Consider the following 115,343-nt stretch of genomic DNA (forward strand, 5'->3'; position numbering starts at 1 on the left):
ATGGCTGCCTGCGCAAAGCAAATCGATTCATGATCTGGTCGCGGAGTTTAGTCGCCATGAGTGCCCTTTTCGTGTCGAGTACATGTCTATTCAGTTTAAGAATCGCACTCTGCTGCACGAGCTTTGCTGACTGATTCTCCCAAGGCCAAAACATAAAACTGTTTCGTTCGGTATCGGCAACCAGCTCAAGATTAAAAATGGCCAAATGAAGATTCCCACTTGAATCGTATCGGGATGGAGCCACCTGGAAACGCCGCCCTTTAAGGCTTTCGTTATCCAGTGAGAGCACGGCGGGCTTATCCGACTTCAATGCATCCAGGGTGTCAATCATGGCATTGCCCTGCCTGGGATTTATGGTTCGCGCGCTTTGCACCAGAAATTCGGCAATGCTCCCGGAAATAGTAGCGCGAGTGCGTGTCGTGATGGCGCCTTCGTGGAGCGACCAGCCCAAAAACATCAAGGTGCGTACATATTCTTCCAGCCAGACTTGTGAGTTGCCGAAGCGATTGTAAGCAAGGTCGGCCGACCTTGTTGAAAGCCGTGTGCAGTCTGTTAAATCATCAAGGTCTTGCAGGGGTAGTTCGCCGATGCACGAGATAAGATTGTGGTGCGTCAGCACTCCGGCGGGTGTTTGATTGTGCATAAGTCACTCTTGGTAAATGGGGTTGGTTTAAAATGTGTGAGTGTGGTGTGTCGCTTATGCAGATTACAGTGGGCTAAGTAAAATAGTGTCAGGAATGTGCGCTGAATATGTTTCTCGGATTTGATTTTATTTATTTTTCGGTGGGCTGGTTGTCGTTGTACATATGTGGAATTCAAATTCGGTTTGTTAGGGGGGGAGCGCTGCGCTAAATTCTAACGGTGCCCTTGAGGGCTCTATAAATTACGAAAGGAATAATGAATATGGATAGTATGGAAAGTACTATTAGCATTGAAGAAAGTACTGCTTTAGTAAGGGCGCGCATTAGTAAGCGCCAGATAGTGCAACCAGCGGTCCGCCGCGTAAAACGCCTTGCGGTAAGTGCCTCTGTCGATAGTCCAACCAAAGAGCTTGATGCAGTGGTTTTGGCTGAAACACTCGTGGGCTATGGCGCAAATATTTCTCTTGAGAACATGGCGATTATTGAGAATCTGATCAAGTTCGCAAAGCTGGAGGCAAGCTACGAAGTTCCATCTGGTGAACCAAAAGGCTGGTATCTGGCTTTCCTGCAGTGCATGGACGAAGCCGGTTGTTTAGTCGCTGACTCTGGGTATACCTCTTATAAGAAGAGCACCGCTCAATTAACAATGGATAACATTGTTACCGATATCGTCAGGGCGGGTGTTGATGCTGCAAAAGCGGCGATTCCTGGTGTCTCAGCACTGGGCGTAATTGCTGATACTGCATTGGATGCGCTGAAAAAAGAGCCTGAAGCAATCAAATTGTTTAGCAGTGAAGTTATTAAAAAGGAAGGTGTCAGGCTGGCGGTAATGCCCTGTGACCAACTGGAGAGCGGTATTATTATTACTTCGTTGACGTCGATTGATTGCGTCGATCAAAGTGACAAAAAAGACCCTGTATTTTTTAACTGGGAAACGTCAGGTGTGGAGATTTTCCGTGGCAGCTCCTACATGACCTTTAATCCACTTCGTTACGCGGCAATCAAGAAGGACCTGGAAGAATACCTCGGGCAGCATTACAAAGCGGCGCTGAGCAAAAGGTTTCAACGACGCAAGAATTCAATCAGTTAAGTAAATTCGGCCAACGGTGTAATGCCATTGACCTCTTTTTAGCGTGCAGGGAAGACAGCGGTGCTGTGGTGAGTGGAACGGCGCCCTGTTCAATGTACCGAAATCGATTTCTCACAATCGATTCGCAAAGCCAGGCCGAGGGTTTTTAACCTTCGGCCTGGCTTCATTCAGGGAACCAGATAGCCCTTGACTCCGGTAAAGATGATCTGCGCCGCGAGTGCGCAGACAAACAAACCCATCAACCGGCTGACGATCTGCAAGCCTTGGTCACCGAGAATCCGCTCGATCCGGTTCGACAGATACAACACCACGCCAACCGTGAAACTGGCGAGGGCAATACTGAGAATTGCCGTGAGCTTGTCGTCCCAATGCGGCTGACTGACGCCCATCACCAGCAAGGCACCGATGGTGCCGGGGCCGACGGTCAGGGGGATGGTCAGCGGGACGATGGTAACGTCCTGCTGCACATTGTCGGTCTGCACCGCCGACTTGCCTTGGGCCATACCCAGCGCCGAGATAAACAGCACGCTGCCGGCGCCAATGCGGAACGCGTCCACGGTGATGCCGAAGACGCTGAAAATCACCCGTCCGAACAGGTATAGCAAGACGCTGGACACCAGTGTGGCGGTGGCCACTTTCCAGGCGAGTCGACGCTGTTCCTTGCGTGAATAACCGCGGGTCAGACTGATGAAGCAGGACAACACGAAGAACGGGCTATAGAGCACCAGCATCTTCAGGTAAACGCTGAACAACACATGGAGCATGGTGCAGGCTCACAGTCTGGGGAAGTCGAGGGGGAGTCTATCAGGCGTTGCGTGGGCTGTCGGCTCAAGAGGTAGGCGCCGTCGCCCGATTCTGCTGGTCACGTTGTGCAACCCAATGCTCGATCAGGTCACGCAACTGCGACAGCTCGACCGGTTTGGCCATGTGCCCGTCCATGCCGGCCTGGCGCGCGCGCTCTTTGTGCTCTGCAAGGATGTGAGCGGTCAATGCCACCACCGGGGTGCGAATCCGCTGATTGCCGACTTCCCAGGCACGTAACTGCTGGGTGGCAGAGAAGCCATCGAGGATCGGCATTTCACAATCCATCAGGACCAGGTCGTAACGCTGGGCTTTCATCGCCTGCAAGGCTTCTTCGCCATTGCTGGCGGTGTCTGGTTGCAGGTTGAGCTTGCCGAGCATGCCGCGAATCACCTTGGTCGAGATATTGTTGTCCTCGGCCACCAGGATACGGAAATCACTCGGGACCTTGACCGGAAGTGTCGGGCCTGTGGGCAGGTGCGGCGAGACGGTCGGGCCCTTGTTGCGTTGGTTCAGCTCGTCGGCCAGGGTGGTCTTGAGGGTGTAGCCGGCCACCGGTTTGGCGAGGATGCGCTTGATCCCGGAATTGCGCGCGATGATCTTGCTCGGTGCGTTGCTGATGCCGGTGAGCATGATCAGCAGGATGTCGTGGTTCAGGCTCGGGTCTTCCTTGATCTTGGCCGCCAGTTGCATGCCGGTCATGCCGGGCATGTTCTGGTCCAGCAGGACCACGTCGAAATAGTCACGCAGGTGAGCCTTGGTGCGTAGCAGCGCCAAAGCCTCTTTGCCGGATGGCACGGCGCTGACGTTCAGGCCCCAGGCGCTGCACTGTTGCACCAGCACTTTGCGGCAGGTGTCGTTATCGTCCACCACCAGCACGCGCGCACCTTGCAGCGGCCCATCGAGGTCGGAGGTCGGGTGTTCGAGACGATCGGGGTCCAGGGGCAGGGTCAGCCACAAGGTGCTGCCCTGGTTGGCGCCGCTCTTGATACCGAACTCCCCTTGCATCAAGCGGATCAACTGACGGGCAATCACCAGCCCCAGATTGCCGCCCAGGCTGGTCGCCGAGAGGAAGTGTTTGCTGTGCAGTTCGGCGTGCATCAGGGCGTCGCGTTCTTCGGCCTCCATCGGCACGCCGCTGTCCTGCACTGCGATGCGCAGGCGCGGTTTGGCGCTGCGTTCGTCGAGGGCGACGACGATCAGGATTTCGCCCTCGTCGGTTTTTTTCAGGGCGTTTTCCAGCAGGCTCAGCAAGGTCTGGCGCAGGCGCGTTGGGTCACCGCTGATGACACGCGGCACTTGCGGCTGGATGAAGCTGATCAGCTCTACGTTCTGCTGTTCGGCCTTGGCGCGGAAGATGCTCAGGCAGTCTTCGATCAAGGCGTTGAGATCGAACTGCACGTCGTCCAGTTCGATCTGCCCGGACTCGAGCTTGGAGATGTCGAGAATCTCGTTGATCAGGGTCAGCAGTTCATTGCCGGCGCTGTGGATGGTCTGCACGTAGTCACGTTGCTTGACCGACAACGGTGTGCCCAATAGCAGTTCGGTCATGCCGAGCACGCCGTTCATCGGGGTGCGGATTTCGTGGCTGATTTTCGCCAGGAATTCGGCCTTGGCGTTGATCTCGGCATTGCTGGCGGCCAGGTCGCGGCTGACACTGAAGCGGTCTTCGGTGATGCTGCGCTGACGTTCGCCCAGCGCAATGCTCATCAACAGGCCACTGATGCAGATGAACGCCAGCAGCGTCATGATCAAGCCTTGAGGCGCGACCAGGGTCAGCCCCAACAGCGCCGGCAGGATGATCAGCGTGCCGATGTTGAACACCACCATCGCCGCCACGAACAGGCGCGCCGGACGATAGCCTTTTTGCCAATGATAGGCGCCGACGAACAACATGCTCAGGCCCGCCAGGGCGACCAGGGCATAGGTAATGATGTTCAGCGGCAGCGTGTTGACGAACAACAGCAGCAAGCCGCAGACCACGATGAACAGAATGTCGCCCAGCAACAGCTTGTTCAGCGGGTGCGAGCCGAGCGGGGCGAAGAAACGATAGGCGAACATCAGGCCGCACGGCGCCGTCATCAGCAAGGCGAGATACGCGCCGGGCGTCTGCACCGCGTGCCAGTTGGGTAGCCAGGGCCCTGCCAGATTCAGCAACAGCAACAGGCTGAGCATCAACAAGGCTTCGCATCCGGCCAGCCAGAGGCTGCTGCGCGAGCGGGTGTAGGCATAGCGGACGAGGTTGTGCAGGATCAGCATGCCGATACAACCGAACAGCAGGCCGTAGATCAGCATCTGGTTCTGATTGGCCGCGGTCATGATCGCCGATTGCAGGGTGATATACGGCCGCAACTGGTGATCGGACACCAGCCGCAGGTAGACGTCGAGGGGTTTGTCGCTTTGCGGCAGCGGCAACATGAAATCGCTGCTGGGCAGGGGGCGGTCAGCTTGGGGCTGCCCGGTGCCAGTGTTCAATTGATCGATCAGCGTGTCGCCATCGAGCACATACAGATTGAGCCGCGACAGGTCGGGGGCGAACACTCGCAGCAATTGCTCGTGCTTGCCGGGCGCCAACCTGAAACGCAGCCACAAGGCACCTTCAGGCTCGGCTGCGGTGAGGCGGTCGAGTTCGATGGGGCTGAATTGATTGGTATAGCGAGATGAGCGGATGTCGCTCAGCTGCAGGTCGCCCTGTTCGTCAAGCAATACCGCCCAGCCACTGCCTTGCGCGGCCTGAGCCGGGAGCATGCAGAGCAAGGTCAACAGCGTGACTGTGAAACCTATGGCAATCCTGAGCCAGCGCACGGCGAAATCCCTTCGTAGGTTGATGCCAGATTATTACTATGCGCGGCGCCGGAACAGTCCGGCAAGGGCCTGAAGCCCAAGCCCTGCCGAACGGATCGCTTATTCCTGATTTTCGCCGCGCTCACGGGCAATGGCACGGTAGCCAATGTCCTTGCGATAGAAACAGCCTTCCCAATCAATCTTTGCCGCCAGTTTGTAAGCCTGCTGCTGTGCCGCATCAACGCTGGCACCCATGGCGGTTGCGCAAAGCACCCGTCCACCGGCCGTTACTACGTTACCGTCCTTGAGCGCCGTGCCGGCGTGGAAGACTTTGCCTTCCAGTGCCGCGGCTGCATCCAGACCGTTGATGGCAACGCCTTTAGCGTAGTCGCCAGGATAACCGCCCGCAGCCAACACAATGCCGACGCTCGGACGTGGATCCCATTGCGCCTCGACCTTGTCCAGGGCTTGCGCCAGGGCCGCTTCGACCAGCAACACCAGGCTCGACTGCAAACGCAGCATCACCGGCTGGGTCTCAGGATCACCGAAACGGCAGTTGAACTCGATAACTTTTGGGTTACCAGCCTTGTCGATCATCAGGCCGGCATACAGGAAACCGGTGTAGACATTGCCTTCATCGGCCATGCCGCGCACGGTCGGCCAGATCACCAGGTCCATGACCCGTTGATGGACGTCAGCGGTGACCACCGGGGCAGGGGAGTAAGCGCCCATGCCGCCGGTGTTCGGACCGGTGTCGCCGTCGCCGACGCGTTTGTGGTCCTGGCTGGTGGCCATCGGCAGCACGTTCTTGCCGTCGACCATGACGATGAAGCTGGCTTCTTCGCCGTCGAGGAACTCTTCAATCACCACGCGCGAACCGGCGTCGCCGAACGCATTGCCCGCGAGCATGTCGCGCACGGCGTCTTCGGCTTCGGCCAGGGTCATGGCAACGATCACGCCTTTACCGGCGGCCAGGCCGTCGGCCTTGATCACGATCGGTGCGCCTTTTTCACGCAGATAAGCCAGGGCCGGCTCGATCTCGGTGAAGTTCTGGTAGTCGGCGGTCGGGATCTTGTGGCGCGCCAGGAAATCCTTGGTGAAGGCTTTCGAACCTTCCAGCTGGGCAGCGCCGGCCGTCGGACCGAAGCAATCCAGGCCACGGGAGCGGAACAGATCGACGACGCCTGCGACCAGCGGCACTTCCGGACCGACGATGGTCAGGGAAACGTTCTTCTCGGCAAAATCTGCCAGCTGCTCAAGGGCCAGCACGTCGATAGCGACGTTCTCGCACTTGGCTTCAATGGCGGTGCCGGCGTTGCCCGGGGCAACGAACACTTTCTGCACACGCGGATCCTGAGCCACTTTCCAGGCCAGTGCGTGTTCACGGCCACCGCTGCCAATGATCAAAACATTCATTTCAAAAACCTCGGATGACGCTAATTCTGTTGAGCGCCGCAGGGACGCTTTTCTGTGGGAGCTGGCCTGCCGGCGATGCAAACAACTCGGTTTATCAGCTAAGCCGAGGGGATGCTATCGCTGGCAGGCCAGCTCCCACAGTTGATCGTCGTACTTAGTGACGGAAGTGGCGCATGCCGGTGAAGACCATGGCGATGCCGGCTTCATCAGCCGCTGCAATCACTTCAGCGTCACGCATCGAGCCGCCTGGCTGGATTACTGCGGTAATGCCAACCTTGGCCGCGTTGTCCAGGCCGTCGCGGAACGGGAAGAACGCATCGGAGGCCATCACCGAGCCTGCCACCTGCAAACCGGCGTGTTCAGCCTTGATCGCGGCGATACGCGCAGAGTTCACACGGCTCATCTGGCCAGCGCCGACGCCGATGGTCTGACGGTTCTTGGCGTAGACAATGGCGTTGGATTTAACGTACTTGGCGACTTTCCAGGCGAAGATCAGGTCGTTGATTTCCTGTTCGGTCGGCGCTCGTTTGGTCACGACTTTCAGGTCTTCGCTGCCGATCATGCCGATGTCGCGGCTCTGTACCAGCAAGCCGCCGTTGACGCGCTTGTAGTCCCAGGCAGCGGCGCGATCCGCCGACCACTCGCCGCAGGCCAGCAGGCGCACGTTGGCTTTGGCGGCCACAATGGCGCGGGCTTCTTCGCTCACGGACGGGGCGATGATCACTTCGACGAACTGACGCTCGACGATGGCCTTGGCGGTTTCAGCATCCAGTTCGCGGTTGAACGCGATGATGCCGCCGAATGCCGATTCAGTGTCGGTGGCATAAGCCAGTTCGTAAGCCTGACGAATGCCGCCTTCGGCGTCCGGGCTGACCGCAACGCCGCACGGGTTGGCGTGCTTGACGATCACGCAAGCCGGTTTGACGAAGCTTTTCACGCATTCCAGCGCGGCGTCGGTGTCGGCCACGTTGTTGTACGACAGTTCTTTGCCTTGCAGTTGGGTCGCGGTGGCGATGCCGACTTCGGCAGGCTTGGCTTCAACGTAGAACGCCGCGCTCTGGTGCGGGTTCTCGCCGTAGCGCATTTCCTGGGCCTTGACGAACTGGCTGTTGAAGGTGCGCGGGAACTCGCTGCGACCTTCAGTGCTGAGGGTCTCGGCAGCCTGGTTCACGGTGCCCATGTAGTTGGCGATCATGCCGTCGTAGGCGGCGGTGTGTTCGAAGGCCTTGAGCATCAGGTCGAAACGCTGAGCGTAGGTCAGGCCGCCGGCCTTCAGGCTTTCCAGCACGCTGGCGTAATCGCTGGCATTCACCACGATAGCCACGTCTTTATGGTTTTTTGCGGCCGAACGGACCATGGTCGGGCCGCCGATGTCGATGTTCTCGATGGCGGTCGGCAGGTCGCAGCCTGGCTTGTTGATGGTGGCTTCGAACGGGTACAGGTTGACCGCAACCAGATCGATCGGCTTGATGCCGTGCTCGTTCATGATGGCGTCATCGATACCGCGACGACCGAGGATCCCGCCGTGGATTTTCGGGTGGAGGGTTTTCACCCGACCGTCCATCATTTCTGCGAAACCGGTGTAATCCGCGACTTCCACTGCGGCAACACCGTTGTCGCGCAGCAGCTTGAACGTTCCGCCGGTGGAGAGGATCTCGACGCCCAGGGCTTCAAGCTCTTTGGCGAATTCGAGGATCCCGGTCTTGTCGGAAACGCTGATCAAGGCGCGGCGGATCGGCAGGCGGGTAGTCTGGTCGGTCATTTCAATTTCCATCAAAAGCAAAGGAGTCAGCAAAAAAGGCGACCGTTTTTACGCGGGCGCCTTTCTGGTTTGATTGAATGCTTACAGCAAATCGTACTGCTTGAGTTTCTTGCGCAGCGTGCCTCGGTTCAGCCCGAGCAGCTCGCTGGCCTTGGTCTGGTTGCCCTTGACGTAGTTCATCACGCACTCGAGCAGGGGCGCCTCGACTTCGGAGAGCACCAGGTTGTACACATCCGTGACGGCAGCGCCCTCAAGGTGGGCGAAATAATTGTGCAGCGCCTTCTCGACACTCCCGCGAAGGGTCTGACCTTCTTCGCTCGGCGTATTGAGGTGCTGTTTCAAATTCACGTTGTCGCTCACGGGTGTTGTTCCACTCACTAAAGTCTCGGTCATCATCGTCATGCGGCCACCCCTTCTCCGTCCCCTGTCAGGCTCTTGTAACGTTCGGCGAAGAAGCCCTGAACGTTGGCGCATTGTGCTTCCGTATCTTCCAAACGATTGAAGTGGGCGCGAAACTCCCTGGCGCCCGGCAAGGTTGCGAGATACCAGCCCACATGCTTTCGAGCGATACGGACGCCCATGACGTCTCCATAGAAGACGTGCAGCGCAGCCAGATGCTCTAGCAGAATGCGTTCCACCTCGATCAATTCCAGCGCCGGGAGTTTTTCGCCGGTACGCAGGAAGTGATCGATCTCACGAAAAATCCACGGCCGCCCCTGAGCGGCCCGGCCTACCAGCAGGCCATCGGCACCGGTCGCGTCGAGCACGTACCGGGCCTTCTCAGGGGAATCGATGTCGCCGTTGGCGAAGACCGGCATCGACACCGCCTGCTTGATCGCAGCGATGGTGTCGTACTCGGCTTCACCGGTGTACAGGTCGGCTCGGGTACGGCCATGGACCGCCAACGCCGTAATGCCCGCCTGCTCGGCGATCTTCGCCACCGTCAAACCATTCTTGTTGTCCCGGTCCCAGCCGGTGCGGATCTTCAAGGTAACCGGCACATCGACTGCGGCCACGACGGCCTGCAGGATCTCGGTCACCAATGCTTCATCCTTCAACAGTGCGGACCCGGCGGCCTTGTTGCAGACCTTCTTCGCCGGACAGCCCATGTTGATGTCAATAATCTGTGCGCCCAGTTCAACGTTGGCCCGGGCCGCATCCGCCAGCATCTGTGCATCACCCCCGGCGATCTGGACCGAGCGCGGCTCGGGATCACCTTCGTGGATCATGCGCATCCGCGATTTGCGGGTGTTCCACAAACTCATGTCGCTGGTAACCATTTCCGAGACTACAAGCCCTGCGCCCAGTCGCTTGCACAGCTGACGAAAGGGCTGGTCGGTGACTCCCGCCATGGGGGCGAGAATCAAACCGTTGTGCAATGTATATGGACCGATGCGTACCGCCGACATAGGACTTCCCTGTTGTGGGGCCGGATCATGAGAGTTCGAAAAAGGGTTGGCATGATACCCGCTCTCGATGACTGGATAAAGGCTGAATTGAACAAAATCTGAACAGTAATTCTGTTATCGCCAGCGGTTTGGTATGAGCGGTCAAAGTCAGAAATATGCCGTCAACGCCGTAACACTGAAGCGTTTCACTCGGGCGAATGGAAGCTCAGGCTGTAATTCACCGCTTTGGCGCCTGGATCGAGGATATCCAGTGCGATGTGGATCGGCGTCTGCGGCGGCATCTCCGCCATGCCTTCGAGATCGCCGTTCAGGTACTCGCCGGGCTTGAAGCGACGGCTGGCGATCAGGTGGCCGTTAAGGTCGGCGAAGCGCAGTTCCAGCAGCGGAAAAGGCTGGGAGAAGGGCGCACGGTTGTAGATGATCGCATCGACCACCAGCGCACCATTGAATTCAGGGTGACTGCGGACCACCAGGTTGCTGCTTTTGATTTTCGCGATATCGACTTTCGATGGCACCGTGCAGCCGACTTGCGGGCACAGTTGCTGGAACCACGGACGGTACTGGTCCTGGCGCGCCAGTTCGTCGAAGTGGTAAGCGATGTATTGGCCAGCGAGCGCGGCGGCACCGAGCAGCACCAGCAGCAGCCAGAAAAGCCGTCGGCCCCAAGGGGATCGACGTTTCTGCCAATCCAGTTGCAGCGGGTCGTCTGCCAGGTCCTGCAAGGCTTCGGCCCGTTCGGTCGCCTCGTTGCGTTCGTGTCGCTTGCGCAAGGGGGCAATCGGGGGCAGGTCGTCAGGTGCGTCGGTTGCCGACAGTCGATCATGGCGCAGGGGCATGTCCAGCGGATCATTCAGGCGTAGTTGCGGCACCTGGGGCTCGTCGTCCAGATCAACCGGTTCCAGCGAGAATGAAGGTTCGGTGCGCGAGGGCTTGACCGGATCTGGCTGCGTTTCCCGTGGGTCGGCTTCGACCGCCTGGGCGCGATCGGCTGCCGATTCGCTGAAGAGGCTGTCGGACCAGGGTTCATCCTCGTGCTCGGCGGAGTCGCGGCGAGCGCTGATGCCGTTTTCGCGGTGCCGGCCGAATTCCGTGGTCGGCTGGATTTCCCGCTGTTCGAGCCGGGCGAGTTCTTCGTCCAGGTCCAGGCTGTCCAGATCCAGTTCAGTGGCGGACCACTGCTTTTGGCTGATGGCGCGCGGGGCCGGCGGTTCGACAATGGCCGGGGCAACCGGTGTGACGGCTTCGTTGCCGCCCCGTTGCTCAAGCAACTGCTTGGCGGCGTTGAACACCTGCAAGCAGGAGCCGCAACGAACCACTCCACGGGCCACGCTCAATTGAGCATGGCTGACGCGGAAGCTGGTTTGGCAATGCGGGCACTGGGTGACGAAGCTGTCGGTCATGCGGCGATCCGGTTTATGCAGGCGTTCATTCTAGCGCCGACGGCCAGTGATGCGCACCCAGCCATCGCGATTGGCGATCGGGTCCAGATCGAAGTCTTGAGCATAGGCTTTGGCGACGTCTTCACCTTGCTCGGCGAGGATGCCCGACAACGCCAGACGACCACCGGGTTTGACCAGACTGGACAATTGCGGCGCCAGGGAAACCAGCGGGCCGGCAAGAATGTTGGCCACCAGCACGTCGGCTTTAACCTGCGGCAGATCTTCCGGCAGATACAGGGGGAAGAGTGCGTCGGCGATGTTGTTGCGCCCGGCGTTGTCGCGGGAGGCTTCCAGCGCCTGCACGTCGATGTCGGTGCCGACCGCTTCCTTGGCCCCCAGCAGCAGGGCGGCAATCGCCAGAATCCCCGAGCCGCAACCGAAGTCGAGCACATTGCAGCCTTTGAGGTCCTGACCGTCGAGCCATTCCAGGCACAGCGCGGTGGTCGGGTGCGTGCCGGTGCCGAACGCCAGGCCCGGGTCCAGCAGAATGTTCACGGCGTCGGGTTCAGGGGCAGCGTGCCAGCTTGGAACGATCCACAGGCGTTGACCGAAGCGCATTGGCTGGAAATCGTCCATCCAGCTGCGCTCCCAGTCCTGGTCTTCGATCACTTCGCTGTGATGCTCGGGCAGCGGGCTGCCGGTCAGCAGCTCCAGGTGGGCCAGTACGCTGGCGGCTTCGGTGCCACCTTCGAACAGGGCCAGCAGGTGCGTGTGCGACCACAGCGGCGTGGTGTTGAGTTCAGGTTCGAAGATCGGCTGGTCTTCGGCGTCCATGAAGGTCACCGACACGGCGCCCACTTCAAGGAAAGCGTCTTCGTAGGTTTCGGCTTGTTCTGGGCTGATGGCGAGACGGACTTGCAGCCAAGGCATGGCGGGCACCTTTGAAAAATATTGATTGCAGCCTAGCGGGCTGCGAGAAGCGCGCAAGTTTACGCGAGAGTGCGGGTGTTGTGGGAGTGGGTTGGTCTGAGCGTCATCTCATACCCTGTGGGAGCGGGCTTGCCCGCGATGACGGTGTATCAGTCGACATCAATGTTGGGTGTTGCGGCCTCATCGCGGGCAAGCCCGCTCCCACAGGGTTGGCGGTGATCCGTTAAATGAAATGTTAGATACAACAAAGCCGCCCGAAGGCGGCTTTGTTGATCGGGCTAAAGCTTAGTGCTTGTCGCCAGCCAGCTTGTGTTCCAGGTAGTGGATGTTGATACCACCTTTGCAGAAGCCTTCGTCGCGGACCAGGTCGCGGTGCAGCGGGATGTTGGTCTTGATCCCGTCGACAACGATTTCGTCCAGTGCATTGCGCATGCGCGCCAATGCTTCGTCACGGGTTGCGCCGTAGGTGATCAGCTTGCCGATCAACGAATCATAGTTCGGCGGAACGGCATAACCGCTGTACAGGTGCGAATCGACGCGAACGCCGTTGCCGCCTGGAGCGTGGAAATGCTTGACCGTGCCCGGGCTTGGCATGAAGGTTTTCGGGTCTTCGGCGTTGATTCGGCATTCCAGTGCATGACCGCGGATAACCACGTCTTCCTGGGTGTACGACAACTTGTTGCCAGCGGCGATGCTGAGCATCTCCTTGACGATGTCGATGCCGGTGACCATTTCCGAAACCGGGTGCTCAACCTGAACGCGGGTGTTCATTTCGATGAAATAGAACGCGCCGTTCTCGTACAGGAACTCGAAAGTGCCTGCGCCACGGTAGTTGATGTCGATGCACGCCTTGACGCAGCGAGCGAGGACTTCAGCGCGAGCCTTCTCGTCGATGCCCGGTGCCGGCGCTTCTTCGAGAACCTTCTGGTGACGACGTTGCAGCGAGCAATCGCGGTCGCCCAGATGGATGGCGTGGCCCTGGCCATCGGAAAGCACCTGGACTTCCACGTGACGTGGGTTGGTCAGGAATTTTTCCAGATAGACCATCGGGTTGCCGAACGCCGCGCCAGCTTCGGTGCGGGTCAGTTTGGCGAAGGAGATCAGGTCTTCTTCTTTATGCACAACGCGCATGCCGCGACCACCACCGCCGCCAGCGGCTTTGATGATCACCGGGTAACCGACTTCGCGACCGATGCGCAGAGCGGTTTCTTCGTCTTCAGGCAACGGCCCGTCGGAACCCGGAACGGTTGGAACGCCTGCAGCGATCATGGCGTGCTTGGCCGAAACCTTGTCGCCCATCAGGCGAATGGTGTCGGCTTTCGGGCCAATGAACGCGAAGCCGGAGTTTTCGACCTGTTCAGCGAAATCAGCGTTTTCCGCCAGGAAACCGTAGCCTGGGTGGATGGCGGTGGCGCCGGTCACTTCAGCCGCGGCGATGATGGCCGGAATGTGCAGGTAAGAATGGGCGGCCGAGGCCGGACCAATGCAGACGGACTCGTCTGCCAGGCCCAGGTGCATCAGCTCTTTGTCGGCCTTGGAGTAAACGGCGACAGTCTTGATGCCCATCTCTTTGCAGGCACGCAGGATCCGCAGGGCAATCTCACCGCGGTTGGCGATCAGAACTTTTTCCAACTTCGCAGTCATCAAAGTTTCTCCGCGGTTCAAACGATGGTGAACAGCGGTTGGTCGTACTCAACCGGCTGGCCGTCTTCGACGAGGATGGATTCGATCACGCCGCTGGTTTCAGCTTCGATGTGGTTCATCATCTTCATGGCTTCGACGATGCACAGAGTGTCGCCTTTCTTCACGGTCTGGCCGACTTCAACGAAGGACGGCGAGCTTGGCGAAGACTTGCGATAGAAGGTGCCGACCATCGGCGAACGGGCAACGGTGCCGTTCAGCACTGGCGCGGCCGGAGCAGCAGGTGCTGCAGCGGCAACCGGAGCGGCAGCAACTGGCGCTGGAGCCGGAGCGTGCATTGGAGCCGGTGCGTAGTACTGCTGAGCCGGGGTCTTGCTATGACGGCTGATGCGTACGGACTCTTCGCCTTCCTTGATCTCGAGCTCGTCGATGCCGGACTCTTCCAGCAATTCGATCAGTTTCTTAACTTTACGGATATCCATGAATCATCAACTCCCAAGGGTCGGTCAGGGGCGTTACGCTTGTTGTTCAAGCCGTTGCCGGTCTTTCAAGCTGTTCCAGGGCGGCCTCCAGGGCCAGTCGATAACCGCTGGCGCCAAGGCCGCAGATCACTCCCACCGCTACGTCGGAGAAGTAAGAGTGATGGCGGAAAGGTTCGCGTTTGTGCACGTTAGACAAATGCACTTCGATGAATGGGATGCTCACCGCCAGCAGCGCGTCACGTAATGCGACACTTGTGTGCGTAAAAGCTGCTGGGTTGATCAGAATGAAGTCCACACCTTCGCCTTTTGCGGCGTGGATGCGGTCAATCAATTCGTACTCGGCATTGCTTTGCAGGTACAGCAAATGATGGCCGGCTTCACGGGCACGGCGTTCCAGGTCCTGGTTGATCTGCGCCAGCGTCGTAGCGCCATAGGTGCCCGGTTCACGGGTGCCGAGCAAGTTCAGGTTGGGGCCGTGCAGAACCAATAGCGTCGCCATCTGCTGTTCCTTGTTATCTGTGTGCAATTGTCAGAACCCGGCGACTATGCCGCAAAGCCTTTGTGACTGTCCAGTTCTATGCAATAGCCAGCACGATGGCCGATGTTTGCGCGAAATATGTGACCGGGTGATTAAATCCGGTCATTTGCTATGGCAACACGTTCGGCGAAGTCTTTCGCGTTGATCTCGCCGATTACTCGCACATTGGCGCGTTCGACGCCGTCCTTGCCGAAAAACATCAGGGCCGGAGGGCCGAACAGTTTGTAGCGATCGAGCAGCGCGCGTTGCTCGGCGTTGCTGGCGGTGATATCGAAGCGGACGAGGCGATAGCCTTTCAGGCGATCGACGACGGTGGGGTCGTTGAGCACTTCGCGTTCGATGACTTTGCAGCTGATGCACCAGTCCGCGTACCAGTCGAGCAGCAGCGGAGTGCCAGCGGATTTGGCCTCGGCGAGGGCGCGATCGAGGTCGGTCGGGGAGCTGATGGTTTGCCAGGCGCTAGTATTTTGCGGCTGTTCGTTGCTGGCGGTGATGCGTGGTTGGCCGATCGGGTTGAACGGGTCGGTCTGACCGCTGAACGCCCCGAACCAGCAAGCCAGTGCGTAAAACAGCAAGAACATCCCGAGCAGTTGGCTGAGGCGTTTTCGAGGAGGTTTGTAGACGAATTCCAGCGCGCCCATGAACAACCCCACGCCACCGGCCAGCAGACCAATCAGCAACAAGGTGATCTGCCCCGGCAATACGCGGCTGACCAGTCCGATTGCCAATCCCAGCAACAACACGCCAATCGCGTTTTTCACATAGACCAGCCACGGCCCGCTTTTCGGCAGCCAGGCCGCGCCGCCGGTGGCCACGAGCAGCAGCGGTGCGCCCATGCCCAAGCCAAGCATGAACAGTTTCAATCCACCCCCCAGCGCATCGCCGCTGGCGCTGATATAAAGCAGCGCACCGGCCAGCGGCGCCGAAACGCAGGGCGATACCAGCAAGCTCGAAACCACGCCCAGCACTGCGGCGCCCCACAACGATCCGCCTTCGGTGCGCCCGGCGATCCGGTCCAGGCGACTGCTGATGGCCTGGGGCAACTTGAGTTCGAACACCCCGAACATTGCCAGGGCAAACAGCGCAAAGAACATCGCGAACGGTACCAGCACCCACGCCGATTGCAGGCGCGCCTGAAGGTTGAGCTGAGCGCCGAACATCCCCATCAACGCCCCCAGCAGAGCGAAGCAGGCAGCCATTGGCAGCACGTAAGCGAGCGACAGATTGAAGCCGCGCAACCCGCCGACCTGACCACGCAATACCACGCCGGAGAGAATCGGCAGCATCGGCAGTACGCACGGGGTGAAGGTCAATCCCAAACCGGCGAGAAAGAACAAGGCGAGTTCGCGCCAGCTCCAGTTCTGCGCGGTGGCGGGTGTCGGAGCGCCGACGCCTTCAATGTTCAGGCGTTCGGTTTCGGGTGGATAACACAGGCCTTTGTCGGCGCAGCCCTGATAGGTCACAGCCAGCGTGAAGGCGCGCGGATCGGTGCGCGGTACTTCGACGTCGAGAATGCCGTGATAGACCTCGACATCGCCAAAGTATTCATCGTGCTTTTGCTCGCCCTTGGGCAATTGCGCCGCGCCCAGGACAACCTCGGCCGGATCGGCACGAAACTGAAAGCGATGCCGATAGAGGTAGTAACCCTCTGTGGCGACAAAACGCAGCTTGATCGATTGCGGCGTGCTGTCGACCAGACTCAGCTGAAACGCCTCGCGCACCGGCAGGAAGTCGGCGCTGTTGTTGATCGAGCCCAAGGAGGAACTGGGCCGACTCTCCAGCAACCCGGCGGCGTTGGCCGGCAGGGCGAGCACTAAAAGCAGCAGGCAAAGCAAACGGCGCATGACAATCTCGCGTATCGGAATTGGGGGCATGATAGCGGACAGTCGCGGGGTGTGCAGGCAGGGAGTTTTGTGTTGAATGTTCTGACGCCATCGCGGGCAAGCCCGCTCCCACAGGTTTTGCGCGGTCCTTGTGGGAGCGGGCTTGCCCGCGATGGCGATTTGTCAGACGCGGAAAGCCTGAACGGCTGTATGCAATCGCCCGCCCAACACCAAGAGATTCTCCCCCTGCACGCGCCCCTCGCCAATCCGCAGCAAGTTATCCCCACCCAGCTTGTGGATACGTTCGCTGTGATCACGGATCTCACTGACCGCACCACTCTGCTGCGCAGTGACATCGGCAATGCGCACCGCGGTGTCGGAAATGGTCTGGATCGCCCCGACGATTTTATCCAAAGCGCCGTCGGCAGCCTGAGCCTGATTGGCCGTGGCTTCGGCGTGTTCGACCTGGGCGCGCATGCCTTCCACCGATTGCCGCGCGGCGGTTTGCAGGCCGGCGATCAAAGTCTGGATCTCTGCCGTGGCCCCGGCCGTGCGTTGCGCCAGTGAGCGAACTTCTTCCGCCACCACCGCAAACCCGCGGCCCATCTCTCCGGCGCGGGCGGCTTCGATGGCGGCGTTCAGGGCCAGCAGGTTGGTCTGGTCGGCAATCGAGCGGATCACCGTCAGCACGCCGCCGATGGTCGCCGACTCTTCAGCCAGGTGCTCGATCATCTGCGCATTGCCTTGCACTTCACCCACCAGTTCATGCAGGCCGGTGAGGCTCAGTCCGATGACTTTCTGGCCATGCTCGACCGCCAGCCCGGCATGGCGACTGGCGTCGGCGGCCTGGCTGGCGTCGCCGGCGACCTGTTGAATCGTGGCCTCCAGTTCACCGAGGGAATCGCGGATCAGCGCGGTGTCGCCGGCCTGGTGTTCGGCGCCGCTGTGCAAATCGTTGCTCAGTTCGGCCAGGGTGCGGCTGCTGCCGGCCACCTGCTCGGCATTGAGGCGAATGGTGCCGACGAGGTCCACGAGGTACGCGCGCAAGCGATTGAGCGACGCTTCAATGTCGTGCAGTTCTCGGTTGGTTTTGCCCAGTTGAATGTCCTGGCTGAAGTCGCCTTCGGCCCAGGTCGACAGGGCGGGGCCGAGGTTGGTCAGCGTTCGGGCCAGTTTTCGTTGCAAGGTGTCGATCAGCAACGCGATCAGCAGAATCAGGCCGATCATCACGCCTTGCATCAAGCGCACTTCGCCCTGGATCTGCCCATGCTGGGCGCGGACTACCGGCTCCAGCCCGGCGATGGCTTGCTGCACGTCGGCGATTTTCAGGTGCGTCGCGGTGCTGAGGTCGGTGCGTTTCTGGATCTGATCCCGAGTCCGCGCCAGTTCAGCCGGGTAACGCGTCAGCAGACTGTTGAGTTCCCGTTTGAGGCCGACGCCGGCATCTTCGGCGACGGCTTTTTCGGTGTTCTCCAGCCCCATCATCGCCGCGAAATCATCCGTCCCGGATTCACTGCTGGCAGCTACACCGAGCAACGGCAAGGCGCCGATCAGCTCGGACTGGGCGCGGATGCTGGCGACTTCGCGCTCGACATCGGCGGCCAGTTCACTGCGCCCGCTGCTGACCAGTTTGTTCCGGGCCAACGACAGTTTGCCCAGGTGCTGGGACGCGGCGAGCAAGGGCGCGAGGTACGCCGCGTTGCCGCTGGCGTATTGGCTGAGTTGGTCGAGGCTGGCGCCGAGCTCGCGTTCGGCTTGCAGCAACAGCGCCTGCGGGTCACCGGCGAGTTTGCCGGCGGCCAGCAGGTCGGTTTTGCTGAATTCATCGAGGTTCGACAGGCTTGGGCGCAAGGTGTCGGCCAGCTCCGGCGGCAATTCACCCAGTTGCTTTTGCAAGCCGTCGATGGCCTGGCTGGCGCTGCTCAGGCGCAGGGCATCGCCGCTGGCGAGGTAATCCTCAACGTTGCGCGCCACTTCATTCTGAAATTGCTGGGACAACCCCAGGTAACGCTCCATCAGCAGATAAGGGCGTTCGAGGGCTTTTTGCGACCACCAGAGCGTCGCGCCAAGGGCCACGCACACGGCGACTAAAAGAAGGGTATTGAGATTGGTCAGCAGCTTCAGGCGCATCGCGGGTCTACCAACGGCAGAATGGTAAGCGCCTGAAGTTATTGCGTTTCTATTACAGGGTTATGACCGAATGGGTCCATTCCGATGAAAAAGTGGCACTTTGCTTTGACGTCCGCGCAGCCTGCACGCGGTTGCGTCCACCGTCCTTGGCGCGGTACAGCGCTTCGTCGGCCTGGCTGGCCATCATCAGGCTGTCGGAGTGGTCACACAGCTCAACCACCCCGGCGCTGAACGTGCACCACAGATCCTGAGGCTGGGCGGGATAGTGGATTTCGGCAAAGCGTTGGCGGATCTCATCGAGCACTTTATGGGCCGCTTCGAGATCGGTGTCCGGCATGACAATGGCGAATTCTTCACCGCCGTAGCGGCCGATGAAGTCGGTCTTGCGCAACCGCTGCTTGAGGAACAGTGCCAGGCTCTTGATGACCCGGTCGCCCATGGGGTGGCCGTGGCTGTCGTTGACCCGTTTGAAGTGGTCGATGTCGAGCATCGCAAAGCTCAGCGGCTTGCTCTCGCGGCGGGCGCGGAAGCTGCAGTCTTCGAGCAATTGCAGAATGTGAGTGTGGTTATACAGGCCGGTCAGGCTGTCGCGGACCATTCGCGCCTTCAGATTGCGTGCCCGCGCCGCGCGGTTGCGCACGGTGGTGATCAGGTGCCGCGGCTTGATCGGTTTGGTCAGGAAATCGTCGCCGCCTTCGCTCATGGCGTCGAGTTGCTTGTCCAGGTCATCTTCGGCCGACAGGTAAATGATCGGTACGCTGACGTAACGGTCGTTGTGCCGGATCACCTTGGCCAGTTCCGTGCCGGTGCAGGTCGGCATGTACATGTCGAGGATGATCAGGTCCGGCTGAAAGTCCGCCAGTTCGGCCATGGCCTGAATCGGGTCGATCAAGGTTCGGGTGACGATCCCGGCGCTGTTCAGCAGGCGCTCGGTGTGCAGGGCCTGGGCGCGCGAGTCGTCGATGATCAGCACTTTATAAGGTTCGTACTGGGCGACGCAGGTCAGGACTTCGATCTTCTCCAGCAAGCTCGAGGCTTCGAGGGTGCCGGTGAGGAATTCCTGGCCACCGGCGCGCACGGCGGCGAGGCGGGTAGGGGTGTCGGTTTCGTGCAGACTGAAGAACAGCAGCGGTAACGGTTCGTCCAGTCCGACCTGGGCTTCGGCGGCCAGTTTCAGGCCAATGCCGGTGCCACTGAAGTCCACGTCCATGACGATTGCCGCCGGAAGGCGCTCGACCATAGAGGAGCGAAACGCCGCCACACTGTCCAGGGATTGGGCGCTGAGCCCGAAAAATTCCAGCTGCTTGGCCAGGCGCTCGGCGCGGTCGTGATCCTGCAGCATCACGTAGATCGGCTTGCGCAGCGGCGGCAGGAAGGTTTGTTCGAGCTGATCGCCGTGGCGCAGGCCGGTGCGCGACAGGCGCTGCATCAAGCGATTGAGGTCGGTGATCAGGCCGCTGCTCAGGCGTCCGCGATTGGCGTCGACAGCCTCCAGCGACAGGCCGATGTGGCGCGCCAGTTGCGTGTGTTCCGGTTGCTCGAAACGCTCGGCAAAGCGCAGCAGGCGCAGGTTGGCCTCGCTCAGTTCGGACAAATCGGTGGTCGACCACTCGCTGCGTTGCAGGCGCTGCCATATCTCAAGAATCTGACGTGCCTGATGAATTACCCGCTGGGCAAAGTGGTGCTTGAGGCGCTCACGGCTGGGGTCTTCTGGCTCGGTCATATCCTGACTACTAGTTAGGGTGCATGCTGAGATCGACTGGTGGCTCTATGCTAGCACCTCTTTTCAATCCCATGAGCGTCGTGTGTCAATAATCTGCAAAGCGGCCTCATTCAGTTTCTGACTGGCTGGTCGCATAGGCTCGCCGCTGTGCTTCATTTATAGTGGTCCCTGATCGCGGCCATTGTAAGTCCCTCCGTTTCGCGCAGGATTTAATGCGCGGCAAACGAGGCACGATGGCGTAGGGTTGTGGTCGAACCGATGAACTCAAGTGATTGAAAGGATATCGCCATGCTGGACTGGAAGAATCGCGCGGGCAGCGCGCCTGAACGTGCCGCTGAACCGAAATCGGCCACCCGCAGTTATGTCGGCGGCCTGTTGTTCAGCCGGGCGCTGGCCACGCTGATTGGCCTTTACCTGCTGGTCGCGATTGGGCTGGGTTGGTATTGGAGCCAGGAGCCTGCGCTGTTCCCGGTTCAACAAAATGCCCAGGTGGCGGCCGAGAAAGAAGGCAAGCAAATGGTCATCGGGTACACCACGGTGGAAACCCTCAAGACTGTCGCCGGCACGTTGCTGAGCAAGCCAGGTGGCTATATTTCCAACGACCGGTTCCCGCCGGGCCTGTGGATGGACAACACGCCGAGCTGGGAATATGGCGTGCTGGTCCAGGTTCGCGACCTGAGTCGTGCCATGCGTAAAGACTTCGCGCGTTCCCAGTCGCAGTCCACCGAAGACGCCGACCTGGCCAAGGCCGAGCCGCGTTTCAACTTCGACAACAAGAGCTGGGTGCTGCCCTCCAGTGAGTCCGAATACCAGGAAGGCATCAATTCCCTGAGCCGTTATCAGGCTCGCCTCTCCGATCCAAGTCAGAAAAGCGCGCTGTTCTATGCCCGCGCCGACAACCTGAACAACTGGCTGGGCGATGTCGGCACCCGTTTGGGTTCGCTGTCGCAACGGCTGTCGGCCAGTGTTGGCCGGGTCAAACTCAACACCGCGCTGAAAACCGAGGTGCTGGCCCCGGGTCAGGTGCCACAGGTCGATGAAGAAATCGTCGAGACCCCGTGGATGCAGATCGACAATGTGTTCTACGAAGCTCGCGGCCAAGCCTGGGCCTTGTCCCATCTGCTGCGTGCCATCGAAGTCGACTTCGCCGATGTGCTCGCGAAGAAGAACGCCACGGTCAGCGTGCGCCAGATCATTCGCGAGCTGGAAGCTTCGCAAGAGCCGGTGTGGAGCCCGATGATCCTCAACGGTAGCGGCTTCGGTGTGCTGGCCAACCACTCGCTGGTCATGGCCAATTACATCTCCCGGGCCAACGCCGCAGTCATCGATCTGCGTCAATTGCTCAATCAAGGCTGAGTCATGGTCGATAACGCCAAAGAGGCCGCCCATCGCGCGGCCTCGGATGCCGAACAGATCGCCTGGGTCGACGAGCAGGACAACCTGCTCGGCGCCCTGGTCCGTTCCGACCTGCGCGAACGCGGGCTGATCGGGCGGGGCACCTACATCATGCTGTTCAATTCCGCGGGTGAACTGTGCGTTCACCGTCGAACCCTGAGCAAGGCCATTTACCCCGGTTACTGGGACGTGGCGGCAGGCGGCATGGTGCTCGCCACCGAGACGTATGCCGAATCGGCTGCGCGTGAACTGGAAGAAGAACTGGGTGTGAGCGGCGTGGAATTGAGCGCCCATGACCACTTTTTCTTCGAGGACACCGGCAATCGTCTCTGGTGTTCGGCGTTTTCGGCGGTGTGGGACGGCCCCTTGATCCTGCAACCGGAAGAGGTGCTGGAAGCGCGCTTTATCCCTATCGATCAGGTCCTGCTGGAAATCCAGCAAAAGCCTTATTGCCCGGACTCTCTGGCTGCGTTGAAGCGCTATCTTCGGGCTCGCGGGGATGACGTCGCAAAAGAGCTATAAATTGGCGCCGATTGGCTCTTAGCAAGTCGGCTTTTTGCCGTTACACTGCGCGACCTTTTCAAACTGAACCAGCGTTGCCTGGCTCAGTAGCGCTGCCCCTGCCTGAGTGGGGCTTCGCGGTCGATGGCAGCTTCCCAAGTTGCCGCGACCAGTCTTTGTCCTCCCAAGAGGATTGCCGGTGGCCAAAAAAGCCGCATCCTTCGCCGCCCTTGGTGGCCTGGTATTTTCCACCGACGCAGGTCGTCATTGCCCCGAGTGCAGTAAACCGGTGGACGCCTGCATCTGCAAACAGACCGTTATCCCGGCCGGCGACGGCATCGCTCGCGTGCGTCGCGAAAGCAAGGGTCGCGGCGGCAAGACGGTGACGACCATCACCGGCGTGCCGTTGGCGGAAGAAGCGCTCAAGGACCTGGCCACCACGTTGAAGAAACGCTGTGGCACCGGTGGAGCGTTGAAAGACGGAATCATCGAAATCCAGGGCGATCATGTCGAGCTACTCTTGGCTGAACTGATCAAACTGGGATTCAAAGCGAAGAAGTCCGGCGGCTAGCAGCCTCTGTGAAAACCACCCTCGGCTTGATCCAGTCCCGATTCAACTCTGGCCTGGCGTCGTCTACATGGTTTTCACAGAGCCTGTTCTGACCGGTTTCTAAACTCAGCGCTGAATGTGAGGTCTATGGCCCTTGCATGCAGGCTAATCGTCATTTTCATTCTTTAGACTGCGCCGGCCTGAACCCAGGCGACGCTCTATGACTTCTTTATAGGGGACTTCAATGTCCGTACGACGCACACGCAAAGACGATGGCAGCCAATGGACAGTTGCGGACAGCCGCAGTGTTTACGGGATTCGCCATTGGGGGGCCGGGTACTTCGCGATCAATGACGCCGGTCGCGTCGAAGTTCGTCCGAACGGTCCGACCAGTTCGCCTATCGACCTCTTCGAGCAAGTCGACCAGCTGCGTAAAAGCGGCCTGTCCTTGCCGTTGCTGGTGCGTTTCCCAGACATTCTGCAAGACCGCGTGCGTCAGCTGACCGGCGCCTTCGATTCCAATATCGAGCGTCTGGAATACCAGAGCAAGTACACCGCGCTGTACCCGATCAAGGTGAACCAGCAAGAAGCGGTGATCGAAAACATCATCGCCACCCAGGATGTTTCCATCGGTCTGGAAGCCGGCTCCAAGCCTGAGTTGCTGGCCGTATTGGCCCTGGCACCGAAGGGCGGCACCATCGTCTGCAACGGTTACAAGGACCGCGAGTTCATCCGTCTGGCGCTGATGGGCCAGAAGCTGGGTCACAACGTGTTCATCGTGATCGAGAAAGAATCCGAAGTTGAGCTGGTGATCGAAGAAGCCGCGTCGCTGAAGGTCAAGCCTCAGGTTGGCCTGCGCGTGCGCCTGTCGTCCCTGGCGTCTTCGAAGTGGGCGGACACCGGCGGCGAGAAATCCAAGTTCGGCCTGTCGGCGGCGCAACTGCTGTCGGTGGTCGAGCGTTTCCGCGCGGCGGGCCTGGATCAGGGCATTCGCCTGCTGCACTTCCACATGGGCTCGCAGATCGCCAACCTGGCGGATTACCAGCACGGTTTCAAGGAAGCGATTCGTTACTACGGCGAACTGCGCAACCTCGGCCTGCCGGTTGACCACATCGACGTCGGTGGCGGTCTGGGCGTCGACTACGACGGTACGCACTCGCGCAACGCCAGTTCGATCAACTACGACATGGATGATTACGCCGGTGTCGTGGTCGGGATGCTCAAGGAATTCTGCGACGCGCAGAGCCTGCCGCACCCGAACATCTTCTCCGAAAGCGGCCGCTCGCTGACCGCTCACCACGCCATGCTGGTAGTGCAGGTGACCGACGTCGAGAAGCACAACGACGACGTGCCGAAGATCGAGAATAAGGAAGAACTGCCGGAAACCGTACAGTGGCTGGTTGACCTGTTGGGCCCGACCGACATCGAGATGGTCACCGAAACCTACTGGCGCGCCACGCACTACATGAGCGACGTGGCCACCCAGTACGCCGATGGCAAGCTGACCCTTGCCGAAAAAGCCCTGGCCGAGCAATGCTACTTCGCCGTGTGCCGTCGCCTGCACAACTCGTTGAAGGCGCGTCAGCGTTCGCACCGTCAGGTGCTCGACGAACTCAACGACAAGCTGGCCGACAAGTACATCTGCAACTTCTCGGTATTCCAGAGCCTGCCGGACACCTGGGCCATCGGCCAGGTCCTGCCGATTCTGCCGCTGCACCGTCTCGACGAAGAGCCGCTGCGCCGCGCCGTGCTGCAGGATCTGACCTGCGACTCCGACGGCAAGATCAAGCAATACGTCGACGAGCAGAGCATCGAAACCAGCCTGCCGGTTCACGGTTTGAACGAAGGCGAGGATTACCTGCTGGGTATCTTCCTGGTCGGCGCCTACCAGGAAATTCTCGGCGACATGCACAACCTGTTTGGTGACACCGATTCGGTGAACATCTACCAGAACGCCGATGGCAGCGTGTACCACGCCGGTATCGAGACCCACGACACCATCGAAGACATGCTGCGTTACGTGCACTTGTCGCCGGAAGAGCTGATGACCCACTACCGCGACAAATGCGCCAGTGCGCGCATCACTGCCGCCGAGCGTACCCAGTTCCTCGACGCACTGCGCCTGGGCCTGACCCGTTCGTCTTACCTGTCTTCTTGAGGTAAGGCACCGCTCTCAGCAGGTTGTCTGAAAACTTTCCGTACGCTGCGGGAAATTTCAGATGGCCTGTTGGGACGCTTCCCCGATTTCAAACGAAATGACTCACATCCCCAGCTATCCGCGCGATGCGGTCCTCTTTTCGCGTAGGTCATTTCCTAAGTTGTACTTCGGCACTCTACTCGGCCAACTCTCTCGGAGAGAATCCCCGGCCGCCCCTCCTGTAGAGAATCGCCGATGTTCGATCCAGTCAACGAGCCGTCATTTCGTCTGGATGTAGAGGGTCTGCCCGACCCTGTTGAAGTCTTGGCTTTTACCGGCAGTGAAGCAATCAGCGAACCCTTCGTGTTCGACGTGGATCTGCTGATCGATGACCCGACATTGGACCTGGCAAGCCTGCTGTACCGCCCGGCCTTTTTGCATCTCGGGCCGCCGGGGACCGGTTTTCACGGGCAATTGCATGAGCTTGTCCAGGCTGGCCACGGTGCTGCGCCCAGGCTTTGTCGTGTGCGTCTGAAGCCGAAACTGGCGTGCCTGGCCCAGCGTTTCAGCCAGCGCATTTTCAGCAACCGGTCTGTACCCGAGATCCTCGCGCAGGTGCTCAAGGAGCATGGCATTGACGGTAAGGATCTGCGCCTTGACCTGAGCTGCGATTACCCGCCGCGTGATTTCTGCACGCAGTACCGGGAATCGGACCTGCAGTTCCTCCAGCGTCTGTGTGCGCAGGAACGACTTCATTACCACTTCGAGCATCGCCAGCGCGGTCACTGTCTGGTCTTTGGTGATGCGCGAGGACAATTTCCTCGGGAAGCCGAGATGGTTTTTGAGCCCTGCACCGAACAGCCCGGCGTGCAGCAGTTCAAGGTTCAAGGCAACGCGCAGGCTGGCGAAGGTCAGACAAATCTGACGACGTTACGCAGCGGTCAGCGCGTTCTGCTGTCCGGCCATCCATGTGCCGACTGGAATCGTGTCTGGCTGCTGATCCATGTCGAGCATCAGGGGGGGCAGGCGCCGGGGGTTGCGTATGGCAACCGGATCCGCGCTGTTGCCGGGGCGTTACCGCTCGCAGTGCCTCATTTGGTCATGAGCCCACGGATGCACAGCCTGCAGCGGGCTTGGGTCGTTGATGTCGATGAGCCGCAACCCGATTCATCCAGGCCCGTTGCTGTGCAGTTCGACTGGGTTTATCAGGGTGAAGGCGCCAAGCCCAGCCACTGCTGGCTGCCGTTGGCACCGGAATTGGGCGATGCGCACACCCTGTCGCTGAGTGAAGGCGCGCAGGTGCTGGTGAGTTTTATCGAGGGGGATCCTGATCAACCGTTAATCACCGGGTTTTTTCCCGGACAACCCTGCACCCAAGCGTCGGTCTTGCCCGAACTTCCACCCACCGTGGCGACAGAAGACAACGCTACCGTCGACGGACTAGTGCGTTTATTGCAATCCAGCGAACCGGTCGTGTTGCTGTGTCTGATGCCCGGTGGGGGCAGTTTCAGCCATTGCGCACACGCCTTCTGCACCTGCCGGGCAGCGACGCAGCTTGGCCAGAGCGGTGCGGCATGATCGTCGCCCAGACGCCGGACTCAACCGCGCAGTGGTTGTTGCTCGACGTACCGGGGGAGCCTGGGGCTGGTGCGATGCTGCTCCAGCAGTTTGCGCAGACCCGGCGGTTCTGGCTGTTCGATGACACCGAGTTGCAGCCGATACGCGAGCACGGGCCGCTGTTGGTCGACCTCAAGGGCTGCCCGGCGCTGGCCGAGCTGTGCCTGCGCGAACCGCACAGCTGGAGTGGTTTGTTACTGGTCAGTGAGGCCTCGCCGTCGCAGTTGCTCGAGCATTTACGCCGCATGCTCACGGTCACCTTTGGCCTGCACCACCGCGCGTTGTTGAGTTACTACAACCCCCACACCGCCAGTTACTTTTTCGATGCCTGCGATGCCCTGGAACTGAGTCGCTGGCTGGGGCCGATCAGTCAGTTGCGCTGGTTCGGCGGCACCTGGGCCGACAGGGCAATCGGCAGCCGGGGTTGGCAACAGTTGTTCAATCCTGGGCTTGCCGTCAGCCCATTGGCCATCGAAGAAAACCTGACGCCTCGTCAGCGGGACACCTTGCAAACCTGCCTGCTTGAACAGCACGCCTGGCATTGGAGCCAGTCCACCGGCACCGACTACACCCGCCTGTGGTCCCATATGCAGGAAGGGCTGGCGCTGGGTTTCAGCAAACGCCCGGTGCTCGATGGCTGGATATGGCTGCGCTTGCAATACCCTGACGCTACGCCCGTGCAGCCATTGTCGGGGATGAGCCAGCAGGAGCGTCTCGATAGCCTGCGCAACCTGTGGCAGAACGATCAATCCTGAACACGGGGTTCGACATTGATGTGCGACCCCTGGCTGCAGCAGGCTGACTCAATGAGCCCTGCCTGTAAACCAGCCGTCGTTCTTGCGCAGGAACCAGGCAAACGCCCCGAGGGTCAGGCTGCGCAATGCCATGAACAACAGGAACGTTATCCACAGTCCATGGTTGCCCAAACCTTGCAGTGCCCAGGCGAACGGGAGCAGCAGAATGACCGTCAACAGCATGCCGTTGCGCATTTCCCGGGCACGGGTGGCGCCGATGAACAGCCCGTCGAGCAGGTAACTCCAGACGGCGATCAGCGGCAGTGCGGCGAGGTAGGGCAGGTAGATAAACGCGGTGTCGCGCACACTCTGGATGTCGGTCTGCATCTCGATGAACAGATGTCCGGCGAAGGCGAACAGCACGGCAAAGCCCACACTCGCCAGCAATGACCAGCCGCAGGCAACCACCAAGGAGCGACGCAGCGCCTCTCGATCACGCGCGCCGATGGCATGCCCGCACAGGGCTTCCACGGCATGGGCCAGGCCATCCAGCGCGTGGGCGGTCAGCAGCAAGCCGTTGAGCAGCAGGGCGTTCGCGGCGACGGTGGCATCACCGAGCCGCGCGCCTTGAACGGTGATCAGGAAAAACACCGATTGCAGCGCCAGGCTGCGGATGAAAATGTCGCGGTTGACCGCCAGCAATGGTCGCCAGCTCTGCCACAGCGCCAGTGCGGCCCAGGCGATATGGCCGGGGTAGGCGCGCAGGGCTTTGCGGGTCATGAACAAGCCGATCAGGGCGCCGGTCCATTCGGCGATCACCGACGCCCGGGCTGCCCCGACCACGCCCCAGTCCAGGCCGAGGACGAACCACAGGTTCAGCGCGATGTTCACCAGATTGGTGCTCAGCAGAATTGCCAGCGGTGCCCGTGCGTTCTGGGTGCCAAGGAACCAGCCGACCAGCGCATAACTGGCCAGCGCCGCGGGCAAGCCGAAGAGCCTTGTGTGGAAAAATTCGCGGGTGAGCTGGTCGAGTTCGGCCGAGGGTTGCATGAAGTGCAGCGCGACACCACTCAACGGGACGCCCAATGCGCCCAGGACAATCGCCAGCCCCATCGCCAGCAACAAACCCTGCAACAGAATCTGCCGCAACGCCGCGCCATCTCCGCGCCCGGCAGCCTGGGCGGCGAACCCCGTCGTGCCCATGCGCAGAAATCCCATGCCCCAGGCCAGAAAGGTATACAGGCTGGCCCCGACCGCGACGGCGCCCAACTGATGGGCGTGGGGCAGGTGGCCGATGACGGTACTGTCGACCAGTGCCACCAGCGGAACGGAAATGTTCGAAAGAATCATCGGCGCAGCCAGCGCCCAGACCCGACGATGGGTTGTGCGGTCGCGCCAGTCGGCGATCAGGTTGGACATGCAGGCTCCTTGGGGGAGCGGGCATTGTAGCGGGAGGTCCGATTTAATGTGGGAGCGGGCTTGCTCGCGAATACGGATTGTCAGGCGACATCAATATCGACTGTAAGGCCGCCTTCGCGAGCAAGCCCGCTCCCACAGGGGATGTCGGTGTCAGTGGATGATCCAGCTCAGCAACCACAGCCCCAACAGCAACCAGATAATCCCCATGATGATCGACGCATTCATAAACGCCCGGATCGCCGACCACAACAGCATCAACCCCAGGATCAGCGCAATGATGCTGATAATCGAAGTATCCATCCCCAACGCACGGGACAAGCCTTCGACAAAATTGCTGCCGGCGTGGCTCAACAGGTTGAACAAGCCGCTGAGGCCGTCAACGATAAAACGGATAACCGAACCGAGTGCCTGGCCGAGCCATTCGAAAAAACTTTCTACCTGCATATCGTGAACGTCCTGATGTAAGTGGTGGCGTGCTTGCCGGACTTGAGCCTTGGGCCATGGATTGCGGCGGCGAGTTCCCCACAAGCATAGAGGGTTGCATGGGCCCTGTGGGAGCGGGCTTGCTCGCGATGGCGGTCTGTCAGTCAACATCGGCGGTGGATTTCAGTCCGCTTTCGCGAGCAAGCCCGCTCCCACAGGAAAAGCACCCTTGCCATCCCCGGCCATCCCCCCGAAGCTATACGCCTTCAGGAGAGCCCGATGAACCTTGTTGAACTGACCGAACGCCTGCACGCCATCCGTGACCGCAATGACTGGCGGCAATTTCACAGCCCAAAAAACCTGGCCATGGCCGCGAGCGTGGAAATGTCCGAGCTGGTGGAGATTTTCCAGTGGCTGACCGAAGACCAGTCGCGCCAGTTGCCGGCGGACAAACTGGCCCACGCCGGGCAGGAAATCGGCGACATCGTCCTCTATCTACTGCTGCTGTGCGGCGAGCTGGGCTTGGACATGAATGAAGTGGTGCGCAGCAAACTCGCAGACAGCGAAAAGAGGTTCAGCTGATGAGCGATCGTCATTTCGATCAACTGGCGACCCGATTCGCCGAGAAAATCTATGGCGGTGCCAAAGGCGCGATCCGTCTGGCGGTGCTTCAGGCCGACCTGGCCGAAACCCTGCCGGACCGTCCGCTGCGAGTACTGGATATCGGCGCGGGCCTGGGCCACATGTCGTTGTGGCTGGCCCAGCGCGGTCATGACGTCACGCTGGCCGAACCCGCCGAACCGATGCTCGAAGGCGCCCGCCAGCGTTTCGCCGACGCCGGACAGACCGCCACGTTCATTCAGGCACCGTGGCAGGACTTGCTCGGTCAGCTCACCGAGCCCTACGACCTGGTGCTGTGCCATGCGGTGCTGGAATGGCTGGCCGAACCCCACGCGATCCTGCCGGTGCTGCATCAGTTGACCCAGCAGGATGGCTGGCTGTCACTGGCCTTCTACAACCGCGATGCGCTGATTTACCGCAACTTGCTCAAAGGTCATTTCCGCAAGATGCGCAAGAACGACATGGCCGGCGAGAAGCAGAGCCTGACCCCGCAGCAGCCCCTTGATCCGCGCGAACTGGCGGCGCAACTTGAGGGCCTGTGGCAGGTCGAAACCCAGAGCGGGGTGCGGGTTTTTCACGACTACATGCCAGTGGAATTCCAGGCCCGCGCCGAACTCGTGGACTTGCTCGAAATGGAGCTGGCCCACCGCCGCCACCCAAGCTTTGCCGGGCTTGGGCGCTATTTACACTGGATCTGTCGGCCGGTCTGATCGGAGCGCAACATGAAAAGTCGTTCAGGGTTACTGGTGATCTGTCTCGGGTTGGCGGCCTGCCAGGGCAGCAACCCTTATGTGGCGACTTCCAACCCGTTGCCGCCGGCACCGCCTCAAGCGGCCAGCACCTTCGACCGCAGCGCCTACCCGGCACCGCCGCGTGACTACGGGCGTTACCGCAGTTGGGCCTGGCTCGACGGGCAACTGCCACCGGGCAGTGCCTGGGCGGACTCGGCCCAGGTCGCCGAAGCCGTCAGCAACGCCCTCGATCAGCGCGGCTTGCGCCCGTTGCACGATAACAACCGTCCGGCTGACCTGTTTGTCAGCGCCAATCTGCATCTGGAAACCCGTTTACGCCAGGTTCGGGATGACTACGGTTATTACGGCGGTGGTTATGGCGGCTACAACCGCTACGGCAACGGCTATGGCATGTACAACACGGTGCCGATTGTGCGCACGTATCAGGAACAGGTCGTGGTGGTGCGGGTCGATTTGTTCGACGCTCAGAGCGGCCAACCGGTGTGGAGTGCCAGCGCCGAAACCGGCAATCGCGGCAGTCAGAGCGAGCGTGCCGACGCGATAAGGGAGGCTGTAGAAAAGGCCATGTCGGCGTATCCTCCCAGTTAGCTTTTGTTGTCTGGAAGACTTTCACAGGTTCATGTCTTCAACCGGAGAACCATCATGATCCGCCGTTTTGCTCTACTGGCCATCGCCGCGCTGCTCAGTGCCTGCGCCGCCAACCAGGTCAACAATGACTTCGATGCCAGCCGCGACTTCGCCGCCTATCGCAGCTGGTCCTGGAAAGAACCGGCCCTGCAATATCGCCCCGATGATCCACGGATCAAGAGCGACCTGACCGAACAGCGCATCCGCCAATCGGTGGCCGACCAGCTGGATCAGCGTGGCCTGCGCCCGGCCGCCGCTGGCAGCAAGGGAAATCTTGACGTCCAGACCTACCTGATCGTCGAAGAACGCCAGCAACAGGTGACCACCAACTATGGCGGCGGTTGGGGCAATCCATGGAACGGTTATTGGGGCGGGCCCATGTACAACGAAACCCGCAACGTGACCTATAAGGTGGCGACCATCCAGATCGACCTGATTGATGGCAAGGACGGCAAACTTGTGTGGCGTGGCAGCGATGAGCAAATGCTCAGCCGCACGACAAATCCGTCGGATCGCAGCACGGCGATACGTGAAACGGTGGGGCGGATCCTCGCCAACTATCCACCGCACTAATCCTCAAACGACCCCCCCTGTGGGAGCGAGCCTGCTCGCGATAGCGGTCGTTCAGGCACAAGAGATCAATCAGGCAATCGGCCGCCAATGCCCCACCATATGCTCCAGATCCCCCGCGCCCACTAACTGAAAATCCCCACTGGCCCCTGCCGCACTGGCCAGCAACGTCACCTCGCTCGGTAACCGCACCGGTTTCCGGAACTGCACCGCAATCTCGACATTCGCCGTGGGCAGATGCTCACTCAACGCCGCCAATGTCCGGGCCTTGTTCCACAGTCCATGAGCAATGGCTGTGGGAAAGCCAAACAGCTTGGCGCTCGCCGCACTCAGGTGAATCGGGTTGTAGTCCCCGGACACTTTCGCGTACTGGCGGCCAATGTCGGTCGGCGCTTCCCAGCGAGTCACTTCGGTCAGCGCCGTTGTCGATGCCAGGACTTCCTCGACCGGTTCCCCTTCAAGCTTGACCCCGCGGCACAGCATCTGGCTTTCAGCCTCCCACAGCGGCCCCAACTGATCGTCGAGCGACGTCACCAGGTCGAATGTCGCCCCCTTGGCGTGGGGTTGCAAATTCTGCACCTGCACACTGACCCGCACGCGGTGCACGCCGCCCATAGGGCGCAAGACGCGAATGCGATTGCTCAGGTGAATCAACCCCAGCAGCGGGAACGGAAAGTCCTTGGCCGTGAGCAATTGCATCTGCAAGGCAAACGCCAGAATGTGTGGATAGGTCGGCGGCAGCAAGCCGTTGTCGGCAAAACCGCAGACCTTGCGATACGCCGCCAGGCGTTGCGGATCGACTTCGACCGAGCAGCGCAAACCCGTGTCGGGCAATGTGGTGCCGGTGATTTTGCGCCGTGTCGCCGCCCGTACATACAGACCGGTCAGGCTCGGTTCGCGGTTGAGTGTGTGCCAATCGGTGATCATCTTTATGCCCCCAAGACACTTTGCCCGCAGACTCGCAGCGCTTGCCCGGTGAACGCGCCGGTGCCCGGTTGAGCGAGCCACGCGACCGCTTCGGCGACGTCTTGTGGCAGGCCGCCCTGGCCCAATGAACTCATGCGCCGCCCGGCCTCGCGAATACCGAATGGCAGGTGCGCGGTCATCTGGGTTTCGATGAATCCCGGCGCCACCGCGTTGATGCTGATACCGCGCTGATCCAGCAGCGGCGCCCAGGCCTGGGCCAGACCGATCAGCCCGGCTTTGCTCGCGGCGTAGTTGGTTTGTCCGCGATTGCCGGCGATGCCGCTGATGGACGCCAACAGAACCACCCGCCCGTTGTCATGCAAGGTGCCGCTGTCGAGCAGAGCCTTGGTCAGCATTTGCGGCGCATTCAGGTTGACCGCGAGCACCGCGTCCCAGAATTCCGGGGTCATGTTGGCCAGGGTTTTATCGCGGGTGATGCCGGCGTTGTGGACCACGATGTCGACGCCGTCGGGCAGCAGTTCGATCAACTGCGCTGCGGCGTCTTCGGCGCAAATGTCCAGGGTGATGCTGCGCCCGCCGAGGCGTGCGGCGAGCGCGTCGAGATCGGTCTTGGCCGGTGGCACGTCGAGCAGAATCACCTCGGCGCCGTCACGGGCCAGGGTTTCTGCGATGGAGGCACCAATACCGCGCGCGGCTCCCGTGACCAGCGCCTTGCGCCCGGCCAGTGGGCGAGTCCAGTCCGACACTTGCGTATCGCAGGCCTTCAAGCGAATCACTTGCCCGGACACGAACGCACTTTTGGGCGAGAGGAAAAACCGCAGCGGCCCTTCGAGTTGATCCTCGGCGCCTTCACCGACATAGATCAGCTGCAAGGTGCCGCCACTGCGCAATTCCTTGGCCAGCGAACGGCTGAACCCTTCTACCGCACGCTGTGTGCTGGCGGCGAACGGGTCGCTCAATGTCTCTGGTGCACGCCCCAGAATCACCAGGTGCACGCTGTGGTCGAGGTTTTTTATCAGCGGCTGGAAGAACTCGCGCAGCTGTTTGAGCTGGTCGGTCTGCACCAGGTCGCTGGCGTCGAACACCACGGCCTTGAGCTTGGGGCCGTGGCCGGGAATCCACGCGGTGGCCAGGGACGGCTCGGTGCCGTAGCTGTAGATCGCGTCGGTCAGGCGGTTGGCGAAGGCGCTGACTTTCTCCGTCAGCGGGCCGCCGCCAATCAACAGCGCCCCTTCGACAGGCCGCAGCCGGCCTGCCTGCCAACGCTCCAGGCGCACCGGGGACGGCAGTCCCATGGCCCCGACCAGACGATGGCCGATGGAGGAATTGGCGAAGTCGATATAACGGTCAGACATGGAACGCACTCCGGCAGCTGGGGTTCAAAGTGTGGACCACGAATGGCAATCAGTCGTTCGATCCACGAGATTAGGCCTACGCTTGAACTCAGCAGATTAGTTGGAACACCGGATTTATGGGCGATGAGGTCACTGTGGGAGCGGGCTCGCCCGCGAAGAGGCCAGCACATTCAACATCTCTGTTGGCAGACCTGACGCTTTCGCGAGCAAGCCCGCTCCCACAGGGGACCGGTTTTCAAATTGAATTTTTCACAAGGAGCTTTTCATGACTCAGCTGCGCCGCGTCGCGATTATCGGCGGTAACCGTATTCCCTTCGCCCGCTCCAATGGGCCGTACGCCACCGCCAGTAACCAGGCGATGCTCACCGCAGCGCTCGAAGGCTTGATCGAACGCTACAACCTGCATGGCCTGCGTATCGGCGAAGTGGTCGCGGGGGCGGTCCTCAAGCTGTCCCGCGACATGAACCTGACGCGCGAGTGTGTGCTCGGTTCACGGTTGTCCCCTTATACGCCGGCCTATGACATTCAACAGGCGTGCGGCACAGGTCTGGAAGCGGCGTTGCTGGTCGCGAACAAGATTGCCTTGGGACAGATCGATTGCGGCATTGCCGGTGGCGTCGATACCACCTCGGATGCGCCGATCAGCGTCAGTGAAGGTTTGCGCCGGGTGCTGCTGCAAGCCAATCGCGCGAAGACCACCGGCGACAAACTGAAATCCTTTCTACAGCTGCGTCCCCGGGACTTGATCCCGGAGTTCCCGCGCAACGGCGAACCGCGCACAGGCTTGTCCATGGGCCAACACTGCGAATTGATGGCCCAGACCTGGAACATACCCCGCGAAGATCAGGATCAACTGGCGCTGGAGAGTCACCAAAAACTTGCCGCGTCTTACACCGAGGGCTGGCACAACGACCTGATGACGCCGTTCCTCGGCCTGACCCGCGACAACAATCTGCGTCCGGACCTGACCCTGGAAAAGCTCGCCACCTTGAAACCGGCCTTCGAGAAAAGCGCCAAGGGCACGATGACGGCGGGCAACTCCACGCCGCTCACCGACGGCGCGTCGCTGGTGCTGCTGGGCAGTGAAGAATGGGCGAAGGAACGTGGCTTGCCGATCCTTGCATATTTGCGTGACGGCGAGGCTGCGGCGGTGGATTTCGTCAACGGTGCCGAAGGGCTGTTGATGGCGCCGGTGTACGCGGTGCCACGCTTGCTGGCGCGCAACGGACTGACCTTGCAGGACTTCGACTATTACGAAATCCACGAAGCCTTCGCGGCGCAGGTGCTTTGCACGTTGAAGGCCTGGGAGGATCCGGAGTATTGCAAAACCCGCCTTGGTCTCGACGCGCCGCTGGGCTCCATCGACCGCAGCCGTCTCAACGTCAAAGGCAGCTCACTGGCGGCCGGGCATCCGTTTGCCGCGACCGGCGGGCGCATCGTCGCCAACCTGGCGAAGTTGCTCGACGCGGCGGGCAAGGGCCGAGGCTTGATCTCGATCTGCGCCGCTGGCGGTCAAGGCGTGACGGCGATTATCGAGCGCTGATCAGTTCGGCATTCTGCTGCGCGACGCGTTCGCGGTTGCGGTTGGCGTAACTCTCGGCCATCACCGAGCAGACGATCAGCTGCAACGGGTGATAAATCATGATCGGCAGCAGAATCAAACCAAGGCCCGGGTTGGCACCGAAGATCAACGCGGCCATCGGCGCACCGGCGGCCAGAGATTTTTTGCTGGCGCAGAACACCGCCGCGATCTCATCCGCCGGGCTGAATTTCAAGGCGCGGGCGGTGCGGGTGGTCATCCACAGGATGACCGCCAGCAGGATCGCGCTGCCGAGCAATGCCGTGAGAATCACGCTGTTGCCCTGTTGTTGCCACATCCCCGAGACCATCGAGTTGCAGAACGCCGAGTACACCAGCAACAGGATCACCAGCTTGTCGACGATGTTGGTGTAGCGCTTGTGCCGGGCAAAGAATTTGCCGCACAACGGCCGCATCAGTTGGCCGAGCACCAGCGGCAACAGCAACATGGCGCAGAGGTCGAGCAGGGTTGAGCCCAGATCGATGCCGCCGGCACCGCTGCCGACCACGAGGCTCACCAGCAACGGCGTGAGGAAAATCCCCAGCACACTGGACAGGCTTGCGTTGAGAATCGCCGCCGGCACGTTGCCGCCTGCGCTGCCGGTCAGGGCCACGGAAGACGAAATGGTCGAGGGCAGGGCGCACAGGTAGAAGAAACCGAGCATCAGCAGCGATGGAATGTGCGAACCCAACAGCTTGTCACTCAGCCACCAGATCAGCGGGAACACCGCAAAGGTGAAGCCCTGAACCATCACGTGCAGCTTCCAGTTCTTCAGGCCATGGCTGATCTGCTCGCTGGACAGGTTGACCCCATGCAGGAAGAACACCAGGAACACGCCGATGTTGATCACATACTCGGCGTGCATCCCGCCGCCCGTAGCACCGAAGACCGGGAAGAAATACGACAGCAGCGTGGCGATCAGCATGCCGCACAAGAACCAGTCGGTGACCACGCGTTTGAGGTGTTTGAAGACATGCATAACCGTCACCGAATACATTTGTAAGAATTGATGACTTAGCCTAACGTCGGCCCTGTCTGCCGTCTTGCGACATAAGGCCAATCAATGCCGAGTAACGGACAACTTTCCCTCGAACGAGCGATTCCGACGCTGAAAGCGTTGCCGCGTCCGCTGTTCGCGAGGGCGGAAAGTCTGAATGCCGGGTCGTGGACGCCGCCTCATCGCCACGACTGGGTCCAGTTTTCCTACGCCATCAGCGGTGTTCTCGGCGTGCACACTGCGGAAGGCAGCTTCTTTGCGCCGCCGCAGTGGGGAATCTGGATTCCGGCGGATCTCGAACATCAGGTGGTGACCTCGATGCGCGCTGAGATGCGCAGCCTCTACGTGCGCCGTGAGAATTGCGAATGGGCCGATGGGCGTTGCCGGGTGCTGGAAGTCACGCCGCTGGCCCGTGAGCTGATCAAGAGTTTTTGCCTGCTGCCGGTGGAATATCCACAGGGCGATAGCCAGGAAGCGCGATTGGTGAATGTGCTGCTGGATCAGTTGGCGAATCTGCCGGAGGTGGGGTTTTCCCTGCCGTTACCGCGACATGAGCGGTTGCTCGGGTTGTGCAATGAGCTGATCGAAAGTCCGGAGCTGAACGTGACGTTGCAGGAATGGGCGCAGCGGTTGGGGATGTCGCAGAAGACGCTGATGCGCTTGTTCCAGCGCGAAACGGGGCTGAGTTTTCGCGGCTGGCGGCAGCGGGTGCGGTTACTGTCGTCGTTGAGCTTGCTGGAGGAGGGCGACAGCGTGACCAATGCGGCGCTGTCTTGCGGGTATGACTCGACGTCGGCGTTTATTGCGGCGTTCAAGGGGTTGTTTGGGTTTACACCGGGGGAGTTGTTTCGGCAGTGAGATCCAGCCCTCTCCCCACGGGGGAGAGGGGAAAGGGAGCCGATCTTCATGGTTTTCGACAACTGAGTTCGACTCGGTTTCTCAGGTCGATAATTTTCTTAAGAAAACATCAATTAGTCCCCTCGCCCCTCTGGGGAGAGGGTTAGGGTGAGGGGTGGATCTAAAACCACCCCCCATTCTCAAGTCCTGAAGCGGCGAACCAAACCATCCAGTTCATTCGACAATCCCGCCAGGCTCTGGGAGTCCAGTCGCGCGGAGTTCGCCAGTTCTGCCACTAATTGCGCATCGCCATGGATCTGGCTGATGTGCCGATTGATGTCTTCCGCCACCTGATGCTGTTCTTCCGCCGCCGTGGCGATCTGCGTGTTCATGTCGCGAATCACATCCACCGACTCACGAATCAGCCCGAAACTGCTGCGCGCTTCACCGATGCGGGTCACCGATTGTTGCGACACTTCCAGGCTCGCATGCATCTGTTGAGTCACTTGGCTGGTGCGCTTGGCCAGGTTGCCCAGCAAGCCATCGATTTCCGCCGTGGAATCCGCCGTGCGTTTGGCCAGTGCCCGGACTTCATCTGCCACCACTGCAAACCCGCGACCTTGCTCACCGGCCCGTGCAGCCTCAATGGCGGCGTTCAGGGCCAGCAGGTTGGTCTGTTCGGCAATCGAGCGAATGGTCCCCAGGATCGACTGGATGTCGTTGCTGTCGCGTTCGAGCTGTTGCATCGACTGCGCCGACTGTTCGATTTCCTGGCTCAGGCGATCAACGCTGGTCACGGCCGCATCAATCTGTTGCTGACCTTGACGCGCCTGGCGCTGGCCACTGTCGGCGGATTCTGCCGCCTGGCTGCATGAGCGCGCGACTTCGTTGGCGGTGGCGACCATTTCATGGAACGCCGTGGACACCATGTCCACCGCTTCACGCTGGCGCCCGGCGGCTTCAGCCATGTCGCTGGAAACCTGGGTCGAGCTCTTGGAGGTGGCGAGGATTTTGGTTGCGGCGCCGCCGATGCTTTGGATCAGGTTGCGAATCGCCGTCAGGAACTGGTTGAACCAGTTGGCCAATTGCGCAGTTTCGTCGTTGCCACGGATTTCCAGGTTCTTGGTCAGGTCGCCTTCACCTTGGGCGATGCCTTCCAGGCCGCTGGCCACGCTGCGGATCGGCCGCACGATGACACTGGCGAAACTGGCGCCGAGGACGGCGAAGACCACCGCCAGCACGGTGGCGATGATTGCGATCAGCCAGGTCAGTTGGGTCGCGGAGCTCATCACGTCGTTTTGCTTGATCAGGCCGATGAAGGTCCAGCCCAGTTGCTCCGACGGCCAGACGTTGGCCATGTAACGCTCGCCATTCAACTCGACTTCCACCAGGCCTTTGCCGGCCTTGGCCAGTTGCGCGTAACCCTCGCCCAGGCTGCTCAAAGCCTTGAAGTTGTGTTCCGGTTGCTTCGGATCGACCAAAACGGTGCCGGTGTTCTCCAGCAACATCAGGTAGCCGGTTTCACCGAGCTTGATCTGTTTGACGATTTCGGTGAGTTGCTTGAGCGTCACGTCGATGCTGACCACGCCGCCGTTGCTGCCCAATTTGTTGTCGATGGTGCGCACGGTGCTGACGTAAGTTGCATCGTCCTGAGCCCAGTAATAGGCCTCGGTGCGAAACGGCTTACCCGGTTTGGCCTGGGCCGCCTTGTACCAGGGGCGTTGGCGCGGGTCGTAATTGTTCAGCTTGGCATCGTCCGGCCAGGACACATAACCGCCGGCCGCGGTGCCGAGGATGGCGTAGGCGTAGGACGGATGGCTGTTACCCAGGTCCTGCAGGAGGCTGAAGACTTTTTTGTCCATCTCGCCTTGCGGAATGCTCTCGGCGTTGGCGCTCATGTAGGTCTTGAGGCTGTCGTCGGAGTCCTTGATCAGCGGTTGCTTGGCCAGGTAATCGACGTTCTGGCTGATGCCGTCGAAGAAAAGTTGCATGGCGTTGCTGACCTGACGAATTTCGCGGCCACTGCCGTCGACGAAATCCTCCTTGGCGTCACTGCGCAAGTTCAGCACAACGAGGGTGGCGACCAGCACCACGGGCAGGCAGGCGATAATTGCAAACGCCCAGGTCAACTTCTGTTTGATGTTCATCCGCGCTCCAGATTTTTCTTGTAGGCCCACGCAGTGCAGATGACTCGCGGATTTTGGCAGCCGTAAACGTTGTTGATCAACCCGGATCCTTGAGCGCGCCATCGTTTTTTTGGTCGGAACGATTGTCGGACAAATCACTCTGTCACTGAGGACTTCGGCTGAATGAAGGGGAAATTGAGGCCGGTTGAGAAAAATCCTACGAAGGGTTTGAACTTCGGTGTCAGCTTCTGTCGTAAATGCCCTCACACCCCTTCGTCACCAAGTGGCGCAGGCTCAGCTATGATCTCGGGCGGCCAATGGCGGCCGGCTATGATTGACCGATTTATCCGGCACATTGTGTGCATCTCGACGTTCATAGGTCGGCAACCCCTCCCCCGAACGAGTGGATTGCCGTATAACGAATGACTTTCGCGTGTTTGGTAATAAAGGACCCACAATAAAAGCTGATGAAGACTCCAAAACGCATTGAACCCCTGATCGAGGACGGTCTGGTCGACGAGGTGCTGCGCCCACTCATGAGTGGTAAAGAAGCAGCTGTTTATGTGGTGCGCTGCGGTAACGAGTTACGTTGCGCGAAGGTCTACAAGGAGGCGAATAAACGCAGTTTCCGTCAGGCGGCCGAATATCAGGAAGGCCGCAAGGTGCGCAACAGCCGTCAGGCGCGAGCGATGGCCAAAGGCTCGAAATTCGGCAAGAAAGAAACCGAAGACGCCTGGCAGAACGCCGAAGTGGCGGCTTTGTTCCGTTTGGCCGGTGCGGGTGTCCGGGTGCCCAAGCCGTATGACTTCCTCGAAGGCGTATTGCTGATGGAACTGGTGGCCGATGAGTACGGCGATGCCGCGCCGCGTCTGAATGACGTGGTGCTGGAGCCGGACCAGGCGCGCGAATATCACGCGTTCCTGATTTCGCAGATCGTTCTGATGTTGTGTACCGGTCTGGTGCACGGTGACCTGTCCGAGTTCAATGTGCTGTTGACCCCGACCGGCCCGGTGATCATCGACTTGCCGCAAGCGGTTGACGCGGCGGGCAACAACCACGCGTTCAGCATGCTGGAGCGGGACGTGGGCAACATGGCCTCCTACTTTGGCCGGTTTGCGCCAGAGTTGAAAAAGACCAAGTACGCCAAGGAAATGTGGGCACTGTACGAAGCGGGCACCTTGCACCCGGCCAGTATCTTGACCGGCGAGTTCGACGAGCCGGAAGAGTTGGCCGATGTTGGCGGGATCATGCGCGAGATCGAGGCGGCACGCCTGGATGAAGAGCGCAAGCAAGCGGTGCGCGCGGCAGATGACGCGCCACCGGGCAAAACCGAAGAACCGCCTCCACCGTGGATGCAGTGATCGGTTAACGAAAAACCCGGCTTCGGCCGGGTTTTTTGTAGATGATTTTTAGGAACCGCGTCGACTGCATCGCGGGCAAGCCACGCTCCCACAGGATTTGTGTCGACCATGAAGCCCGGGTTTGACACAAATCCTGTGGGAGCGTGGCTTGCCCGCGATGGGGCCGTCACATTCAAAATCAATCCGCCTGACACTCCGCTTTGGCGATCAGGCGCGAACAGGTTGCGCGCAGCAGCCCGACTCCAGGTTCTTGAGGATCGGGCAGTCGGGGCGATGGTCGCCCTGGCAGTGCTCGACCAAGTCCTGCAGAGTGTCGCGCAACTGACCGAGTTCGAGGATTTTCTGGTTCAGTTCGTCGATATGCTGGCGGGCCAGGGCCTTTACGTCGGCACTGGCTCGCTGGCGGTCCTGCCAGAGGGTCAGCAGTTTGCCGACCTCTTCCAGTGAAAACCCCAGGTCCCGGGAGCGCTTGATGAACGCCAGCGTGTGCAGGTCGTCGTCGCCATAAACGCGGTAGCCGCTGTCGGTGCGATGGGCGGCCTTGAGCAAGCCGATGGACTCGTAATAACGAATCATCTTCGCGCTCAGGCCGCTATGCAGGGCTGCTTGGCCGATGTTCATCGATTGTCCTCCAGGTCCTTGGGTTTCCAGGTTTTCAACAGTAGCGCATTGCTCACCACGCTGACGCTCGACAACGCCATCGCCGCGCCGGCCAGCACCGGGTTGAGGAAGCCGAACGCGGCCAGTGGAATGCCAATCAGGTTATAGACGAACGCCCAGAACAGGTTTTGCCGGATCTTCGCGTAGGTCTTGCGGCTGATGTCCAGCGCGGCAGGCACCAGCCGTGGATCACCGCGCATCAGGGTGATCCCTGCAGCGTGCATGGCCACGTCGGTGCCACCACCCATGGCGATGCCGATGTCGGCGGCCGCCAGGGCCGGGGCGTCGTTGATGCCATCGCCGACCATAGCCACCACGCCGGTTTTCTTCAGTTCGGCGACCGTAGCGGCTTTGTCTGCCGGCAAGACTTCGGCGTGGACATCGGTAATGCCCAGCGCTTCGGCAACCACCTTGGCGCTGCCACGGTTATCGCCGGTCAGCAGGTGGCTGCTGATGTGGCGTGCGCTGAGCTGTTGCACCGCCTGCAACGCACCGGGTTTGAGCGTGTCACCGAACGCGAACAGGCCCAGTACGGTTGGCTTGGGGCTTTGTTCGATCAGCCAGGAGAGGGTGCGGCCTTCGGTTTCCCAAGCGGTTGCGGAGTCACCCAGTTTCCCTGCGCTCAAACCGCCTTCTTCCAACAGCCTGCGATTACCCAAGGCCAAACGACGACCGTCGAGGGTGCCAGCGATGCCACGACCGGTCAGCGATTGGCTGTCGTTGACATCGGCCACGGTCAAGCCGCGTTCGGTGCATGCGTCCAGAACGGCCTTGGCCAGCGGGTGTTCACTGCCGCGTTGCAGGGCGCCGGCCATTTGCAGCAGGGCGGCTTCATCACCGTTGATGGCACTCAGATGAGCGATGCGCGGGGTACCCGAGGTCAGCGTGCCGGTCTTGTCGAACACCACGGCGCTGACTTCATGAGCACGTTCCAGTGCTTCGGCGTCCTTGATCAAAATCCCGTAGCGAGCCGCGACGCCAGTGCCGGCCATGATCGCGGTGGGCGTGGCCAGCCCGAGTGCGCAAGGGCAGGCGATGACCAACACCGCAACGGCATTGATCAACGCGGTTTCCATCGGCGCGCCGTACAACCACCAGCCGATCAGAGTCGCGAGCGCGATCAACAGAACGGTGGGAACGAACACCTGGCTGACTTTATCCACCAGTTTCTGAATCGGCGCTCTCGCAGCCTGGGCGTCTTCGACCAGGCGGATGATCCGCGCCAGCACCGTTTCTGCGCCCAAGGCCAAGGTGCGAACCAACAACCGACCTTCGCCATTGATCGCGCCGCCGGTCACTTTGTCGCCGGGTTGTTTGGGCACCGGCAGGCTTTCGCCGCTGATCAGCGCTTCGTCGGCGTGGCTCTGGCCTTCGACCACTTCACCGTCCACCGGGAAGCGTTCGCCGGGCTTGACCATGACCAGGTCATTGAGGCGCAAGGCGCTGATGGCGACGTCCTGCTCGCGGCCGTCGATCACCTGAATGGCGCGCTCCGGGCGCAAGGCTTCGAGGGCGCGGATGGCGCTGGCGGTCTGGCGTTTGGCGCGGCTTTCGAGGTATTTGCCCAGCAACACCAAGGCGATCACCACCGCCGAGGCTTCGAAATACAAGTGCGGCATGCGCCCGGCCGCGGTGGCCCATTCATAAAGACTCAAGCCATAGCCGGCGCTGGTACCGAGGGCGACCAGTAAATCCATGTTGCCGGCCCCGGCGCGCACGGCTTTCCAGGCGGCGACATAAAATCGTGCACCGAAAATGAACTGCACCGGCGTGGCCAACGCGAATTGCACCCAGGCCGGAAGCATCCAGTGCACGCCAAACGGTTGCAGCAACATCGGCAACACCAGCGGCAAGGCGAGGGCGATCGCCATGATCAACGCCCACCGCTCGCGGTGCAGGCGCTGCTGTTGCTGATCGGTTTGCGGGTGTTCGACTTCCCAGACGTTGGCGCCGTAACCTGCCTTGGTCACCGCGGCGATCAGGGTTTGCGGATCGATGTTTCCAAGCAGTTCGAGGTGGGCACGTTCGTTGGCGAGGTTGACGCTGACGCTTTTCACCCCAGGCACTTTGGCCAGCGCCCGTTCGACGCGGCCGACGCAGGAGGCGCAGGTCATGCCGTCGATGCTCAGTTCCAGACTGTGCTGCGGCACGCTGTAACCGGCCTGCTGCACTGCATCCATCAACGCCGGCAGGCTGTCGCTGGGCGCCTGGACCCGGGCCTGCTCGGTGGCGAGGTTGACGCTGACGGCAGAGGCGCCGATGACTTTGCTCAAGGCACGCTCGACACGCCCGGCGCAACTGGCGCAGGTCATGCCGGCAATCGGCAGATCGAACGTAATGGATTCGGACATCGGTCGCGCTCCCTGTAGAAGATGCCTACAGGATCAACCTTGCCATGCTGGCAAGGTCAAGCGCCAGTCTACAAATCGCCGCAGACCCAATGTGGGGGCGGGCTTTTGTGGTGAGGGGATTTATCCCCGTTGGGTGGCGAAGCCGCCCAAAAACCTGCGACCTCGCCGTATCAGTTACACCGAGTGCACTGGTTTACGACTGCTTCGCAGTCGAACGGGGATAAATCCCCTCGCCACAAAAGCTCGCTCCCTCAGGGATTGGCGTCAGTAGTCGAGAGCGGTGGATTTCAGGTACATCCCTTCCTGCGTCATCGCAATCCGGTACTTCAGCACATCCCCGGCTTTGAGGGTGATGTTCTGCGAGCCCGGTGCGAGCATGCCCGGGTTGCAACCCGGTGCCTGGCCCGGCAACAGTTTGAGGCGCAGGGACACATTGCCCGGCGGCAGGTTGAACGAGGTGCTTTGCTCCTGGAACAGCCGCGCCGACAGTTGGTCCTGGATGTACACGCCGATCTCGCAGGAGGTCGCGACTTCCAGGCGCTCGCGGGAAATGATCAGTACGCCATAGTCCTCCCCGGCGGCTTGAACCGAAGGTGTCGCGGCAAATAGGCTGAGGAAGCCAAACAGGCTGAGAGCTGACCAGCGCATGGCTGAATCTCCTGAAGTCGAGTCATTGATGCACGCAGCTTGGCCGAGCGCGCCGCCGATTGCCAGCCCGGCAGATTTCTGCAGAACTTGACCTTGCCATGGTGGCAAGCTCGAGACTGATCGCAACCTCATCAAAGGAGCCACACCATGCAAGTGTTCAACGTTCAAGGCATGTCCTGCGGTCACTGCGTCAAAGCCATTACCCAGGCGCTGCAAGCCAAGGATCCTGCGGCCAGCGTGCGGATCGATCTGGCGACAAAAGAAGTCGGTGTTGAAAGCGCGCTGACGACCGAGCAAGTGATTGCTGCGATCACCGAAGAAGGCTACGACGCCAAACTCGCCTGAATGATGGATGCAGTTCCCTGTGGGAGCGGGCTTTTGTGGTGAGGGGATTTATCCCCGTTCGACTGCGAAGCAGTCGTAAAACCAGTGCACTCGGTGTAACTGATGCTCCGAGGTTGCAAGTATTGCGGGTGGCTTCGCCACCCAACGGGGATAAATCCCCTCACCACAAAAGCTTTCTCCCACACAGGTTCTCTCCACACTGGGTTACTCCCAGAGGTTTTGTATCTCCAGTGATATTTAATAGTTAGCGAGCTATCGGAATGTTCAAGGCGTCCATGCGCGGCTAGACTGTCGGGCTGCCGACTTACGCCCAACTGGATGCCTGATGAACTTCCGTACCATTTTGATTCTTGGCGCCCTCAGCGCTTTCGGTCCTTTGGCGATCGATTTCTACCTGCCGGCGTTCCCGGCGATGGCACTCGCGTTCGGCACTGACGAAAAACACGTGCAGCTGACACTCGCCGCGTATTTCCTGGGCCTGTCCCTCGGTCAACTGGCGTACGGCCCGGTGGCGGATCGCTTCGGGCGGCGGATTCCCTTGTTGACGGGCGTCGGTTTGTTCACCGCCGCCTCCCTGGCCTGCGCGTTTGCGCCGAACCTGGAATGGCTGATCGGTGCGCGATTCATTCAGGCCCTCGGTGGTTGCGCCGGGATGGTGATCGCCCGTGCGGTGGTCAGTGACAAATGCGATGCGGTGGGTTCGGCGAAAGTCTTTTCGCAACTGATGCTGGTCATGGGCCTGGCACCGATTCTCGCGCCCATGCTGGGTGGACTGCTGGTCAACACCACGGGCTGGCAGTCGATCTTCCTGGTGCTGACCGGGTTCAGTGCCCTGGCGGGGCTGGCTGTGGCGATCGGCTTGCCGGAAAGTCTGCCGGCCCACGTGCCGCGTCAACCGTTGTCGGGGGCGTTGCGTCAGTACGGTCGGCTGTTGGCGGATCCGGTTTACCTCGGCCACGCCTTGACCGGCGGTATCGCCATTGCCGGGATGTTTGCCTACATCGCCGGTTCACCGTTCGTCTTCATCAAACTCTACGGCGTACCCGCCGAGCATTTCGGCTGGCTGTTCGGGACCAACGCGGCGGGGTTCATTCTGGTGGCGCAGGTCAACGCGCGCCTGCTGGCCAAGCGTGGCCCGGCGTTTCTGCTGGTACGTACGGTGTGGATCTACCTGGGGGCCGGCCTGACGCTGCTCGCCGTCAGTACGTTGCACACCGAACAGTTATGGCCGCTGCTGATTCCGTTGTTCATCTGCATCGCCAGCCTCGGCTGCATCCTCCCCAACGCCTCGGCCTGCGCCATGAACGGGCAGGGCGCCCGCGCCGGCAGTGCGTCGGCGATGCTCGGTTGCCTGCAATTCAGTGTTGCCGCCGCAGCGGCAGCGTTGGTCGGTGTGTTACACGATGGCAGCGCCGTGCCGATGGCCATGGTCATCAGCCTGTGCGGGATTCTGGTGGTGAGCGCGGCGATGCTCACCCGGCGTCTGCAAAATGCCCGGGCGTTGGCGCAAGCCCAGGTCTGAGGACGGACTCAGCCAGCGGCACGCTGCTGGCGGTCGGGAAATTGATGGGGCGCGAGCAATCGCGCTTCAAGGGTTCTGGTGAAGGCGAGTGCTTCAGCTTCGCTGCGGAACGTAACAGCGTGTTGGTCCAGACGGACCTGCCACTGGGATTTAGCCACTTCTTTTATCAGGATCTTCATTGCTGAACTCTCCTCTCTTAAAAGATGTTACGTAAAAGAATGCATCGCAGAGGTTTCGATTGTAGACCCGAATACGATCGCAATTGTGACAAGGATCAACTCTCAGACTGACGGTGTCGTCCAGAGGGACGACACCTGTTTCAGCTTGTTTCAGAACCCTTCGAGCACAATCTTGCCCTTGGACTTACCGCTCTCCAGCAGCTCGTGGGCACGACGCAGGTTGGCCGCGTTGATGGTCCCGAAGTGCTCGCCGACCGTGGTCTTCAACGTCCCGGCGTCGATCAGCCCGGCCACGCGGTTGAGCAGTTTGTGCTGCTCGATCATGTCCGCCGTTTCGAACAGCGAGCGGGTATACATGAACTCCCAGTGCAGCGACAGGCTCTTGCGCTTGAGCTTGGTCACGTCCAGCGCTTTGGGATCATCGATCAACGCCAGTTTGCCTTGCGGGGCCAACGCCTCGACCAGTTGATCCAGGTGATGATCGGTCTGGGTCAGGCTGGCGACGTGGGTCACCTGGTCGATGCCGGCGCGCTTGAGTTCTTCACTCAACGGCTGGCTGTGATCGATCACCAGATCGGCGCCCAACTCGCGCACCCAGCTCTGGGTTTGCGGGCGGGAAGCAGTGCCGATGACGTTAAGCCCGGTGAGCTGGCTGGCCAGTTGCGTGAGGATCGACCCCACACCGCCCGCCGCGCCGACGATCAGCAGGCTCTGGCCTTCATCGGTTTTACCTTCGCGCACTTGCAGGCGTTCGAAGAGCAATTCCCAGGCCGTGATGGCGGTCAGCGGCAGCGCGGCGGCTTCGGCGAAACCGAGGGTTTTCGGCATATGGCCGACGATTCGTTCGTCCACCACGTGCAATTCGCTATTGCCCCCCGCTCGGGCGATGGAGCCGGCGTAAAACACCTTGTCGCCCGCCTTGAACAGCGTGACTTCGCTGCCGACGGCCTTGACCACACCGGCCACATCCCAACCCAGCACTTTCGCCGCGCCACCTTCGGGCTGGACGTTCTGGCGGACCTTGGTGTCGACCGGGTTCACCGAGATAGCTTTGACTTCCACCAGCAGGTCGCGCGGACCGGCCACCGGTTCTGGCAGTTCGATGTCTTGCAGGGAATTGGCGTCGCTGATCGGTAAAGAGGCGTAGTAGGCGATGGCTTTCATGTAGGGCTCCTGAACAGTAATCGAAGAAGGGATCAAGCCACGGTGCGCAGGCGCTTGAGTTCGAAGTGTTCGAGAAAGTCGCCGGCCTTGGCGCGGAAGTTCTGGACATGGGCGCTGGCGTCATGGGCTTGCAGGGCTTCGTCGCTGCTCCAGTGCTCGATCATGTAGAAAGCCAGCGGATTGGCCAGGTCCTGGTGCAGGTCGTATTGGCCGCAACCGGCCTCGGCGCGGGTCGGTTCCACCAGCGCACGCAGGTGCTGTTCGAGGGCGTCTTGCTGGCCGGGTTTGGCAATGAGGGTGGCAATGGCGGTGAAAGGCTGGGACATGGGTGACTCCGCAAATGGGGTGATTTCGATGGGACAGATGATTGGCTATTTCTCAACAAGATAAAACCCGCTAAAAGAGCAGTCTCTTTCAATATTTTTTTGATAATCGGGGCTGGAAATGCTGCGTTTCGATGACTTGCAGTTGTTTGTCCGGGCTGCCGACCTCGGGAGTCTGTCCGCCGCGGCGCGAGTGATGGACATGTCGGCGGCGGTGGCCAGTGCGGCGCTGAAGCGCATCGAACAGCAACTCGGCGCGCGTTTGCTGGCGCGGTCCACCCGCAGTTTGCGCCTGACCGCCGAAGGTGAGGGCTTCCTGGAATATGCCCGGGCCGCCCTGAGCAACCTCGATGAAGGCCGTCGTTTGTTGGCCAGCGGTCAGGACCAGGTCAGCGGGATTTTGCAACTGTCGGCGCCGTCGGACTTTGGTCGCAATCTGTTATTGCCGTGGCTCGACGAGTTCCAGCGCGAACACACCAAACTGACCGTGCGCCTGTTGCTGGGCGACCGCATCGCCGACCTGTTCCGCCAACCGGTGGACATTGCCCTGCGTTATGGGGAGCCGGAAGACTCAAGCCTGGTGGCACTGCCCATCGCTCCGCAAAACCGCCGTGTGCTCTGCGCCGCACCGAGTTATCTGGCCAGGCATGGCGAGCCGCGGCATCTGGAGCAACTGGCGCAGCACAATTGCCTGTTGTTCATGCTCGGCAGCCGGGTCCATGACCACTGGAGTTTCCATGACGGCAAACGCGAAGTCGGCCTGACCGTCAGCGGTGATCGCTTCAGTGACGATGCCGATGTCGTACGGCTGTGGGCAGTGGCAGGGGCGGGGATTGCTTATAAGTCCTGGCTCGATGTCGCCGCCGATGTACTCGCCGGCCGATTGAAAGTGCTGATACCGGAGCTGCTGTGTGAGCGCGCACCGCTGAATTTGCTGTGCGCCCATCGCGCACAATTGAGTAAGCCGGTGAACCTTTTGCGGGAAATGCTTGCCAGCCGATGCGCTCATTTAGGCAGTCAATTTCCGACGATATCGGGCATGGATCATTAGTCGCAGGCAAATAGCGAAATTTCTGTCAGGAACTATCACCACCCGCGCTTTCCCAAGGGCAGGAACCGGCGGTCAACCCGCTTATACTAGCGCCCGCCTCATGTGCGCACCGTCGATCTCGCGATGGCGAGTCCGCGTTCCAGTCGGCCCGGCCACTCGGTCAGGCACCCGACCTTCGCAATACCTGCGAAGCAAAGGCACAGGTGTGTGGGTGGCTTTGCCCGGCTTATGGCGGTTTCCGCGTCTTGGCCGACGACACATTACTGGTCAAGATGTCTCTGAGCAGCAGACGAAACGATTCAACAGGGAGTGAATACATGGAACATGCACCTTGCATCAGCCAGATCGCCACGTTGCTGGCTGACCCCAAGCGCAGCGCAATGATGTGGGCCTTGATGGACGGCTCGGCGCGGCAGACCGAAGAGCTGGCGTTATTGGCCGGCCTGTCACCGTCTTCGGCCAGTGCACACCTGGGACGTTTGTCCGCCGGAGGTCTGTTGAAAGTCGAGATCCGTGGGCGCAAACGCTTTTTCCGCCTGGCCGCGCCTGAAGTCGGCGCGGCAATCGAAGCACTGGCCAGCGCGACGCTAGCCAGTGCCCCGCAGCCAGTCCCGGACGTTTTCAAACGCACCAGCCCCATCGCCAAACCTCAGGCGGCCCCATCGTCGTTGTTGCGGGCCCGACTGTGTGATGACCATTTGGGAGGCACCCTGGCGGCCGATCTTTACCAGCGGTTGCTGGATGCCGGTTGGATCGAGCAGTTCGAGCAGCGCGTCATGATCACCCACAAGGGTTCCACACAACTGGCCTCGCGGGGCGTGTACATCCAGGCCCTGGCCCATCGCAACAGCAAAGTCGCCTGCGCGTGTCCAGACTGGAGCGAAAGGCGCCCGCACATGGGCGGGTCTTTGGGCGCTGCGTTGTTGCAGCTGTTCATGCAGTCCGGCTGGCTGAGCCTGCCCAACGATTCGCGAGCCTTGCAGATCACGGCCGCGGGGCAACGGGAAATCCATCGTTTCGCCAAGGAAACCGAGCTGGAAATGGCGCTTTAGCGCTGTTTGATGGACTAGGCCGTTAGCTGGCTGAACTCAGAACCTGTGGGAGCGGGCTTGCCCGCGATAAGGCCATCAGCTTCAACATCACGTTGTCTGACAGACCGCCATCGCGGGCAAGCCCGCTCCCACAGTGGTTATGCGGTGAGGCTTACGGTTTTACCAACCGCGCATCCAGGCTGTTCTGCGCCAAACGCTTGGCCTGATCCTGGGTCATGCCCAGATCCGTGTACAACGCATGGAAGTTCTCGGTCACATACCCGCCAAAGTACGCCGGGTCATCCGAGTTCACGGTCACTTTCACGCCACGCTCAAGCATGTCGAGGATGTTGTGCTGGGACATGTGGTCGAACACGCAGAGCTTGGTGTTGGACAACGGGCACACGGTCAGCGGGATCTGCTCGTCGATGATCCGCTGCATCAAGCGCTCGTCTTCGATGGCGCGCACGCCATGGTCGATGCGCTGGATTTTCAGCAGGTCGAGGGCTTCCCAGATGTACTCGGGCGGGCCTTCTTCACCGGCGTGGGCGACGGTCAGGAAGCCTTCGTGACGGGCACGATCAAACACGCGCTGGAACTTGCTCGGCGGGTGACCCATCTCCGAACTGTCCAGGCCCACGGCCACAAACGCCTCGCGGAACGGCAGCGCCTGGTCGAGGGTTTTCTGGGCTTCGTCTTCGCTCAGGTGACGCAGGAAGCTCAGGATCAAGCCGCTGGTGATGCCCAGTTGCTGCTCGCCATCCTTGAGCGCGGCGGCGATGCCGTTAAGCACCACTTCGAACGGCACGCCACGGTCGGTGTGGGTCTGCGGGTCGAAGAACGGCTCGGTGTGAATCACGTTCTGCGCCTTGCAACGCAACAGGTAGGCCCAGGTCAGGTCGTAGAAATCCTGCGAGGTGCGCAACACGTCGGCGCCCTGGTAATACAGGTCGAGAAACTCTTGCAGGTTGTTGAAGGCGTACGCCTTGCGCAGGGTGTCGACATCGCTCCACGGCAGGGCGATCTTGTTGCGTTCGGCCAGGGCGAACAGCAACTCAGGCTCCAGTGAACCCTCCAGGTGCAAGTGCAGTTCTGCCTTGGGCAGGGCGTTCAGCCAGTCGTACATAGTCTTTTCTCATCAGGTGCAGATGGCGAGCATTCTACAGATGCCCGTGGAAACAATTAGCAAAACCTGACCAGGCGGTTCATCACACGGCGGCCTGTTCCCTTCGATAGGCGTAAGTGTCGGCGAAACGCGAGAGCAGGAATTCGGCGCAGGTGGTGGCCGGGTACTTCGCCGGGTGTGATTCGTCCTGGCAACCGGGCAGGCATTCAATCGGCGTGTCCGGGTGCGGTTCGGCGAAGAACGGCATCGAGTAACGATCGACGCCCAGCGGGCTGATCACCCGGTGCGGCGTCGACAGGTAACGGTCATTGCTCCAGCGCGCCATCATGTCGCCGAGGTTGACCACGAAGGTTCCTTCTATCGGCGGCGCGTCGATCCATTCGCCTTTGACGTTGCGCACTTGCAGGCCACCGGCGGCGTCCTGGTACAGCAGGGTGATGCAGCCGTAGTCGGTGTGGGCGCCGGCGCCTTGCTGCTCTTCGGAACTGGCGGTGTGGCGCGGCGGGTAGTGGATCATCCGCAGGACGCTAACTGGCTCATTGAAGCGTTTGTCGAAAAAATCGTGCTCAATGTTCAACGCCATGGTCATGGCACGCAGCAGGGTTTGGGCCAAGGCCTGCATGTCGACGTAGTGTTGTTCCATCAGCGCTTCCCATCCCGGGATTGCTGGATGACGGTTGGGGCCGCGCAACGGTTTTTCCGCCAGCACCTCAGGATGGTCGGCCGGCAGGTGCAGGCCCATGTCGAAGGTTTCTTTCAGGTCGCTGGGTTTGCTCGGGTCGAGTTGCTCGGTGGCGATGGCGCCGTAGCCGCGGTGATGGCGGGTCTGGGTGATGTCGATCTTGAGCTTTTCGGCGGTGGGCAGGGCGAAAAAGTGTTGGGCATGGTCGAGCATGGCGTTGATGCGCGATGCGCAGATCGGGTGACCCTTGATGTAGAAAAAGCCCCATTCGCGGCAGGCCTTGTCGATTTGAGTCGCGACGGATTGCCAGGCGGTTTGGTCGGCGCTGTAGAGCGGTGCGATGTTGATGATCGGGAGTTGGTTCATGCGCAGTCCTTGAGAACGCTGCAAATCCAATGTGGGAGCGGGCTTGCTCGCGAAGGGGCCAGCACATTCAACATCTCTGTTGACTGACCCAGCGCGTTCGCGAGCAAGCCCGCTCCCACAGGTACTGTGTTTCAACTGAAAGAATTCACTTCGGAATATCGGCCTTCATGCCTTCAACGTAGTAGTTCATCGACGCCAGTTCCGCATTGCTCGCCGTCGCGCCCGCCGGGATTTTCTCGGTGCCGGCCTGATCCTTGATCGGCCCGGTGAACGGGTGGAAGGCGCCGCTCTTGATGTCCGCAATGATCTGCTCGGCCTCGGTCTTCACCGCCGCTGGCACCAGATCGCTGATCGGCAATTCAACCGTGCCTTCCTTCAAACCACCCCAGTAATCCTGCGACTTCCACGTGTGGTCGAGCACGCTTTGGGTCGCCTGAATGTAATGCGGGCCCCAGTCGTTGACGATCGACGTCAACACCGCTTTCGGCCCGAAGTGCGCCATGTCCGAAGCGTAGCCCACGGCGTACACACCGCGACGTTCGGCGGCCTGGATCGGCGCCGGGCTGTCGGTGTGCTGGAACACCACGTCCACACCCTGGTCGATCAGCGCATTGGCGGCGTCGGCTTCCTTGCCCGGATCGAACCAGGAGTTGACCCACACCACCTTGATCTCGGTGCCGGGGTTGTACTTGTTCAGGGCCAGTTGAATGGCGTTGATGTCGCGGATCACTTCCGGGATCGGGAAGGACGCGACGTAACCGATCTTTTTGGTCTTGGTCATCTTCGCCGCGAGGAAACCGCCAACGTAGCGACCTTCATAGGTGCGCGCCAGGTAAGTGCCGAGGTTCTTGTCCTGCTTGTAGCCGGTGGCGTGTTCGAAGGTCACCTTGGGAAATTGTTTGGCGACTTTCAGGGTCGGGTTCATGTAGCCGAAAGACGTGGTGAAAATCAGGTCGTAGTTGTCCTTGGCCATGTTGCGGATCACCCGCTCGGCATCCGCACCTTCGGCGACGTTCTCCACATAGTTGGTGGTGATCTGATTGCCGAACTTCTCGGCCAGCGCCTTGCGCCCCTGTTCATGCTGATACGTCCAGCCGTGGTCACCGATCGGACCGATGTAGACGAAGCCGACTTTCAGCGGGTCGGCGGCACTGGCGGTCAGGCTCGCGCTCAGACCAATGGCCGCGGCGACGGCGCAAAGCAGCTTCTTCAACGGACGTTTGTGCATGAATTCGAACTCCATGTTGTTGTGAGGTTGGCAGGGGCAATGCAAATTGCTGACCAACAGGACAACAAAAGATCCGAAACCGTGTCGCGCCCTTCGCGGGCAAGCCCGCTCCCACAGGATTTGCGCAAAACCTGTGGGAGCGGGCTTGCCCGCGAGGAGGCCCGCAAGGCCAATAAAGTGCACATGCCAAACCGGCTGCCATCCACTGGTGCGCTAAGGTGTAACGAAACGTTAGCGCCGCCCCGCAGTCAGTAGCTCATCACTCTGTTCGCTCCACTCGGCAAAAAAGGCTCGCGATGCTCTCACTCCTCAAGCAAGAAAAGTTTCTGCTGCTGGCCGTCATTGCCGCCGTCGTTGCTTATCCGATGGAACACTGGATGCTGCACAGCGGCCAGCCCATCGCGCTGACCGCCGGGCTGGTGTTGATTGCGTTCATCGTTGCTGCGTCCATGCGCGTCGCCCATCACGCTGAACTGCTCGCCGAAAAAGTCGGTGACCCTTACGGCACGATGATCCTGACCCTGGCCGCCGTGCTGGTCGAAGTGGTGATCCTGGCGATCATGATGAGCAACGAGGCCTCGCCCACATTGGTGCGCGACACGATTTATTCGGCGGTGATGCTCGACATCAACGGCATCCTCGGCCTGGCTGCGTTGATGGGCGGGATCAAGCACGGTGAACAGTCTTACAACGATGACTCGGCCCGCAGTTACAGCGTGATGATCCTCACCGCCATGGGCGTTTCCATGGTGGTGCCGGAGTTCATTCCCGAGGCCAACTGGAAGCTGTATTCGGCGTTCACGATTGGCGCGATGGTCGTGCTCTACACCTTGTTCCTGCGTATGCAGGTCGGGCCGCACAGTTACTTCTTCAGCTACAGCTACCCGGAAAAACGCCGCAAGAAAGTCCTGGAGGAAGAATCTGAACCGGTCAATCTGGCGCTGAGTATCGGTACGTTGGTGTTTGGCGTGGTGGTGATCGGCGCACTGGCCGAAGTGATGTCCAAGACCCTCGATCTGGGGCTGGAAGGCACGGGCGCACCGCCGGTGATTACGGCGATCCTGGTGGCGGCCATTTCCGCCGCGCCGGAGATTCTGACCGCGTTGCGCGCGGCCCTGGCCAACCGCATGCAGTCGGTGGTCAACATCGCCATGGGCGCGTCACTGTCGACGGTGATCCTGACGGTGCCGGTGATGGAAGCGATGGCGCTCTACACGGGCCAGCCATTCCAGATGGCGATGACCCCGGTGCAAACGGTGATGATCTTCCTCACCCTGATCGTCAGCGCGATCAACCTCAACGACGGCGAAACCAATGCCATCGAAGGCATGACCCATTTTGTGTTGTTTGCGACGTTCATCATGTTGTCGTTGCTGGGCCTCTAAGCCCCCCACAAAACATTGTGGGAGCGGGCTCGCCCGCGATGAGGCCGTCACATTCAACACATTTGTTGGCTGACAGGCCGCCATCGCGGGCAAGCCCGCTCCCACAGGGTTGGTGGTGTGTCAGGTCCCGGCGATCAGTTGTCGGGCCGCCTGGCTGTGATCGGCGATCAGACCTTTGAGATCCAGCCCCTCAACCTGCCCATCAATCACTCGCCACTTGCCGCCAATCATCACCCGATCCGCCCGATCCGCCCCACACAGCAGCAACGCCGACACCGGATCATGACTGCCGGAGAAGCGCAGCTCATCCAGCTTGAACAGCGCCAGATCCGCCTGCTTGCCCACCGCCAGCTCACCGATATCGGTCCGCCCCAACAAGCTGGCCGAGCCCTTGGTCGCCCAACCCAGCACCAGCTCCGGCGTGATCTTTTCAGCGCCATAACGCAGCCGCTGAATGTAAAGCGCCTGACGGGTTTCGAGCATCATGTTCGACGCATCGTTGGACGCCGATCCATCCACGCCCAGACCCAGCAACGCACCTGCAGCCGTCAGGTCCAGCGTCGGGCAAATGCCGGAAGCCAGGCGCATGTTCGAACTCGGGCAATGGCAGATCCCGGTGCCTGCAGCGCCGAGGCGGGCGATTTCATCCGGGTTGAAGTGGATGCCATGGGCCAGCCAGGTACGTGGGCCGAGCCAGCCGACGCTGTCCAGATAATCCACGGTGCGCAGGCCGAAGCGTTGCAGGCAGAAGTCTTCTTCGTCGAGGGTTTCGGCCAGGTGTGTGTGCAGGCGCACGTCGAGTTTGTTGGCCAGTTCGGCGCTGGCGGACATGATTTGCGGCGTCACCGAAAACGGCGAGCACGGCGCCAGGGCGATCTGGATTTGCGCACCGTCGCCACGCTCGTGGTATTCGGCAATCAAGCGCTGGCTGTCAGCGAGGATCACTTCGCCTTCCTGGACGGTCTGCTGCGGTGGCAGGCCGCCGTCCTTTTCGCCAAGGCTCATGGAACCGCGGGTCAGCATGGCGCGCATACCCAATTCGCGGACACTCTCGACCTGCACATCGATCGCGTTTTCCAGGCCTTCCGGAAACAGGTAATGGTGATCGGCGGCGGTGGTGCAGCCGGACAGCAGCAATTCGGCCAGTGCGACTTTGGTGGCGAGGGCGAGTTTTTCAGGGGTGAGGCGTGCCCAGACCGGATAGAGGGTCTTCAGCCACGGGAACAACGGCTGATTGACCACCGGCGCCCAGGCGCGGGTCAGGGTTTGATAGAAGTGGTGATGGGTGTTTATCAGCCCCGGCAGGATCACATGCTCGCGGGCATCGAAGACCTGTCCACAGGGCGCGGACGGTTGCTGGCCAGCAGCGAGTACTTCGACGATCACACCGTCTTGCACAACCAGGCCACCACGGGCATCGAGGCTGTTGGCAGTGAAAATGGCGAGGGGATTTTTTAACCAGATACGGGTCGCAGGCATGTTGGCCGGCTCCTCTGAAAGTGGGGTTCAGGTTAGCCAGCTCAGTGATTACCCTGTCTGCTGATCCAGGGTCGCCGCGGGGGCGAGGTGCGGAGTTTCGAACAAAACCGGGCGGTGAGCAAGCCTCGCCCGACCAGACGGTACAAATCCCAATTTGGAATGAAACCCTGTGGGAGCGAGCCTGCTCGCGATGACGGAGTGTCAGTCGACATCAGTGGTGTCTGACTCACCGATATCGCGAGCAGGCTCGCTCCCACAGGGTATTGCGGTGTTACCAGGGAATGGTTTCGCCTCTGTAGTTCACGAAGTGATGCCCACCCCGGCCGACATAAGCATTCACCTGATCAACCAACCCGCGTGTACTGGTTTCCACATCGATATCGGCGCCTTCACCGCCCATGTCGGTCTTCACCCAACCCGGATGCAACGACAACACGGTGAGTTTCTGATCGCCCAACTGAGTGACGAGACTGTTGGTCATCGAGTTCAACGCAGCCTTGCTCGCCTTGTACAACGCCAGCTCCGGCGCGTCCGGCATGGTCACGCTACCCAGTACCGAACTCATGAATGCCAGCACACCGGTATCCGGGCGAATCTGCCCGGCAAAACGCTGCGCCAGGTTGATCGGCGCCACGGCGTTGGTGAAGAACAATTGACCGACCTCGGCCAGCGTCGCGCCGCCCGGCGTCTGCACCTCCGGCCCCTTGACCCCGGCATTCACGAACAGCAAATCAAACACTTCGCCCTTTAGCTGTTGGCTCAAGGCGATGACGGCCTGCTGATCGTCCATGTCGAGTTTCTCGATCCGCACCTTGCCCAACGCTTGCAGCGGCTCGGCGTTCTGCGGGTTGCGCACGGTGGCGGTGACTTGCCAGCCGTCGGCCAACAGGGTTTTCACCAGGCCGAGGCCCAGGCCCCGAGAGGCGCCGATGATGAGTGCGGTTTTTGCCTTGGACATGAGTGGCTTCCTTGATAAATGAGGATCATGGACTCAGTGGACAGCGTTGCCCGAGCCGTTGTTGCAATTCGTGGCGCAATGCACCGAGTTCGTCCATACGGGTTTCAATCAGATTGAGCTTGTCTTGCAGCAATTGCGTGACGGCGCTGTCAGGATCCGGCGATTGCCAGATGGTGGCGACGCTGTTGCCGATCTCGCCGAGGGTAAAGCCCAACCGCTGAGCCGTCTTGATGTACAGCACCAGTTGCACCATGTCTGGCGGATAGTCGCGGTAGCCGTTGGCACTGCGTTGCGCCGCGATCAATCCGCGCTGCTCGTAGAAGCGCAGCGTGTCGCGGCTGACGGCGCTGGCCTGGGCTAATTCACCGATGCGCATCATGACGTCTCGAGAGGGGCTTGACCCTGGAGCATACTCCAGGCTTTAGCCTTGTTGCTCCCTGAATTTATGGAGCAAGGCCGATGTGGACTTCAACGCAATATCGCCGGTTGGTGCGGGGCAGCGCCTGGTATGACTTGATCGTGACGGCGGCGTTTATCACGCCATGGAGTTTTGCCGCGTTGCACGGGGTGTTGATGAGCGTGAGCCAGGCGTTCGATCTGCCTGGGGAGCTGCCGCCGTTCGAGCCGATGCACATGTTGATGGCGAATTTGCTGGGGTCGATTGTGTGCGTGTGGGCGGTGCTGCGGATTCGTGATCCGCAGCAGGTGTTCGGGCGGTATGACGCAGTCGGCAGATTCCTGTTCTCTACGTGGCAGCTCTATGCCTTGCTCCACGGCGCCAGTTCATTGTTGGTGATTTTCCTGGTCTTTGAACTGGCGTGGGGCGTGGTTCAAATATTGCCTGTGAGGGCCTCTTCGCGGGCAAGCCCGCTCCCACAGTAGGTCGAGTAGAACCGAAGATCTTCATTGGACACAGAACGCTGTGGGTGCGGCGGTGCGACGATTCGACTTGCCCGCGAAGGGGCCAATCCAGGCAACCACTAATGCCCAGCCCGCCACGGCTGCCCCAACGACACCGGCGCATACAACCGCGTGCGCACCGCATCCCGCGACAACAACACCAACACCACAATCGTCGCGACATACGGCAGCATTGCCAGCAGGCTCGACGGAATCGCCAGCCCCAATCCCTGCGCCACCAGGTGCAGGATGCTGGCGAGCCCGAACAGGTACGCCCCGAGCAACAATCGCCACACCCGCCAACTGGCAAACACCACCAGCGCCAAGGCAATCCAGCCACGCCCGGCGCTCATGTTTTCTGCCCACATCGGCGTATAGGCCAGCGACAAATACGCGCCCGCCAAACCCGCCATCGCGCCGCCAAACAGCACCGCCAAGGTGCGCACGCCCAACACCGGCAAACCCATGGCGCTGGCCGCCTCCGGGCTTTCCCCGACGGCCTGAATGATCAGCCCGACACGACTTTTCAGAATCACCCACGCCACCAGCGCAAACAACGCGAACGACAGATACACCAGCAAATCCTGCGCAAACAGCATCCGCCCGATCAGCGGAATCTCACTCAACCAGGGAATCGCCACCGGCTCGAAACCCGCCAGCGGTTTACCGACCCATGCCGCGCCGACAAACGTCGACAGGCCCACACCAAAAATCGTCAACGCCAATCCGGTGGCCACCTGATTGGCGTTGAACACCAGTGCCACCAAGGCAAACAACGACGACAACAGCATTCCGGCAAGCATCGCCAGCAATACGCCGAGCCACAGGTTGCCGCTGTTCAGCGCGACGATAAAACCGATCACCGCGCCAAACAGCATCATGCCTTCCTGACCCAGATTCAGGACGCCGCTTTTCTCACAGATTAATTCACCGAGAGCCACCAACAGCAGCGGCGTGCCGCAACGGACCATGGCGTAGAAAATATTGCTCAGCAGATCGATATCCATCACAGGGCTCCTGCGTGTACGGCGGTGGCTTGCGCGCGGCGAGTCCAGCGCAGGTTCAAACGTGGCCGGTAGAGAATCAGTACGTCACTGGCCAGCAGGAAAAACAGCATCATTCCCTGGAACAATTGCGTGATCGCTTGCGGCAAGTTCATGCTCATCTGCGCGCTCTCGCCGCCGATGTACAGCAACGCCATCAACAGGCTGGAAAACAGAATGCCGATGGGGTTGAGTCGCCCGAGAAACGCCACCGTGATCGCGGCATAGCCATAACCCGGCGAGACTTGCGGCACCAGTTGGCCGATCGGCCCGGTGACTTCACACACCCCGGCCAGCCCCGCCAATCCGCCGCTGATCAGCAGCGCCAGCCAGATCAGCCGCTTCTCGCGAAACCCGACAAAACCTGCCGCGCGCTTGTCGAGTCCGAGCACTTTGATCTGGAAGCCGACAAAGCTTTTCTGCAACAGAACCCAGACCGCTACCAACGCCAGCAGAGCGAAATACACCCCGGCGTGAACCCGGCCGTCCTCCATCAGAAGCGGCAAGCGGCTGGCATCGCCGAACATCGCAGACTCCGGAAAGTTGAACCCGGCCGGGTCCTTCAGCGGCCCATGCACGCAGAACAGCAGCAGGTTCAGCGCGATGTAATTGAGCATGATGCTGGTAAGGATTTCGTTGGCATTGAAACGCGTGCGCAACCACGCCGTCAGCCCGGCCCACGCGGCACCGGCCAGGCTGCCGACGAGCAGGATCAGCACCAACGCCCAGCGACTTTGCATATCGATGATGTTCACCGCCAGTGCACTGCCGGCGAGGGCACCCAGCAGCAACTGGCCTTCGGCGCCGATGTTCCAGATCCGTGCCTGATATGCCACGGCGAGACCCAGCGCACCAAGCAGAATCGGCAACGCTTTGACCAGTAACTCGGAGACGCCATACAAGTCGCTGACCGGTGCGATCAGCAAGGTGTGCAGCGTGAGCAGCGGATCGTGGCCCAGCGCAATAAACAGCAGCGAGCCGCAGCCCAATGTCAGGACCGCGGCCAGCAACGGTGAGCACCACAGCATCAGCCGTGATTGCTGGCCACGGGGTTCGAGAGAAAGCAGCATGTGAAACTCCGTTAAACCGTTGCGGATGTGAGAGGTTGAGGGGTGTCGAACTGTCCGGCCATCCAGCCGCCGACGTCGATCAGGCGCGTGTCGACCGTGGCCCTGAGTGGCGACAGGCGCCCGCTGCACAAGGCACCGAGCCGGTCGCTGATCTGGAACAATTCGTCGAGGTCTTCGCTGATCACCAGGATCGCCGCGCCGGCATCGCGCAAGGCAATCAATGCACGGTGAATGGTGGCGGCGGCGCCGACGTCCACGCCCCAGGTCGGGTGCGCGGCCACCAGTAATTTCGGTTGCTGAAGGATCTCGCGGCCGAGAATGAATTTCTGCAAATTGCCGCCGGACAGGCTGCGGGCCGGCGCTTGGGTATCGGGTGTCTTCACACCAAAGCGGCGGATGATTTCTGCCGCCAGCGCCTCGACTTTGGCGCGCTGAATCAGCCCGTTGCTGATCAGTCCTTGTTGAAATGCGGTGAGCAGGGCGTTGTCGGCGAGGCTCAACTCAGGCACTGCGCCGTGGCCCAGTCGCTCGGCGGGAACGAAGGCGAGGCCGAGTTTGCGTCGTGCATCGGGGTGTAAATCGGCGACCGGTTGCCCGCCGAAACGAATAGTCGCGCTGTCATTTCGGATCAGTCGTTCTTCGCCGCTGAGCAATGCCAGCAACTCATCCTGGCCATTGCCTGCAACGCCGGCGATACCGACGATTTCGCCGCTGCGTACTTCGAGGTCAATGTCCGTCAGGGAGCAGCCGAACGGGTCCGGGTTGTGCCAGGACAACCCGTTCACGTTTAGAAACGCATCACCGCCGATCACCTTCGGATAGTCGGTAATCAGCTCGGCAGCTTCCCCAACCATCAACCTCGCCAATTGCTGATCCGAACACTCGGCCGGCACGCAATGCCCGGCTACGCGACCGCCGCGCAGCACCGTGGCGCTGTGGCATAACGCGCGCACCTCGCCGAGTTTGTGGCTGATGAACAGAATGCTGCAGCCTTCGGCCGCGAGTCGGCGCAAGGTGGTGAAGAGGTCGTCGGCCTCCTGCGGGGTCAGCACCGAAGTCGGCTCATCGAGAATCAGCAGGCGAATGTCCTGCATCAGGCAGCGAATGATTTCCACCCGCTGCCGCTCGCCGATCGACAGGCTGTGGACAAGTCGCTCCGGTTCCAGCGCCATGCCATAGCGCCGGGAGACTTCACGGATCTTTGGCTCAAGCTGTTTCGGCGTGCCGGCTGCCGCGCCCATTGCCAGGGCGATGTTCTGCGCCACGCTGAGGGTGTCGAACAGCGAGAAATGCTGGAACACCATGCCGATCCCCAGCGCGCGAGCCTGCGCCGGATTGCGCATGTTCACGCGCTGGCCTTGCCAGATCATTTCGCCAGAATCGGCGTGGGTAACGCCGTAGATGATTTTCATCAACGTGCTTTTGCCCGCGCCGTTTTCGCCAAGCAGGGCGTGGATTTCGCCGGGAGCAATGTTCAGGTCGATGGCGTCGTTGGCCAGGCAACCGGGATAACGTTTGCTGATTCTGTGCAGTTGCAGGCGGGGTGTTTGATCGGGGATCGGCACGGGGTTGGGCATGACAGACTCGGGTCGACAGGAGTTATGCCTGTGGATAAAGCAATTTCCTGGCCATTGAGTCAGGAAAACTGCAAATCCCTGTAGGCAAAGGCATTGAGGACGTGACCTCCCCATCTTTCGATTTCCGATCAGGCACTACTTGGGGGCAAAGTCCTTGATCAGGCTCTGATTTTGCTCGCCGGTTACTGGTCAAAAAACGAGCAACATGCGGCAGCCTATGCCGGATATAGGGCTGCGCCAGCCATGAACGGGTTATCCACAGGTTGTTCCACAGTATTTGTGCGCAAGCTGAAAGCACGGGCATAAGCACCGTGTGGCTATCTTCTAAAGGTGATAACCGCCGCTAACTGGTTGTTTTTTCGCTGAAAAAGTCGTCGGCGTGGAAAATTGGACGAAAAATGAGCAAAGCCCGCAAAGCCGCATGACAGAAGGGTTACAGCTGGATATGCGCAGGTTATCCACAGCCGGGTGCACAGCAGATGTGGGCAAGTGAACAGGCTCGACTAAAGGGCAGTGAGCGTTGTTGGTGCGATCAGTGCTGCAACACAATGCGCCCGCGACTCCGGTCGGCCAGCTGCGTTTGCAAGGTCGTGATCTGCTCTTTGCCGATCGCCAATTGCAACTCCACGCCATTGGCGGTGAAGGTTTCTTCCACCACCAAACCGCCCACTTCCGCGACGCGCAGTTTCACCAGCGCCAACTCGCCAAACGCACAGGCACAGCTCACCGGCACACGGCTGATCAGCTCGACTTTCGCCGCGCCTTGCAGGCACTTGTTCGCGCCGCCGCCGTAGGCCCGGGCGAGGCCGCCGGTGCCCAGTTGAATGCCGCCGTACCAACGAATCACCAATACCGCGACCTGATCGCAATCCTGCGCTTCGATGGCCGCCAGAATCGGCCGCCCAGCGGTGCCGCCCGGTTCACCATCGTCATTGCTGCGGTATTGATCGCCGAGCTTCCAGGCCCAGCAGTTGTGCGAGGCGTTCAGGTCGCTGTGCTGATCGATGAACGCCTGGGCGTCAGCGGGGCTGGAAATCGGCGCGGCGAAAGTAATGAAGCGGCTTTTGCGAATCTCTTCGCGGTATTCGCAAAAACCGCTGAGGGTAAAAGGCATAAGAGTCTTAGATAGCTGGCGTGAGGCCGCAGCCCTTGAGGATGATGCGGATCAGGTTGTTGCCGGCGTCTTCCATGTCTTGCTTGGTCAGCTTGGTGCGGCCGCTGACACGGCAGATCTGCGTGGCGAAATCGGCGTAGTGCTGGGTGCTGCCCCACAGCAGGAAAATCAGGTTCACCGGGTCGACCGGGTCCATCTTGCCGGCGTCGATCCAGGCCTGGAACACGGCCGCACGGCCCTGGAACCAGGCGCGATAGTCCTGGTTGAAATACTCGGTCAGGCATTCTCCACCACTGATCACTTCCATGGCGAAGATTCGCGAGGCTTGCGGCTGGCGACGAGAGAATTCCATTTTGGCGCGGATGTAACGCGTCAGCGCTTCGGCCGGATCATCCTCGGCGGTCAGGGTGTTGAAGGTGCTGTCCCACAACTGGAGGATGTTGCTCAACACCGCCACGTACAAACCGAGTTTGTTGGTGAAGTAATAATGCAGGTTGGCCTTGGGCAACCCCGCATTCAGGGCGATGGTGTTCATGCTGGTGCCTTTGAATCCGTGACGGGCGAACTCGTCTTCGGCGGCTTTGATGATGGTCTCTTCGTTCTTCTGACGAATGCGGCTGGCAGGTTTGCCGCCGTGAGCGGGGACTTCAAAGGTCATAGGCACTTCCGAACAGGATAGGTGGGTGCAAGCAATGCGTTGATAGCGCACCCACAGGCATCAGACAAGTCCCGACACGATAAAACCTAGCGTGTCGCCGCCAGACTCTCCAGAAAACTTTCCAGCACCAAATGCGGGCGACGGCCCTTGCGCGTGACCGATGCGAGGCTCAGGTCATAAAAGCGCGCCTTGGGTTTCAGCGCACGCAATCGACCTTGCTGCACCCAAAGGCTGGCGTAGTGGTCCGGCAAGTAGCCGATGTAGCGCCCGGTGAGGATCAGAAACGCCATGCCTTCGCGGTCCGAGGCACTGGCGGTGCAATTGAGCGCCTGGTAATGCGCCTGGATTTCCGCGGGCAAACGGAAGGTCGGCGCAATGGCGTCCTGGCTGTTGAGGCGTTCGTCGTCCAGTTGCTTGTCATCGACATAAAACAACGGATGGCCGACCGCGCAATACAGCAGCGAACGTTCGCTGTAGAGCGGCTGATATTCCAGCCCCGACAGTGCGCTGGCCTGCGGCACCACGCCGACGTGCAAGCGACCGTCGAGCACGCCTTGTTCCACTTCGTTGGGCGCGATCATGCGGATCTGAATCTGCACGTCCGGCCCGCGTTCCTTCAATTGCGCGAGCGCATGAGTGATGCGCATGTGGGGCAGGGTGACGAGGTTGTCGGTCAGGCCGATGGTCAGCTCGCCGCGCAAATGCTGGTGCAGGCCGTTGACCTCGGTGCGAAAGCTTTCCAGTGCACTTAATAGCTGTAACGCCGAGTGGTAAACCTCACGTCCTTCTTCCGTCAGGGAAAATCCGGCGCGACCGCGTTGGCATAACCGCAGGCCGAGGCGTTGTTCCAGATCGCTCATCTGCTGGCTGATGGCTGAGCGGCCGATCCCCAGGACCGATTCCGCCGCGGAGAAGCCGCCGCATTCCACCACGCTGCGGAAAATCCGCAGCAGGCGGATATCAAAGTCGCTGACTTGTGCCAGTGGATCGGGACGACGAGTGCTCATGCGCAAATGCTCAAAGTTTAGTGTTTGGCAGACTGAACGTTAGAAGAGTTGGATTTCACCGACTTTATCCCCGTGGCAATTTAGCTGCAAGAACGCTTTTGATCTCTATGCCGCTTATTGCCCTGCGAGGTTTTGCCCATGAACTTGCCCGAAAACGCCCAGTCTCCTTTGGCCAGCCAGCTCAAGCTCGATGCCCACTGGATGCCCTACACCGCCAACCGCAATTTCCAGCGCGATCCGCGACTGATCGTGGCGGCCCAAGGCAGTTGGCTGACGGACGACAAAGGACGCAAGGTCTACGATTCGCTCTCGGGTCTGTGGACCTGCGGCGCCGGGCACACTCGCAAGGAAATCCAGGAAGCCGTCGCCAAGCAATTGGGCACCCTCGATTACTCGCCGGGCTTCCAGTACGGTCACCCGTTGTCGTTTCAACTGGCCGAGAAAATCACTGACCTGACCCCAGGCAATCTGAACCACGTGTTCTTCACCGATTCGGGTTCCGAGTGCGCCGACACTGCGGTGAAGATGGTCCGCGCTTACTGGCGCCTGAAAGGCCAGGCGACCAAAACCAAGATGATCGGCCGTGCCCGTGGCTACCACGGTGTGAACATCGCCGGCACCAGCCTCGGCGGTGTGAACGGCAACCGGAAAATGTTCGGTCAGGCGATGATGGACGTCGATCACCTGCCGCACACCTTGCTGGCGAGCAATGCCTACTCCCGTGGGATGCCGGCAGAGGGCGGTATCGCGCTGGCGGATGAACTGCTGAAGCTGATCGAACTGCATGACGCTTCAAACATCGCCGCTGTATTCGTCGAGCCAATGGCCGGTTCCGCTGGCGTGCTCGTTCCGCCGCAGGGTTACCTGAAGCGTCTGCGAGAAATCTGCGATCAGCACAACATCCTGTTGGTGTTCGACGAAGTGATCACCGGTTTCGGCCGTACCGGCTCGATGTTCGGTGCCGACAGCTTCGGCGTGACCCCGGACCTGATGTGCATCGCCAAGCAAGTCACCAACGGCGCGATTCCGATGGGCGCGGTGATTGCCAGCTCCGAGATCTACCAGACCTTCATGAACCAGGCGACGCCGGAATACGCGGTGGAATTCCCGCACGGTTACACCTACTCCGCGCACCCGGTGGCTTGCGCCGCTGGCCTGGCGGCACTCGACCTGCTGCAAAAGGAAAACCTGGTGCAGAGCGTGGCCGAAGTCGCGCCGCATTTCGAAAATGCGCTGCATGGCCTGAAGGGCTCGAAAAATATTATCGACATCCGCAACTACGGTCTGGCTGGCGCGATCCAGATCGCACCGCGTGACGGCGACGCCATTGTGCGTCCGTTCGAAGCCGGCATGGCGTTGTGGAAAGCCGGGTTCTACGTGCGCTTTGGCGGCGACACCCTGCAGTTCGGCCCGACCTTCAACAGCAAGCCGCAAGACCTTGATCGCCTGTTCGACGCGGTCGGCGAAGTGCTGAACAAAATCGACTGATATTCCTTTCTATATAGAGGCGCTCTTCGAAGGGCGTCTCGTGGACAACTTTTCAGGAGCCCCGCATGAGCCTTATCCCGCATTTGATCAATGGCGAACTAGTGACCGAAGACGGTCGCACGGCCGACGTGTTCAACCCGTCCACCGGTCAGGCCATCCACAAGCTGCCGTTGGCCAGCCGCGAAACCATTCAGAAAGCCATCGACTCGGCCAAGGCTGCGTTCCCGGCGTGGCGTAACACGCCGCCGGCCAAACGTGCCCAGGTGATGTTTCGCTTCAAGCAACTGCTGGAGCAGAACGAGGCGCGTATTGCTCAGTTGATCAGTGAAGAACATGGCAAGACCCTGGAAGATGCTGCCGGTGAACTGAAGCGCGGTATCGAGAACGTCGAGTTCGCTTGCGCCGCACCGGAAATCCTCAAGGGCGAGTACAGCCGTAACGTCGGCCCGAACATTGATGCCTGGTCGGACTTCCAGCCGCTGGGCGTGGTGGCGGGTATCACGCCGTTCAACTTCCCGGCGATGGTGCCGCTGTGGATGTATCCGCTGGCGATCGTCTGCGGCAACTGCTTCATCCTCAAACCGTCCGAGCGTGATCCAAGCTCGACGTTGCTGATCGCTCAACTGTTGCTGGAAGCCGGTCTGCCGAAAGGTGTGCTGAGTGTCGTGCATGGCGACAAGGCGGCAGTGGACGCGCTGATCGAAGCACCGGAAGTCAAGGCGCTGAGCTTCGTGGGTTCGACGCCGATTGCTGAATACATTTATGCCGAAGGTACCAAGCGCGGCAAACGCGTCCAGGCACTGGGCGGCGCGAAGAACCATGCGGTGCTGATGCCGGATGCGGATCTGGATAACGCGGTCAGCGCGCTGATGGGCGCTGCATACGGTTCTTGCGGTGAGCGTTGCATGGCGATCTCGGTGGCCGTGTGCGTGGGCGACCAGGTGGCGGATGCGTTGGTCGCCAAGTTGGTACCGCAAATCAAGGCGCTGAAAATCGGTGCAGGGACTTCTTGTGGGTTGGACATGGGGCCTTTGGTTTCCGGTCAGGCTCGCGACAAAGTCAGTGGCTATATAGAAGACGGCGTTTCTTCGGGTGCGTCGTTGGTGGTTGATGGCCGTGGTTTGAGCGTCGCCGGTCATGAGGAAGGCTTCTTCCTGGGTGGCTGCCTGTTCGATAACGTCACGCCAGAGATGCGCATCTATAAAGAAGAGATCTTTGGGCCAGTGCTGTGTGTCGTCCGGGTCAACAGCCTGGAAGAGGCGATGCAGCTGATCAACGATCACGAATATGGCAACGGCACCTGCATCTTCACCCGTGATGGGGAAGCGGCCCGGTTGTTCTGTGACGAGATCGAAGTCGGCATGGTCGGCGTGAACGTGCCGTTGCCGGTGCCAGTGGCTTATCACAGCTTTGGTGGCTGGAAGCGTTCGCTGTTTGGTGATCTGCATGCTTATGGTCCGGATGGTGTGCGTTTCTACACCCGTCGCAAGGCCATTACCCAGCGCTGGCCACAGCGTGCGAGCCATGAAGCGTCGCAATTCGCATTCCCTAGCTTGTAAGTAGAAGGGCAGAAGGCGAGCCCTTTGGGGCTCGGCCTTCGCGTTTTCGGGCTTTTTTGACCTATATGACAGAAATGTGAAAATAGGAGTTGACGGCAGATTCTGGAAGTCTATAATTCGCCCCACTTCCGGCGCAGTCGAAACGGAAAACTTCTTGGTAAACAAAGAGTTACGCAGTTTTCGACAGTGAGTTGCTTCAGGTCATCGAAGCCCAGAAGGAGTTGATCAAGCGGGTTTGTTTGGCTTGATTGACGGTTCGATCTTCTCGGTCGAAAGCGGAGAAAAAGAGGTGTTGACAGCAGCGAGTAACGCTGTAGAATTCGCCTCCCGCTAACGAGAGATCGGAAGCGCAAGTGGTTGAAGTTGCAAAGGAAACTTTGAAAACTTCTGAAAATAACCGCTTGACAGCAACAGAGGCTGCTGTAGAATGCGCGCCTCGGTTGAGACGAAAGATCTTAACCAACCGCTCTTTAACAACTGAATCAAGCAATTCGTGTGGGTGCTTGTGGAGTCAGACTGATAGTCAACAAGATTATCAGCATCACAAGTTACTCCGCGAGAAATCAAAGATGTAACCAACGATTGCTGAGCCAAGTTTAGGGTTTCTTAAAAACCCAAAGATGTTTGAACTGAAGAGTTTGATCATGGCTCAGATTGAACGCTGGCGGCAGGCCTAACACATGCAAGTCGAGCGGCAGCACGGGTACTTGTACCTGGTGGCGAGCGGCGGACGGGTGAGTAATGCCTAGGAATCTGCCTGGTAGTGGGGGATAACGCTCGGAAACGGACGCTAATACCGCATACGTCCTACGGGAGAAAGCAGGGGACCTTCGGGCCTTGCGCTATCAGATGAGCCTAGGTCGGATTAGCTAGTTGGTGAGGTAATGGCTCACCAAGGCGACGATCCGTAACTGGTCTGAGAGGATGATCAGTCACACTGGAACTGAGACACGGTCCAGACTCCTACGGGAGGCAGCAGTGGGGAATATTGGACAATGGGCGAAAGCCTGATCCAGCCATGCCGCGTGTGTGAAGAAGGTCTTCGGATTGTAAAGCACTTTAAGTTGGGAGGAAGGGCATTTACCTAATACGTAAGTGTTTTGACGTTACCGACAGAATAAGCACCGGCTAACTCTGTGCCAGCAGCCGCGGTAATACAGAGGGTGCAAGCGTTAATCGGAATTACTGGGCGTAAAGCGCGCGTAGGTGGTTTGTTAAGTTGGATGTGAAATCCCCGGGCTCAACCTGGGAACTGCATTCAAAACTGACAAGCTAGAGTATGGTAGAGGGTGGTGGAATTTCCTGTGTAGCGGTGAAATGCGTAGATATAGGAAGGAACACCAGTGGCGAAGGCGACCACCTGGACTGATACTGACACTGAGGTGCGAAAGCGTGGGGAGCAAACAGGATTAGATACCCTGGTAGTCCACGCCGTAAACGATGTCAACTAGCCGTTGGGAGCCTTGAGCTCTTAGTGGCGCAGCTAACGCATTAAGTTGACCGCCTGGGGAGTACGGCCGCAAGGTTAAAACTCAAATGAATTGACGGGGGCCCGCACAAGCGGTGGAGCATGTGGTTTAATTCGAAGCAACGCGAAGAACCTTACCAGGCCTTGACATCCAATGAACTTTCCAGAGATGGATTGGTGCCTTCGGGAACATTGAGACAGGTGCTGCATGGCTGTCGTCAGCTCGTGTCGTGAGATGTTGGGTTAAGTCCCGTAACGAGCGCAACCCTTGTCCTTAGTTACCAGCACGTAATGGTGGGCACTCTAAGGAGACTGCCGGTGACAAACCGGAGGAAGGTGGGGATGACGTCAAGTCATCATGGCCCTTACGGCCTGGGCTACACACGTGCTACAATGGTCGGTACAGAGGGTTGCCAAGCCGCGAGGTGGAGCTAATCCCAGAAAACCGATCGTAGTCCGGATCGCAGTCTGCAACTCGACTGCGTGAAGTCGGAATCGCTAGTAATCGCGAATCAGAATGTCGCGGTGAATACGTTCCCGGGCCTTGTACACACCGCCCGTCACACCATGGGAGTGGGTTGCACCAGAAGTAGCTAGTCTAACCTTCGGGAGGACGGTTACCACGGTGTGATTCATGACTGGGGTGAAGTCGTAACAAGGTAGCCGTAGGGGAACCTGCGGCTGGATCACCTCCTTAATCGACGACATCAGCTGCTCCATAAGTTCCCACACGAATTGCTTGATTCATTGAAGAAGACGATAAAGAAGCAGCCCGAAATTGGGTCTGTAGCTCAGTTGGTTAGAGCGCACCCCTGATAAGGGTGAGGTCGGCAGTTCGAATCTGCCCAGACCCACCAATTTTGTGTGGGAACCTGTAGAAATACGGGGCCATAGCTCAGCTGGGAGAGCGCCTGCCTTGCACGCAGGAGGTCAACGGTTCGATCCCGTTTGGCTCCACCACTACTGCTTCTGTTTGTTGAAAGCTTAGAAATGAGCATTCCATTGTGATGATGGTGAATGTTGATTTCTAGTCTTTGGATTAGATCGTTCTTTAAAAATTTGGGTATGTGATAGAAAGATAGACTGAACGTTACTTTCACTGGTAACGGATCAGGCTAAGGTAAAATTTGTGAGTTGCTCTTAATTGAGTATTATCGAATTTTCGGCGAATGTCGTCTTCACAGTATAACCAGATTGCTTGGGGTTATATGGTCAAGTGAAGAAGCGCATACGGTGGATGCCTTGGCAGTCAGAGGCGATGAAAGACGTGGTAGCCTGCGAAAAGCTTCGGGGAGTCGGCAAACAGACTTTGATCCGGAGATGTCTGAATGGGGGAACCCAGCCATCATAAGATGGTTATCTTAAGCTGAATACATAGGCTTAAGAGGCGAACCAGGGGAACTGAAACATCTAAGTACCCTGAGGAAAAGAAATCAACCGAGATTCCCTTAGTAGTGGCGAGCGAACGGGGACTAGCCCTTAAGTGGCTTTGAGATTAGCGGAACGCTCTGGAAAGTGCGGCCATAGTGGGTGATAGCCCTGTACGCGAAAATCTCTTAGTCATGAAATCGAGTAGGACGGAGCACGAGAAACTTTGTCTGAATATGGGGGGACCATCCTCCAAGGCTAAATACTACTGACTGACCGATAGTGAACTAGTACCGTGAGGGAAAGGCGAAAAGAACCCCGGAGAGGGGAGTGAAATAGATCCTGAAACCGTATGCGTACAAGCAGTGGGAGCCCACTTTGTTGGGTGACTGCGTACCTTTTGTATAATGGGTCAGCGACTTATTTTCAGTGGCGAGCTTAACCGAATAGGGGAGGCGTAGCGAAAGCGAGTCTTAATAGGGCGTCTAGTCGCTGGGAATAGACCCGAAACCGGGCGATCTATCCATGGGCAGGTTGAAGGTTGGGTAACACTAACTGGAGGACCGAACCGACTACCGTTGAAAAGTTAGCGGATGACCTGTGGATCGGAGTGAAAGGCTAATCAAGCTCGGAGATAGCTGGTTCTCCTCGAAAGCTATTTAGGTAGCGCCTCATGTATCACTGTAGGGGGTAGAGCACTGTTTCGGCTAGGGGGTCATCCCGACTTACCAAACCGATGCAAACTCCGAATACCTACAAGTGCCGAGCATGGGAGACACACGGCGGGTGCTAACGTCCGTCGTGAAAAGGGAAACAACCCAGACCGTCAGCTAAGGTCCCAAAGTTATGGTTAAGTGGGAAACGATGTGGGAAGGCTTAGACAGCTAGGAGGTTGGCTTAGAAGCAGCCACCCTTTAAAGAAAGCGTAATAGCTCACTAGTCGAGTCGGCCTGCGCGGAAGATGTAACGGGGCTCAAACCATACACCGAAGCTACGGGTATCACTTAGGTGATGCGGTAGAGGAGCGTTCTGTAAGCCTGTGAAGGTGAGTTGAGAAGCTTGCTGGAGGTATCAGAAGTGCGAATGCTGACATGAGTAACGACAATGGGTGTGAAAAACACCCACGCCGAAAGACCAAGGTTTCCTGCGCAACGTTAATCGACGCAGGGTTAGTCGGTCCCTAAGGCGAGGCTGAAAAGCGTAGTCGATGGAAAACAGGTTAATATTCCTGTACTTCTGGTTATTGCGATGGAGGGACGGAGAAGGCTAGGCCAGCTTGGCGTTGGTTGTCCAAGTTTAAGGTGGTAGGCTGGAATCTTAGGTAAATCCGGGATTCTAAGGCCGAGAGCTGATGACGAGTGTTCTTTTAGAACACGAAGTGGTTGATGCCATGCTTCCAAGAAAAGCTTCTAAGCTTCAGGTAACCAGGAACCGTACCCCAAACCGACACAGGTGGTTGGGTAGAGAATACCAAGGCGCTTGAGAGAACTCGGGTGAAGGAACTAGGCAAAATGGCACCGTAACTTCGGGAGAAGGTGCGCCGGTGAGGGTGAAGCATTTACTGCGTAAGCCCATGCCGGTCGAAGATACCAGGCCGCTGCGACTGTTTATTAAAAACACAGCACTCTGCAAACACGAAAGTGGACGTATAGGGTGTGACGCCTGCCCGGTGCCGGAAGGTTAATTGATGGGGTTAGCTAACGCGAAGCTCTTGATCGAAGCCCCGGTAAACGGCGGCCGTAACTATAACGGTCCTAAGGTAGCGAAATTCCTTGTCGGGTAAGTTCCGACCTGCACGAATGGCGTAACGATGGCGGCGCTGTCTCCACCCGAGACTCAGTGAAATTGAAATCGCTGTGAAGATGCAGTGTATCCGCGGCTAGACGGAAAGACCCCGTGAACCTTTACTATAGCTTTGCACTGGACTTTGAATTTGCTTGTGTAGGATAGGTGGGAGGCTTTGAAGCGTGGACGCCAGTTCGCGTGGAGCCAACCTTGAAATACCACCCTGGCAACTTTGAGGTTCTAACTCAGGTCCGTTATCCGGATCGAGGACAGTGTATGGTGGGTAGTTTGACTGGGGCGGTCTCCTCCTAAAGAGTAACGGAGGAGTACGAAGGTGCGCTCAGACCGGTCGGAAATCGGTCGTAGAGTATAAAGGCAAAAGCGCGCTTGACTGCGAGACAGACACGTCGAGCAGGTACGAAAGTAGGTCTTAGTGATCCGGTGGTTCTGTATGGAAGGGCCATCGCTCAACGGATAAAAGGTACTCCGGGGATAACAGGCTGATACCGCCCAAGAGTTCATATCGACGGCGGTGTTTGGCACCTCGATGTCGGCTCATCACATCCTGGGGCTGAAGCCGGTCCCAAGGGTATGGCTGTTCGCCATTTAAAGTGGTACGCGAGCTGGGTTTAGAACGTCGTGAGACAGTTCGGTCCCTATCTGCCGTGGACGTTTGAGATTTGAGAGGGGCTGCTCCTAGTACGAGAGGACCGGAGTGGACGAACCTCTGGTGTTCCGGTTGTCACGCCAGTGGCATTGCCGGGTAGCTATGTTCGGAATAGATAACCGCTGAAAGCATCTAAGCGGGAAACTAGCCTCAAGATGAGATCTCACTGGGACCTTGAGTCCCCTGAAGGGCCGTCGAAGACTACGACGTTGATAGGTTGGGTGTGTAAGCGCTGTGAGGCGTTGAGCTAACCAATACTAATTGCCCGTGAGGCTTGACCATATAACACCCAAGCAATTTGCTTGCTTCGAGCCCAAAGGCGAAAGAGCACCAGATTGCGGTGTGTGAAGACGAAACGAACCGAAAGTTCGAGATACTCACAAAACACCAAGCTGTCACATACCCATTCGCTGGAGCGTGAACCCGCAAGGGCCCACGACCTGGCTACCGAATTTCTTGACGACCATAGAGCATTGGAACCACCTGATCCCATCCCGAACTCAGCAGTGAAACGATGCATCGCCGATGGTAGTGTGGGGTTTCCCCATGTGAGAGTAGGTCATCGTCAAGATTAAATTCCGAAACCCCAATTGCGAAAGCAGTTGGGGTTTTGTTTTGCCCGCAGGAAAGTTCGTACAGCAACATCGGACGGCTCCCGGCTGTCACAGTCTCCCGACAATGCTAAGGTTCGGCCCTAGATTTTGTATTTTCCCAAGGAAGCCTTTATGCCGGACGCGACGTCCCTCAGTGCTGGTTTTATGGTTGTTCACGGTAACCGCCTGGACGAGCTGCGCAGCCTGGTGGTCAGCTGGATGCGGCGCTACCCGCTGGCTCCCTTGGAAAATGAAATCGCCCTGGTACAGAGCAACGGCATCGCCCAGTGGCTGAAGCTGGCTCTGGCTGACGACCCTGAAGAAGACGACATGGGCGGCTGCGGAATTGCGGCAGCGATCGACGTTCAACTTCCGGGCAGCTTCATGTGGCAGCTCTATCGCATGGTTTTGGGGCGTGATGAAATTCCGGTCAAATCCCTGCTCGATAAGGCTCCACTGACCTGGCGCCTGATGCGTCTGCTTCCACAATTGATCAATCAACCGCATTTCGAACCGCTGCAACGCTTCCTGACCAATGACACCGATCTGCGCAAGCGTTACCAGTTGTCTGAGCGGCTGGCGGATCTGTTCGACCAATACCAGGTGTACCGGGCCGATTGGCTCGAAGACTGGGCAGAAGGTCGTCATCAATTGCGAAACGGCAGAGGCGAGGCCAAACCCCTCACTCCGGCCAACTGTTGGCAAGCAGAGTTGTGGCGGGCTCTGTTGCTGGATGTGGGTGAGCAAGGCATGGCGCAAAGCCGCGCCGGTGTTCATCAGCGGTTCATCGAACGTATCAACAGCCTCGACGTGGCGCCCGTTGGATTACCTTCCCGGGTGATCGTTTTCGGCATCTCCTCTCTCCCGGCGCAAGCGCTGGAAGCACTCGCCGGACTGGCCCGATTCAGCCAGGTTCTGCTTTGCGTGCACAACCCATGTCGCCACCATTGGGCAGACATCGTCGCCGATAAAGACCTGTTACGACATCAATACAAACGCCAGGCTCGCAAGAACGGCATGCCTGTCGTGCTCGATCCGCAAACCCTTCACCAACATGCTCACCCGCTATTGGCGGCATGGGGTAAGCAGGGGCGGGACTACATCAATCTGCTCGACAGCTACGACGATCCCAACAGCTACCGTTCGGCATTCCGTGATGGGCGCATCGACTTGTTCAGCGATAGCCAGCCAAGGAGCATGCTCAACCAGTTGCAGGACGACATCCTTGAGCTACGCCCCCTCAACGAGACTCGCGAGCGTTGGCCGGCTATCGATCTTAACCAAGACGAATCCATTCGTTTCCACATCGCCCATAGCGCCCAGCGCGAAGTGGAGATCCTCCACGATCAGTTGCTCGCACGCTTCAGTGCTGATCCAGACCTGAAACCTCGCGACGTGATCGTGATGGTCCCGGACATCGACAGCTACGCACCGCACATCCGTGCAGTATTCGGTCAACTTGATCGCTTCGATCCGCGCTTCATTCCCTTCACACTGGCGGACCAAGGCCAGCGCGGTCGCGATCCATTGCTGATTGCTGTCGAGCATCTACTCAAACTGCCCGACAGCCGCTTCCCCGTCAGCGAGATCCTCGATTTGCTGGACGTACCTTCACTGCGCGCTCGCTTCGGTGTAGAGGAGCGTGACCTGCCGACCCTGCACCGCTGGATCGAAGGCGCCGGTATTCGCTGGGGAATGAATGCCGAGCAGCGTGCAGGTCTGGGCTTGCCACAAGAACTGGAGCAAAACAGTTGGCGTTTCGGCCTGCGCCGGATGCTGCTCGGTTATGCCGTCGGCAGCGCCACTGCCTGCGAAGGCATTGAGCCTTACGACGAAATTGGCGGCCTGGACGCTGCGCTGATCGGACCTTTGCTCGCACTGCTGGACGCGCTGGAGATTGCCCATCAGGAACTGACTCGCCCCGCACCGCCCACGCAATGGGGCGCTCGGTTGCAAGCGTTGGTGCTACTGTTTTTCCAGGCCAGCAATGAGCATGACGACTACTTGCTGGCCCAACTCGAAGAGCTGCGAGAAACCTGGCTGGAGACCTGCGAGTCAGTGGGCTTGCATGATGAACTGCCGTTGACCGTGGTCCGTGAAGCCTGGCTGGCAGGCCTAGACCAAGGCCGCCTGTCCCAGCGTTTCCTGGCCGGGGCGGTCAACTTCTGTACCTTGATGCCGATGCGAGCGATCCCGTTCAAACTGGTCTGCCTGCTTGGGATGAATGACGGCGATTACCCTAGAGCGCAACCGCCGCTGGACTTCGATCTCATGGGCAGCGACTACCGCCCGGGTGACCGTTCCCGGCGCGAAGATGACCGCTATCTCTTGTTGGAAGCCCTGTTGTCGGCACGTGATCAACTCTATATCAGCTGGGTCGGCCGCAGCATTCGGGACAACAGTGAACGCCCGGCTTCGGTATTGATTGGCCAACTGCGCGATCACCTCGCCGGCGGCTGGCGATTACAGTCCGACAGTGAAAAGCTGCTTGAGTCCATGACTCAGGAACACCCGCTGCAACCCTTCAGCGCCCGCTATTTTCATGAAGGCGACGCCCTGTTCAGCTATGCCAGCGAGTGGCAGGTGCTTCATCAGACCGGTGAACAGGCAACGGAAATCAAGGCCCTTGACGCCTATGTTCAAGAAGAGCCGCTAAGTCTCGGTCAACTGCAGGACTTCCTGCGCAATCCCGTGCGACATTTTTTCAGTCAGCGACTCAAGGTGTTCTTCGAAGCGGCTGAAGCACCTCTGGCGGATGAAGAGCCCTTTGTACTTGACGCTCTCCAACGCTATAGCCTCAGTGACAGTCTGCTCCAAGCGGCGCTCGGACAACTGGATCGCGCCGATCATGCGCTTGAGGCCCAGGCAAAGCGTCTGCAGAACAGTGGTCTCTTGCCCATGGCCGGTTTCGGCGAATGTCTGCAGCGAGAGTTGATCGAGCCATTGCCGGATCTGTTGCAGCGTTACCAACAGCTCTTGGCGTTGTGGCCGACACCGCTCACCAGTGCGTTGCCAGTCAACCTGGAGCTGGAAGGCCTGCGCCTTGAAGGCTGGCTCAGTGGTCTGCATCAACGTGCGGATGGCGGCCTGCTGTCGGTCACCACGATTCCCAACAGCATCGGTTCGATCAAGACCCGCAAGTGGCATCGACTGACGCGACCGTGGGTCAATCATTTGGTCGCTTGCGCCAGCGGCATGTCGATGACCACCGCGTTAGTGGCCAGTGATGACACTCTTCTACTCGCCCCGTTGGAGGAGGACGCTGCACGTCATGCCCTCAGTAACCTGTTGCAAGCATGGCAAACAGGCATGCGCCAACCCCTTCCGATCGCGGTGAAAACAGCCTTCGCGTGGCTCTCTCAAACTGACCCGCTCAAAGCCGACGCCGCCGCGCGCAAGGCCTATGAAGGCGACGGTCAAACCACCGGCGGCGAGCGCCGCGAAAGCCCTGCACTCGCCCGACAGTTCGCCGATTACGACGCTCTGACCGCTGACGAGACCTTCCCCGATTGGTGCAACGCTTTGTACAAACCGATGCTCGAAGCCCCCTGGCGTTCATTGACCAGCGAGGAGGCGCGCTCATGACCACGAAAACACCGCTGGCCCTGGCGTTCCCCCTGAGCGGCAGCCAACTGATCGAAGCGAGCGCCGGTACCGGCAAGACCTTCACCATTTCTGCACTTTACCTGCGTCTGGTCCTCGGCCACGGCGGCGAATCGACTGGTTTTGGGCGTGAACTGTTGCCGCCGCAAATCCTCGTTGTGACGTTCACCGATGCCGCAACCAAAGAGCTGCGTGAACGTATTCGCACCCGTCTTGCCGAAGCGGCCCGATACTTTCGTGATGAGACCCAGGCTCCCGATAGCCTCATCGCTGAACTGCGTGATGAGTACCTGCCCGAACAGTGGTCTGGCTGCGCAAACCGTCTGGACATCGCCGCGCAGTGGATGGATGAAGCCGCCGTCTCGACCATCCACAGTTGGTGCCAGCGCATGTTGCGCGAGCACGCCTTCGACAGTGGCAGCCTGTTTACCCAGACCCTGGAAACCGATCACAGCGATTTGCTGGGCGAAGTCTTGCGTGATTACTGGCGGCTGTTCTGCTACCCGATGCAGGGTGATGCACTGAACTGGGTGCGGGGTAATTGGGGGGGGCCGGCAGCGCTGTTGCCGCGCGTACGCAGCTTGTTCGCCAGCGAGCGTGACAGCGTTGAAGGCAAGGCACCTGCCGAGCTGATCACCGAGTGCTTGCAGGAACGACGATTAGCTTTGCTTGAACTCAAGATGCCATGGCGCCAGTGGGCAGATGAGTTGCTCGCCATCTGCCACCAAGGTGTTGCGAGCAAGAGCGTCGACGGCCGAAAGATGCAGGCACGTTATTTCGAACCCTGGTTCGAAAAGTTGAAAGCCTGGGCCGAAGATGAGTCCCTCGAGCAATTGGATATTGGCACTGGCTTCACTCGCCTGACGCCTGACGGCATGGCCGAAGCCTGGAAGGGCGACGCACCCCGTCATCCGGGGCTGGACGCCATGCCCGGGCTCAAGGCCAGTCTTGACGGCTTGCCAACCCCCGACGCCGCCGTTCTGCAACATGCTGCTCAGTGGGTCGGAGCACGGTTCGAGGAAGAAAAACGACGCCGCGCGGAGATGGGCTTCGATGACATGCTGATTCGCCTCGACGCCGCTTTGCAATCCGATGGCGGTGAACGCCTGGCGAACCTGATTCGCGAACAGTTTCCGGTGGCGCTCATTGATGAGTTCCAGGACACCGACCCGGTGCAGTATCGGATTTTCGAAAGCATCTATCGCATCGAAGACAACAACCCCGAATGCGGCCTGTTTCTGATCGGCGACCCCAAGCAAGCGATCTACGCGTTCCGCGGTGCTGACATCTATACCTACCTGCGCGCCCGCCAGGCCACCGTCGGCCGTCTGCATACCCTCGGTACAAACTTCCGCTCCAGCCATGGCATGGTCAATGCGGTGAATCATGTGTTCGAGCGCGCCGAGTCTCGTGAGCTGGGGCGCGGCGCGTTCCTGTTTCGTGAAAAGAACGGCGACAACCCGGTGCCGTTTCTGCCCGTCGAATCCCAAGGGCGCAAAGAAGTTCTGCACATCGACGGCCAGCTTGTGCCAGCTCTGAACATCTGGCACCTGTCCGCCGATCAGCCACTGTCCGGCGTGGAATACCGACAAAAACTCGCCGCCGCCTGCGCCAGTGAAATCACCGCATTACTCAATGGTGGCCAACTAGGCCGGGCTGGGTTCATAGAGAAGGACAAGGTATTCAGGGGCCTGCTGCCAGCCGACATCGCGATCCTGGTCCGCGACGGCAAAGAGGCCCAGGCCGTGCGCGGCGAATTGTCTGCCCGCGGTGTGCGCAGCGTTTATCTGTCGGACAAAGATTCGGTATTCGCCGCTCAAGAGGCCCACGACCTGCTGGCCTGGCTCAAAGCCTGCGCCGAGCCGGATGTCGAGCGGCCACTGCGAGCCGCGTTGGCCTGCATCACGCTCAACCTGTCCCTGGCGGAACTGGAGCGGCTGAATCAGGATGAACTGGCTTGGGAAGCGCGGGTCATGCAGTTCCGCGGTTATCGCGAGTTGTGGCGCAAGCAAGGCGTGCTGCCCATGTTGCGGCGCTTGCTGCATGACTTCCAGCTCCCTCGGTCGTTGATCGCGCGCAGCGATGGCGAACGGGTACTGACTAACTTGTTGCACCTCTCCGAACTGTTGCAACAGGCCGCTGCCGAACTCGATGGCGAGCAGGCGCTGATTCGTCATCTGTCCGAGCATCTGGCTTTGTCCGGTCAGGCCGGCGAAGAACAAATCCTGCGTCTGGAAAGCGACGAGCAGTTGGTCAAGGTCGTGACCATTCATAAATCCAAGGGCCTTGAGTATCCCTTGGTGTTTCTGCCGTTTATCTGCTCGGCAAAACCCGTGGATGGCAGCCGTTTGCCGCTGCATTACCACGATGCAAACGGCAAGGCCCAGGTGACTTTGAAGCCGACTGCCGAGTTGATCGCCCTGGCCGATGATGAGCGTCTAGCCGAGGATTTGCGTCTGCTCTATGTCGCCCTGACCCGGGCGCAACATGCCTGCTGGCTCGGTGTGACCGATCTCAAGCGCGGCAATAACAACAGCTCGGTGCTGCACCTTTCTGCCTTGGGTTACTTGCTGGGTGGTGGAGTTCCACTGGCCGAGTCCGCAGGTTTGAAACGCTGGCTCGAAGACCTTCAACTGGACTGCCCGGCACTTCTGTACGGAGACATGCCGCCAGCAACGGCCGAGCATTACCATCCTCCCCGCAATGACGCGACGTTGCTCGCGCCGCTGATACCCAAACGCAAGGCCAGCGAAAACTGGTGGATTGCCTCGTACAGCGCTTTGCGCATCGGCGACAGTTTGAGCGTGGGCAGTGACGAAGCGCCGGAGAACCCGCAAGCGCAAAAGCTCTTCGATGACGAACGCCTCGATCCGGACGCACCGCGAGAAGTGGTCGCCGGCGGTGCTGATATCCATCGATTCCCCCGCGGCCCAAACCCTGGCACCTTTCTCCATGGTTTGCTGGAATGGGCCGGTGATGAAGGTTTCACTGCCGCACCACAAGTCGTTGAAGACGCCATTGCCCGTCGCTGCAATCGCCGTGGCTGGGAAGGCTGGATCACCACCCTGAGCGATTGGCTGCAACACTTGCTCAAATCTCCGTTGCACCTCGGCGGAAGCCAGGCTCCGGTCGTGTTCGAGCAGCTCACCCAATACCGTGTCGAGATGGAATTCTGGTTCGCCAGTCACAAAGTCGACGTGCTCAAGCTGGATGAACTGGTGCGCCAATACACGCACAACGGCGTCGCGCGGGTGGCCGCCGAACCGGTTTTGCTCAACGGCATGTTCAAAGGTTTTATCGACCTGACGTTCGAGCACGATGGCCGATATTACGTCGCCGACTACAAATCCAATTGGCTCGGCCCCGATGACGCGGCCTACACCGAACAGGCCATGGAACAGTCGATCCTCGACAATCGCTACGACCTGCAATACGTGTTGTACCTGCTGGCTCTGCATCGCCAGCTCAAGGCGCGGCTTGTCGACTACGATTACGACCGGCATGTCGGTGGCGCGCTGTATCTGTTCCTGCGCGGTACGCGGGCATCCACCCAGGGCGTGTGTTTCGCCCGTCCGCCCAGAGAGCTGATCGAGCGTCTGGATCGTCTGTTTCAGGGCAAAGCAGAACCGAAGGCCGAACCCGCCTGGGAACAGGGAGTACTGCTATGAGTCGCACCTTCGCCGATTTACTGCCCACGCCATTGGCAGCCGAAAGCCTGGCGGATCTCGCGCCCCTGAGTCGCGCCGATGATTTGTTGCTGTTGCTGTCGCGCTGGGTTGAACGCGGCTGGCTGCGGGCGCTGGACAAGGCCTTTGTGGCCTTCCTCCACGAGCTTGCCCCCGACGATGATCCGCTGGTGTTGCTCGCTGCCGCATTGACCAGTCACCAACTGGGTCACGGCCATGTCTGCCTGGATCTGTTCGAGACGCTCAAAGAGCCGGATTTCGCCCTGTCGCTGCCACCGGAAGGCGATCTGCAAAGTGGCGCGATGTTGTTGCCCTCGCAACTGCTTGAAGCGCTGGACGGCGCCCATTGGTGCAAGGTTCTGGCGTCCAGCCGTCTGGTGGCGCTGGCCGTCGATGGTCGTGAGGCGGCGCAATCCCGGCCCTTGGTTTTGTCGGGCAAGCGCCTGTACCTGCGTCGCTACTGGGTTTACGAAAGACGCATCGACAACGCCCTGCGCCTGCGCCTGGCTGAGCATGAAACAACGCCGAATGATTTACCTCAACGCCTGACAGGTTTGTTCGGTCCAGCCAAATCCGGGGAAGTGATCGACTGGCAGAAACTCGCCTGTGCTCTGGCGACTCGTAGTCCTTTCAGTATTGTCACCGGCGGCCCGGGGACCGGCAAAACCACCACGGTCGTGAGGTTGTTGGCGTTGCTTCAGGCTCCCGCAGTGGAGGCTGGTAAACCATTGCGCATCCGTCTGGCCGCACCCACCGGCAAAGCGGCGGCACGGCTGACGGAGTCCATCAGCCAGCAAGTCCGGACGCTGGACGTCGCGCAAACCGTTAGAGAAAAGATTCCGTCTGACGTGACCACCGTGCACCGCTTGCTTGGCAGTCGGCCTGGCACCCGGCACTTCCGTCACCATGCCGGCAATCGCTTGCCGCTGGATGTACTGGTGGTGGACGAAGCCTCGATGATCGACCTGGAAATGATGGCCAACCTGCTCGACGCGATGCCCGCTCATGCCCGGTTGGTGCTGCTCGGCGACAAAGATCAACTGGCATCGGTGGAGGCCGGCGCTGTGCTGGGAGATCTATGCCGCGACGCCGAGGCTGGTTGGTACAGCTCGCAAACTCGCCAGTGGCTGGAAACGGTCAGTGGTGAAAATCTGGACGCCAGCGGTTTGCAGGAAGACGCTGACGGAACTCACCCTTTGGCCCAGCAAGTGGTGATGTTGCGCCACTCGCGCCGGTTCGGTGAGGGCAGCGGCATCGGCCAGTTGGCGCGTTGGGTCAACCAGCAACAACCGGAAGATGCGCGCACGTTGCTGGCGGCTCAAAGTCATGACGATGTGTTTTCCTTGCCCCTCAAAGGTGAGCAAGACCGGGCGCTGGAGCGCTTGCTGCTCGAAGGCCATGGCGACGGACCGCAAGGTTATCGCCACTACTTGAATCTTCTTCGCAGCCAACGGCCAGCGCTCGACAGCCAACTCGATGATCCATGCTGGACCGATTGGGCACGTCAGGTGTTGCAAGCCTTCGACGCCTTCCAGTTGTTGTGCGCCGTACGCAAAGGGCCGTGGGGCGTGGAGGGTTTGAATCAGCGTGTGACTGCCGCCCTGCTCAAGGCTCGACTGATCGACAGCGACCAGCAGTGGTACGAAGGTCGGCCCGTTTTGATGACGCGCAACGACTATGGCCTGGGGTTGATGAACGGCGACATCGGCATTGCGCTCAAACTGCCGGAACGTGATGGACTCGAGTCAGGCAAACACGTCCTGCGTGTCGCGTTTCCGCGTAATGATGGCCCGGGGGGCGTGCGATTCGTTCTTCCGAGTCGGCTCAACGATGTCGAAACGGTTTACGCCATGACCGTACACAAATCCCAGGGCTCGGAGTTTGCCCATACGGCGTTGATTCTGCCGGATGCCTTGAACCCGGTACTGACCAAGGAACTGATCTATACCGGGATCACCCGGGCCAAAAACTGGTTCACCCTGATCGAACCTCGTGCCGGGGTGTTTGAGGAGGCCGTACGACGCAAGGTCAAGCGCTTGAGCGGGCTGATGCTGGAGTTGGAAGATGGGATCGATTCGAGCCATTGAAAGGGGGCCGCTGGATGACGAAAACTGTCCGAAGTGCCGTAGTGCGTCGCCTCGCTGGGGTTTCAACCCTATGCTATCGTTGCGGCATCATTTCGTAACATCGAAGAGAATCCCTGCATGAAGGTGGCTGTCTGGATGACAGGGCGCGTCGTTGGCCGCAAGCAAGTGCTGCTCGCGGGGTTTCTCTACTTGCTGAGCGGTGTTGTGTTCGCTCAATCGGAAACCCCGATGAGCATGGCCGACCAACGCGCCAAATCGGTCACGCAGGTTGTCCTCGGGATTCTCAGTTACGCGCGCTGGCCTGTTGAGCCTGCACAGCTGCGCCTCTGCGTGGTCGGCCCCACCGAATACACCGACGACCTGGTCAAGGGCACGACCCAGGCCACCGGCCGGCCCGTCACCGTGCGCCGGCTGTTGGCCGACAACCCGTCGATTGTCAGTGAGTGCGATGCGGTGTACATCGGCAAGTTGACCGGTGACGAGCGCAGCCAACTCTTCTCTTCGTTGACAGGACGTCCGGTGCTGAGCATCAGCGAAAGCGACGATCAATGCACCGTCGGCAGCCTGTTTTGCCTCAGGGTCACTGATGATCAGGTGTCCTTCGAGGTCAACCTCGACTCCGTCGCCCGCAGTGGTGTGCGCATTCACCCCAGCGTGCTGCAACTGTCGCGCCGCAAGTCGGCGGCGCCATGAGGCTATTCAAACCAGGTAGTCGCCCCACCTTGCGTTCGGTCATTGGCCGCGGGCACTTGATCGTTGCCCTGGTGGGCGTGGCCATGGCCAGCGTCTCGCTGACACTGCTGGGTGTGTTGGCCTTGCGGGTGTATGCCGACCACAACCTGCACCTGATTGCGCGTTCGATCAATTACACGGTGGAAGCCGCAGTGGTGTTCAATGACAAAGCGGCGGCCAAGGAAGCGCTGGCATTGATCGCCTCCACTGAAGAAGTCGCCGACGCTCAGGTGCTGGACCAAAAAGGCACGTTGCTCGCACGTTGGCAGCGACCGGAAACCGGGCTGTTCTCCGAGCTCGAAATGCAGATTGCCAAGGCTTTCCTCGAAAAACCCATCGACATGCCGATCGTTCATCAAGGTCGGGAAATCGGCAGCATCCAGCTCACCGGTCATGGCGGCAGCCTACTGCGCTTCCTTCTCAGCGGTTTGGTGGGAATCGTCCTGTGCACAGCCATCAGCGCCTGGGTCGCCCTCTATCTGGCGCGTCGACAACTTCGCGGCATAACGGGTCCACTGCGCAGCCTCGCCACCGTTGCCCACGCCGCCCGTAGCGATCGAGCCTTCGACCGCCGTGTGCCACCCGCCGACATCGCCGAACTCGACAACCTGGGCAACGACTTCAATGCCTTGCTCGATGAACTCGAGTCCTGGCAGACCCACCTGCAAAGCGAAAATGAAACCCTGGCGCATCAGGCCAGTCACGACAGCCTCACCGGGTTGCCGAACCGGGCGTTTTTCGAAGGCCGTCTGATTCGCGCGCTGCGCAATGCCCACAAACTCAATGAGCGCGTGGCCGTACTGTTTCTCGACAGCGACCGTTTCAAGGAGATCAACGATGGCTTCGGTCATGCCGCGGGCGATGCCGTGTTGGTCGCAGTCGCCAGCAGGGTTCGGGCGCAGTTGCGCGAAGAGGATCTGGTGGCGCGTCTGGGCGGTGACGAGTTTGCGGTGTTGCTGACGCCGCTGCACAAAACCGAAGACGCTGAGCGGATTGCCGACAAGATCCTCGCCAGCATGGAAGTGCCCATCCCGTTACCGGGTCATACTCAGGTCCTGACCTCACTCAGTATCGGCATTGCCGTGTACCCGGATCATGGCGCCACACCGGGCGCGTTGCTCAATGCCGCCGACGCGGCCATGTACCAGGCCAAACGCCTTTCCCGAGGTGCACAACACACGTCCGGGTCGGAGCACCCGCTCGCCCACGTTCAAACCAGGAGCTAATTGTTGTGTCCTCAATCACCCCGCGTTCCCTGCGATTTTTCACGATCACCTTGTTCATGGCCTTGCTGGCATTGACCGGGTGCCAGACCGCACCGCAAAAGGGCCTGACCCCGGCGCAAATCGCTGTGCTCAAACAGCAAGGCTTCGAGCTGACCGATGAGGGCTGGGCGTTTGGTTTGTCCGGCAAAGTACTGTTTGGCAGTGACGATGACAGCCTGAATGCCGCCAGTACCGAGATCGTCCAAAAGATCGGCAAGGCATTGCTCGGTGTCGGCATCGAGCGAGTGCGGGTCGACGGTCACACCGATGCTTCGGGCAAAGAATCCTACAACGAACAACTCTCCCTGCGTCGCGCGAAAAGCGTCGGCAAGGTGCTGACCACGGTCGGCATGAAAGACGAAAACATCCAGCTGCGCGGTCTCGGCAGCAGTCAGCCGGTGACGTCGAACGACACTGCTGCTGGCCGCACCGAAAACCGCCGGGTGTCGATCGTGGTAAGCGCTGATTAGTCGGCGAACAGCATTTCCCGGCTTTCACCCATCAACAGACCCTGATTCTGCTCAGTGACGGCGCGGATGTAATCCCACAACAGGGTAATCCGCTTGAGCTTCCTCAGGTCCTCGCGGCAGTACATCCAGAATTGCCGGGTGATGTTGATCTCTTCCGGCAACACCGGCAGCAAACGCGGGTCCTGAGCCGCGAGGAAGCACGGCAAAATCGCCAGCGAGCGTCCTTGCTGCGCCGCCACGAATTGCGCGATCACACTGGTGCTGCGCAAGTTGGCGCTGGCGCCAGGCAACACGTTCGCCAGGTACAACAGCTCCGAGCTGAACGCCAGATCATCCACATAACTGATGAATGAATGCTTGCCCAAATCTGCCGGGCGGCGGATCGGTGGGTGTTTGTCGAGATAATCCTGCGTTGCGTAGAGCTGGAGTTTGTAGTCGCAGAGTTTGCAGCAGACGTACGGGCCGTGCTCCGGGCGCTCCAGGGCAATGACGATGTCGGCCTCGCGCTTGGACAGGCTTATGAAGTGCGGTAGCGGCAGGATGTCCACGGAGATCGCCGGGTAGGCGTCGACGAAATGGCTCAGCTGTGGGGTGATGAAAAAGCTGCCGAAACCTTCGGTGCAACCCATGCGCACATGCCCCGACAGCGCCACGCCGGAACCTGAAACCTGCTCGCAGGCCATGTGCAGTGTGCTTTCTATCGACTCGGCGTAACCGAGCAAACGCTGGCCTTCGGCGGTCAGGACAAAACCGCTGGTCCGGGATTTCTCGAACAGCAATGTACCCAGTGCCGCTTCCAGCGAGCTGATGCGCCGCGACACGGTGGTGTAGTCCACCGCCAGGCGCTTGGCCGCGGTGCTGGCCTTGCGGGTGCGGGCGACTTCGAGGAAAAACTTGAGGTCATCCCAGTTCAACGAGCCTAAGGACGTGATGTTTTTTTGCATGATGGACCGGCTTTTATGTGCGTTCTTATTAGAAGTTTGCACATCTATACTCCAAAAACAGTCCGACAACCAATTCGCGACACACGTCTCATCTCAAGGCTGCTTCTCGCCTTGGCTCCCAAGATAGTTCTCTAGATAACAACAACGTCCCGGAGACCCAACATGAACGCATCGCTTACGCCAAACGAAACCACTGTCCAAAAGGTCAAGCTGTTGATCGATGGCGAGTGGGTCGAGTCCCAGACCACCGAGTGGCACGACATCGTCAACCCGGCGACCCAACAAGTGCTGGCCAAGGTTCCGTTCGCCACCGCGCAGGAAGTGGACGCCGCGATCAGCGCCGCCCATCGCGCCTTCCAGACCTGGAAGCTGACGCCGATCGGCGCGCGGATGCGCATCATGCTCAAGCTCCAGGCGTTGATTCGCGAACACTCCAAGCGCATCGCCGTGGTGCTCAGCAACGAGCAAGGCAAAACCATCGCCGACGCTGAAGGCGATATCTTCCGCGGCCTGGAAGTGGTTGAACACGCTTGCTCCATCGGCAGCTTGCAAATGGGCGAGTTTGCCGAGAACGTCGCGGGCGGCGTTGATACCTACACCCTGCGTCAGCCCATCGGCGTTTGCGCCGGCATCACCCCGTTCAACTTCCCGGCGATGATTCCGCTGTGGATGTTCCCGATGGCGATCGCCTGCGGCAACACCTTTGTGCTCAAGCCGTCCGAACAGGACCCGATGTCGACCATGCTGCTGGTGGAACTGGCGATCGAGGCCGGCGTTCCGGCGGGCGTGCTCAACGTGGTCCATGGCGGCAAGGATGTGGTGGATGCGCTCTGCACACACAAGGACATCAAGGCTGTGTCCTTCGTCGGTTCGACCGCGGTCGGTACTCACGTCTACGACCTGGCCGGTAAACACGGCAAGCGCGTGCAATCGATGATGGGCGCGAAAAACCACGCTGTGGTGCTGCCGGATGCCAATCGCGTACAAGCGCTCAATGCCCTGGTCGGTGCCGGTTTCGGTGCCGCGGGGCAACGTTGCATGGCCACTTCGGTGGTGGTGTTGGTGGGCGCGGCCAAACAATGGTTACCTGACCTGAAAGCGCTGGCGCAAAAGCTCACCGTGAATGCCGGCAGCGAGCCGGGCACTGACGTTGGCCCGGTGATCTCGAAAAAAGCCAAACAGCGGATTCTCGATCTGATCGAAAGCGGCATCAAGGAAGGCGCCAAGCTGGAGCTGGATGGTCGCGACGTCACCGTTCCAGGCTTTGAGAAAGGCAACTTTGTCGGCCCGACCCTGTTCTCCGGCGTAACCCCAGAGATGCAGATCTACACCCAGGAAATCTTCGGCCCGGTGCTGGTGGTCCTGGAAGTCGACACCCTCGACGAGGCCATCGCGCTGGTCAACGCCAATCCGTTCGGCAACGGCACGGGCCTGTTCACTCAGAGCGGTGCGGCGGCGCGTAAATTCCAGACCGAAATCGACGTCGGCCAGGTCGGCATCAACATCCCGATTCCGGTGCCGGTCCCGTTCTTCAGCTTCACCGGTTCCCGTGGTTCGAAGCTCGGCGACCTCGGTCCGTATGGCAAGCAAGTGGTGCAGTTCTACACTCAGACCAAGACGGTCACCAGTCGCTGGTTCGATGACGACAGCGTCAACGATGGTGTGAACACCACCATCAACTTGCGTTAAGGAGCCAGACATGAAAATCGCTTTTATCGGTCTCGGCAACATGGGCGCGCCGATGGCGCGCAACCTGATCAAGGCCGGCCATGCGCTGAGCCTGGTCGATCTGAACAAAACCGTTCTGGCCGAACTGGAGCAGTTGGGCGGCAGCGTCAGTGCTTCGGCCCGTGAAGCGGCGCAAGGTGCGGAACTGGTGATCACCATGCTGCCCGCCGCTGTGCATGTGCGCAGCGTATGGCTGGGTGAAGATGGCGTGCTCGCCGGTATCGGCAAAGGCGTGCCGGCCGTGGATTGCAGCACCATCGATCCGCAGACTGCGCGTGATGTGGCGGCTGCTGCGGCCAAGCAAGGCGTGGCCATGGCCGATGCACCGGTCTCTGGCGGGACTGGCGGTGCGGCGGCCGGGACGCTGACCTTCATGGTCGGCGCCACGCCTGAACTGTTCGCCACTCTGCAACCGGTGCTGGCGCAAATGGGCCGCAACATCGTCCATTGCGGTGAAGTCGGCACCGGGCAAATCGCCAAGATCTGCAACAACCTGCTGCTGGCGATTTCCATGGTCGGCGTGAGCGAAGCCATGGCGTTGGGTGATGCACTGGGGATCGACACCACCGTGCTGGCCGGGATCATCAACAGTTCTACCGGGCGTTGCTGGAGTTCGGAGATGTACAACCCGTGGCCGGGCATCGTCGAAACGGCGCCGGCCTCGCGTGGTTATACCGGTGGTTTCGGTGCCGAACTGATGCTCAAGGATCTGGGGCTGGCCACGGAGGCGGCACGTCAGGCGCACCAACCGGTGGTGCTCGGCGCGGTGGCCCAGCAGTTGTATCAGGCGATGAGCCAGCGTGGAGAGGGTGGTAAAGACTTCTCGGCGATCATCAACAGCTATCGCAAACCGCAGTAAGTAATTTTTCCAGGGATCGCGTTTAAAAGCTTTTGTTGCGAGGGAGCTTGCTCCCGCTGGTTCGCGAAGCGAAGCCAATGTGGCGATGCGGTTTCGAGATAAAACGCGTTTGCTGATTTGCGACTGCTACGCAGCCGAGCGGGAGCAAGCTCCCTCACCACAAGTGATGTTTGTTTACCGGGAGACCACGTCGGGTGGTCTTCCGGTTTTTTGCATCAGGCAAACACGAAATACTTGCGCACGGTTTCAACCACTTCCCACGTGCCTTTCATGCCCGGCTCGATCACGAAAATATCACCGGCACGCAGATGGATCGGCTCTTTGCCTTCCGGCGTGATGATGCAATACCCCTCGCGGAAATCGCAGTATTCCCACTTCACGTATTCCACATACCACTTGCCCGGCGTGCAGATCCAGGTGCCCATGATCTTGCTGCCGTCTTCGCTGGTATAGGCGTTGAGGTTGACGGTGTGCGGGTCGCCTTCGAGTTTTTCCCATTTGCAGGCATCAAGCACCGGCAGAGGGTGAGTGTCGCGAAGAACGGTAATGGGTGCGGTCATGTGGACTCCGGGCAGTGGATTAAAGAACTGAAGCCGCACCCTATAGCGCCGCGCATTCGGTCAGTTGTCTGTGCTCGACACTCAGTTACCCAGAAGCGCTGTGGCGATTTGCCTGATCGGCTTCTAAATCCTCAAGACGCATTGTTTAACGGCTACGCTGATAGTTATGAAGTTATAACTATTTTCTTATCCGGTTTTTATTATTTGTACGTCAGCGCTGTCAGCCAGAAGTTAATACTTCCGAGCCGCTCTCTATCTTGCCGGCAATACAGTGTGCTCCCCCCCACCATACGCAGCCTTTGTTAAGTAAATAAGTCGACTGACAGGGGGCTTCGCATCAATCGGGTGCGGTGCGCAGGCCTGTTAGTACGTCTGTCTCAAGTTGTTAAAAAACTTTGAATAGTTCGTTGACTCTCCCCTTAAGGGCAGAGTTTAGATTTCCGCCGCGTGAGAAGTTGCTGTGGGAATAGTTACTTCTCACATACGGAATTCATGAAGCATTCACGATATAGGGAGATAGAGATGAACAATCCATTGGAGTTGGAAAACGTCATTGCCAGCACCCGCGAGATCCTCGCGCAACTGTTGGTGATGAGCGCCGATGATATCGATGAGAACAGCAGTATCGTCGAGGACCTCAGCGCCGATTCGCTGGACATCGTCGACCTGAGTTTTCAACTGGGCCGTCAGTATGGCTGCACCTTGCCCAAAACCAGCGTGCTCGATCACGCCGTCGCTGTCTGCGGCGACGCCAGCGAGTTCCTCGCCAGCGGTCGCATCACTGAAAACGGCAAGGCCTTGCTTGAACAGAGCCTCAGCGCCTACTCCCCGGATCAACTCCAGTCCGGTATGCAACCGGCGCAGGTATTTGCCGCCACCACTGTGCGCAACTGGGCGCAACAGTGCCGCAACCTCTTCAACTATCTGCCGCAGAACTGCCCCGATTGCGGCGCTCATCAAGCCGTGCTGAACGAACGTCAGCAAGTGGTCTGTGACGCGTGCAGTGCGAGGCTGGTGCCGGTCGACGGCGACGAGGTTTCACGCCGACTGGTGGAGCAATTTGTGGCCACTCACGTCAAAGAGACGGTGTAGGAGTTCTCATGCGGGCACGAGAAGTCTATGTGACCGGATTCGGTCTGGTGGCGCCCATGGCACTGGACGCCGCCACGTTATTCGAGCGGATCTGCCAGAAGCAGTCCTGTGTTCGCGAACATCCACGGTTCAAGGCGCTGGGCTTCAACAACAGCGCTGCCGGGTTTATCGATGACGGCCAGTGGCAGCAGATCGCCGCGGGTTTCGGCGGCAATGCTGCGCTGCATCCACGGCAAAGCGTGCTGGCCGAGTTCGTCGCTCGACAAGCCATTCAGCACGCCGGTCTGACCCCGACAGCCTTTGCTCACACCCGCAGTGGATTGTTCCTGGGGGCTAACAAGTACTGCGCGGACAGTCACGATCTGCATCGGGCCAGTCGCTGCATGGATGAGGCCGGGCGTGTCGATCTGGATCAACTGCTGGATAACCCGGCGGCGTCGAGCGCGGTCTTCGGGCGCCGGGTCGATCAGCAGACCCAGCACCTGGCCGAGACGCTCGGTATCCGCGATCACATTTCGACCCACTCCGATGCCTGCGCCGCCGGCACCATGGCGATCGGCAGCGCCTACCGTGCGATCGAGCGCGGCGAAATCGACCTGGCCATTTGCGGTGCCGTCGAACTGATGGCCAACGAGTTGCCGTATTACATGTTCAACAGCCTCGGCGCGCTGTGTCAGGCCGACCTGCCGGCAAGCGAGCAGAGTCGACCGTTCATGCCGGATCGCTGCGGCTTCGTGATCAGCGAGGGCGCGGCCATGATCATTCTCGAATCCGCCGAGCATGCGCAACGTCGCAAAGCAACGCCGTTGGGGCGTGTGCTGGGTTACGCGAATGTGTGCGAGGCGCAAAAAATGACCTCCAGCAGCCGGGATGGCCGCAAATACGAGGAATGCATGGAAGCCGCAATCGAAGACGCCGGGTTGCTCAGCAGCGCCGTGCAACACGTCAACACCCATGGCACGTCTACCCAGGCCAACGACAGCTGCGAAGCCTTGGCTCTGCAGCGAGTGTTCGGCGAGTGCCAGGAACACGTGACGTTCACCGCCAACAAATCGGCCATCGGTCATTCCCTGGCGGGCAGCGGCGCGATTGAAGCGGTGCTGTCATTGATCAGCCTGCGGGATGGCGTGCTGTTGCCGACCTTGAACTACGATCACGACCGCGCCGAATACCCCTCGCTGAAGTTTCTCAGTGAGCCGATGCGCCAGTCGATCAATGTGGTGATGTCCAACTCGTTCGGGTTCGGCGGCGTCAACAGCTCGCTGGTTCTGGGGAGGGCATGACATGAGCATTGCCGTTTTCATCCATTCGGCCGCCGTGCTGAACGCCGCCGGCAGCGAATGTGCCGACCTGCTCGGAACGCCACCTTCGCCGCAACCGCTGGCATTTGACGCGACGCGACGGGCATGCCCGCTACCGACACCGCGCCTGGCCAGCGATCTATACGACCGCAAGATCCAGCGCAGCGTCGAACCACAAGGCCTGCGGCTGTTGCATTGCGCGGCGCGCCTTGCGCCCGCGCTGGCGGCCCTGCAACTGCCGCCGGCACGGATTGCCCTGACGGCGGCCATTCCAGAAGTCGACGCGCCAAGCCCTTGCTGGGACGCGGTGCAAGCGATCGGCGAGCAACCGCAAAAGCCACTGGCGCAACTGTTGGCCAACACACCGCCGCTGCATGCCCTGACGCTGCTCAACAGCAGCGTGATGGCCTACGTGGCCGAAGCGTTGCAATGCCACGGGCCGATGGGTGGGTTCTGTTCCCAGGAAAACGCCGGGCTCGATGCCTTGATCGAAGCCTGCCAGCAAATTGTCGAGCAACGTGCCGACGCGGCACTGGTGGTCAGCAGCAGTCCGAACCTGACGCCCGCCCTGTATCTGCGTGAACCCCTTCAGGCAGAGGAGCCGACTTATGGCGAGGGCGCCGCGGCACTGCTGCTCGGCTCGGCGCCTTCGCGCACAACCCCGAACGCCTTGCGCATTGCCGGGTTCGCCCGGGGTTACAGCGCTGATCCGCAACGGGGCGCAGCGGTTGCCCGGCGGGTGATCGACCAGGCACTGAGCCTGGAAAAACTGTGCCTCGGTGACGTCCGGCAAATCGTCGCCAATCCCGAGGATGCGCAATTGATGAGCCTGTTCGCCGACCGGCCACGGGACGTTCGCAGCACTCGTGCCATGACCGGCGATCTTGGCGCCAGCGCCTTGCTGACCGAAATCGCGCTGGCCTTGCACCACAGCCACGACGCATCGGCGACACCTTGCTACACGCTGTTGGTCAGCCATAGCCGCGCCGGTCATTGGGGCGCCTTGCTGCTGGCCAGTGAAACCATGGAGAAGCACACATGAGCGCGACACGGATTGTGATTACCGGCATGGGCGCCGTGACCGGGTTCGGTTTCGAATGGCAGACCCTCTGGGAAAAAATGCTCGGCGCCGAACATTGCGTGCGTCCATGGCAACCCGACGGGGTGGAGGATGGCACGTTCCCGGTGCGCTACGCCGCGGCCGTGGATATGAGCCTGTTGCCCGAGGCCCTGCAGGACCACCCGGCCTGGACCGTTGCCCTGGAAAAACGCAGCCGCTTTGGCTGGGTAGCCGCCACCCAAGCGGTGAAAGACAGCGGACTTGCTCCTGAGCAGCTACGTGAAGCCGCGGTGCTCTGCGCTTCGGGCGCGCCCCAACACATGGTGGCCGACATGCTGTTGACCCAGTCACCGGATGGACACGCCCCAGGCTGGCAACACCTGATGCTCCGTGCCGGACAGGTCAATGCAGAAGGCTCGCTACGTCAGAGTAATGATCGACTGGCGCGGGTGATTGCCAATGGATTGGGCTGCGAAGGCCCGGTGATCAATATCAGCAGCGCATGCGCCGGAGCCTCCCAGGCCATCGGCAATGCCTTTCAGATGATTCGTCGCGGTGAAGTGAACGTGGCGATTGCCGGTGGCGCCGATTCGGTGCTGAACCTCGACACCATGGCCGCGCTGTACCTGCTCGGCGCGGCATCGAGCGAACAGCGCTGGGGTGTCGATTTGTGCCGGCCGTTCGACCGTGATCGCAGTGGCCTGATTGCCGGCGAGGGCGGTGGTTTCGTGGTGCTGGAAAGCCTTGAGCATGCGCTGGCGCGAGGAGCGACGCCGTATGCCGAAGTGCTCGGTTTCGGCAGTAGCCTGGACGCCTACAAAGTCACCGCTCCGCAACCCGAAGGCCGGGGCGCAGCGTTGGCGATGCAAGCCGCGCTGGACGACGCCGGCCTGCGTGCGCAACAGATCGATCTGATCAACGCCCACGGCACTTCGACGCCGCTCAATGACGTCGCCGAAACCCTGGCGATCAAAAGTGTGTTCGCCGAGCACAAGCACTACCGGTCTCTGGCCATCAGCGCCAACAAGTCGCAGTTCGGGCATTTGATTGCCGCCGCCGGCGCACCCGAATGCATGGTCACGGCGCTGGCGTGCCTGAACGATCTGGTCACGCCGACAGTGAACCTGCATGAGGTCGATGAGCAATGCGACCTGGACTATTGCGCCGGGCAAGCGGTCAGCCGCCGGGTGGATTTTGCCTTGAGCAACTCTTTCGGTTTTGGCGGGCTCAACACCTCGCTGGCCCTTGGCAAATATCGGGAGTACTCACAATGACTGGCGCAACCTTGCGTGTTGCGATCGCCGGCAGCGGTTGCGTATTACCCAGCGGCTGGGGCGTGCAGCGCTTCTGGTCAGCGGCCAGTGAAGCCCGCAGCGGCATCGCTTTGCTGCAGTCGAAACTGTTCCACAGTGAGCGCGTGACGGCCTTCGGGCATGTCAGTGATGAAGACCATCAAACCAGTCGCCAGGACGTGGCCCAGAACCTCCAGCGTTACTGCCCGCCGGCCGTGATCTGGGGCGTCAGCGCGGTGCGTCAGGCGTTGGCTGAAGCCGGGCTTGAACCGGGCAACGACGGGCTGCGCTACGGCCTCTATTGCTGCCAGGGCGGTTATACCCATCCGTCGTTGGCGGCCTATGGCGAGTTGCTCCACGAGTGCCGCGATGAGTCCGGTGCCGACATGCGGCGCCTCGCTCAACGGGTGTTGCGGGAGCGCGCGCTCGACCCGTTCCTGGTGCTCAAGAGCCTGAGCAACGGCTTGCTCGGAGTTGTCAGCCTGGCGCTGAAACTGGAGTGCGAATGCAACGCCTACATGCAAGGCGTGGCCGGCAATCTGGCAGCGTTGCGCGAGGCGTGCGCGGCGTTGCAAAGCGGTCGTATCGATGCGGCGATTGTGGTCGGTGCCGGCAGTGAACTCGATCCGTTGGCGCTGGCCGCACTGGCCGAGGCTGGCGTGATCAGCACCGACGGTTCGCAAACCTTGCGTGCATTCGATCGCCAAGGCACGGGTGGGATTGCCGGTGAAGGCGCGGCGGCATTGATTTTGCGCCGGGCCGACGATCTACCGGATGGGCCGCAGACCTGCCTGTCGGGACTCACCGCCCATCCACGACTGGGGTCGTTGAGCCTGCCGGACAAGCAGGTCGATTTGCTGGTCAGTAGCGCCAGCGGCGATCCGCACAAGGACGCCGACCTGGCCCGGACGCTGGCCCGCACCGGTGCCGCGCACATCACCAGTAGCGTGCCGGTGACCGGCATTCTCAGCGGCGCGCCGAGCCTGGTCGACCTGATCCTGGCCCGCAACGCACTGCTGGCCCAGCGTGTGCCGCCGATCATCGGCTTGCAGCAACCGGTGGAACCGCACCTGCCGTTTGTGCTCGGTGAGACACGGAACGCGGTGCTGCGCGACTGCCTGATCATCAACCGTGACGACAACGGTTTCAGCGCCTGTTACCAGCTCGATCATCAGGCGGCCGGCCAGCCGTTATGAACGCAATGAATCGCTTCTATTTTTTTGATCATGGGATATGACTGTCATGGATTACCGCGATTACGTACGACCTAAATTCGTTGAATTGATGCAGGCCCTGGGCCTGGAATGCCAGTTCCACCGGGCGCTGGGCAGCAAGCTGTTTTACCGCGACAAACAAGGCGCCGAGGTGACCGTCACCGACTTTCTCGGCGGTTACGGCGCGGCGTTGTTTGGCCACAATGACCCGCAGTTCGTCGATCAACTCTGCGGCCTGTTGCGCGCCGATGTGCCGTTCAATGCGCAGATGTCCGTGCGTGGCGCCGCCGGTATGCTGGGGCGCGAACTCAGCGAGGCGTTCAACCGGGAGTTGAACAACAACGAGCGCTACATTTCGACCTTCTCCAACAGTGGCGCCGAGTCGGTGGAAATCGCCGTCAAGCATGCCGAATACCGCCGTCAGAAAACCTTGCAGAAGCAGTTCGACGAACGAGATTTTGCCCTGGCCAACCTGACCGCCAGCGACAAGGCCTATGTCGAACTGGACGTTGACGACCTCGACCTGCCCGTGGGGTTACTGCCGGACAATCTGACTTATGTGACCGTGCGCCAAGTCGTGGAAGCAGTGCGTCAACACAACCTCGCGCAGTTGCATGTCGAGCCGGTATTCGTCGCCCTGCGCGGCAGCTTCCACGGCAAACTGGTGAACACCGTCCAGCTGACTTACGGCAAACAGTACCGCCAGCCGTTCGCCCGTTTTGGCCTTAACGTCGAGTTCATCGATCCGCAGCAACCCCAGCAACTCAAGGACTTGCCGGCCCGTCACACAAGGCATTGGCTGAGCCTTGAGTGGAGCGGCGAGACCTTGCAGGTACGCCGTGACGCTTTCAGCGCGATCACGGCGGTGTTGCTCGAACCGATCCAGGGCGAGGGCGGCATCAACGAGTTCGCCAGCGAGTTCTACCTGGGCCTGCGTCGCTTGTGCAACGAGCAGCAATGCCCGTTGATCATCGACGAAGTGCAATCGGGTTTCGGCCGCACCGGCACTTTGCTCGGCGCCAGCCATTTCAACTTGCAGGGTGATTACTACTGCCTGTCCAAAGCGTTGGGCGGCGGACTGATGAAAATTGCCGCGACAGTCATCCGCGCCAGCCACTACGAAAACGATTTCAGCTACATCCACAGCTCGACCTTCGCTGAAGACGATGCCTCGTGCCATATCGCCCTGTCGGCCTTGCGCCGCTTGTTTGCGAATGACAGCGCGATGCTCAAGGACGTGAACAGGAAAGGCGAATACCTCAAGTCGTCGTTGCTCGAACTCAAAGCCGCGTACCCGGACGTGATCGCCGATGTGCGTGGTCGCGGGTTGCTGCTGGGGTTTGAACTGCACGACCTGACCGGCACCAGTTCGCTGGTCCAGGCGTCGGCGCAGTACAACGATGCGCTGGGTTACATCATCGCCGGCTACCTGCTGCAATTCGAATCGCTGCGGGTTGCGCCGTCGGGCAGCAACGCCAACGTGATTCGCCTGGAGCCGCCGGTGTGCATCACTTTCGAGGAAATCGACGGCTTGATCGGCTCGTTGCAAAAGGTCTGCGACATGCTGCGTCGCCGCGATGCCTTCCCGCTGGCGGCGGGTGTGTGCGCCGACAGCATCCCTGAAGTGCCGGCCCGCGAGGTGAGCTTCAAGGAGCCTGAAAACCTCCCAAAGCCTGACGAAAGCGTCCGCGTGGTGGCGCGCGTGGCGTTCATCAATCATCTGATCGATTCGGACATGCTCAGTGATGTCGATCCGTCGCTGTCCACCCTCAGCGCCGAACAGAAGCGCGAGTTCATCAAACGCATGGCCCCGGAGCGGCGTGCTGCGCCAATCGGCCCGGTGCTGATTCGTTCGAAACTCGGCACCGCCGTGGAATTCACCCTGTACCCGTTGTGCATGGACTCCGATGCCATGGCCGCGTACATCGCCAGTGGCGACTTGGACACCATCCGCGACGAAGTCGGCAATCGCATCCGTGATGCCCGGGCCGATGGTTACAGCGTGGCCGGTCTGGGCATGTACACATCGATCGTCACTAACAACTGCCAGGCGCTGAAAATCCCCGACATGGCGCTGACTTCCGGCAATGCGCTGACCATCGGCATGGGCCTGGAAGCGATCGAGCAAGGCTGCAAGCAGCAAGGCCTGGAACTGAGTCAACAGACGGCGGCGGTGGTCGGCGCGGCGGGCAACATTGCTTCGACTTACGCCTCGTTGCTGTCCACCAGTGTCGAACACCTGATCCTCATCGGCAGCGGTCGCGACGGCTCACTGCGGCGCCTGGAGAAGACCGCCCAACTGATTTACGCCGAGGCCGCCCGCGCGATTCTCAAAGGTGTCGCCGAGCACGATCGCCTCGCCAGCCGCTTGCAGAAACTCAACGGTATCGACGCGTTGTTGCAGGCCCACGGTGCTGGCGCCGACCTCGGTTTGCGAGTGCAGCGCCTGGTCGAAGAGCGCTTGGGCGCGAATGCATTCATCACCGTCAGCAATGACCTTGATTTGCTGAAACAAGCGCGCATCGTGCTCTGTGCGGCGAACGCCCCTCAACCGTTTCTCGGTGCCGATCACTTTGCTGAAAACAGCGTGATCTGCGACATCGCGGTGCCGCTGAACGTCGATCAGAACCTCTCGAGTCAACGGGCCGACGTGTTGTACATGCACGGCGGGATTGTCCAGACACCGTTGGGCGATGGCCTGATCCGCAACGTGCGCGCCTACCTCAAGGAAGGCCAGTTGTATGCCTGCATGGCGGAGTCAGTGTTGATGGGGTTGTCCGGGATGAAACAGCACTACTCCTACGGCGATATCAGCCGCGAGCAAGTGCAGCAGATTCGTGCCCTGGCCGCGACACACGGCTTCAGCCTCGCGCAGTTCAAGACTGACAACTCACTTTAAGGAACGGTCATGCCGAACAAAGTAGCAGTGGTGACCGGTGGCAGTCGTGGCATCGGCCGGGCAATCGTCCTGGCCCTGGCCGGCGCGGGCTACCAGATCGCATTCAGTTATGTACGCGACGAAGTGGCCGCCATGTCCTTGCGTGACGAGGTCAAGGCGCTTGGCCTCGAGTGTCTGGCGCTGCAATGCGATGTCAGCAGCGGCGACAGCATCAAAGGCTTTTTCGAACGGGTCGACGCGCATTTCCAGCGCGTCGATCTGCTGGTCAACAACGCCGGCATCACCCGTGACGGGCTGCTGGCGACGATGCCAAGCCGCGACATCATCGAGGTGATCCAGACCAACCTGATCGGCACCTTGCTCTGCTGTCAGCAAGTGGTGCCGGGCATGATGCGCCAGCGCAGCGGTTGCATCGTCAACATCAGTTCGGTGGCCGCGCAAAAGCCCGGCAAGGGCCAAAGCAACTATGCCGCGGCCAAGGGTGGCGTCGAAGCGCTGACCCGTGCCCTGGCAGTGGAACTGGCGCCGCGCAACATTCGGGTGAATGCGGTGGCTCCCGGCATCGTCAACACCGAAATGAGCACGGCGCTGATTGGCAGTCAGGAACAGGAAATCCAGTCACGGTTGCTGATCAAGCGTTACGCCGAACCCCATGAAATTGCCGAAGCAGTGCTGTACATCGCCGATCGCGGCTTGTACCTGACGGGTGAGGTCCTGCCGGTCAACGGCGGGTTGAAAATGCCATGAGCCGGACCATTCTGATTACCGGTGCCGCCAAAGGCATCGGCCGCGCGGTGGCAGAGAATTTTGCCGCCGACGCCGGGCACCGTTTGATCCTGCTGGACCTGGATTTACCGGAACTGCAACGCTGGGTCGACGAGCAACACGGGCAGATCAAGGCCCGGGTCGAAACCCATGCGGCGAACATTGCTGACCTGGAGGGCATGGAAGCGTTCTTCAAAATGCTCGCCAAACAGGTGGATTACGTCGATGTACTGGTCAACAGCGCCGGCATCTGCAACGAGAACGAACCGGAAGACTTGCACAACTGGCACAAGGTGATTTCGGTCAACCTCAACGGTACGTTCTACGTCACCTCGTTGTGCCTGCCATTGATGCCGGATCGCGGGCGGATCATCAACATGTCGTCGATCCTCGGCCGCGCCGGCAAGGTCCGCAACACCGCGTACTGCGCCTCCAAGCACGGCATCGTCGGTATGACCAAAGCCTTGGCGATGGACCTGGCACCACGGCTGATCACGGTGAATGCGATTTTGCCCGCGTGGATCGATACGCCCATGCTGCAAGGTGAACTGGCAGCACAAGCGGCCATTGCCGGGCTGACCCAGGAACAGATCCTGCGCAACGCCAAGAAGAAACTGCCGATGCGTCGCTTCATTCAAAGCGAGGAAGTCGCGGCGATGGTGCGTTACCTGGCCAGCCCCGAAGCGGGTGGGGTGACCGCGCAGAGCCTGGTGATCGACGGCGGTGTCGGGTTGGGAATGTAACCATGCCGGGATCACACATTAACCGCGTCGCGTGCGCGGTATTGGCCTGCATGGTCGCGCCGCTGGCGTTGGCTGAATTGACGGTCGACGACCTCAAGCCGGATTACGCCGACGCCGAAGTCGGCGTAGCCACCGCGTTGCGCCTGCACGGTGACGACCAGGTCACCCAGAAGGCGATGTATTTCAAGGCCAACCTCGAAGACAACTGGGACGGCGGTTACTACAAGGCCAAAGGCCGAGTGCGTTACGACGCCCGGTATGACGGCAACAATCCGTACAGCGAACGGGCGCGGGACAAATACCGCTTCGACGCCGACTGGCGGCATTTGTACTGGGGTCAGTCGGTGGGCGACGGCGAGGTGACCATCGGCTGGCAGCAAGTGGTCTGGGGTCGTGCCGATGAGTTACGGGTGCTCGATCAGATCAACCCGGTGGACTATCGCGATGGCCTGACCCCGCTACTGGAAGACAGCCGGATCGCGGTGCCCATGGTGCGATTTGCGCAACCGGTGGGCGAGTGGGAACTGGAAGCGCTGTGGGTCACCGATTTTGTGAAGAACCAGCCTCCGGTGGCGGGCAGCGAGTTCGACGCACCGCTGTTTGCCGCGCCAGACCCGCAGTATTTCCTGCTCGATTCCAAGCCCGGTTACGACGGTGACAAAGGCTTTTCGTATGGCCTGAGCGCCAACGGCCGGATCGGTTCGGTGGACACCAGTTTCGTCGCACTGAACGCGCGCCAGCAGGATCCGGTGTACGCCGTCGAAGGCCTGGCCGATGACGGCCGCACGCGACTGGAGCGCCAGTTTCCCCGTTACACCATGGGTGGCGCGGGGCTGGCGATCGACGCCGGTCACAGCATCGTGGTGCGCAGCGAAATTGCCTGGTTCGACAACTGGCGGGTGACCAATCCGACTCGCGCCTACGGCGCTGACAGCACCTCGATGGTCAAGTCATTACTGGGCGTCGATTACCTGCTGCGTGACTGGCTGATTTCCGTGCAATGGCAACAACAACAATTGCTCGACTGGCAGGACGGCATGTTGCAAGACAAGCGCGAGCACCTGTTCACCTTATCGGCCGAAGGCACCCACTGGCAGGACCGACTCAAGAGCCGGCTGGTGGTCGCCGCCTCGCCACCGTTCAACGACGATGCGCTGTTGCAAGGCATCTTCACTTACAAACCGGTGGACTGGATCAAGCTCGGGCTGGAAGTGGATGTGTTCTTCGGCAAGCCCGACAAACCCTTCGGCGAGTACGACAACCGCGATCAAGTGCGGTTGTCCGCCGGCTACCTGTTTTAACCCCATGACGCCTGCGTGCCTCTGGCGCATTGGCTCGACCATATTCATCTGACGAAAAGGGAAGTTCCCATGTTGCCGCTATTCAAAAGTCTGACCGCCGCCGCATTGATCCTGAGCGGCGCTTGCGCCACCGCTGCCGACGGCCAGAATGCCGATGAAATCATCCGCCAGGTGCGGGATCGAAATGACGGTAAAAGCTTCATGTCCCAAGTGTCGCTGATCCTCCACGACAAGAAGGGCAATACCCGGGTTCGCGAGTTCACTTACCTGCAAAAGGATTACCCGGACAGCGACAAATTCAGCATGTATTTCTCCGCCCCCACCGACGTGCGCGACGTGGCCTTTCATATCGAAAACCCCCACGAAACCCTGGGCCAGGAAGACAGCCAGTGGATGTACTTGCCGGTCAGCCGCCAGACGCGGCGGATCTCCACCACCGACAAGCGCGGCTCGTTCATGGGCAGCGAGTACTCCTACGCCGACCTGGACAAGATCCGGGTCAAGGATTACACCCAGACGCTGGTCAGCGAAGAGCAGGTCAAGGGTCGCGATTGCTACGTAATCGAGCGTGAGCCGGCGTCGCCCGAGGTGCTGGCCAAGACGGGATACAACAAACTGAAAGTGTGGATCGACAAGCAGAATTTCCTGGTCATGCGTCAGGACTTCTTCGACGTCAAAGGCGTGCTGGTCAAGCAGATGCGCACGCAAAAGGTCGACACCATCGACTCGATCGACAGCATCGTGTTGAGCGAAACGGAACACTTCATTGACGGCACGCGTTCAGAGATGCGCTTTAACCACCTGCAGTACAACGTGCAACTGGAAGACCGTTTGTTCACCCAGACCGCGATCAAGCGCGGGCTGAAAACCGGCGACGTGCCGGACTTTGCCGTGTCTGCCCGCTAAGCACCGACCCCGACGACCCTGGAACGCATGATCATGGAAAGATACCTGAACTTCGTCGAGCGCTATGCGCGGGCGATCGTTTTCCTGCTGGTGGCGGTCACGGCGTATTTCACCTATACGCTGGGCGCGCTGATCTCCGACACCAACCCTTACTTGCTCAAGGAAACCCATCCGGCGCGCAAGACCATCATCGACTTGCAAAGCGAGTTCACCGGCACGTTCGACTCGGTGATGGTGGCAATCAACAACCCGCAGACGGTGTTCAACAAGCCGACCCTCAACGCACTGTTTTCGATGTCGCAATCGGTGCGCAAGATGATCCTGGCCAACGACGCCGACAAGGAGCAGTTGACGCAAATCGTCGCCAGGCATCCGGACGACAGCCGTGCACAGTTGCTGGCGCGGGACATTCTGGAGAACGGTTTTTCCCAGAACGATTACGCCCAGGCCAAGGCCCTGCGTGATTACGCCCAGAGCCAGAACTGGGATTCCCATGATCAACTGTTCCTGACTTTTCTCGCCGAGCGAATCAACCCGATTCGCGAAATGGCGTCGATGGGCGATCTGGAAAACATCGTGCTGACCGACGATGGCGAGTTGCTGATCCACAAGACCCTCAACGCCTACGACATGGATCCGGCGCTGGTCGAGTCGCAGATCATGGGCAACGAGCTGATGGTGGACGGGGTGGTCTCCAAGGACAAGAAAGTCGCGATGCTGGTGGCCGAGCTGGGCACCAAGCAAGACGACGCCCAGGCACAACTGCGCGCCTACCAGATCGTGCGCGGCATCGTCGCGGACTATCAGGCGGCGCACCCGGAGTTCAAGGATGAGATCTTCATTGCCGGCATGCCGATCTTCATCGCGGCCCAGCAGGAGATCATCGACCATGACCTGGCGGTGCTGTTTCCGATTGTCTTTTTGCTGATCACCCTGCTGTTGATTTTCTTCTTCCGCAAACCGCTGGGCGTATTGTTGCCGCTGTTCAATATTCTGTTCTGCACCATCTGGACACTGGGCCTGATGGCCTTGTTGCGGGTGCCGTTCGACTTGCTGACCAGCGTATTGCCAGTGTTTCTGTTCACCATTTGCTGCTCGGATGCGATCCATGTGATGGCCGAGTATTACGAGCAGAAAAACGCCGGTAAAAGTAACCGTGAAGCCAATCGCGAGACGCAACGGCTGATGGTGGTGCCGGTTGTGTTGACGACGGTGACCACCATCGCCACTTTCATGATTTCCACCACCAACAACATTGTAAGCATCCGCAATTTCGGCGTGTTCATGTCCATCGGCTTGACGGCGGCGCTGATCATTTCACTGTTGCTGATTCCGGCATGGATCTCGATCTGGGGCAAGGATCAAACCCCGAAAACCCTCGCAGCCGTGCACAAGGAGTCGATCATTTCGCGTTATCTGGTGGCGTTCTGCGCGCGGTTGATCCAGTGGCGCAAACCGATCTTGATCGTGACACTGCCGCTGTTGGTCTTGATGACGGTGTTCACCTTTCGCGTCGATATCGAAGACTCGGGCATCGCCTACTTCAAGCCCGAGAGCCATATTCGCGTTTCGGACGAGTTCATCAACCAGGCCGGGGTCGCGGGCACGGCACCGGGCTGGATCGCCATCGATAGCAAAGAGCCGCGCGGGGTGCTGACCACGGAGGTGGTGCAGTTCATCGACAAGCTCGACCACTTCATCAAGCAGCAACCGGATGTCAGTTACGGCTATTCCCTGGCGACTTACGTCAAGCGCATGAACCTGGTGCTCAACGACATGAACCCCGACTACTTGCGCGTGCCCCAGGCGCTGGAGCAGGTGACGTCGGTTAATGACGAGGGGCAGGTCGAGCGGTTCGAGGTGCCGGGCAACTCACTGATCGAGCAGCACGTGATGCTGTTCGAGAACGGCGGAGGCTCGGACCTCAACAACGTGCTCAACGCTGATTATTCCAAGGCGCTGACGCTGTACACCATGACGTCGTCGGTGGCCAGCGACTACCAGGCCATGCTGGATCGGCTCGATGCCTGGTTGCTGGTGAACAAACCGGCCAACCTCGAAGTGACACACGCCGGCACGCCGTTGATCTGGACCGGCGTATTGCAGGAAATCACCCAGGGCCAGGTGCTGAGTTTTTCTTTGGCGTTGCTGGTGGTCACGCTGATGATGATGTATTGGCTCAAATCGGTACGTCTGGGCGTACTCGGCATGCTGACCCTGTTGACCACCTCGGTGACGGTCTATGGCTTCATGTTCCTGTTCGGCATCGAGCTGAACATCGGCACGACGCTGGTGACCTTCCTGGTGGTCGGCGTGGTCGATTACGCGGTGCACCTGCTGTCACGGATCAAATTGCTGGTGCAGCAAGGGATTCATATCGACGCAGCCATTTTGCAGGCGATGCACAGCGTCGGCCGTTCGACCGTGGTCAACGTGGTGATTTTCTCCGTGGGTTTCATGGCGCTGCTGTTTTCCGACTTCAAGCCGATTGTCGATCTGGGCGCACTGGTGGCGATGGCGCTGTTTTCCAGCGGTGTCATGACCATTCTGCTGGTGACACTGGTGTCGCCATGGTTCTTCGCGGCGATTGTTCCGGTGGCGCCGCTGCCGGAAAAAGATCGAGCCGTAGGGAAGCCCGCCTTGAGCTGACCTGACGACCGGCACCGCAGGCGCGCAAGTGGCCTGCGAGCCGGGTCATCCAGCGCAGGAGGCTAGTCAGTTCAGCGTATTGCCCGGGTTTTTTTCGCCATAGCGGGCGATACGCTCGAACTGACATTCTTCTCGGGCATCGTTGAGGTTGTGTTCGAATTCTTCGAGGCCGTTGTGCAATTGCTGTAGAGCGCCGATCTGGGAGACCAGCTCGGCCTTTTTTTCGGCGATCGCTTTTTGCGCCATGTCCCACGGGAATTCGTCACCGTGGTAGTTGTTCAGCATCACCTGCAGCTCTTTGAGCTTGAAACCCAGTTGCTGGGCGCACTTGATGAACGTCAACACCTCGACACTCTGCTGGCTGTAGATGCGGTATTTGCCTTCACGCTTGGGTTCGGGCAACAGGCCGATTTCTTCGTAATGGCGAATGCTTTTGACTGTGGTGCCCGACAGTTGGGCGGCTTTGCCGATATACATAAAGATCCGTCTCGATGATCAAACAGGGCGTAGCGCGACCAGGCCTCAAGCCTGATCGGGGCGAATAATATAGTGAATAACATTCAAAGGTTGCAGCGGCGTGTAAATGACGCGCACAGACGACGAACGACCGCTTGAGGGGGGACGTGGGGACGGGCTGACGGCGAGGGCGCGCCGTCAGCAAACAGCGAAGGGTGCGTCAGCTACCGGCGGTAACCCGGGCCTGTTCCAGCCAGGCGTCACGCTGGGTCGACTTCGAACCCAGGATCGGCCCGAAAGTCAGGGTCTTCAACGGCTTGATGCCGCAGAACTCCAGAGTCGTCTTGCGCATCTGGTGCAGGCCGGGCATGCGATAGACCCATTTGTAATACCAGGGCGGCGTGTCCATGGTCACCAGCAGATGCGCGGTCCGGCCCTTGAGCAGTTTGTCAGGGAAGGCCTTGCCCTCACGGTATTTGAAAGCAAAACCGGGCAGGAAAATGCGGTCGAGAAAGCCCTTCATCAACGCCGGTATGCCGCCCCACCAGATCGGATAAACGAACGTCAGGTGTTCGGCCCAGGTGATATCGGCCTGGGCTCGCAACAGGTCCGGCTCCAGCGGCTGGATAGTGTTATAGCCGTCGTGCAAGACCGGATCAAAGTCCAGCGCATCCAGACGCAGCAGGCGCACGTCGTGACCGGCATCCTTGGCGGCCTGGACGTACGTTTCGCTCAGCGCACCGCAGAAACTGTCGGTGGAGGGGTGACCCAGAATCACGAGCATTCGTTTGCTCATCGCGTGTACTCCTGAAATGAAGCCCGCAGCATAGAGTCTGCCCCTAACGGTAGAGTCAAGGTGTTCCCGGCGTCAGCGCCTCCAGCAAGGCCCGGGCGTAACCGGGCAGGCTGTCGACGTCGCGGGCACAGATTTTCAAGGTACGGTTGGCCCAGTCTTCGGGAAGGGCGCGGGTCGTGACTGCTTGCAGCAGCGGCCAGCGCTCGATGGCCACCTGCGGCACGATGGCCAGTCCTGCGCCGCGCGCAACCATGCGGATAACCCCGTCGAAGCCGTCGGCACGAATGCGGATCGGCATGCGCTGGCCAATGTGCAAGGCTTGTTCTTCCAGGTGGATGGCCAAGGCACTGCTGGCGCCCAGAGCCACATAGTCGTGGCTCAAGGTGTCGGCGAAGGTCAGTGACGGTTGTTCGGTCAGGGGATGTTCCGGGGGCAGGATCAACACCAGCGGGTCATCGCGAAACGGCCGGGTGTGCAGGTCATCGGTGTCCACCGCGTCGGACACGATCCCGAGGTCTGCCGCCCCCTGACGCAACGCATGGGTGATGCGGGCGCTGGGCAACTCTTGCAGGTCGATGTCGAGGTTCGGATGCTCGCGCAGAAAGTCAGCGAGCAACTCCGGCAGGTATTCGGTGATCGCCGTTGTGTTGCACAGCAACCGCACCTGACCTTTGACGCCCTTGGCGTATTCGGCCAGGTCCTGTTGCAGGCGTTCGGCTTGTTGCAGCAGGGCCCGGGCGTGTTTCGCCAGGGCTTTGCCGGCCGCTGTGGGCGTGACACCGCGACGGCCACGGTGCAGAAAGTCGATGCCTAGCGAGGCTTCCATGGCGCGGATTCGTGCGCTCGCGGCTGCCAGGGATAAATGGCTGCGGGCGGCACCGGCGGTGATGTTGCCGGTGTCGAGGATGTTCAGGTAGAGGCGCAGGTCGGTCAGGTCGAAGTGCATCGGTGCAGCCTCGGGAGGTGTGTTGTCTGGACGGGCGCCTTCGCGGGCAAGCCCGCTCCCACACGTATTGCGCTGGTCGCGACGCAAAACCTGTGGGAGCGGGCTTGCCCGCGAAGGCGTCAGTTGCATCGATACATGGTTAAGCCTCTGCCAAAACAAGAGGCAACCTCAGTATATGGCAGATTTTCAACCAGCCAATCCAGGCTCACCTTTGCCCCATGAATACTCTCGCCGCGTTCTACCAAAACCTTGGCCTGGGCCTGTCCTTGCTGGTGATCGGCACATTCCTGCTGGCCGGCATGATCAAGGGCGTGATCGGCCTCGGCTTGCCCACCATCGCGATGGGCCTGCTCGGCCTGGCTATGGCGCCGTCGCAGGCTGCCGCGCTGTTGATCATTCCCGCAACCCTCACCAATGTCTGGCAACTGGCATTCGGTGGGCATTTACTCGGCTTGATCAAACGGTTGTGGCCGATGTTGCTGGCGATCTTCATTGGCACCGGGGCGGGCACGGTGTGGATCGGCATGGCCGGAGGGCATTGGGTGGTGCAGGGCTTGGGCGGGGCGTTGTTGCTTTACGCGCTGAGCGGTTTGTTCCTGCCGACCTTGCGCGTCGAGGGGCGAACCGAACGTTGGCTCGGTCCGCTGTGTGGCGTGTTGACGGGTGTCATCACCTCGGCCACCGGCGTCTTCGTGATTCCGGCGGTGCCGTATCTGCAAGCATTGGGTTTGAGCAAGGATGAACTGGTGCAGGCGCTGGGCCTGTCGTTCACCGTTTCGACCCTGGCCCTGGCCGCCGGCCTGTTATGGCGCGGCGCCCTCGGTGGTGGCGAGTTGAGCGCGTCGTTGCTGGCGCTGATCCCGGCAGTGCTCGGCATGTTGCTCGGCCAATGGCTTCGCCAGCGAATCAGCGCCGTGCTGTTCAAGCGCGTGTTCTTCATCGGCCTTGGCGTACTCGGCGGCCACTTGCTGATCAGCGGGTAGCGGAAGACGGGCTGAGCATCTCGATGGCGCGAATGTCGAAATCGCGCTCCAGGTATTCCATGCGCATGTCGCGAAATTGCTGCATGTGCGGCAGGTTCGAGTGCACGTCGAGGTGGGCCTGGGACTGCCAGATCTCATAGAAGATAAACAGGGTCGGGTCCTGTTTGTCGCGCAGCATGTGGTATTCGATGCAGCCGGGCTCGGCGCGACTCGCTTCTACATGGCCGCTGAAAAACGCTTCGAAGGCGTCGGATTTTTCCGGGCGGGTCTTGGCGTGCAGGATGAAGCCTTGAATTTCACTCATCAGAAATCTCCTCAAGTTCAGAATCGGCGCAAGTTTATGGCAACAATCGCGTGTCGATTCGTGCGTATTGGTCAAATGAATTTTGCGAATTCATCGCTTATTCCGCGCGAGGCGGATCGATACTCTGCCGCCATCGAATTCCAGACTTCCGAGACTTCTTATGAAAAAAATCCTGTTGCTCAATGGCGGCAAAAAGTTCGCCCATTCCGATGGCCGCTACAACACCACCCTGCATGAAGCCGCGCTGAGCGTGCTGGATCGCGGCGGTGTCGACGTGAAAGCCACTTTTATCGACGAGGGTTACGACGTCGCCGAAGAAGTCGCCAAATTCCTTTGGGCTGACGTGATCATTTATCAGATGCCCGGCTGGTGGATGGGCGCGCCGTGGACCGTGAAGAAGTACATCGACGAAGTCTTCACTGAAGGCCACGGCAGCCTCTATGCCAGCGACGGCCGCACCCGTTCCGACGCCTCGCAAAAGTACGGCAGCGGTGGATTGGTGCACGGCAAGCAATACATGTTATCGCTGACCTGGAACGCGCCGCAGCAAGCCTTCGACGACCCGACCGACTTCTTCGAAGGCAAGGGCGTGGACGCGGTGTACTTCCCGTTTCACAAGGCCAACGAATTCCTCGGCATGACCAGTTTGCCGACCTTCCTGGCGGTCGATGTGATGAAACGTCCGAATATCGAGGGTGACGTGGCGCGCTATGAACAGCATTTGACCGAAGTGTTCGGCCTTAAGGCGTGAGGCTCGGCTACTATCGATGTCTTGAGCGGACGCTGATCTGTGGCGAGGGGGCTTTTGTGGCGAGGGGGCTTGCCCCCGTTCGGCGGCGAAGCCGTCGTGTAGTCAGTCAACACGGGCTGCCTGAAACACCGCAGACGCTGGTTTTGGGTCCGCTTCGCGCACCAGCGGGAGCAAGCTCCCTCGCCACAAGGGATTTCCTCTGTACAGTAGAACGGTGCTGAACATCGATAAGGGACACACGTGAAAGCCAGATCCGATGAGTTGCAGATCTTCGTCTGCGTGATTGAGTGCGGGTCGATTTCCGCGGCGGCTGAACAAGTCGGGCAAACGCCTTCGGCGGTCAGTCGCACACTGTCGCGGCTGGAGGCCAAGCTCGATACCACGCTGATCAACCGCACCACGCGGCGCATGGACCTGACAGAGGAGGGCAAGTATTTCTTCGAACATGCCAAGCTGATTCTCGATCAGATGGACGAGCTCGAAGAACGCCTGAGCTCACGCCAACAGACCCCGTCCGGTCGTCTGCGGATCAACGCCGCGTCGCCGTTCATGCTGCACGCCATCGTGCCGTACATCGACGAGTTCCGCCGCCTCTACCCCGACATCCAGCTCGAACTCAACAGCAACGATCTGATCATCGACTTGCTCGAACAAAGCACCGACATCGCCATCCGCATCGGCACACTGGCCGATTCGACGTTGCATGCCCGCTCACTGGGTTGCAGCCCGCTGCACATCGTCGCCAGCCCGGCGTACCTTGAGCGACACGGCACGCCGGAGGCGGTTGCCGACCTGACGGGGCATGCGTTGCTGGGCTTTACCCAGAACGAAGGCCTCAACCAGTGGCCGCTGCGGTATGTGCATGGTGATCGTTGGCCGATTCAGGCGTCGATCAGCGCTTCCAGCGGCGAGACGATCCGGCACCTGGCGCTGGAAGGCCAGGGCATCGCCTGCCTGTCGCACTTCATGACGATCGACGACATTCGCGCGGGTCGCTTGCAGGTGCTGTTGGCGGATTTCAACAGCGGCTATCGCCAGCCGATCAACGCGGTGTACTACCGCAACTCGCAACTTGCCCTGCGCATCCAGTGCTTCCTGGACTTCATCCAAGGCAAATTGGCGGCGTATGCAAATGCGGACTTCAAAGGCTGATTCGTGACGCCTGCGCAAGAGTGATTTGGGTCAGCGGGTCTGTTTCGCCACGGAGCGGTCCTCGATACTCAATGCATCACTTATTCACGCAGGGAGTTTCTCCATGAACGTATTCGTTACCGGCGCCGCTGGATTCATCGGCGGCTCCATCGCCACCGGTCTTGTCCGGGCGGGCCATAAGGTTACCGGCCTGGTTCGCAACGCCGACCAAGCCACTGAACTGAGCGCACTGGGCATCATCCCGGTGATCGGCACTCTTGACGACAGCGCACTACTGGCCGAACAGGCCCGCGCTGCCGATGCCGTGATCAACGCCGCCAGCAGCGACCATCGCGGCGCGGTGGAAGCCTTGCTCAATGCCTTGCGCGGCTCCAACAAAGTGTTCCTGCACACGAGCGGTTCGAGCATCGTCGGCGATGCGTCGGGCGGCAAATCCAGCGACGTCATCTACTTCGAAGACAGCCTGCCGGAACCGACCGTCGACAAGGCCGCCCGCGTGGCCATCGACAACCTGATCCTCGCCGCGGCGAAAGACGGCGTGAACTCGGCCGTGATCTGCAACACCCTGATTTACGGCCACAGCCTGGGCGTCAATCGCGACAGCGTTCAATTGCCGCGCTTGCTGAAACAAGCGCGTAAAAGCGGCGTGGTGCGCCATGTCGGCACCGGCCAGAACATCTGGTCGAATGTGCACATTGAAGACGTGGTGTCCTTGTATCTGCTGGCGCTGACCAAAAACGTACCTGGCACGTTCTACTTCGTCGAAAGCGGTGAGGCGTCGTTCATCGACATGACCACCGCCATGGCTGAAGCCCTGAAGCTCGGCGAGGCGCAAGACTGGCCGTTGAAAGACGCCGAAGCCGAGTGGGGTTATGAAATGGCCAACTATGGTCTGGGTTCCAACAGCCGGGTGCGCGGCAAGCATGCGCGTGAATGGCTGGGCTGGGTGCCGAAGCGGACGTCGGTGGTTGAATGGATTCGGGACGAGATGGTTTGAGTTCGCTTTAGACCGCGTCATCGTTCATCGCGGGCAAGCCACGCTCCCACAGGTCCTGAGTCGTTCGCCAATTTCGTGAGCGACACAATACCTGTGGGAGCGGGCTTGCCCGCGATTGCGTTTTCAGCTGTGTCGCAACTGGCCGGGCCGTGCTCAATTCCGTAACATCCGCCCCTTCTTTCCCTGTTGTGTCCGACCCTCCATGAAACCAAAACGTCTGCGCGCCGATGTCCTGGCCGGACTCACCACCTCTTTCGCCCTGCTACCCGAATGCATCGCCTTCGCGCTGGTGGCCCATCTCAATCCGCTGATGGGGCTTTACGGAGCGTTCATCATTTGCACCCTCACCGCGCTTTTCGGCGGTCGGCCGGGCATGGTGTCCGGTGCGGCCGGTTCGATGGCGGTGGTGATCGTCGCGCTGGTGGTGCAGCACGGCGTGCAATATCTGCTCGCGACCGTGTTGCTAGGCGGCCTGATCATGCTGGCGTTCGGGCTGCTGAGGCTGGGCAAACTGGTGCGCATGGTGCCGCACCCGGTGATGCTCGGCTTCGTCAACGGCCTGGCGATCATCATTGCCCTGGCACAACTCGAACACTTCAAAAGCGGCGAAACCTGGCTCAGCGGCACGCCGTTGTACCTGATGACCGGGTTGGTGCTGCTGACGATGGCGATCGTGTATCTGCTGCCGCGCCTGACCCGTGCCGTGCCGCCGGCACTGGTGGCGATCCTGAGTGTCGGGTTGGCGGTGTATCTGCTCGGTCTGCCGACGCGCACCTTGGGCGACATGGCGCACATCGCTGGCGGCTTGCCGGCGTTCGCGCTGCCGGACATTGCGTGGAGCCTGGAGACCCTGCGCATCATCGCGCCTTACGCGATCTTGATGGCGCTGGTCGGTCTGCTGGAAACCCTGCTGACCCTGAACCTCACCGACGAGATCACCGAGAGCCGTGGCTTCCCGGATCGCGAGTGCGTAGCGTTGGGCGCGGCCAACATGGTCTCCGGCGTGTTTGGCGGCATGGGTGGTTGCGCGATGATCGGTCAGACCGTCATCAACCTCAGTTCCGGTGGTCGTGGCCGGCTATCCGGCGTGGTGGCCGGGGTGTTGATTCTGCTGTTCATTCTGTTTCTGTCGCCGCTGATCGAGCGCATCCCGTTGGCTGCACTGGTCGGCGTGATGTTCGTGGTGTCGCAACAGACGTTCGCCTGGGCGTCGTTGCGGGTGGTGAACAAGGTGCCGCTCAACGATGTATTGGTGATTGTCGCGGTGACGGTCATCACGGTGTTTACCGATCTGGCCACCGCCGTGCTCTGCGGGATCATCATCGCGGCGCTCAACTTCGCCTGGCAGCAGGCCCGTGAGCTGTATGCCGACGCTCATGTCGAAGCCGACGGCAGCAAGCTCTATCACCTGCATGGCACGCTGTTTTTCGCCTCGACTACGCCGTTTCTCAATCAGTTCGATCCCGCCAACGATCCGTCTGTCGTGACCATCGACTGCCGCCACCTGAGCTTCGTCGACTACTCGGCTATCGCCGCGCTCAAGACCCTGCGTGAACGCTACGCCAAGGCCGGCAAGCATTTGCGCGTGCTGCATTTATCCGAGCGCTGCAAGAAGTTGCTCAAACGCGCTCGGGTGAATCACGACTGAGATCAACGCAGGCGCGATGTAAATCCGCCTGCCTGATTTTCATATCCACCGACCTTGCATACCTCTGTGCGACATCCCTTACCTCTGCACGAAAATTAGTTTCACCTCGTTTGAATATCACGTCTCGAAATGATTTAAGAGTTTCACAAAACTTTCGACGTGACCCTTTCGAGGAGTACCGCATGACCCTGTCCTTCGGCTATTGGCTGCTGGTGTATGCCGCCATCGCCATCATTGCCCTGATCGTTCTGATCGCCCGTTACCGACTTAATCCGTTCATTGTCATCACCCTCGTTTCCATCGGCCTCGCCTTGCTGGCGGGCATGCCGCCGTCCGGCGTGGTCGGCGCCTACGAGGCCGGGGTTGGCAAGACCCTGGGGCACATTGCGCTGGTGGTGGCGCTGGGCACCATGCTCGGCAAGATGATGGCCGAGTCCGGCGGCGCCGAACAGGTGGCGCGGACCTTGATCGACCGGTTCGGCGAGAAGAACGCGCACTGGGCCATGGTGTGCATCGCGTTTCTGGTCGGGCTGCCGCTGTTCTTCGAGGTTGGTTTTGTGTTGCTGGTGCCGATCGCCTTTACCGTGGCGCGGCGCGTCGGCGTGTCGATCCTGATGGTCGGCTTGCCGATGGTCGCCGGCTTGTCGGTGGTGCATGCGCTGGTGCCGCCGCACCCGGCGGCAATGCTCGCGGTGCAGGTGTATGGGGCGTCGGTCGGGCAGACGTTGATGTACGCGATTCTGATCGGCATTCCAACGGCGATCATCGCCGGTCCGCTGTACGCCAAGTTCATCGTGCCGCGCATTCAATTGCCGGCGGAGAACCCGCTGGAACGCCAGTTCCTCGACCGCGAACCGCGCGACAGCCTGCCGGGGTTCGGCATCACCATGGCGACCATTCTGTTGCCGGTGGTGCTGATGCTGATCGGTGGCTGGGCCAACCTGATTTCCACACCAGGCAGCGGTTTCAACCAGTTTCTGCTGTTCATCGGCAACTCGGTGATCGCGCTGCTGCTGGCGACACTGCTGAGTTTCTGGACCCTCGGCATCGCCCAGGGTTTCAACCGCGAATCGATCCTCAAGTTCACCAACGAATGCCTGGCACCGACCGCCAGCATCACCTTGCTGGTGGGCGCTGGCGGCGGTTTGAACCGGATTCTGGTGGACGCCGGCGTGACCAACCAGATCGTCAGCCTCGCCGATGAATTCCACCTGTCACCGCTGATCATGGGCTGGCTGTTTGCGGCGTTGATGCGCATTGCTACCGGGTCCGCCACGGTGGCGATGACCACCGCCTCGGGCATCGTCGCCCCAGTGGCCATCGGTCTGGGGTATCCACATCCGGAGTTGCTGGTGCTGGCGACGGGCGCCGGGTCGGTGATTTTTTCCCACGTCAACGACGGCGGCTTCTGGTTGATCAAGGAATACTTCAACATGACCGTTGCCCAGACGTTCAAGACCTGGACCGTGCTTGAGACCATTATTTCGGTGGTGGCTTTTGCGCTGACCGTGGGTCTTTCTTACCTGATTTAACCGGAGCCGCCTGCCATGGACATCCTCTATCAGATCCGCGCCCGCCAGGATTCCTTCAGTGCCGGTGAAGGGCGCATCGCTCGCCTGATGCTCGACGACGTAGGCTTTGCCTCCGCAGCCAGTCTCGATGAGCTGGCGCTGCGAGCGGAAGTCAGCACCGCCACGCTGTCGCGGTTTGCCCGCACCGTCGGCTGTCGCGACTTGCGCGATCTGCGCTTGCAATTGGCCCAGGCCAGCGGCGTCGGCAGCCGTTTCCTCGACCCGGCGGGCACGCCGGATCAGTCGGCGTTTTACGGGCAGATCGTCGGCGATATCGAGTCGACGTTGCGTCAGCACTTGTCGGCGTTCGACGAGTCGCGTTTCGCCGATGCAGTGAAATTGCTGGGCAAGGCGCGGATGATTCATGCGTTCGGCATGGGCGGTTGCTCGACCTTGTGCAGTGATGAACTGCAAGTGCGGCTGGTGCGCTTCGGCTACCCGATTGCGGCGTGCCACGACCCGGTGATGATGCGCGTCACCGCCGCCAGCCTCGATGCCGAACGCGCGGTCATTGTCTGCTCGCTGACCGGCATCACCCCCGAACTGATCGAAGCCGTCGAGCTGGCGCGCAACTACGGGGCACGGATTATCGCCATCACCCGCGCCGATTCGCCCCTGGCGCAGTTGGCCGATGTGCTGCTGCCGCTGCAAGGCGTCGAGACCTCGTTCATCTATAAACCCACGGCGGCGCGCTACGGCATGCTGCTGGCC

General features: G+C 60.1%; 93 protein-coding genes, 2 tRNA genes, 3 rRNA genes and 1 pseudogene (2 of these 99 only partly in view). 53 read left to right on the forward strand and 46 right to left on the reverse strand.

What is annotated here, in order from left to right:
• Positions 1–643: the 5' portion of a hypothetical protein gene (locus DJ564_RS04155; protein ID WP_109627776.1), read on the reverse strand. 2 nt of this gene lie to the left of the window's left edge; only the first 643 of its 645 coding nucleotides appear in the window; the start codon lies at positions 641–643; its stop codon straddles the left edge of the window (only 1 of its three bases is visible, at position 1).
• A 260-nt stretch (positions 644–903) separates the two neighbouring features.
• Here DJ564_RS04155 and DJ564_RS04160 point away from each other — a divergent pair, with 260 nt between their 5' ends.
• On the forward strand, positions 904–1,731 hold the full coding sequence (locus tag DJ564_RS04160; RefSeq protein ID WP_109627777.1) for a hypothetical protein: 828 nt from the start codon (positions 904–906) through the stop codon (positions 1,729–1,731).
• Positions 1,732–1,898: 167 nt separating this feature from the next.
• On the opposite strand, the gene DJ564_RS04165 is transcribed toward DJ564_RS04160, so the two are convergent.
• The 14 genes from DJ564_RS04165 to gcbA form a co-directional block, all read right to left on the reverse strand.
• Positions 1,899–2,495, reverse strand: a complete 597-nt coding sequence (locus DJ564_RS04165; protein ID WP_007937197.1) for a MarC family protein — start codon at positions 2,493–2,495, stop codon at positions 1,899–1,901.
• Between the two features lie 64 nt (positions 2,496–2,559).
• The gene (locus DJ564_RS04170) at positions 2,560–5,337 is read right to left on the reverse strand and encodes a hybrid sensor histidine kinase/response regulator (RefSeq protein ID WP_109627778.1); all 2,778 of its coding nucleotides are present in this window, start codon (positions 5,335–5,337) and stop codon (positions 2,560–2,562) included.
• A 99-nt stretch (positions 5,338–5,436) separates the two neighbouring features.
• On the reverse strand, positions 5,437–6,732 hold the full coding sequence (purD, locus tag DJ564_RS04175) for a phosphoribosylamine--glycine ligase (RefSeq protein WP_109627779.1): 1,296 nt from the start codon (positions 6,730–6,732) through the stop codon (positions 5,437–5,439).
• Positions 6,733–6,886: 154 nt separating this feature from the next.
• Positions 6,887–8,494: a bifunctional phosphoribosylaminoimidazolecarboxamide formyltransferase/IMP cyclohydrolase gene (gene purH, locus DJ564_RS04180; protein ID WP_109627780.1), complete on the reverse strand. Its 1,608-nt coding sequence runs from the start codon at positions 8,492–8,494 to the stop codon at positions 6,887–6,889.
• 81 nt (positions 8,495–8,575) lie between these two features.
• Entirely contained in the window at positions 8,576–8,896 is a 321-nt protein-coding gene (gene fis, locus DJ564_RS04185) for a DNA-binding transcriptional regulator Fis (protein ID WP_007907419.1), read from the reverse strand.
• On the reverse strand, positions 8,893–9,903 hold the full coding sequence (gene dusB / locus DJ564_RS04190) for a tRNA dihydrouridine synthase DusB (protein WP_010463890.1): 1,011 nt from the start codon (positions 9,901–9,903) through the stop codon (positions 8,893–8,895). The genes fis and dusB overlap by 4 nt, the downstream gene beginning before the upstream one ends.
• A 185-nt stretch (positions 9,904–10,088) precedes the next feature.
• A complete protein-coding gene (locus DJ564_RS04195) occupies positions 10,089–11,303 on the reverse strand; it encodes a DUF3426 domain-containing protein (RefSeq protein ID WP_109627781.1) in 1,215 nt (404 codons plus the stop codon).
• A 30-nt stretch (positions 11,304–11,333) separates the two neighbouring features.
• Positions 11,334–12,212: a 50S ribosomal protein L11 methyltransferase gene (gene prmA / locus DJ564_RS04200; protein WP_109627782.1), complete on the reverse strand. Its 879-nt coding sequence runs from the start codon at positions 12,210–12,212 to the stop codon at positions 11,334–11,336.
• A gap of 285 nt (positions 12,213–12,497) precedes the next feature.
• Positions 12,498–13,856, reverse strand: coding sequence for an acetyl-CoA carboxylase biotin carboxylase subunit (gene accC / locus DJ564_RS04210; RefSeq protein ID WP_010463885.1), 1,359 nt, complete (start codon positions 13,854–13,856; stop codon positions 12,498–12,500).
• Positions 13,857–13,873: 17 nt separating this feature from the next.
• On the reverse strand, positions 13,874–14,335 hold the full coding sequence (gene accB, locus DJ564_RS04215; RefSeq protein WP_054044024.1) for an acetyl-CoA carboxylase biotin carboxyl carrier protein: 462 nt from the start codon (positions 14,333–14,335) through the stop codon (positions 13,874–13,876).
• A gap of 46 nt (positions 14,336–14,381) precedes the next feature.
• The gene (gene aroQ / locus DJ564_RS04220; RefSeq protein ID WP_109627783.1) at positions 14,382–14,834 is read right to left on the reverse strand and encodes a type II 3-dehydroquinate dehydratase; all 453 of its coding nucleotides are present in this window, start codon (positions 14,832–14,834) and stop codon (positions 14,382–14,384) included.
• A 131-nt stretch (positions 14,835–14,965) separates the two neighbouring features.
• On the reverse strand, positions 14,966–16,717 hold the full coding sequence (locus tag DJ564_RS04225; protein ID WP_109627784.1) for a protein-disulfide reductase DsbD: 1,752 nt from the start codon (positions 16,715–16,717) through the stop codon (positions 14,966–14,968).
• 162 nt (positions 16,718–16,879) lie between these two features.
• Positions 16,880–18,826: a methyl-accepting chemotaxis protein gene (locus tag DJ564_RS04230; protein ID WP_109627785.1), complete on the reverse strand. Its 1,947-nt coding sequence runs from the start codon at positions 18,824–18,826 to the stop codon at positions 16,880–16,882.
• A 52-nt stretch (positions 18,827–18,878) separates the two neighbouring features.
• The gene (gene gcbA, locus DJ564_RS04235; RefSeq protein ID WP_109627786.1) at positions 18,879–20,549 is read right to left on the reverse strand and encodes a diguanylate cyclase GcbA; all 1,671 of its coding nucleotides are present in this window, start codon (positions 20,547–20,549) and stop codon (positions 18,879–18,881) included.
• Between the two features lie 288 nt (positions 20,550–20,837).
• Between gcbA and DJ564_RS04240 the strand changes: the two genes are divergently transcribed.
• The 6 genes from DJ564_RS04240 (at position 20,838) to DJ564_RS04265 (ending at position 27,504) form a co-directional block, all read left to right on the forward strand.
• A complete protein-coding gene (locus DJ564_RS04240) occupies positions 20,838–21,905 on the forward strand; it encodes a DUF2333 family protein (protein WP_109627787.1) in 1,068 nt (355 codons plus the stop codon).
• A gap of 3 nt (positions 21,906–21,908) precedes the next feature.
• Positions 21,909–22,466 carry an NUDIX hydrolase gene (locus DJ564_RS04245; RefSeq protein WP_109627788.1) on the forward strand — a complete coding sequence of 186 codons (558 nt, stop codon included), beginning with the start codon at positions 21,909–21,911 and terminating at the stop codon, positions 22,464–22,466.
• Between the two features lie 178 nt (positions 22,467–22,644).
• Positions 22,645–23,016, forward strand: a complete 372-nt coding sequence (locus DJ564_RS04250) for a translation initiation factor Sui1 (protein ID WP_109627789.1) — start codon at positions 22,645–22,647, stop codon at positions 23,014–23,016.
• Positions 23,017–23,239: 223 nt separating this feature from the next.
• The gene (gene speA / locus DJ564_RS04255; protein ID WP_109627790.1) at positions 23,240–25,153 is read left to right on the forward strand and encodes an arginine decarboxylase; all 1,914 of its coding nucleotides are present in this window, start codon (positions 23,240–23,242) and stop codon (positions 25,151–25,153) included.
• Between the two features lie 234 nt (positions 25,154–25,387).
• The gene (locus DJ564_RS04260; RefSeq protein ID WP_109627791.1) at positions 25,388–26,710 is read left to right on the forward strand and encodes a type VI secretion system Vgr family protein; all 1,323 of its coding nucleotides are present in this window, start codon (positions 25,388–25,390) and stop codon (positions 26,708–26,710) included.
• Positions 26,707–27,504: a DUF4123 domain-containing protein gene (locus DJ564_RS04265; protein ID WP_109627792.1), complete on the forward strand. Its 798-nt coding sequence runs from the start codon at positions 26,707–26,709 to the stop codon at positions 27,502–27,504. The genes DJ564_RS04260 and DJ564_RS04265 overlap by 4 nt, the downstream gene beginning before the upstream one ends.
• Positions 27,505–27,552: 48 nt before the next feature.
• Here the strand turns inward: DJ564_RS04265 and DJ564_RS04270 are convergent, their stop codons facing one another.
• Entirely contained in the window at positions 27,553–28,902 is a 1,350-nt protein-coding gene (locus DJ564_RS04270) for an MATE family efflux transporter (protein ID WP_109627793.1), read from the reverse strand.
• 150 nt (positions 28,903–29,052) lie between these two features.
• A complete protein-coding gene (locus DJ564_RS04275) occupies positions 29,053–29,346 on the reverse strand; it encodes a hypothetical protein (RefSeq protein ID WP_109627794.1) in 294 nt (97 codons plus the stop codon).
• Between the two features lie 258 nt (positions 29,347–29,604).
• Between DJ564_RS04275 and DJ564_RS04285 the strand changes: the two genes are divergently transcribed.
• Genes DJ564_RS04285 through DJ564_RS04300 form a run of 4 tightly spaced genes read left to right on the forward strand, consistent with a single transcriptional unit; the run spans position 29,605 to position 31,898 of the window.
• On the forward strand, positions 29,605–29,907 hold the full coding sequence (locus DJ564_RS04285; protein WP_109627796.1) for a MazG-like family protein: 303 nt from the start codon (positions 29,605–29,607) through the stop codon (positions 29,905–29,907).
• The gene (locus tag DJ564_RS04290) at positions 29,907–30,656 is read left to right on the forward strand and encodes a methyltransferase domain-containing protein (RefSeq protein ID WP_109627797.1); all 750 of its coding nucleotides are present in this window, start codon (positions 29,907–29,909) and stop codon (positions 30,654–30,656) included. The genes DJ564_RS04285 and DJ564_RS04290 overlap by 1 nt, the downstream gene beginning before the upstream one ends.
• Before the next feature lie 12 nt (positions 30,657–30,668).
• Complete coding sequence (locus tag DJ564_RS04295; RefSeq protein WP_109627798.1) at positions 30,669–31,286, forward strand: DUF4136 domain-containing protein; 618 nt, start codon at positions 30,669–30,671, stop codon at positions 31,284–31,286.
• 54 nt (positions 31,287–31,340) lie between these two features.
• A complete protein-coding gene (locus DJ564_RS04300; RefSeq protein WP_109627799.1) occupies positions 31,341–31,898 on the forward strand; it encodes a DUF4136 domain-containing protein in 558 nt (185 codons plus the stop codon).
• 69 nt (positions 31,899–31,967) lie between these two features.
• Here DJ564_RS04300 and DJ564_RS04305 read toward each other — a convergent pair whose 3' ends face one another.
• Both DJ564_RS04305 and DJ564_RS04310 read right to left on the reverse strand, forming a co-directional pair.
• On the reverse strand, positions 31,968–32,822 hold the full coding sequence (locus DJ564_RS04305; protein WP_109627800.1) for a MaoC/PaaZ C-terminal domain-containing protein: 855 nt from the start codon (positions 32,820–32,822) through the stop codon (positions 31,968–31,970).
• 2 nt (positions 32,823–32,824) lie between these two features.
• Entirely contained in the window at positions 32,825–34,177 is a 1,353-nt protein-coding gene (locus DJ564_RS04310) for a 3-oxoacyl-ACP reductase (protein ID WP_109627801.1), read from the reverse strand.
• Between the two features lie 265 nt (positions 34,178–34,442).
• Here DJ564_RS04310 and DJ564_RS04315 point away from each other — a divergent pair, with 265 nt between their 5' ends.
• Positions 34,443–35,720, forward strand: coding sequence for an acetyl-CoA C-acetyltransferase (locus tag DJ564_RS04315; protein ID WP_109627802.1), 1,278 nt, complete (start codon positions 34,443–34,445; stop codon positions 35,718–35,720).
• Here DJ564_RS04315 and DJ564_RS04320 read toward each other — a convergent pair.
• Entirely contained in the window at positions 35,707–36,735 is a 1,029-nt protein-coding gene (locus DJ564_RS04320) for a bile acid:sodium symporter family protein (RefSeq protein ID WP_109627803.1), read from the reverse strand. The two genes, DJ564_RS04315 and DJ564_RS04320, sit on opposite strands and share 14 nt — an antisense overlap.
• An 84-nt stretch (positions 36,736–36,819) precedes the next feature.
• Here DJ564_RS04320 and DJ564_RS04325 point away from each other — a divergent pair, with 84 nt between their 5' ends.
• Entirely contained in the window at positions 36,820–37,611 is a 792-nt protein-coding gene (locus DJ564_RS04325) for a helix-turn-helix transcriptional regulator (RefSeq protein WP_109627804.1), read from the forward strand.
• 179 nt (positions 37,612–37,790) lie between these two features.
• Here the strand turns inward: DJ564_RS04325 and DJ564_RS32725 are convergent, their stop codons facing one another.
• Together DJ564_RS32725 and DJ564_RS32730 are read right to left on the reverse strand one after the other, a co-directional pair.
• Positions 37,791–38,558 carry a methyl-accepting chemotaxis protein gene (locus DJ564_RS32725; protein WP_370655161.1) on the reverse strand — a complete coding sequence of 256 codons (768 nt, stop codon included), beginning with the start codon at positions 38,556–38,558 and terminating at the stop codon, positions 37,791–37,793.
• Positions 38,559–38,648: 90 nt separating this feature from the next.
• Positions 38,649–39,839: pseudogene (locus DJ564_RS32730) on the reverse strand (cache domain-containing protein); the annotation flags it as partial.
• 344 nt (positions 39,840–40,183) lie between these two features.
• Here DJ564_RS32730 and DJ564_RS04335 point away from each other — a divergent pair.
• Positions 40,184–41,077, forward strand: coding sequence for a PA4780 family RIO1-like protein kinase (locus DJ564_RS04335; protein WP_109627806.1), 894 nt, complete (start codon positions 40,184–40,186; stop codon positions 41,075–41,077).
• A 207-nt stretch (positions 41,078–41,284) separates the two neighbouring features.
• Here the strand turns inward: DJ564_RS04335 and cueR are convergent, their stop codons facing one another.
• From cueR to DJ564_RS04350, 3 genes are all read right to left on the reverse strand, one after another.
• Positions 41,285–41,698 (reverse strand): Cu(I)-responsive transcriptional regulator, encoded by a 414-nt coding sequence (gene cueR / locus DJ564_RS04340; protein WP_109627807.1) that lies wholly within the window; start codon positions 41,696–41,698, stop codon positions 41,285–41,287.
• A complete protein-coding gene (locus DJ564_RS04345) occupies positions 41,695–44,088 on the reverse strand; it encodes a heavy metal translocating P-type ATPase (protein ID WP_109627808.1) in 2,394 nt (797 codons plus the stop codon). The genes cueR and DJ564_RS04345 overlap by 4 nt, the downstream gene beginning before the upstream one ends.
• A 264-nt stretch (positions 44,089–44,352) precedes the next feature.
• The gene (locus tag DJ564_RS04350) at positions 44,353–44,736 is read right to left on the reverse strand and encodes a hypothetical protein (protein WP_109627809.1); all 384 of its coding nucleotides are present in this window, start codon (positions 44,734–44,736) and stop codon (positions 44,353–44,355) included.
• A gap of 147 nt (positions 44,737–44,883) precedes the next feature.
• Between DJ564_RS04350 and DJ564_RS04355 the strand changes: the two genes are divergently transcribed.
• Both DJ564_RS04355 and DJ564_RS04360 read left to right on the forward strand, forming a co-directional pair.
• On the forward strand, positions 44,884–45,081 hold the full coding sequence (locus tag DJ564_RS04355) for a heavy-metal-associated domain-containing protein (protein WP_109627810.1): 198 nt from the start codon (positions 44,884–44,886) through the stop codon (positions 45,079–45,081).
• A gap of 325 nt (positions 45,082–45,406) precedes the next feature.
• The gene (locus DJ564_RS04360; protein ID WP_109627811.1) at positions 45,407–46,603 is read left to right on the forward strand and encodes a multidrug effflux MFS transporter; all 1,197 of its coding nucleotides are present in this window, start codon (positions 45,407–45,409) and stop codon (positions 46,601–46,603) included.
• A gap of 8 nt (positions 46,604–46,611) precedes the next feature.
• Here DJ564_RS04360 and DJ564_RS32135 read toward each other — a convergent pair whose 3' ends face one another.
• The 3 genes from DJ564_RS32135 to DJ564_RS04370 all read right to left on the reverse strand — a co-directional run bounded on the left by DJ564_RS32135 (position 46,612) and on the right by DJ564_RS04370 (position 48,272).
• Positions 46,612–46,782, reverse strand: a complete 171-nt coding sequence (locus DJ564_RS32135; protein ID WP_178082282.1) for a hypothetical protein — start codon at positions 46,780–46,782, stop codon at positions 46,612–46,614.
• A 150-nt stretch (positions 46,783–46,932) separates the two neighbouring features.
• A complete protein-coding gene (locus DJ564_RS04365; protein WP_109627812.1) occupies positions 46,933–47,946 on the reverse strand; it encodes a zinc-binding alcohol dehydrogenase family protein in 1,014 nt (337 codons plus the stop codon).
• Positions 47,947–47,978: 32 nt separating this feature from the next.
• Positions 47,979–48,272 (reverse strand): putative quinol monooxygenase, encoded by a 294-nt coding sequence (locus DJ564_RS04370; protein ID WP_109627813.1) that lies wholly within the window; start codon positions 48,270–48,272, stop codon positions 47,979–47,981.
• A gap of 118 nt (positions 48,273–48,390) precedes the next feature.
• Between DJ564_RS04370 and DJ564_RS04375 the strand changes: the two genes are divergently transcribed.
• Positions 48,391–49,320 carry a LysR family transcriptional regulator gene (locus tag DJ564_RS04375; protein ID WP_109627814.1) on the forward strand — a complete coding sequence of 310 codons (930 nt, stop codon included), beginning with the start codon at positions 48,391–48,393 and terminating at the stop codon, positions 49,318–49,320.
• Between the two features lie 317 nt (positions 49,321–49,637).
• Positions 49,638–50,372, forward strand: coding sequence for a helix-turn-helix transcriptional regulator (locus tag DJ564_RS04380; protein WP_109627815.1), 735 nt, complete (start codon positions 49,638–49,640; stop codon positions 50,370–50,372).
• 151 nt (positions 50,373–50,523) lie between these two features.
• Here the strand turns inward: DJ564_RS04380 and DJ564_RS04385 are convergent, their stop codons facing one another.
• The 3 genes from DJ564_RS04385 to DJ564_RS04395 form a co-directional block, all read right to left on the reverse strand.
• Positions 50,524–51,477 (reverse strand): adenosine deaminase, encoded by a 954-nt coding sequence (locus tag DJ564_RS04385; protein WP_109627816.1) that lies wholly within the window; start codon positions 51,475–51,477, stop codon positions 50,524–50,526.
• An 82-nt stretch (positions 51,478–51,559) separates the two neighbouring features.
• Positions 51,560–52,525: an isopenicillin N synthase family oxygenase gene (locus tag DJ564_RS04390; RefSeq protein WP_109627817.1), complete on the reverse strand. Its 966-nt coding sequence runs from the start codon at positions 52,523–52,525 to the stop codon at positions 51,560–51,562.
• Positions 52,526–52,670: 145 nt separating this feature from the next.
• On the reverse strand, positions 52,671–53,753 hold the full coding sequence (locus DJ564_RS04395) for a BMP family ABC transporter substrate-binding protein (RefSeq protein ID WP_109627818.1): 1,083 nt from the start codon (positions 53,751–53,753) through the stop codon (positions 52,671–52,673).
• A 296-nt stretch (positions 53,754–54,049) separates the two neighbouring features.
• On the opposite strand from DJ564_RS04395, the gene DJ564_RS04405 reads away from it, so the two are divergent.
• Entirely contained in the window at positions 54,050–55,138 is a 1,089-nt protein-coding gene (locus DJ564_RS04405; RefSeq protein ID WP_109627820.1) for a calcium:proton antiporter, read from the forward strand.
• A 120-nt stretch (positions 55,139–55,258) separates the two neighbouring features.
• Here DJ564_RS04405 and DJ564_RS04415 read toward each other — a convergent pair whose 3' ends face one another.
• From DJ564_RS04415 to DJ564_RS04430, 3 genes are all read right to left on the reverse strand, one after another.
• Complete coding sequence (locus DJ564_RS04415; protein WP_109627821.1) at positions 55,259–56,617, reverse strand: 8-oxoguanine deaminase; 1,359 nt, start codon at positions 56,615–56,617, stop codon at positions 55,259–55,261.
• 271 nt (positions 56,618–56,888) lie between these two features.
• Positions 56,889–57,575: an SDR family oxidoreductase gene (locus DJ564_RS04425; RefSeq protein ID WP_109627823.1), complete on the reverse strand. Its 687-nt coding sequence runs from the start codon at positions 57,573–57,575 to the stop codon at positions 56,889–56,891.
• 25 nt (positions 57,576–57,600) lie between these two features.
• Positions 57,601–57,951 carry a MerR family transcriptional regulator gene (locus DJ564_RS04430; RefSeq protein WP_109635939.1) on the reverse strand — a complete coding sequence of 117 codons (351 nt, stop codon included), beginning with the start codon at positions 57,949–57,951 and terminating at the stop codon, positions 57,601–57,603.
• Between the two features lie 83 nt (positions 57,952–58,034).
• Here DJ564_RS04430 and DJ564_RS04435 point away from each other — a divergent pair, with 83 nt between their 5' ends.
• On the forward strand, positions 58,035–58,457 hold the full coding sequence (locus DJ564_RS04435; RefSeq protein WP_109627824.1) for a hypothetical protein: 423 nt from the start codon (positions 58,035–58,037) through the stop codon (positions 58,455–58,457).
• Positions 58,458–58,555: 98 nt separating this feature from the next.
• Here DJ564_RS04435 and DJ564_RS04440 read toward each other — a convergent pair whose 3' ends face one another.
• The 6 genes from DJ564_RS04440 to DJ564_RS04465 form a co-directional block, all read right to left on the reverse strand.
• On the reverse strand, positions 58,556–59,482 hold the full coding sequence (locus DJ564_RS04440) for an ABC transporter permease (RefSeq protein WP_109627825.1): 927 nt from the start codon (positions 59,480–59,482) through the stop codon (positions 58,556–58,558).
• Entirely contained in the window at positions 59,482–60,588 is a 1,107-nt protein-coding gene (locus tag DJ564_RS04445; RefSeq protein WP_109627826.1) for an ABC transporter permease, read from the reverse strand. Before DJ564_RS04445 ends, DJ564_RS04440 begins: the two co-directional genes overlap by 1 nt.
• Positions 60,589–60,599: 11 nt before the next feature.
• A complete protein-coding gene (locus DJ564_RS04450) occupies positions 60,600–62,165 on the reverse strand; it encodes an ABC transporter ATP-binding protein (protein ID WP_109627827.1) in 1,566 nt (521 codons plus the stop codon).
• 532 nt (positions 62,166–62,697) lie between these two features.
• Complete coding sequence (locus tag DJ564_RS04455) at positions 62,698–63,279, reverse strand: YigZ family protein (RefSeq protein WP_109627828.1); 582 nt, start codon at positions 63,277–63,279, stop codon at positions 62,698–62,700.
• 7 nt (positions 63,280–63,286) lie between these two features.
• A complete protein-coding gene (locus DJ564_RS04460) occupies positions 63,287–63,937 on the reverse strand; it encodes a TetR/AcrR family transcriptional regulator (RefSeq protein ID WP_109627829.1) in 651 nt (216 codons plus the stop codon).
• Between the two features lie 86 nt (positions 63,938–64,023).
• Complete coding sequence (locus DJ564_RS04465) at positions 64,024–64,944, reverse strand: LysR family transcriptional regulator (RefSeq protein WP_109627830.1); 921 nt, start codon at positions 64,942–64,944, stop codon at positions 64,024–64,026.
• Between the two features lie 138 nt (positions 64,945–65,082).
• Between DJ564_RS04465 and DJ564_RS04470 the strand changes: the two genes are divergently transcribed.
• From DJ564_RS04470 to DJ564_RS04535, 13 genes are all read left to right on the forward strand, one after another.
• Positions 65,083–66,432 carry an aspartate aminotransferase family protein gene (locus tag DJ564_RS04470; protein ID WP_109627831.1) on the forward strand — a complete coding sequence of 450 codons (1,350 nt, stop codon included), beginning with the start codon at positions 65,083–65,085 and terminating at the stop codon, positions 66,430–66,432.
• 65 nt (positions 66,433–66,497) lie between these two features.
• Positions 66,498–67,991, forward strand: coding sequence for a CoA-acylating methylmalonate-semialdehyde dehydrogenase (locus tag DJ564_RS04475; RefSeq protein WP_109627832.1), 1,494 nt, complete (start codon positions 66,498–66,500; stop codon positions 67,989–67,991).
• 626 nt (positions 67,992–68,617) lie between these two features.
• Positions 68,618–70,156 (forward strand): 16S ribosomal RNA (locus DJ564_RS04485).
• An 83-nt stretch (positions 70,157–70,239) separates the two neighbouring features.
• A tRNA-Ile gene (locus DJ564_RS04490) sits at positions 70,240–70,316 on the forward strand.
• 27 nt (positions 70,317–70,343) lie between these two features.
• Positions 70,344–70,419: transfer RNA gene (locus DJ564_RS04495), tRNA-Ala, on the forward strand.
• A 250-nt stretch (positions 70,420–70,669) separates the two neighbouring features.
• Positions 70,670–73,561 (forward strand): 23S ribosomal RNA (locus DJ564_RS04500).
• Between the two features lie 173 nt (positions 73,562–73,734).
• Positions 73,735–73,850: ribosomal RNA gene (gene rrf, locus DJ564_RS04505) — 5S ribosomal RNA — on the forward strand.
• The 16S, 23S and 5S rRNA genes sit together here with 2 tRNA genes alongside, the layout of an rRNA operon.
• A gap of 154 nt (positions 73,851–74,004) precedes the next feature.
• Positions 74,005–77,457 carry an exodeoxyribonuclease V subunit gamma gene (recC, locus tag DJ564_RS04510; protein ID WP_109627833.1) on the forward strand — a complete coding sequence of 1,151 codons (3,453 nt, stop codon included), beginning with the start codon at positions 74,005–74,007 and terminating at the stop codon, positions 77,455–77,457.
• Positions 77,454–81,143, forward strand: coding sequence for an exodeoxyribonuclease V subunit beta (gene recB / locus DJ564_RS04515; protein WP_109627834.1), 3,690 nt, complete (start codon positions 77,454–77,456; stop codon positions 81,141–81,143). The genes recC and recB overlap by 4 nt, the downstream gene beginning before the upstream one ends.
• Entirely contained in the window at positions 81,140–83,248 is a 2,109-nt protein-coding gene (recD, locus tag DJ564_RS04520) for an exodeoxyribonuclease V subunit alpha (protein ID WP_109627835.1), read from the forward strand. Before recB ends, recD begins: the two co-directional genes overlap by 4 nt.
• A 117-nt stretch (positions 83,249–83,365) precedes the next feature.
• Positions 83,366–83,941: a YfiR family protein gene (locus tag DJ564_RS04525; RefSeq protein ID WP_109627836.1), complete on the forward strand. Its 576-nt coding sequence runs from the start codon at positions 83,366–83,368 to the stop codon at positions 83,939–83,941.
• Positions 83,938–85,206, forward strand: a complete 1,269-nt coding sequence (locus tag DJ564_RS04530) for a diguanylate cyclase domain-containing protein (protein WP_109627837.1) — start codon at positions 83,938–83,940, stop codon at positions 85,204–85,206. The genes DJ564_RS04525 and DJ564_RS04530 overlap by 4 nt, the downstream gene beginning before the upstream one ends.
• 56 nt (positions 85,207–85,262) lie before the next feature.
• Positions 85,263–85,715, forward strand: coding sequence for an OmpA family protein (locus DJ564_RS04535; protein WP_109635941.1), 453 nt, complete (start codon positions 85,263–85,265; stop codon positions 85,713–85,715).
• Here the strand turns inward: DJ564_RS04535 and DJ564_RS04540 are convergent.
• A complete protein-coding gene (locus tag DJ564_RS04540; RefSeq protein WP_109627838.1) occupies positions 85,712–86,659 on the reverse strand; it encodes a LysR family transcriptional regulator in 948 nt (315 codons plus the stop codon). The genes DJ564_RS04535 and DJ564_RS04540 overlap by 4 nt on opposite strands.
• Positions 86,660–86,821: 162 nt before the next feature.
• On the opposite strand from DJ564_RS04540, the gene DJ564_RS04545 reads away from it, so the two are divergent.
• Both DJ564_RS04545 and mmsB read left to right on the forward strand, forming a co-directional pair.
• Complete coding sequence (locus DJ564_RS04545; protein WP_109627839.1) at positions 86,822–88,348, forward strand: CoA-acylating methylmalonate-semialdehyde dehydrogenase; 1,527 nt, start codon at positions 86,822–86,824, stop codon at positions 88,346–88,348.
• A gap of 10 nt (positions 88,349–88,358) precedes the next feature.
• Positions 88,359–89,246, forward strand: coding sequence for a 3-hydroxyisobutyrate dehydrogenase (gene mmsB, locus DJ564_RS04550; protein WP_109627840.1), 888 nt, complete (start codon positions 88,359–88,361; stop codon positions 89,244–89,246).
• A 215-nt stretch (positions 89,247–89,461) separates the two neighbouring features.
• Here the strand turns inward: mmsB and DJ564_RS04555 are convergent, their stop codons facing one another.
• Complete coding sequence (locus tag DJ564_RS04555) at positions 89,462–89,806, reverse strand: cupin domain-containing protein (protein ID WP_007946320.1); 345 nt, start codon at positions 89,804–89,806, stop codon at positions 89,462–89,464.
• A gap of 522 nt (positions 89,807–90,328) precedes the next feature.
• Between DJ564_RS04555 and DJ564_RS04560 the strand changes: the two genes are divergently transcribed.
• The 11 genes from DJ564_RS04560 (at position 90,329) to DJ564_RS04610 (ending at position 105,028) form a co-directional block, all read left to right on the forward strand.
• Complete coding sequence (locus DJ564_RS04560) at positions 90,329–90,898, forward strand: acyl carrier protein (protein ID WP_109627841.1); 570 nt, start codon at positions 90,329–90,331, stop codon at positions 90,896–90,898.
• A gap of 8 nt (positions 90,899–90,906) precedes the next feature.
• Positions 90,907–92,181 carry a beta-ketoacyl-[acyl-carrier-protein] synthase family protein gene (locus tag DJ564_RS04565; RefSeq protein ID WP_109627842.1) on the forward strand — a complete coding sequence of 425 codons (1,275 nt, stop codon included), beginning with the start codon at positions 90,907–90,909 and terminating at the stop codon, positions 92,179–92,181.
• A 1-nt stretch (position 92,182) separates the two neighbouring features.
• Positions 92,183–93,241 (forward strand): beta-ketoacyl synthase, encoded by a 1,059-nt coding sequence (locus DJ564_RS04570; protein ID WP_109627843.1) that lies wholly within the window; start codon positions 92,183–92,185, stop codon positions 93,239–93,241.
• The gene (locus tag DJ564_RS04575; protein WP_109627844.1) at positions 93,238–94,533 is read left to right on the forward strand and encodes a beta-ketoacyl synthase; all 1,296 of its coding nucleotides are present in this window, start codon (positions 93,238–93,240) and stop codon (positions 94,531–94,533) included. Before DJ564_RS04570 ends, DJ564_RS04575 begins: the two co-directional genes overlap by 4 nt.
• Positions 94,530–95,747 (forward strand): beta-ketoacyl synthase N-terminal-like domain-containing protein, encoded by a 1,218-nt coding sequence (locus DJ564_RS04580; protein ID WP_109627845.1) that lies wholly within the window; start codon positions 94,530–94,532, stop codon positions 95,745–95,747. The genes DJ564_RS04575 and DJ564_RS04580 overlap by 4 nt, the downstream gene beginning before the upstream one ends.
• Positions 95,748–95,793: 46 nt before the next feature.
• Positions 95,794–98,664, forward strand: a complete 2,871-nt coding sequence (locus DJ564_RS04585; protein WP_109635942.1) for an aminotransferase class III-fold pyridoxal phosphate-dependent enzyme — start codon at positions 95,794–95,796, stop codon at positions 98,662–98,664.
• Positions 98,665–98,673: 9 nt separating this feature from the next.
• Positions 98,674–99,411: a 3-oxoacyl-ACP reductase family protein gene (locus tag DJ564_RS04590; protein WP_109627846.1), complete on the forward strand. Its 738-nt coding sequence runs from the start codon at positions 98,674–98,676 to the stop codon at positions 99,409–99,411.
• A complete protein-coding gene (locus DJ564_RS04595; RefSeq protein ID WP_109627847.1) occupies positions 99,408–100,172 on the forward strand; it encodes an SDR family NAD(P)-dependent oxidoreductase in 765 nt (254 codons plus the stop codon). Before DJ564_RS04590 ends, DJ564_RS04595 begins: the two co-directional genes overlap by 4 nt.
• Before the next feature lie 2 nt (positions 100,173–100,174).
• Entirely contained in the window at positions 100,175–101,473 is a 1,299-nt protein-coding gene (locus tag DJ564_RS04600) for a DUF1302 family protein (RefSeq protein ID WP_109627848.1), read from the forward strand.
• A gap of 69 nt (positions 101,474–101,542) precedes the next feature.
• Positions 101,543–102,379, forward strand: coding sequence for an outer membrane lipoprotein-sorting protein (locus DJ564_RS04605; RefSeq protein ID WP_109627849.1), 837 nt, complete (start codon positions 101,543–101,545; stop codon positions 102,377–102,379).
• A 33-nt stretch (positions 102,380–102,412) separates the two neighbouring features.
• Entirely contained in the window at positions 102,413–105,028 is a 2,616-nt protein-coding gene (locus DJ564_RS04610) for an RND family transporter (RefSeq protein ID WP_109635944.1), read from the forward strand.
• A gap of 66 nt (positions 105,029–105,094) precedes the next feature.
• On the opposite strand, the gene DJ564_RS04615 is transcribed toward DJ564_RS04610, so the two are convergent.
• The 3 genes from DJ564_RS04615 to DJ564_RS04625 form a co-directional block, all read right to left on the reverse strand.
• Positions 105,095–105,505 (reverse strand): MerR family transcriptional regulator, encoded by a 411-nt coding sequence (locus DJ564_RS04615; protein ID WP_109627850.1) that lies wholly within the window; start codon positions 105,503–105,505, stop codon positions 105,095–105,097.
• Between the two features lie 199 nt (positions 105,506–105,704).
• A complete protein-coding gene (locus DJ564_RS04620; protein ID WP_109627851.1) occupies positions 105,705–106,280 on the reverse strand; it encodes an NAD(P)H-dependent oxidoreductase in 576 nt (191 codons plus the stop codon).
• 55 nt (positions 106,281–106,335) lie between these two features.
• Positions 106,336–107,226: a LysR substrate-binding domain-containing protein gene (locus DJ564_RS04625; protein WP_109627852.1), complete on the reverse strand. Its 891-nt coding sequence runs from the start codon at positions 107,224–107,226 to the stop codon at positions 106,336–106,338.
• Between the two features lie 218 nt (positions 107,227–107,444).
• On the opposite strand from DJ564_RS04625, the gene DJ564_RS04630 reads away from it, so the two are divergent.
• Positions 107,445–108,209, forward strand: coding sequence for a sulfite exporter TauE/SafE family protein (locus tag DJ564_RS04630; RefSeq protein ID WP_109627853.1), 765 nt, complete (start codon positions 107,445–107,447; stop codon positions 108,207–108,209).
• Here the strand turns inward: DJ564_RS04630 and DJ564_RS04635 are convergent.
• A complete protein-coding gene (locus tag DJ564_RS04635; protein ID WP_109627854.1) occupies positions 108,199–108,513 on the reverse strand; it encodes a putative quinol monooxygenase in 315 nt (104 codons plus the stop codon). The genes DJ564_RS04630 and DJ564_RS04635 overlap by 11 nt on opposite strands.
• A gap of 160 nt (positions 108,514–108,673) precedes the next feature.
• Between DJ564_RS04635 and DJ564_RS04640 the strand changes: the two genes are divergently transcribed.
• From DJ564_RS04640 to DJ564_RS04665, 6 genes are all read left to right on the forward strand, one after another.
• The gene (locus tag DJ564_RS04640) at positions 108,674–109,264 is read left to right on the forward strand and encodes an NAD(P)H-dependent oxidoreductase (RefSeq protein WP_109627855.1); all 591 of its coding nucleotides are present in this window, start codon (positions 108,674–108,676) and stop codon (positions 109,262–109,264) included.
• A 240-nt stretch (positions 109,265–109,504) separates the two neighbouring features.
• Entirely contained in the window at positions 109,505–110,416 is a 912-nt protein-coding gene (locus tag DJ564_RS04645; RefSeq protein WP_109627856.1) for a LysR family transcriptional regulator, read from the forward strand.
• 103 nt (positions 110,417–110,519) lie between these two features.
• Complete coding sequence (locus DJ564_RS04650) at positions 110,520–111,413, forward strand: NAD-dependent epimerase/dehydratase family protein (RefSeq protein ID WP_109627857.1); 894 nt, start codon at positions 110,520–110,522, stop codon at positions 111,411–111,413.
• 202 nt (positions 111,414–111,615) lie between these two features.
• On the forward strand, positions 111,616–113,061 hold the full coding sequence (locus DJ564_RS04655; protein ID WP_109627858.1) for a SulP family inorganic anion transporter: 1,446 nt from the start codon (positions 111,616–111,618) through the stop codon (positions 113,059–113,061).
• Between the two features lie 182 nt (positions 113,062–113,243).
• Positions 113,244–114,593 (forward strand): gluconate:H+ symporter, encoded by a 1,350-nt coding sequence (locus tag DJ564_RS04660; RefSeq protein ID WP_109627859.1) that lies wholly within the window; start codon positions 113,244–113,246, stop codon positions 114,591–114,593.
• Between the two features lie 15 nt (positions 114,594–114,608).
• Positions 114,609–115,343, forward strand: partial view of a MurR/RpiR family transcriptional regulator gene (locus tag DJ564_RS04665; RefSeq protein WP_109627860.1) — the 5' portion only. 126 nt of this gene lie beyond the right edge of the window; the window shows 735 of its 861 coding nt (coding positions 1–735); its start codon is at positions 114,609–114,611; its stop codon lies off the right edge, out of view.

Origin of the sequence: Pseudomonas sp. 31-12, from assembly GCF_003151075.1 — a bacterium.
Classification (GTDB): Bacteria; Pseudomonadota; Gammaproteobacteria; order Pseudomonadales; family Pseudomonadaceae; genus Aquipseudomonas.

What these genes read in the sequence shown, in the direction of transcription:
- DJ564_RS04455 (WP_109627828.1), bottom strand. Translation starts at nt 63,279, where the DNA reads ATGCCTTTTACCCTCAGCGGTTTTTGCGAATACCGCGAAGAGATTCGC.
- DJ564_RS04310 (WP_109627801.1), bottom strand. Translation starts at nt 34,177, where the DNA reads ATGTCTGACCGTTATATCGACTTCGCCAATTCCTCCATCGGCCATCGT.
- DJ564_RS04350 (WP_109627809.1), bottom strand. Translation starts at nt 44,736, where the DNA reads ATGCGCTGGTCAGCTCTCAGCCTGTTTGGCTTCCTCAGCCTATTTGCC.
- DJ564_RS04640 (WP_109627855.1), top strand. Translation starts at nt 108,674, where the DNA reads ATGAAAAAAATCCTGTTGCTCAATGGCGGCAAAAAGTTCGCCCATTCC.
- DJ564_RS04230 (WP_109627785.1), bottom strand. Translation starts at nt 18,826, where the DNA reads ATGCGCCTGAAGCTGCTGACCAATCTCAATACCCTTCTTTTAGTCGCC.
- DJ564_RS04565 (WP_109627842.1), top strand. Translation starts at nt 90,907, where the DNA reads ATGCGGGCACGAGAAGTCTATGTGACCGGATTCGGTCTGGTGGCGCCC.
- DJ564_RS04590 (WP_109627846.1), top strand. Translation starts at nt 98,674, where the DNA reads ATGCCGAACAAAGTAGCAGTGGTGACCGGTGGCAGTCGTGGCATCGGC.
- DJ564_RS04530 (WP_109627837.1), top strand. Translation starts at nt 83,938, where the DNA reads ATGAGGCTATTCAAACCAGGTAGTCGCCCCACCTTGCGTTCGGTCATT.
- DJ564_RS04650 (WP_109627857.1), top strand. Translation starts at nt 110,520, where the DNA reads ATGAACGTATTCGTTACCGGCGCCGCTGGATTCATCGGCGGCTCCATC.
- DJ564_RS04285 (WP_109627796.1), top strand. Translation starts at nt 29,605, where the DNA reads ATGAACCTTGTTGAACTGACCGAACGCCTGCACGCCATCCGTGACCGC.
- DJ564_RS04195 (WP_109627781.1), bottom strand. Translation starts at nt 11,303, where the DNA reads ATGACCGACAGCTTCGTCACCCAGTGCCCGCATTGCCAAACCAGCTTC.
- DJ564_RS04450 (WP_109627827.1), bottom strand. Translation starts at nt 62,165, where the DNA reads ATGCCCAACCCCGTGCCGATCCCCGATCAAACACCCCGCCTGCAACTG.
- recD (WP_109627835.1), top strand. Translation starts at nt 81,140, where the DNA reads ATGAGTCGCACCTTCGCCGATTTACTGCCCACGCCATTGGCAGCCGAA.
- recB (WP_109627834.1), top strand. Translation starts at nt 77,454, where the DNA reads ATGACCACGAAAACACCGCTGGCCCTGGCGTTCCCCCTGAGCGGCAGC.
- DJ564_RS04440 (WP_109627825.1), bottom strand. Translation starts at nt 59,482, where the DNA reads ATGGATATCGATCTGCTGAGCAATATTTTCTACGCCATGGTCCGTTGC.
- DJ564_RS04300 (WP_109627799.1), top strand. Translation starts at nt 31,341, where the DNA reads ATGATCCGCCGTTTTGCTCTACTGGCCATCGCCGCGCTGCTCAGTGCC.
- speA (WP_109627790.1), top strand. Translation starts at nt 23,240, where the DNA reads ATGTCCGTACGACGCACACGCAAAGACGATGGCAGCCAATGGACAGTT.
- DJ564_RS04345 (WP_109627808.1), bottom strand. Translation starts at nt 44,088, where the DNA reads ATGTCCGAATCCATTACGTTCGATCTGCCGATTGCCGGCATGACCTGC.
- DJ564_RS04425 (WP_109627823.1), bottom strand. Translation starts at nt 57,575, where the DNA reads ATGTCCAAGGCAAAAACCGCACTCATCATCGGCGCCTCTCGGGGCCTG.
- DJ564_RS04395 (WP_109627818.1), bottom strand. Translation starts at nt 53,753, where the DNA reads ATGCACAAACGTCCGTTGAAGAAGCTGCTTTGCGCCGTCGCCGCGGCC.
- DJ564_RS04360 (WP_109627811.1), top strand. Translation starts at nt 45,407, where the DNA reads ATGAACTTCCGTACCATTTTGATTCTTGGCGCCCTCAGCGCTTTCGGT.
- DJ564_RS32135 (WP_178082282.1), bottom strand. Translation starts at nt 46,782, where the DNA reads ATGAAGATCCTGATAAAAGAAGTGGCTAAATCCCAGTGGCAGGTCCGT.
- DJ564_RS04245 (WP_109627788.1), top strand. Translation starts at nt 21,909, where the DNA reads ATGGTCGATAACGCCAAAGAGGCCGCCCATCGCGCGGCCTCGGATGCC.
- DJ564_RS04535 (WP_109635941.1), top strand. Translation starts at nt 85,263, where the DNA reads ATGGCCTTGCTGGCATTGACCGGGTGCCAGACCGCACCGCAAAAGGGC.
- DJ564_RS04555 (WP_007946320.1), bottom strand. Translation starts at nt 89,806, where the DNA reads ATGACCGCACCCATTACCGTTCTTCGCGACACTCACCCTCTGCCGGTG.
- DJ564_RS04335 (WP_109627806.1), top strand. Translation starts at nt 40,184, where the DNA reads ATGAAGACTCCAAAACGCATTGAACCCCTGATCGAGGACGGTCTGGTC.
- DJ564_RS04525 (WP_109627836.1), top strand. Translation starts at nt 83,366, where the DNA reads ATGAAGGTGGCTGTCTGGATGACAGGGCGCGTCGTTGGCCGCAAGCAA.
- DJ564_RS04635 (WP_109627854.1), bottom strand. Translation starts at nt 108,513, where the DNA reads ATGAGTGAAATTCAAGGCTTCATCCTGCACGCCAAGACCCGCCCGGAA.
- DJ564_RS04405 (WP_109627820.1), top strand. Translation starts at nt 54,050, where the DNA reads ATGCTCTCACTCCTCAAGCAAGAAAAGTTTCTGCTGCTGGCCGTCATT.
- DJ564_RS04610 (WP_109635944.1), top strand. Translation starts at nt 102,413, where the DNA reads ATGGAAAGATACCTGAACTTCGTCGAGCGCTATGCGCGGGCGATCGTT.
- DJ564_RS04160 (WP_109627777.1), top strand. Translation starts at nt 904, where the DNA reads ATGGATAGTATGGAAAGTACTATTAGCATTGAAGAAAGTACTGCTTTA.
- DJ564_RS04295 (WP_109627798.1), top strand. Translation starts at nt 30,669, where the DNA reads ATGAAAAGTCGTTCAGGGTTACTGGTGATCTGTCTCGGGTTGGCGGCC.
- DJ564_RS04385 (WP_109627816.1), bottom strand. Translation starts at nt 51,477, where the DNA reads ATGTACGACTGGCTGAACGCCCTGCCCAAGGCAGAACTGCACTTGCAC.
- aroQ (WP_109627783.1), bottom strand. Translation starts at nt 14,834, where the DNA reads ATGGCGACGCTATTGGTTCTGCACGGCCCCAACCTGAACTTGCTCGGC.
- DJ564_RS04265 (WP_109627792.1), top strand. Translation starts at nt 26,707, where the DNA reads ATGATCGTCGCCCAGACGCCGGACTCAACCGCGCAGTGGTTGTTGCTC.
- DJ564_RS04600 (WP_109627848.1), top strand. Translation starts at nt 100,175, where the DNA reads ATGCCGGGATCACACATTAACCGCGTCGCGTGCGCGGTATTGGCCTGC.
- DJ564_RS04470 (WP_109627831.1), top strand. Translation starts at nt 65,083, where the DNA reads ATGAACTTGCCCGAAAACGCCCAGTCTCCTTTGGCCAGCCAGCTCAAG.
- purD (WP_109627779.1), bottom strand. Translation starts at nt 6,732, where the DNA reads ATGAATGTTTTGATCATTGGCAGCGGTGGCCGTGAACACGCACTGGCC.
- DJ564_RS04660 (WP_109627859.1), top strand. Translation starts at nt 113,244, where the DNA reads ATGACCCTGTCCTTCGGCTATTGGCTGCTGGTGTATGCCGCCATCGCC.
- DJ564_RS04260 (WP_109627791.1), top strand. Translation starts at nt 25,388, where the DNA reads ATGTTCGATCCAGTCAACGAGCCGTCATTTCGTCTGGATGTAGAGGGT.
- DJ564_RS04570 (WP_109627843.1), top strand. Translation starts at nt 92,183, where the DNA reads ATGAGCATTGCCGTTTTCATCCATTCGGCCGCCGTGCTGAACGCCGCC.
- DJ564_RS04165 (WP_007937197.1), bottom strand. Translation starts at nt 2,495, where the DNA reads ATGCTCCATGTGTTGTTCAGCGTTTACCTGAAGATGCTGGTGCTCTAT.
- recC (WP_109627833.1), top strand. Translation starts at nt 74,005, where the DNA reads ATGCCGGACGCGACGTCCCTCAGTGCTGGTTTTATGGTTGTTCACGGT.
- DJ564_RS04365 (WP_109627812.1), bottom strand. Translation starts at nt 47,946, where the DNA reads ATGAAAGCCATCGCCTACTACGCCTCTTTACCGATCAGCGACGCCAAT.
- DJ564_RS04655 (WP_109627858.1), top strand. Translation starts at nt 111,616, where the DNA reads ATGAAACCAAAACGTCTGCGCGCCGATGTCCTGGCCGGACTCACCACC.
- DJ564_RS04460 (WP_109627829.1), bottom strand. Translation starts at nt 63,937, where the DNA reads ATGACCTTTGAAGTCCCCGCTCACGGCGGCAAACCTGCCAGCCGCATT.
- DJ564_RS04320 (WP_109627803.1), bottom strand. Translation starts at nt 36,735, where the DNA reads ATGCATGTCTTCAAACACCTCAAACGCGTGGTCACCGACTGGTTCTTG.
- DJ564_RS04305 (WP_109627800.1), bottom strand. Translation starts at nt 32,822, where the DNA reads ATGATCACCGATTGGCACACACTCAACCGCGAACCGAGCCTGACCGGT.
- DJ564_RS04575 (WP_109627844.1), top strand. Translation starts at nt 93,238, where the DNA reads ATGAGCGCGACACGGATTGTGATTACCGGCATGGGCGCCGTGACCGGG.
- gcbA (WP_109627786.1), bottom strand. Translation starts at nt 20,549, where the DNA reads ATGACCGAGCCAGAAGACCCCAGCCGTGAGCGCCTCAAGCACCACTTT.
- DJ564_RS04375 (WP_109627814.1), top strand. Translation starts at nt 48,391, where the DNA reads ATGCTGCGTTTCGATGACTTGCAGTTGTTTGTCCGGGCTGCCGACCTC.
- accC (WP_010463885.1), bottom strand. Translation starts at nt 13,856, where the DNA reads ATGACTGCGAAGTTGGAAAAAGTTCTGATCGCCAACCGCGGTGAGATT.
- DJ564_RS04540 (WP_109627838.1), bottom strand. Translation starts at nt 86,659, where the DNA reads ATGCAAAAAAACATCACGTCCTTAGGCTCGTTGAACTGGGATGACCTC.
- DJ564_RS04625 (WP_109627852.1), bottom strand. Translation starts at nt 107,226, where the DNA reads ATGCACTTCGACCTGACCGACCTGCGCCTCTACCTGAACATCCTCGAC.
- DJ564_RS04415 (WP_109627821.1), bottom strand. Translation starts at nt 56,617, where the DNA reads ATGCCTGCGACCCGTATCTGGTTAAAAAATCCCCTCGCCATTTTCACT.
- DJ564_RS04580 (WP_109627845.1), top strand. Translation starts at nt 94,530, where the DNA reads ATGACTGGCGCAACCTTGCGTGTTGCGATCGCCGGCAGCGGTTGCGTA.
- DJ564_RS32725 (WP_370655161.1), bottom strand. Translation starts at nt 38,558, where the DNA reads ATGGCTGAAGCCGCCGGGCGCCAGCGTGAAGCGGTGGACATGGTGTCC.
- DJ564_RS04545 (WP_109627839.1), top strand. Translation starts at nt 86,822, where the DNA reads ATGAACGCATCGCTTACGCCAAACGAAACCACTGTCCAAAAGGTCAAG.
- DJ564_RS04225 (WP_109627784.1), bottom strand. Translation starts at nt 16,717, where the DNA reads ATGCGCCGTTTGCTTTGCCTGCTGCTTTTAGTGCTCGCCCTGCCGGCC.
- DJ564_RS04325 (WP_109627804.1), top strand. Translation starts at nt 36,820, where the DNA reads ATGCCGAGTAACGGACAACTTTCCCTCGAACGAGCGATTCCGACGCTG.
- accB (WP_054044024.1), bottom strand. Translation starts at nt 14,335, where the DNA reads ATGGATATCCGTAAAGTTAAGAAACTGATCGAATTGCTGGAAGAGTCC.
- DJ564_RS04315 (WP_109627802.1), top strand. Translation starts at nt 34,443, where the DNA reads ATGACTCAGCTGCGCCGCGTCGCGATTATCGGCGGTAACCGTATTCCC.
- DJ564_RS04275 (WP_109627794.1), bottom strand. Translation starts at nt 29,346, where the DNA reads ATGCAGGTAGAAAGTTTTTTCGAATGGCTCGGCCAGGCACTCGGTTCG.
- prmA (WP_109627782.1), bottom strand. Translation starts at nt 12,212, where the DNA reads ATGCCTTGGCTGCAAGTCCGTCTCGCCATCAGCCCAGAACAAGCCGAA.
- fis (WP_007907419.1), bottom strand. Translation starts at nt 8,896, where the DNA reads ATGACGATGATGACCGAGACTTTAGTGAGTGGAACAACACCCGTGAGC.
- DJ564_RS04445 (WP_109627826.1), bottom strand. Translation starts at nt 60,588, where the DNA reads ATGCTGCTTTCTCTCGAACCCCGTGGCCAGCAATCACGGCTGATGCTG.
- DJ564_RS04270 (WP_109627793.1), bottom strand. Translation starts at nt 28,902, where the DNA reads ATGTCCAACCTGATCGCCGACTGGCGCGACCGCACAACCCATCGTCGG.
- cueR (WP_109627807.1), bottom strand. Translation starts at nt 41,698, where the DNA reads ATGAACATCGGCCAAGCAGCCCTGCATAGCGGCCTGAGCGCGAAGATG.
- DJ564_RS04465 (WP_109627830.1), bottom strand. Translation starts at nt 64,944, where the DNA reads ATGAGCACTCGTCGTCCCGATCCACTGGCACAAGTCAGCGACTTTGAT.
- DJ564_RS04620 (WP_109627851.1), bottom strand. Translation starts at nt 106,280, where the DNA reads ATGAGCAAACGAATGCTCGTGATTCTGGGTCACCCCTCCACCGACAGT.
- purH (WP_109627780.1), bottom strand. Translation starts at nt 8,494, where the DNA reads ATGACCGACCAGACTACCCGCCTGCCGATCCGCCGCGCCTTGATCAGC.
- DJ564_RS04435 (WP_109627824.1), top strand. Translation starts at nt 58,035, where the DNA reads ATGTGGACTTCAACGCAATATCGCCGGTTGGTGCGGGGCAGCGCCTGG.
- DJ564_RS04605 (WP_109627849.1), top strand. Translation starts at nt 101,543, where the DNA reads ATGTTGCCGCTATTCAAAAGTCTGACCGCCGCCGCATTGATCCTGAGC.
- DJ564_RS04595 (WP_109627847.1), top strand. Translation starts at nt 99,408, where the DNA reads ATGAGCCGGACCATTCTGATTACCGGTGCCGCCAAAGGCATCGGCCGC.
- DJ564_RS04615 (WP_109627850.1), bottom strand. Translation starts at nt 105,505, where the DNA reads ATGTATATCGGCAAAGCCGCCCAACTGTCGGGCACCACAGTCAAAAGC.
- DJ564_RS04355 (WP_109627810.1), top strand. Translation starts at nt 44,884, where the DNA reads ATGCAAGTGTTCAACGTTCAAGGCATGTCCTGCGGTCACTGCGTCAAA.
- DJ564_RS04630 (WP_109627853.1), top strand. Translation starts at nt 107,445, where the DNA reads ATGAATACTCTCGCCGCGTTCTACCAAAACCTTGGCCTGGGCCTGTCC.
- DJ564_RS04560 (WP_109627841.1), top strand. Translation starts at nt 90,329, where the DNA reads ATGAACAATCCATTGGAGTTGGAAAACGTCATTGCCAGCACCCGCGAG.
- DJ564_RS04585 (WP_109635942.1), top strand. Translation starts at nt 95,794, where the DNA reads ATGGATTACCGCGATTACGTACGACCTAAATTCGTTGAATTGATGCAG.
- DJ564_RS04290 (WP_109627797.1), top strand. Translation starts at nt 29,907, where the DNA reads ATGAGCGATCGTCATTTCGATCAACTGGCGACCCGATTCGCCGAGAAA.
- mmsB (WP_109627840.1), top strand. Translation starts at nt 88,359, where the DNA reads ATGAAAATCGCTTTTATCGGTCTCGGCAACATGGGCGCGCCGATGGCG.
- DJ564_RS04475 (WP_109627832.1), top strand. Translation starts at nt 66,498, where the DNA reads ATGAGCCTTATCCCGCATTTGATCAATGGCGAACTAGTGACCGAAGAC.
- DJ564_RS04240 (WP_109627787.1), top strand. Translation starts at nt 20,838, where the DNA reads ATGCTGGACTGGAAGAATCGCGCGGGCAGCGCGCCTGAACGTGCCGCT.
- DJ564_RS04430 (WP_109635939.1), bottom strand. Translation starts at nt 57,951, where the DNA reads ATGCGCATCGGTGAATTAGCCCAGGCCAGCGCCGTCAGCCGCGACACG.
- DJ564_RS04390 (WP_109627817.1), bottom strand. Translation starts at nt 52,525, where the DNA reads ATGAACCAACTCCCGATCATCAACATCGCACCGCTCTACAGCGCCGAC.
- DJ564_RS04370 (WP_109627813.1), bottom strand. Translation starts at nt 48,272, where the DNA reads ATGTCCCAGCCTTTCACCGCCATTGCCACCCTCATTGCCAAACCCGGC.
- DJ564_RS04380 (WP_109627815.1), top strand. Translation starts at nt 49,638, where the DNA reads ATGGAACATGCACCTTGCATCAGCCAGATCGCCACGTTGCTGGCTGAC.
- dusB (WP_010463890.1), bottom strand. Translation starts at nt 9,903, where the DNA reads ATGTCGGCGGTACGCATCGGTCCATATACATTGCACAACGGTTTGATT.